Genomic DNA, 115,343 nt, shown 5'->3' on the forward strand with positions numbered 1-115,343 from the left:
TATTTTGTCAACAGTCTGAAGCTCCCTATCAAAAGGGAGCTTAAACTTCAATATTTCCATGAACCGTATCTGTCTCGTGGGAATGGATCATACCTTTTACAACCGTATTGCCGATGATCAGCGTTTGCCTGGACGTATTGGTTTGAATTGCCGTCACTCTTGCAGCGGTATTGCTGCGGAGCGTGTTGTCGAGGATCGCCGAGTTCGACGATTGGTCGAGATAAATGAGGATAGCCGGCAAGGACGGCCTGCCGAGCGTGATCGTATTGCCAATAATCTCGTGGGTTCCGCGGGTGAGATACAGCGTGACAATCAGCGGTGAATCTTCGATGTCGTTTCCGATAATTTTTGTATGCTCATTTGTCGAGCAGTATATTGGAAAGTTTCTGAAGCGGGTGAAGGTGTTTTTCCGAATGACTGCAGAAGCCGTATTTGTGACGGATACGGCATATGACTCCGGCACCGTTTGAAAGCCGGCCGGCGAAATAAAGTTTCCTTCTATCACAGCATTTCCTTGCGATATCCAGATGCCTCTGGAGAATTGCTTGATGACGTTATCCTTTATTTGGACGTCATTGCCTGTGCTCCTGACCGCAAGTACGACATTTGCGATCTGATTGCCGGAAAACGTTACATTGTCTGATTGCGTGATGCTGAGAGCGGTGCCGGACCTTTGCTCAGGCACGTCGTTTTCGATATTATTCCCTTCAATGAAGATTTGCGACGCTTGATAAGCAAGAATTCCGGCATTTACAAAATCACGGATTTGATTTCCCGTGGCAAAAACGCTTTTTCCGCGGATATCGATGCCTGTCGTAAAACCCGAAATCAAATTCCCCTTTATAACGGCATCGCTTCTTGCTTCCAAAGCCCCTACACCGAGGCCGTTAATTCCGATGCTCTGTCCGGTGGATTCGGGGTTTTTCTTGATGATATTGTTTGCAATCGTCGTACTCGTCCCGTATCCGTATGAAATGGTACTGTCTGCGATATTGCCTTCGATGATGACAGAAGTGCCGTTAAAATTGGAAATGGCATTGTTGACATTGCCTTTTAACACGTTGTTTCGGATGATGACATTAACGGGTTCTTCATAGACGATGTTTCCTTCACTGTAGCCTTCTATATCAATCCCAAAACGGGGAGCCGTGCCGTTGCCTGTCCCCGCATCTGCAATTTCGCATCCTTCAACAAGAACATTGTCGCACCCTGTGATTGACAAATTATTTCTTCTGGAGCGCCTGATTTCACAATTGGTTACCTTAATACGCTTTGACGGCTTATAGCCGTCTCCTCCGTTGCTGATAATGATTCCGTCTCCTGTAAAATCGGCTATTCTCACATGTTCAATAACGACATTTGACGCCCCTTCGATACAAATTCCGAATCCCCATTCATGGGTCGGTCTCGGCGCCGATGTATATGTGTGTTCATCCCTTTCCCCAATGATGCTGCCTCCGGATATTTTCACATTGGATGTTCCGCCTATATAAAAAGCAGCGTATCCCCATGAGCTGTTCGGTTTTACCTTGATGACGGTCTCCGCGTCCATCAAAATTTCAATATTGCCCGGAACATTTATGCCGGCTCCGCGAAACGGAGCACGCGGGTCGCTGTTTTTCGTCCCGTCAATCAGGTACGTGCCGTTCGGTATCCATACCGTGTTGTATCCCATCGACTTTGTCCACACCAAACATTCGTTGATCGCATTTGTGGAGTCTGTTTTGCCGTCGCCGACAGCACCGAACTTTGTCGCGTCAACCACTGTCATTCTCATTTCCTCAGGTTGCTGCTGCACGCTGTTTTCAGCCTCCTTTTGTAAAACGGTTTCCGATATATATATGCCAATCTAGTAAAATCCGCTTGTACATAAGATAGGTAAAATTTTATTAAAAAATCTTTTCATCTAATTTTTTTTCCAAAAGTTTTTACTATCCGCTTGTAAAGCGCTTCACAACTTGTTGCATTAGCGATCAAAAATTCAAATCGATTGAAGGTGTATTGACACGAACATTATATAAGAATATGATTTTTATAATAGACATAGAAAGAGAAGGAGTATTGCGATGTCAAACCATCAAAAAGAAACTTTTCAAAACATTCCGCAAAAGGGGTTTTTTGGACATCCCCGCGGACTCTTCACTTTATTCTTCACTGAATTTTGGGAGCGTTTTTCATACTACGGTATGAGAGCCATCCTTATCTACTATTTGTATACAGAGGTGACAAAAGGCGGCCTCGGATTTGATCAAACCACAGCAAACTCGATTATGGCCGTATACGGTTCCCTCGTCTATATGTCCGGCATCATCGGAGGCTGGATAGCGGACAGGCTCCTCGGAACTGCAAACACCGTGTTTTACGGCGGCGTGCTCATTATGTTCGGACACATACTTTTGTCATTCCCGGGAAGCGTCCCCGCGTTTTTCATCAGCATGTTCTTGATCATCATTGGGACAGGCCTTTTAAAACCAAACGTATCAAGCGTTGTCGGCGAGTTATACAGCCCTGAAGACACCCGCCGCGATTCAGGTTTCAGCATCTTTTATATGGGGATCAACCTTGGCGGATTTCTTGCGCCGATTATCGTCGGCACAGTCGGCCAGACATACAACTACCATCTCGGCTTCAGTCTTGCTGCCATTGGCATGCTGTTCGGGCTGCTGACCTATTTGGCGACACGGAAGAAAAACCTCGGACCTGCCGGAAGAACGGTACCGAATCCGCTGACACCCGCTGAAAGAAAAATGGTGTTCGGACGGATTGGAATTGGTGTTTTGGTGATCGCTGCCATCTTTGGCTATTCCGTCTTTATGGGCTGGATGACAATTGAGCTGTTTACGATGATTGTCAGCTGTCTCGGTATTTTGATCCCGCTGATTTATTTCATCGTTATGTTTAAAAGCTCCAAAACGACGAGTGATGAACGTTCCCGTCTCACAGCTTACATTCCGCTGTTTGTCGCATCGATGATGTTTTGGGCGATTCAGGAACAAGGCGCCAATATTTTAGCCACCTATGCAGATAAACGCACTCATTTAGAATTTTTAGGTGTCCAATTGCACTCATCTTGGTTCCAGTCGCTGAATCCGTTGTTCATCGTTGTGCTTGCACCGGTTTTCGCATGGATTTGGATGAGGCTCGGCAACCGTCAGCCGTCAACACCGACGAAATTTTCACTCGGCTTGATTTTAGCCGGACTTTCATTTGTCGTCATGATTTTCCCTGCTTATATCAACGGCACTGAATCACTTGCCAATCCAATGTGGCTTGTGCTCAGCTTCCTGATCGTCGTTCTAGGGGAATTGTGCTTGTCTCCAGTCGGGCTATCCGCAACGTCAAAGCTGGCTCCTGCGGCATTCTCAGCACAGACGATGAGCCTGTGGTTCCTGTCAAACGCTTCTGCACAGGCTATCAATGCACAGATCGTCAGATTTTACAGCGCTGATACAGAGATCGCCTACTTCGGAGTCATCGGCGGTGTATCCATCCTGCTCGGAATCATTTTGATGTTGCTGTCACCGAAAATTCAGAAATTTATGAAGGGTGTCAATTAAAAAGCAACAGGCGATACTCCTTTTCTGAAGGATTTGCTTCTTGTCCGGCGAATAACTGAATAACCAATCGGTGCAGGATGGGAGGATAAAATTTGGAGATCAAAAAGACGGCAAAGGCCGGATTTGCCGGTGTTGGCTTTTCACAAACCGTTTCATTCGAAGAAGCCCGGGCGAAAAAGCTCCACGGCGTCATTCAGCAGCTGAAAGACCGGCGCGGAGAAATAGTCGGTGTTCAAGAAGACAGCGGCATGTGGGCCATATCGGATCATCACGGCGAAGGGGAATTCACTTTTTATATATTAATGGAGACGGAGAACCTCCCTGAAACCCTTCCGGAAGGAATGATCAGCTATCAGGCGCCCGCTCTAACATATGCTCAGACAAGGCATCCGCAGCATGAGCGGCCTGAAGTGACTTATCAAAAAGTATATCAATGGATCAAAGATCAAGGTCTTCGTTTAAATTGTGACGCTTTTACACAATTGGAATTTTACCCGATGGATGGGGATTTAAACGAACTTGCGTTTGAGATATACATTCCGATTCATTGAGAGATAGCGATGTTAAAGGCAGCCCCCGGAAAAAATTCCGGGGGTTTTCTTTGGGTTTCGTACTCTAGAGTATCGGCGGTCTTTTTTAGCCATCACTTTTAACAAAAGTTTACATACCCTCAAATGATAATTTTCATTGGTTTGCTAGGATAAATGTTATGAAAAGGAGGTTAATATATGAACTTTTACAAAACGCTCGCTTTATCAACACTCGCAGCATCCTTATGGTCTCCCTCATGGAGCAGTCTCCCCCATAACGAAGCTGCGGCTCACAAAGAATTCACGGTGACTGCCGATGCAGAGACAGAGCCGGTGGATACCCCTGACGACGCGGCAGAAGACCCGGCGATTTGGGTTCATCCGAAGCAGCCTGAAAAAAGCAGGCTCATCACCACAAACAAAAAGTCGGGCTTAATCGTCTATGATTTGAAGGGAAAACAGCTTGCGGCCTATCCGTTTGGCAAATTAAACAATGTCGACCTGCGCTACAATTTTCCGCTCGATGGCAAAAAAATTGATATTGCCGGGGCCTCAAACCGGTCAGACGGCAAAAACACGGTTGAAATTTACGCCTTTGACGGCGAAAAAAGCAAGCTGAAGAACATCGTCAATCCTCAAAAACCTATTCAAACCGATATCCAGGAGGTATATGGCTTCAGCCTGTATCACAGCCAGAAAACCGGCAAGTTCTACGCCATGGTGACCGGAAAGAACGGAGAATTCGAGCAATATGAACTGTTTGACAACGGAAAAGGACAAGTCGAGGGCAAAAAGGTCCGCTCATTCAAAATGAGCTCTCAAACAGAAGGGCTTGCGGCAGATGATGAATACGGCAAAATGTACATCGCCGAAGAAGACGTTGCGATTTGGTCTTTCAGCGCCGAGCCGGACGGCGGAGATAAAGGAAAAATCGTCGATCGTGCCGACGGACCGCATCTAACTTCTGATATTGAAGGGCTGACGATTTACTACGGAGAAGACGGAGAAGGGTATTTGATCGCGTCCAGTCAGGGCGATAACCGCTATGCCATCTATGACCGGCGCGGGAAAAACGACTACGTCACTGCTTTTTCAATTGAGGACGGCAAAGAAATCGACGGGACAAGCGATACCGATGGAATCGACGTCATCGGCTTCGGCCTCGGCAAAACATATCCATACGGCATCTTTGTCGCCCAAGACGGCGAAAATACGGAAAATGGACAACCGGCCAATCAGAACTTCAAAATTGTCTCCTGGGAAAAAATCGCCGACGCGCTGGACGACAAACCTGATATCGATGATCAGGTCGATCCCCGAAAACTGAAAAACCGAGCCAAATAAGGACGGATCCGCGGGTATTTCCCGCGGATTTTTCACATCCCTTCATGTTAAGATAACAATTAATGGAGGGATGGTATTGCGTCTAAATCTTTATGCTGTAGTGTTTATCATGTTGGCTGTTTTATCAAATGTCGTGCTTCTCTGCGTTTTCGATCAAGGTGTGTTGGCGTATACTTCAGCTGTCATCTTCCTGCTCGCTGCTGCATTTTGCACGAAGCGTCGGCCTGAAGAATGAGGATTCCTAGGCTTTGCGGCTTCTCCGCAAAATGCTCGTTCCGTATGGAACCAGTTTGAGAGCGCCTTTTTTCCGGGTTCCTTTTAAGACGTCCGTATATGTTTCTTCCGGAAGCGAGACCGTGCGGTTTTCCGCTGTAAAATTCATCACGAAAATATAATCGTGGCGGCCGTCTGTGCGGAGCTGGGCGGTGACGCCTTTCGGAAGCTCTGTATCGAGCACTTTGGCAATCCCGCACTCTTCAATGAGCCTCGATATAAACGCCTCTTGGAACGCCGCCTCATTCCTTGAAGCGATATAGTAGGCCTTCCCGTCTCCGAACAAATTGACCGTCAGCGCGGGCCGGCCCGCGTAAAAATCTTCCCCGTACAGAGCGAGCGCTTCGGCTCCTTCTAAATGAATCAGGTCGCAAAGCTCACTGGTTTCATAGCTCCCGCTTAACCCGAGCCGGTTATCTGCATCCATCACAATCGTATTTTTCTGTCCGTCATGAAGCGCATCGATCTCCTCAGACCAAATGCCGAGCGTTTTTCTTAAGCCTCCAGGAAACCCTCCCAAGAACACAAGATCATTCTCATTGACAATGCCCGACCAATAAGTGGCGACAAATGTACCCCCGTTTTGAACGAACTGTTCAATCCTTTCGGCGGTGCCTTCTTTCAGCATGTAGAGCATCGGGGCGACCAAAAGCTTATAGCGGGAGAAATCGGCCTCCATATGAATCACATCAACCGGTACACCTTCACGCCAAAACGGTTCATAAAACGATTTGGCTGTCCGTTCATAATGCATGCCGATATTGCGCGGACCTTGGGCGTCTTCCAAAGCCCAGCGATTCTCCCAGTCAAATATAATCGCGGCCTCGGGTTCGACTGTCGTTCCTGCGACATCCTCAAGTTTTTCGAGCTTTTCCCCAAGTTTTTTTACTTCCTGGAAAACGCGCGTATGCTCTGATCCCGCATGATCAACGACTGCCCCGTGAAACTTTTCGCTTGAGCCGCGGCTTTTCCGCCATTGAAAATACTGAACAGTGTCCGATCCGTGAGCGACTGCCTGTAATGATGACAATTCGTGCATACCGGGGCGCTTCAGCTTGCTGACGTCCTGCCAGTTCGTCATGCTCGGCGTACTTTCCATCAGCATGAACGGCCGGCCGCCTTTAAGAGACCGATTGATATCATGAACAAAAGCAATATCGGCTCCAAGCCGGCTGTCTTCCTGCCGGCTGTTGTGCCATGCCGGATAAGAATCCCACGAGATGACATCAAGCAAGTCGGCGAACTTCCAATAATTCAATCCGGCGTATGTTCCCATAAAATTCGTCGTCACGGGCAGGTCGGGGTTAAAAGAACGGACATGGGCAATTTCATGCCGGCAAAAATCAACCGTCTGATCCGTGACAAAACGCTTCCAGTCCAAATTCAAACCGTGAACAGCATCCTCGCCGTGCGGAGCCGGCGACTCGATCTCGTCCCAATCTGTATAGGTGTGGCTCCAAAACGATGTCCACCATGCATGGTTAAGGCGGTCCAGCGTTTTATATTTCGCGAGCAGCCACTCTCTGAACTTATCTTGGCAAAGTTCACAATGACACTCTCCGCCGTATTCATTGGAGATATGCCAGCCGATGACAGCCGGGTGATGCGCATAGCGCTCCGCAAGCCTTCCGTTTATAATCGCCGTTTTCCTGCGGTAGACAGGCGACGTATAGCAATGATTGTGCCGCTTTCCGTGAAGGTTTCTGATCCGGTTGCGCTCCGTTCTCAGCACCTCGGGATACTTTTTGGACATCCAAGCCGGTCTGGCACCGCTCGGTGTAGCCAAGAACGCATAAATTCCGTTTTCCTTGAAAGTATCAAGAACCTGATCGAGCCAATCAAATGTAAACCTTCCTTCTTCAGGCTCGAGCGAAACCCATGAGAAAATGCCGACAGACATCACATTGCAGCGGGACAGCTTCATCAGGCGGATATCTTCTTTTAAAACGTCCGGATATTTAAGCCATTGATCAGGGTTGTAATCGGCTCCATGCAATAGTCGGGGAACTTTCCGGCTGATCGGGGGATACGGTTTGACCATCGTAAAGTTTCATCCTCTCTTCCTCGTTTTCATATGACGCGGAGACAGACATTAAACGCTTACAAAAACAGGTTGTTAGATTATATACTCTGTTTTCTTCCCTCTTTCCTGCCTGGTGGATGAATTTTCCTGTATGATTGAATTTATCTTTCTTTATTTGTAAAATATAATCTATCATTAACATTTTTAACTTTATTTCCATACACTTGACTAAATCAACTATTTTATTATAATTGATTAAAGCAACGATTTATAGAAAGAGAGGTTTTGAGATGACAGAAATCAATCATTCTATCACATTAAAATTCAGAAAGTTCAATCGATTCTATACAAACGTGCTCGGTTTTCTGAATGAACATATTTATGACAGCCCTTTTTCATTGACGGAAACCCGGATATTATTCGAAATTCACAATACGGCCGATTGTACAGCCAAGCTGATTCAAGATACGCTCGGCCTGGACCGGGGCTATGTCAGCCGGATCCTGAAGCGGTTCGAAAAGGAAAATATGGTCTATAAAAAGAGAAGCGAGGAGGACAGCCGCAACCACTATATCTATTTAACAAGCTTCGGCGAATCCATTTATAAGAAGCTGGAGGCAAAAGCCAATCAGCAAATCGAATACATGCTGAAGCATATCGACGGCCCCCATCAGGAAAAGCTGACGGAGGCGATGAATACAATTGAATCCATATTGTCAGAACACCTGCCGCCCGAAAAATCGGACGTTTCCATAAGAGATTACTATATATCGGACGATATCAAACTAATGATCGAAAAACAACGTGCGTTTTATGCGGAGACACACGGCTGGGACGATTCATTTTTGGATTACCTTCACGAAACATTTGATGCCGATATCGAAAACATCTGGATCGCAGAGAGCGCCGGAAGGTTTGCGGGATGCGTCGGGCTCGTCAAACATCCCGGCAAAACCGTACAGCTCAGATGGTTTCTGGTCGATGCCGCTTTTCGGCATCAGGGAGTCGGCACGCGCCTTTTGAAGCATCTCATCGATTATTGTAAAGACAATCAATTTGAACGGATTTTTCTATGGACGGTAAGTACGATGGCTGAAGCGCGGCCTTTGTATGAAAAATTCGGATTCAGACTGACGGAAGTGAAAGACGAGACTTTATTATGGGGACAGCGGCTCCGGGAAGAACGCTGGGATGCCGAGTTAGGCTGACGAAATGGAGGATCTATGAAACGGAAAATACACTACGCCTGGATTATCGTTTTTGTGACGTTTTTGACGCTTTTGGCCGTTCAAGGAGTGCGCCTTTCTTTCGGGGCCTTTATTCAGCCTTGGGAAGAGGAATTTTCAATGGACAGGGGCACGATTTCGCTTATTTCCATGCTGAGCTTCATTGTCTACGGTGTATCCCAGCCGGTAATCGGCAGGCTTGTCGACCGGTTCGGACCGCGGATCATTTTATCTCTCAGCACGCTTCTGGTCGGCCTGAGCATCTTTTTTACATATCTCGTGACTTCTCCGTGGCAACTGTTTATTTTGTACGGCATCATCGTTTCTCTCGGCGTCGGCGGTGCGTCGAATGTCGCATCGACCGTGATCGTGACCAACTGGTTCAATGAGAAGCGGGGGCTTGCATTCGGCATTATGGAAGCGGGATTCGGCGCGGGGCAGATGCTGCTTGTCCCTGGATCGCTCATGTTGATCCACTGGTTTAACTGGAAAGTGACCGTTATCGTTCTCGGATTGTTTTTAGCTGTTATCGTATTTCCGATCGTCATCTTGTTATTGCGGAATCATCCTTCGGAAAAGAATGTACAGCCGATCGGCGGCACTCAGGGCGGCGAGACAAAAGAAGAGCCGGACGCCCAGCCTAAAAAGATTCCATACAAAGCCGTTTTTCTCAAAAGAACGTTTTGGTTCCTCGTCTTGCCGTTTTTCATTTGCGGATTTACAACGACGGGGTTAATGGATACCCATCTTATCCCTTTTTCGCATGACCACGGGTTTTCGACCGAAGTAACAAGCGCCGCTGTCAGCCTGCTGGCCGGGTTTAACATCATCGGCATTTTGATTTCCGGCGTCGTCGCTGACCGCTGGAGCAGCCGAAAAATTTTGTGCTTTTTATATGCCGTAAGGGCGCTGTCGCTTGTCATTTTGTTGTCGAGCCACAACTCGGTCCTCCTGCTTTGCTTCGCGGTTTTGTTCGGTTTGGTCGACTTTGCGACCGTCGCCCCGACGCAAATGCTCGCAACCCAGTATTTCAGGCAGTACTCCGTCGGGTTCATTCTCGGCTGGCTGTTCCTCAGCCACCAGCTCGGTTCGGCGCTCGGCGCTTATTTGCCGGGCGTCTGGTACAGCCAAACAGGCAACTATAACCTGTCTTTCTATCTTTCAATCGTTATTTTGGCGGCAGCAAGCATTTTGAACATCCTCCTGCCGGAACCTAAAAAAATAAACCCCACACTGAATCAGGAAGGACGTTCAGTCCAGCAATAATGAAAAAACCTGTTTTTGATGTTCAAAAACAGGTTTTTCTTTATCAATTAAGAAGTTTTATTCTTATTGTAAATATCAAATGCAACGGCAATCAAAAGGACGAGGCCTTTAATTGCTTGCTGCCAGTCAATGCCCAGACCGAGCAGCGACATACCGTTGTTCATGACCCCCATGACAAGGCCGCCGATGATGGCCCCGCCGATCGTACCGATTCCGCCGTAAGCTGAAGCACCGCCGATGAAGCAGGCCGCAATGGCGTCAAGTTCAAACAGGTTTCCTGCTTTCGGAGTGGCCGCGTTTAAACGGGCGGCAAAAATCAATCCGGAAAGAGCAGCTAAGACGCCCATATTGACGAAGACCATAAAGGTAAGCCGTTTTGTTTTGATTCCTGAAAGCTCGGCTGCTTTTTCATTGCCGCCGATTGCGTAGATTCTCCGCCCGATGACGGTTTTTTTCATAACGAATGTATACCCGGCGATTAAGATGAACAATGTGATCAAAATGAGAGGTATGCCTTCGTACGTCGCGAGAATGTAGGTAAAAAGGTTGATAATGGCGATGATAAAAAACACCTTAACTGCAAACAGACCTTTTCCCTGCAAGTCAAATTGGAATTTCTTCTGCATGTTTCTCTGCTGAAGCTGATACACGAGATAAAGAATCGACACTCCCGCTCCGGCGACAATCGTCGTCATATGGAGCGCGCCTCCGTTCAGCCAGTCCGGGATAAAGCCGGACGCCATTTTTTGAAAGGACACGGGAAATGGAGCGATCGATTTCCCCTCAAGCACGATCATCGTGAGTCCTCTGAACAATAGCATTCCCGCCAGCGTCACGATGAAGGCTGGAATCTTGACATAAGCGATCCAAAATCCCTGCCAGGCGCCGATTGCCGCTCCCAGAAGCAACGACAGAACGACCGCCGCAAACAGCGGCATATCGTTTTCGATGATCATCATCGCGGAGACGGCGCCGACAAAAGCGGCGACTGAACCGACTGATAAATCAATGTGTCCCGTAATGATGACGAGCATCATCCCGATGGCTAAAATGAGAATGTAGCTGTTTTGCAAAATCAAGTTCGTAATGTTCAGCGGCCTCAGCAAAATTCCGTCTGTCAGTATTTGAAACAGCAGCATAATAAACACGAGCGCAATGACCATGCTGTATTTCCGGATGTTCTGCTTATACATGTCGCGAAACAGCTGAAAGTAACCGGGCTGAGCGCGGTCTTTATCCGTTTGCACCGGTGTCTGCATACGCCTCTCCCCCTCTCTTCATGCGGATGGTCATATATTTCATCAGCTTCTCCTGATCAGCTTCTTCTTTGGAAAATTCAGCGGTGATTTCCCCTTCACACATCGTATAGATTCTGTCGCACATTCCCAGCAGCTCGGGAAGCTCCGAAGAAATCATAATAACCGCTTTACCTGCTTCGGCAAGCTGATTGATGACGCCATAGATTTCGTATTTGGCGCCGACATCGATGCCGCGCGTCGGTTCATCCAAAATTAAAATGTCAGGCTCCGCAAAAATCCACTTGCTCAGCATGACCTTCTGCTGGTTGCCTCCGCTTAAATTTCCGGTCCGCTGGCCGATGTCGGGCGTCTTGATGTTCAATTTCCTGCGAAAATCCTCCGCTTCATGTTTTTTGCGGCGCTCGTCCATCACCAATCGGCTCGACACCTTCTCCAGTTTGGACAGCGTAATGTTTTCTTTAATGCTGTCATCCAGAATCAGACCGTTTCCTTTCCGGTCCTCCGTCACATAGACGATGCCGTTTTTAATGGCTTCTTCAGGGTGGCGGATGTAAAGCTCCCGCCCGTCTTTTTCGATTGTGCCGGAGATGTTTTTTCCGTATGATCTTCCAAAGATGCTCATCGCCAGCTCCGTCCTTCCGGAGCCCATCAAGCCGGCAATTCCTGCGATCTCGCCTCTTTTGACGGAAAGGGCCGCCGTGTTTACCACTTTGCGGTCCTGTTGAAGAGGATGATGAACTGTCCAATCCTTCACTTCAAAGATGACGTCCCCGATCTTGGCGCTTCTGGCAGGATAGCGGTTTTGCAGCTCCCTGCCGACCATGCCTCTGATGATCCGGTTTTCGGTCAATTGCCCGCTTTGCACATCAAGCGTTTCGATCGTCTGTCCGTCGCGGAGCACGGTAATCGAATCTGCGACGTTCGTAACCTCATTTAATTTATGGGAAATCATAATTGAAGAGATCCCCTGTTTTTTCAGTTCGAGTAAGAGCCGCAGCAGATTCTCGCTGTCCGCTTCATTTAAAGCCGCAGTCGGTTCATCCAAAATCAAGAGCTGCACCTTTTTCGCCAGCGCTTTGGCGATTTCAACAAGCTGCTGCTTTCCGACGCCGATTTGGGAAACAAGCATATCCGGAGATTCATGAAGCCCGACTTTTTTCATTAACTCGAGCGTTTCCAGCTTCGTTTTTCGCCAATTGATGACGCCGCGGCTCGCCTGTTCATTGCCCAAAAAAAGATTTTCCGCAATGGAAAGCTGGGGGACGAGCGCCAGCTCCTGGTGGATGATGACGATCCCCGCTTCCTCGCTTTGCTTAATATTTTTGAATTGGCATACTTCCCCTTTATACAAAATGTCGCCCGTATACGTACCGTACGGATATACACCGCTCAGCACCTTCATCAAAGTCGACTTGCCCGCCCCGTTTTCTCCGCAGAGGGCATGGATTTCGCCCGCTTTAACGCGGAGGTGGACATTGTCGAGCGCTTTGACGCCGGGAAACTCCTTCGTGATGCCTCTCATCTCCAAAATGCAATCGGACATCGGATCACTTCCCTAATTCCGATTCTTTATAGTAACCGCCGTCAACGAGCACTTTTTTATAGTTCTCTTTATCGACGACGACCGGCTCAAGCAAATAGGACGGAACGACCTTCTCTCCGTTGTCATACGTCTTTGTGTCATTGACTTCCGCTTTTTCGCCTTTTAAGACGGATGTCGCCATCTCAACGGCTTTTTTCGCCAGCTCTCTCGTATCTTTGAAAATGGTTGAGGTCTGCTCCCCTTTAATGATCGAGTTCACGGAAGCAAGCTCCGCATCCTGTCCCGTAATAACCGGCAGCGGCTTCTTGTTCGATCCGTAGCCCGCACCTTTTAAAGAGGAAATGATTCCGATGCTGATCCCGTCATAAGGTGAAAGCACCGCATCAAGCTTCGCTTTTGTATAATGCGCGCTCAGCAAATTGTCCATCCGGGATTGCGCGGTTGCGCCGTCCCACCTGAGCGTCGCACCTTGCTCAAATGAAGTCTGGCCGCTCAATACCTTTAATTTGCCCGAATCGATATAAGGCTTCAAAACAGACATGGCGCCGTCAAAAAAGAAATGCGCGTTGTTGTCGTCGGGCGATCCTGCGAACAATTCGATGTTGAACGGCCCTTTTTTGTCTTTTAAGCCAAGCTTTTCTTCAATATATTTCCCTTGGAGTTCTCCGACTTTATGATTGTCAAATGTCGCATAATAGTCGACATGTTTGCTGTTCATAAGCAGCCGGTCATAGGAAATGACTTTAATATCCTGCTTATTTGCTTTTTCAAGGACGTCGGTCAGCGCTTCCCCGTCAATCGAAGCAATGACGAGGACATTGACGCCTTTTGTAATCATATTCTCGATTTGTGAGACTTGGTTTTCAACGACATCTTCCGCATACTGCAGATCCGTTTTATACCCGAGTTTTTCAAACTCTTTCACCATATATTTCCCGTCATACACCCAGCGTTCCGATGACTTTGTCGGCATTGAGATTCCGACGTAGCCTTTGTCTCCACCTCCGCTCGCCTGATTCCCCGAACAGGCGGAAACAATAAGACAGAAAAGCATTGCAGTGATCAACAGCCAGCATTTTTTCATGCTTGGTATCCCCCTTTTGATTTCTCCCATCATGAATCATGCCAACTGTACCATGTCTTTCGAAGGTCCGTCTTTTGAATTAATTAACTATTTTTATAAAAATCATACTTTTTTAAAGCGCTTACATTACAATTTTCTCCCTGTTCGTTCAATTCCCGACATGCGTCGGTACTGATTGGGAGATACCCCCATCGTTTTTTTAAATACCGTGCTGAAATAGTGCTGTGTATCATACCCCGTTTGTTCGGCAATATCGTGAATCGAAAGAGGGGTTGTCTCTAACAGGTGAACCGCTTGATCTATGCGCATCTCGGTCAAAAGCTGAACAAATGTCATGCCGAGCTCCTTCTTCATGATCCTGCTCAAATAGACGGACGAAACTTGAAGCGCATCTGCCGTCTGTTTTAAAGAAAACTCCCTTTCAGTGAAATGCTTTTGCATATATTCTTTGGCCCTCGTGACAACCGGCGAGATATTAAATGCTTTCGAGACTTGCTGTCTGCAATGCTGATAGCATTGCGCAGCTGAGCGGCCGTTTTCAGCAAGCTTGGCGAAGCAGACAGCGGCGCTTACCTGCATTTCAGCTTCGATCATCTCTGCAAGCGCCTGCTGTTCAGCTTCTGTAACAGAGCGCCACAGGCAGGCGACGATCAGGCGGTCTCCGTCGAAAAAAACAGCCTTATCCCGTTCAGCGACAAAGAAGCGTTCTACTTTTTCTTTCAGACTGTCAGCTTCAAACGGCTTGTTCCATACATGCCCGGCCGCGATGACACCGAGCGTCTCAGGATCGCGGGCCGGCAGACGGAGGCATTCGAGCTGCCGGTAAACGCCTTCTTCCACTGCCCGGCCTTCGATCCAGCTTCTGAAAACATGCTCTTTCAGAAGGCCGAGGTTTTGTTGAATATGCTGCTCGGCAAGCTTTTGCTCGCTGAGCTTCTTTTTTTCAGCTGCCAGCGACAAGCTGATCTTTTCGAGCACTTGTTCCAGATGAGCGGGATCGACCGGCTTTAACAAATAATCATCGACATTCAGCCGGATTGCTTCTTGCGCGTATGCAAACTGATCGTAGCCCGTCACGATGACAAAGCGGCACTGCGGCAGGGCGCCGCGGAGCTTTTTCATCAGCGTGATTCCGTTGACGATCGGCATATTCAAGTCGACAATCAATAAGTCGATGCCGTGTTTGAGAGCGAGCTCAAATGCCTCCTCGCCATTCTCCGCTTCAGCCGACACCGACATTTGATAGCGCTCCCAAGAGACGGCATCCCGTATTCCTTCCCGAATCCACGGTTCATCATCGGCAATCAGTACGCGCCAACATTCACTCAAGGCTTGTTCCCCCTTTTGTTAAGATTGGGAGCCGTATTGTGACGGCGGTTCCGGCTCCTTTTCGGCTTTGAACCGTTAAACCGTACGGCTCGCCAAATGTAAGGGCGATCCGTTCATGGACGTTGATCATGCCGTAGCCCGCTGTATCATCCCTGTGTTTGAATTGATCGGTTATTTGCTTTAGCGTCTCTTCATCCATTCCGGCTCCGTCATCCTCGATTTTGATAATCAGCGAGCCGTCTTCCTCCATGCCTTTGATCGTAATATGACCCGGCCCCTTTTTTTCTTTAATTCCGTGATAAATCGCATTTTCGACAATCGGCTGAAGCACGAGCTTTAATATCAGGCGGTCGTCACAAAGTCCGGTCATTTCGATTGAGTAGTTTAATTTATCGCGGTATCGCGCTTTTTGGATTTTCAAATAGTTTTCAACATGTGCAAATTCATCAGACAGCGGAATGATATCTTTCCCTTTGCTCAAGGAGATGCGGAACAGCTTGGATAAAGCCTGCACGAGACCGCTGACCTCTACCGCTCCTTTCTTCCTCGCCATCCAATTGATTGTATCCAGCGTGTTGTAGAGAAAATGAGGGTTGATCTGCGCCTGCAGCGCCCTTAATTCGGCTTCTCTTTTTTGGCGCTCTTGTCTTTCTGTGACCGACATCAGCTCCCTGATTCTCATCATCAGGCGATTGAAGCTTTTTCCCAAAAGCCCAATTTCATCTTCCCTTTCCTCCTGATAAAATGTTGAAAAATTCCCGCTTTCCGCCGTTTTCATGACAGCATTCAGCTTCAAAATCGGCCGCGACATGGAATGGGACAAATAATAGGAAGCAGACATTCCGAGAAACGCCGCCGTCAGTAAAAACAAAAGCACATACAAGTGGATTTCCTTCACTTCGAATACGGGTTCACCCGCTTTAAAAACGCCGACCGTTGTCCAGTTCGTAAAGGAAGACGTCTCGTAAATGAATTGATATTCCTCTCCCTTGATCCGCTTCGAAAAATATCCGGACCGGTCTTGACTGAACCACTTTTTCGGCAGAAACAGCTTTGAGGTCTCCGGTGCATAAATATTGCCGCCATTTTCATCCATGATCATCAAATAACCCGTTTTCCCCAAGCGGATATTTTTTGTCGCTTCTGCGAGGACGCGCAGCTTCAAATCGATGAGTACAACACCTTTCACACGCTGTGTCTCAGGATCGATAACAGCTCTGACGGCAGAAACGACCTCGTCTTCTCTGTAGTGCACATGGCTTCTGATATTCCGGTTGACAGGCTTTCCGATCATCTTGAAAATCCCTTCATTAGCTACAGCCGCCAGATACCACGGTTCTTTTGTCAAATCTGTCGGCGTCCGTTCATACATCTCATTGCTGATCATCTCACCCTTATCATTGACGACGAGAATGCCCGCGGCTTCAGAATATAAAGAAGTCAGGCCCTGCAAAAACGTCCTTCTCTTATAATCCGCCTCTCCATCCTCTTTTTCATGATTAAAAAATGCTTCCATTTCTTCATTCATTGATATTAAATATGTCAGGTTTTGCATGTGGCTGACATATACTTCAGCCGTCTTGTTCACTTCGCCGATCAGCTGCAGTGTTTGGTCGATCACCTGTTTTTCAATAATATTTTCAACGGCCCATCCCGATAAAATACCGAGGCCGATCGTCGGCAGCATGCTGATTAGTAAGAGAAGGCTGATCAGCTTATGACGGATCGGCGCATTGTTGATCAAACGTTTAATCATTCGCATAATAGGCTGCCACATTTTCTTTCGTTATGATCGTAATGCCTGTATCGATCGCTGCCGGAAGCGGGCGTTCTTGCTTCAAATGGTGATTTGAGAAAAACAGCATGTGCAGCGACCAATAGCCCATTTGCCATGTGTCCTGACCCATTGTCGCGGAAATCGACCCGCTTTTGATACCGTCCAGCGTTTTCTTGTCTTTATCAAAGCCGATAATACATACTTCCCTTTCAAGTCCCGCCGCCTTCACAGCCCGGGCCACACCGCTCGCTCCATTGGCTTCTGTCGTGAAAATCCCTTTGATGGATGGATTTTTTTCCAGAATCTTCGCTGCTTCTTTTTTCGACGTCAGCTCATCCCCTTTTCCGTCCAAAACCGCGGCGACCTTCATGTTCGGGTATTTTTGCTTGATCGTTTGTTCAAAGCCCTTCGTCCTTTCCTGGTGATTGTACTGCCGCGGCTGGGTAATGATTGCGGTTTCTCCCTTTCCATCTAAAAACTCGGCCATTCGCCTTGCGGCCTCAGCACCCGCTTTCATATTATTTGTGCCGACATATGTAGAGGCTTTGCTGAGCGGGGCGTCTGAATCGAATAAAACGAGCGGAATACCCTGCTCATGCGCCTTGTCAATGACAGGGTTTAAAGCTTTGGGATCTATTGCCGAAAGTGCGATCCCCGCCGGCTTTTTTGCAATGACCTGCTCGAGGACGGTCGTCTGCTCATGGACATCATAATGGGCCGCCCCCCGATACTCGACAGTGACGTTGAAAAGCTGCGCGGCATCCTCAAAGCCTTTCAGGCCGCTCTTCCAATATTCGATTCCCGATTGAAACGTGACCATCACATATTTTTCGGACAGACTTCCGGCCGCCGGCCTTTTGCTTGCTTCTGTAGATCCGGTTTGATCGCCCCGGGAGTAGTCGTAGACATACAGAAAAAACAAACAAAGCATCACGGCATAAACAACTAACAGCTTCTTCATCTTCATCCCCCTGTTGGTCAGAGGACAAGACAGCGTTTACAATCTATCATGAAGTATATATTTGGCCGCATATTTTTCTTAGAATCCAGCTGAGGCATCCTGACAGAAATTTCGCCCGTCCCCTTTTTCATCACAAACAGACAATTTCCCCCCTTGTTTATATGAAATATCTAATCTATTTGACATTTTGCCCGAAAAACCTTGTTTAGTGTTCGACAAGATCGCCTCTTTCTTAAAATTACCTTAAAGTTTGTGAAACAAAAAATAAATATCACAAAAAACACAGCCCTAGGAACCATGACTTTTGCCCTTGAAAGAATGGAGAAATGTGCAAAATCGCAGTCATAATAAGGAATCTCCTGCTCCACCGCTTGATTCGATCCTTTAATCACGGTACATTTTTCCTATTCAACTCATTTATACCATGTTGTAACATTAATAAGGTCCTTTAATGAACGGATCCCAACAGGTCATTTGAATCAAATTTTCCGGGAGGTGGCAGTAACATGATCTGGGAAAAAACAGTTTTATACGGGCTGCAAGGTACACTTCTCATCAAAAAACAACAGCTCGAACAACTGAAAAATTGCCAAACTGAATTAGAAGCAGATAAAAAGGAATTTGACGATTCAAAAGACAGCATCAAAAAGCCCGAACTGTCGCCGACAACATGGCAGGGCAGCCTTGCTGATTCTTTTAAAAATGTCAGAAGCGATATGAAAACGGCCTACAATGATATTTGCGGAAAACAGTTAAATGAAGTGTTTAAACAATTAAAAGAGAAAATCTCTTCCTTAAATGATGACATTGATTCACTAGGTAAGGATATCAGCTCATTAAAAACGAAAATTGAAAAGCTGGAAAAAGAAGAAAGAGAAGCCCGCCGCTAAAGGAGTGATTACGATGGGTCAAGAAATCAAAGTCAAAACAGGCGAAGTCAAACAGGCGCTCTCGAAGCTGAAGCATTCAGCCCAAGCTGTAAAACCGAACGTGCCGACAGATATCAGCGGCAAAAACAACCTTGACGTCGTCAAAAAAATCGAAAGCATGAACAAAGATTTGAAAAGCCTGACAAAAGCATACGCTTCGGCTCTCGCTAAACAGATTGCGCAAACCGAACAGGCTGTCAACGCTATAAAAGACGCCGACAAAAAGCTGTCGTCATCGATCAAAGCCAAGTAGAAGGAAGGGACTACGCATTGAAAACTCTAGATGTTCAGGCTTTTCAAACCGGCCTAGACAAAACGCTGACCGAATTAAAAAACCAGACTGACGAGATTTCAAAAGTCAAACAAAGCGTCAAAGGTCTCACCTCCCTTGACGACGCCTTAAAAGGCGCGGGCGGTGAAGCGATCCGCTCGTTCTATGAAGAGTGCCACACCACTTTTCTTCTTTTTTATGAATCTTTTATTTCCGACTATAAAGGACTTTTAGAAAAGACGAAAAGCGCACTTCATTCCCTTGAACCGAACCAAAACGGCTTTATCTCGCAAAGCTTTCTTGAAAACGAACTCCATGACGGCGTCAGTCAAGCCGAATCGCTGACAGGCAGATTGACGTCAAAAGCCAATATGACTATTCTAACAGTCAAAAACATCGTCGACCTGCCCGACCTCGACGATTCAGCCGTCAACGAAAACGCCAAAAAAGCCCAAAGACAAATCAGCGAGACGCTTGAAAAGCTTCATACCTTTGACCGCGAACAGACAAATGCGCTAAAAGCGGCGAGGGATGACCTCGACACAATGAAGCAATACATCCAGCAGCTGGAGAGGATGTATACGGGGCCGAAGATTGAAATCTCGGAATATAAAAGCGGTTCAATTTTAAAAAGTGAATTAAGCGACAGCGAAAATCTGAATGATTTTACAGACAGTCCAATGAAGAAAATGTTGGAAAAGGTTAATCAAAGCACCAATAATACAAGTGCTGAAAATACAGAAGAGGTCAAAGACAATTCAAATGCGCAAGATGAGGACATTTCATTCGATTTTGATAAAAGTGGACTTTTAGGATTTTATGGTACTGGAAATGTTCAAGGTTCTTTTGAAACAAATGAGAAAAAAATCAAAGCGAATTTTGGATTTAGTCTATTCGACACAAATAAAGCATTTAGAGACAAAGGGGAGCCTGAACACCAAAGTTCATTTAAGGCAATTGATTTGGAGTCAAAAGCTGCTTTTCCAAAAAATCAAAACATACCGAAATATCTTTTAGCTGGTCAAATGATTGGTGCTAGTGCAGAAGGTAATCTAGCAGACATGGAAATTGGACATGAAAAGTTTCCAGTTTCGTTTGAAGCTAAAGTCGGTCACGCTCAGTTAGATGCAAATATATCTGAATATAGTGCCTCTTTAGGAGGAGAAGCAAGTGTAGCCGAAGCTGAATTAACCATCACCCCTTTAAATTGGTTAGGTTATGAGCCATTAAAAGAATGGTTTGGTATTGACATAGATCCCTATATTGGTGTAGGTGTATCTGTAGGTAGTGTAGGAATTGGAGGCAGCTTTGGCCTACAAAATGAAATTTATGCAGCAGATGGTGTTGGCGTGTCTTTCAAATTTGGTGCTAAACTAGATGATGAATAAGGAGGGTCTTGATGAATAAAGATTTTTTAGCTAAAAGAGTGAATTCAGCTATTATTGTTGCATCAATCTTTGGGCCGTTTGTATGGTTGTGTATGTTTTCAGCTTTAATTTGGATCACTATAGAAAACAAACTCCCATTTCAAGCCTTTATTGAATTTACAATATTGATCTCAACGTTTTTTTTGTTATTGCCAATATGTTTGCTTATTTACAGAAAAAAAGTTTTATTTAAAAAACATCCTCATCTCGTTAGACAAAAAAGTAATCGTTAGGAGCTTAACTGATGAAAAACATAAAAGAGTATTCCTGGTTACCGATCGGCAGCGTAGTCAAATTAAAAAAAGTGGAAAAACTAGTAATGATTTATGGTCGACACCAGATTCAATCTTCAAGTAAGGAAAGATTTGATTACGTTTCAGTGCCTTATCCGGAAGGAAATATAACCGAAGATTTCAATCTATTTTTCAATCAAAATATGATTGAAGAAGTTTTATTTAAAGGTTTTATTAATGACGAAGAGAAGATTATTCAAGAAAAGTTAAACGAGAAAAGAAAAGAGTCTTTAGACAATAATGAGGTGTAAACTTGTCTAAATTTTTAGAGAAGCGAAGAAATAAAGCTATCTTAATTATTTATTTTATTTTTATATTTTGCATTACTGTGTCTACTTTAGCGGTACCCGTTGAGTGGAAAGGGAAGTTATTTTTGTTTTGTTTTAATACTCTTTCAGCCACTGGGTTCACTTTTATTATTTACATTGTTATGAATAAAATAATGAAAGACTAGTTTAACAAACATCCCTTTCTCCAGGAATGCCTTTCATATAAAAATTAAAATCAAAAGTGGCTTTACATCTAGAAATCCCCGTCAATATTCAATAGCCGAAAAAAAGCTGAGATAACCTGCAATATCGTACAAATACCAGAGCCATATGGGAGCCACTGAAGTTGTATGTTCTTTTTGTTATCTTGTATTATCCCAAGAACCCAATTACGTTTTGTTCTGTTATAACTTTTTATGTATCACCGCGTCTTTATTAATTTACGTGATTGTGATTTTAAGTATGGCTACATTACCTTATCGTTTTCCAAAAATGATGATATTGATTCGTTAGGTAAAGATATCAGCGGCAAAAAACAACCTTGACGTCGTTAAAAAAATCGAAAGCATGAACAAAAATTCGACTTAAATCTATCAAAAAATGGTTTGGTTAAACAGGAGGGAGTATGACACCCGAAATTTTCGTCGAATATTCAGAGTACCTATTATGCGCTATTTTAGGTGCTCAATTTGGTTACGGGTTGCTATTGCTAATTCTCGGAAATCTAATAGTAAATAATTACGAACGTGGAACATTTGAAACGCCTTCAAATTTGTTCAAAAAAACTGTTAATTTTTATACAAGACTCTTTTTCGGTGCTAGTTATTTTGTATATAAACGGCTTTACAAATATAACTGGTTCCTGAGAAAACTATATTACGCCCTTTATCTTCTGGGAAGCGGAATTCTAAGTATCATCATCTTTTATATTTTATCTTTTATTCTCCACTTCATTTTCAGGGTTTAATTTTTTTACAAGGATGTGAAAACAATAAAACATCTCATCACATGTACATCTGAAGAACTAGCAATACTCGTCACGCTATGCGATTATCCGGATTTAGCCAAAAGTATTGCAGAGGCATCTTTAGGAAAAAATTAAGAAAAGAATGGGATGCAATTGCAGTCAGCCGCAACCATCAATCAGCTTATTTTAAAACAATACTGGAATGAAGAAAAAAGCGCAAAGGATGAAAATCCTCTAACTGAAGATGAAAAAGTTCATCGTCTCCTACGTAAATTCGGAATAAATGATCCGCTGTTCCAGTTTTGACAATCAAAACACTTTAATGCTTCACCATTTTGAAAATGAAACATGGCTTTTCCATATGATGACCGTGACATCATACATGAATTTGCGTATGCCGACGAGCAGGAAATCGCCGAGTTTATTAAAGACTATTATTACTTTTCAGCTCACGAAGAGCATGTCCCTTTAAAACTGCGCCTTTCAGATAAGTGCTTGATTGGTTGAGTAATAAAACATGACAGAAAAGGTCCGGAAAAGAAAGTTCTTTTTCACCGGAGGAAGAACATAGCTTTAATCAACTGATAGCCGATCTTGAAGCTAACCAATGGCCGCTAAACAATAACAATATCTCACATATTTACATCCCAAGCTTAAACGATGGACCATTTTTGCAAAACATCGTCTTCTTTATTCCTTCTGCTCAAGGCGTCTGGGTTGCTCAATATGATGAACACAATGAAAAACCTGTACATATTTCATTAAAGACAATTGAACAATGGTATGAATTATTAAAAGGGCTGGAGTATACGGTATCGTTTAAAAATACATAATTATTGATTTCACAAATGAATAAATTTCAAAGCATCTCATTCGGGATGCTTTCTCTTAAGCTAATTTTCAAATTCGGAGCCCTGACAAATTTTATTTTATAGCTTTCATCAGCCGAAATACACGATCCGAATGGTCTGTTCTTTCACATCAATTGATAAAAGGCAGGTGAACACCTTGCTGAAATTAAAAGGAAATCCTAAATACAGGAATTTACCTTCCCGCATCATAACCCATTTAGCATCTAAAAGCTGTGATAAAGATGCTAAGTTAAACATGCTGTGGATGATTTTATTTACTGATTTAATGTGCGGCGTGCTGATCATAGCGATAGGGGAAACATTTTTCACGGCTATATCATTACCTTTTATGACGGGTATTAACATATGGACAGTCATTGTCCTGTTTTTAAAACAGAGTGATCGGAATGATTTGCATTTCACCATATATATGGGGGTAGCTGGCGCTGTATGTTCTTTTTGTTATTTTGTCTTATCACAAGAACTAGTTTACGTTTTGCTCGGTTATGACCTTGTATTTATCATCACGTCTTCATTTGTTTATGTTGTTGTGATTTTAAGTATGGTTCTACATTACCTTATCATTTTCCCAAACTATAAAAAAAAGACAGACAGTACGACTTTGGTAAACTGCTTGTGTTTATTTGGAATAGTCGCTTACATTGCGGCGTTTTTCTTCCTGCATTATTTTGAAGGCGGAGCTACCTATTTTATGAGTTATACCTTTTTGGCATTTACTTTCTTTTTTTCTTTTATGGGGGTTAAATTCATTCATAAATTCTTTTTTATCAAAGCCAATCAAGACTTGATCGATAGACGTTTTAAAAATGGAACATACAGCCCGCGACCGAAAATCATGACCACCGAACAGAGCAATCGCCGGAACACAAACATGATTGATTTACGAAAAAAAAAAACAGATCACAGCTAGCTACAATTGTATTCCTTTGCTTTTCAAGAGATAAGTATCGTTTGACCAAGAAAAAGGAGCTTTTTGATGAAACACGAAAAAAATGTTCTATACAAAAAAATAAATGAAGCGATGATCATCTTCATGATTTTATTCCCTGTAGTTGGTATCTTTTTTGTCATCATGACAATATGGGCGTTAGGAGAACAAGCCCCGTCAGAAATTCCCTTGGTTGTTTCAGTTTTCAGCTTATTTTATTTCGTTCTTCCATTTCTTTTGCATATCTACAGAAAAAAAGTCTGGCTGAAAAAATACATGCAGAATTATAAAAATTCAGAGGGATAAGCGGAGGAAAGTAAGTTTTGCTGAAATTAAAAGAAACAGTTGCATACAAAGATTTACCTACCAATATTCAGTCTCATTTGACAGCTCCCATCAGCCGGGAAACGAAATGGGGAATGGCGTGTTTTATCGTGTTGATGCTGGATATTTTAAGCATATTACCTGTGCTGGTGAACAAAGTAGATTTTTTCACATTCGCCGCTGTTCCTGTTGCTATCCTGATCAATATATGGATGATCATCATGAATACCAAAAGCATGACCGGATATCATCATCACCTTCAATATGTTCGCTTTATGGGCGTATCATTCAGCGGTACGTCATATTGCCAGTTGATCACAGCGCAAAAAATGATGGTTTCTGCTATCGGTTTTCATGTACCGCTGATCAGTCTGTCATTATTCATTTATGCCGCCGTTATTTTCCTCATCATTCGGTATTATTTGGTTGTTTTCCCTGATTCTAAAAAAGGCAAAAGGGAGACAGCAGCTCCGACAAGGATGCTCCTGGCAGCTGTTCCGGCAGGCGGTTTTGTAATAAGTCATGCCGTTTTGCGAGTTTCCGAGTCTGCCGTTTATTTGTTGATGAGTACCGTCTATCTGCTTATGGCTTGTTTATTTTCTATGATGGGGGTCAAATTCATCCACAAATACTTCTTCATCAAAGCGAATCAAGATATCATCAGACAGCATAGGATTTAAGGCACAAGGAGAGGTCATGTTTGAAAGGCAGAAATAAAATCATTCTCTCAGTTTATTCCCTACTTGCAGCAATCATTATTTTGACCGGCCTTGTCAAACCTTCAATGAACTGGAAGGAAAAGCTTGCCGTCATCGGCTTTATGTTCGTTTCAATTTCTTTATTCGCCTTCATCACTTATGTGTTCATAAATAAGCCGAAGAAAGATCAAAGCGCGCCCCGATGCAACATCGTCGCGAAAATCTTTTGGAAGAAATACAGAAAACCGTTCATGCTCTCTTTCTACTTCGTCGGCATCCTGATTGTGGGAACATCCGTGTTTTTCATGCCCGAACTCTCACTCGCTTGGAAATCCGGCGTGTTTGCAATTTTGTTTGCCGTGATATCTGGCGGCTTTTTTACTGTTTATCAAACGGCGAATCAAATGCTGAACCGGTCTTGTTTGGAAAGAATGCCTGACGAAGAATGAGAAGCTTTTTTTAGCAGAAAAAAAGTTTTGTTAAAAAACGCTGGAGTCCGCCATTCATAAAGGAGTAATGATGTCACCAGAAACTTTTGTTGAATATACCGAATATTTCATCGCCGGTATGTTGGCCGCTCATTTCGCTTACAGTTTGGGTTTTTTAATCATTGCGAGTCACATGATCATTGAATATGAAAAAATGGTCTTTTTAAAACCTGAAAAATGGTCCCATAAAATCACAAATACATTCGTTTTTCTTCTTGTCGGAACCGGTTACTTTGTTTACAAACGGCTATTAAAATACAACTGGTTCCTGAGAAAACTGTATTTCGCCCTCTATCTTCTGGGCAGAGGCATTTTAAGCATCATCATCTTTTATATTTTTTCTTTTCTGATCCATCTCATTTTCAGCGTTTAAATCATTTACGATTGGAGAGATCCGAATGTCTAAATTTCTACAAAAACCAAGAAACAAAGCTATCTTATCCGTCTACCTGTTTTTCGTATGCGGCTCCGTTCTCAGCTCTGTTCTGAATCCGGTGATGAGTCTGGGAGAAAAGCTGTTTATCCTCTGTTTTAATATTTTCTCGGCAACTTTATTCGCATTTCTCATTTATGTGCTGCTAAATAAACTGATGAAAGATGAAGACCGCAAACATCCGGCAGACCCCGAAAGAAACGGGATTAATCAAGTGATTTGGAAAAAATACAAAAAGCCGCTGATCCTGTTTGTTTATTTTGGCGGCGTGTTTTCCGTCTGCGCTGTTATTATTCCCATGTCGATATATACCGTTGCTGAAAAGCTCGTGATCCTTTCGATCGCGATTATTATCATTACAATTGGCTGTATTTTGGCTTATAAAGTGACGAATAAAATGTTGCAGAAATGAAGAAAAGGACTATGAATCGCCATAGTCCTTTTCATCATTTCCTTAATTCCCCCAGCGTCTCTTCCCACCGCCGCAAAACCGCCGCTTCATCCTTCAGCTCAATCTGAACGCCGGAGATGATATCGGCGTATTTTGCGATATCTTCCCGGGCCGCTTCGACGGTGCCGGCGAAGCGCGCTCTCGGGTGTTTGGCGTCTTTTAATTCGGGCAGTTTCTTTAAAGACAGCCGCACATAATGTGCTTTGCCTTTCCAGCAAGTGACGAAGAGCGCCCGGCCTGTTCTCGCGATGTTCGAGGTTGTCGTTGTGCCTTGCCAGAGAGCCAGGCGGATGTCGGTTTTGTTCAAGGCGAGGATTTCGCCGGCGCTGATCATCGCTGTGTGCGGCCAGCCTTCTTCTGTGACGGTCTGGAGCATCATCGCTTCGCGCCGCTTTCCGGCGAGTTTCTCTCCGTTTAACAGCTGAAATAATTCGTTTGATAGCTGAGCCATGCCGGATGCCTCCCTTTAGATTTTCCGATCTGGAACCGCTGGCACTTGTACGGCTGTTTCGACTTCAGAAGGGTCGATTTTAAAGGCCGGATTGTATTTTTCAGGATTTGTGATCGTCTCCGGCTCCGATGATCTCCAAGTGAAAAAGCAGTGCTGACATTGATAAACTTCCCAGGCTCCTTCAACGGGTGACTTGCTGACGGTTTCCGCTTTTTTTAATTCGCAGCGCGGACATGTATGCATGATGAAACACTCTCCTCTTTTATTGATTTAGCAGATTCATTAGTTTCGCTTCCCACTCTTTCGTTCCTATAGGGGAATCGAGCGGTTGTGAATAGTGTCCTCTTGTTTCCGGGGCCACAGGTGTTGTCGCGTCCAAGATCATTTTGTGGGTGATTCCCGCCGGTTCAGAACCCGGGTCAAGCGCCAGAACGGATAAATCCGGGATAATGACTGCATCGTGTTTTGGATGCATTTTCGTTGAAATGGCCCACATCACTTGCGGGAGATTAAACGGATCGACGTCTTCGTCAACGAGGATCACCATTTTGCAGTAGCCGAGGCCGTGCGGCGTCGTCAGCGCGCGCATACCGACAGCTTTGGCGAATCCGCCGTAGCGGCTTTTCGTTGAGACAATGGCGATCAAGCCGTGTGTATACATCGCGTTTACCGCGACAATTTCATTCGGATAGGCCTCTTTTAGCTGCTGGTAAAGCGGCACACATGTATTAATGCCGACCATGTAGTCAACCTCAGTCCAAGGCATGCCTAAATAGAGGTGTTCAAAAATCGGGTTGTTGCGGTGGCAGACGCGCTTGATTTTGATGATCGGCATGCTTCTTCCGCCTGAATAGTGGCCGGTAAACTCGCCGAACGGGCCTTCATACTCGCGTTCGCCCGCCAGGATCTCACCTTCGAGAACCACTTCCGCGCCCCATGGGATATCTAAGTTAGACAGTTTTGATTTGACGATTTTATAAGGTTCACCTTGCAAGGCCCCTGCCATTTCGTATTCTGATTGATCGTATAAGAGCGGTGTGGATGCCGCCGTTGCAATGACCGGTTCGCAGCCGAGCGCAATCGTGACAGGCAGGTTTTCGCCGCGCTCTTCAGCCTGACGCAGGTGGATTGCAATATCATGCTGCGGGACGGGCTGAATGCCGAGACGGTCTTTTCCTTTTACCTGCAGTCTGTACATGCCGACGTTTTGTTTGCCGAAGTGTTCCGGATCCTCGACATCTCTGGAAATGACGCATGCCTTGTCTAAATAAAAGCCGCCGTCGCCCTGATTGATGCGGAAGAGCGGCAGAATGTCAAACAGGTTGATGTCTTCTGTGATGTCATTTTCGTGAAACGGCGCTGTCTCCTCTCTTTGCACTTTTACAGGAAATTGATCATAGCGGCGTGCGAATTCAAAGAACTGTTCTTTGACCGGCGTGTCTTTCGGAAGGCCGAGCATTAACGCGTGGTTCGGCCAGGAGCCGATGACATTCAGGGCGATTTGGGCATTGTTATAGCCGTAAATGTTGTTGAATAAAAGAGCGGGTGATTTGTCTCCGAGGTTATTGGCGGCGCGTGCAGCGGCACCCAAATCGGGTTCCGGCTTCACCTCTTCCTGAACTTCAAGAAGCTGTCCTTCTTTTTTCAGCGTGTTTAAAAAATCTCTAAAATCTTGATAAGCCATTCTGTTATCCTCCTTATTTCTTCTGTTTCATTCCTTCCCAGCGCTTCGCTTCAGACAGATGGATTCCAAATTGGTCCAGCGTCCGGAATACGATATGGTCGACCATTTCGCTCAGATTTTGGGGATGATTATAAAAAGCCGGCATCGGCGGCAGGATCACCGCGCCCATTTTTGTCAGCTCAAGCATGTTTTCAAGATGAATCTGGTTCAGCGGCGTCTCCCTTGTTAACAGCACAAGCTTTTTCCGTTCCTTCAGCATGACGTCCGCCGAACGGGTCAACAGGTTATCCGCCATACCGGTGCGAATGCCCGCCAACGTCTTCATGCTGCACGGTGCGACAATCATTCCGTCCGTTTGAAAGGAACCGCTTGAAATGCGGGCCGCCTGGTCTTTGTGGGAATACGTAAAAGATGCGAGCTTTTCTACGTCTTTCATCGTATATCCCGTTTCGTGCAGAATCGTTGCCGCTGCCCACGGAGAGATGACTAGGTGTGTCTCTGCGTCGGTTTTCTTCAGCCACTCCAGCATCCGCACGCCAAATATCGCGCCGGTCGCGCCCGTAATTCCGACGATGATGTTCATATGCGCCCCCCCTTTCCCTCTTGGTGCTTCAGTTAAAATGATACGCCTCTATTTACCATATTGAAAATATCTGTTAAATCTATATATAATACTTTAAAGGTATAAAAAGGAGTGCCGAGAAAATGGATATTCGCCAGTTAAAGTACTTTGTTACGATCGCACAGGAAGGAAAGATTACAACGGCGGCGAAACGGCTTCATATCGCCCAGCCGCCCCTCTCCAGACAGTTGAAGCAGATGGAAGAGGAGCTCGGAGTCGTTTTATTTGACCGGAACAAAAAGAAAAACCTGACGCTGACCTATGAAGGAGAAGTGTTTTTGAAAAGAGCAAAAGAAATCCTGCACAAGCTTGAGGATTCCATCTTGGAGGTTCGGGAGCTGCGTGAAGAAGTCAACGGAACCCTTGCCGTCGGTTCAACGATTTACTGTGCGGCTCTATTGCTCTCAAAAGTCTCGAAGATCAGGGGAATGTACCCGAATTTAATGTTTAACATTTGGGAAGGTGAGCCTTCACGGCTGAGCGGGCTCTTGGAAAACCGGCAGATCGATGCGGCGGTCACGACAACGCCTTTCCACAGCAAAAATATCGAAGCAAAGAGCCTGCCGGAGGTCCCATGCAAGCTCGTTCTTCCGGGGAATCAGTCGTATGGCTTAAAAGGGGAAGCCGGAATGAAAGAAATTGCCGGTCTGCGCTGATTCTGCTCAGACCGTCGCACGGAAAAGGGATTTATGATGAGGTCGTCCATCACTTTCACTCATTGGACCTTGAGCCGAGGGTCGTCTGTGAGTGCCATGATTCTACAACGCTCCTCAGCCTTGTCACCTCGGGATTCGGAGCAACGATTCTGCCGCTGTCCATGCTGCCGGCGCATTTTGCGCGTCATGTTCAGACATTGGAGATTCAAGACAATCCGTTCATTCTGCAGCCATCTGTCGTTTGGCGGGCCGGCAGTTTTCTGCCGAAGCCCGTAAGAGAGTTTTTGGCTTTATTTTGATAATAAAAAAGAAAAGGCATCATGCCGATGCCTTCTCCTTTTCATTGGTTACAGCAGCTTCTTCCCTAACAGCGATTCGATCAGTTCGACGGCCGCCTCACCGGATTTATTTTTATGATCAAGTATCGGGTTGACTTCAACAAACTCGGCAGAAGTAATGATATCTGCGTCATAAAGCATTTCCATCGCCAAATGGCTTTCCCTGTAGCTGATGCCTCCGACGACAGGGGTGCCGACTCCCGGAGCGTCGCTCGGATCAAGACCGTCCAGATCGAGGCTCAGATGAATGCCGTCGCAATTTGCTGACAGATACTCGATCGTTTCCTCTATCACCTTCGTCATGCCAAGCCTGTCGATTTCGTGCATGGTGTAGACTTTCATGCCGGTTTCACGGATATATTTGCGCTCTCCTTCATCAAGCGAGCGGGCACCAATGATGACGACATGCTCCGGCTTGACTTTCGGCGTATAGCCGTGAAGGTTGACCAGCTTTTCGTGGCCGACACCGAGACTTACCGCCAGCGGCATACCGTGGATGTTGCCTGACGGCGATGTCTCCAGCGTATTTAAGTCGCCGTGTGCGTCATACCAAATCACGCCGAGTTGTTGATAATGCTTGGCTACCCCCGCCAATGTCCCGATGGCTATGCTGTGGTCTCCGCCCAACACGAGCGGGAAGCGGCGCTGCTCGATGACATTGTCGACGATATCAGCCAGCTTGCGGTTTCCTTCGAGTACGGAAACTAAATTTTTCAGCCCTTCGTCTCCTTTTGGCTGATCGCGATTGATCGGCACATCGCCCAGATCATCGATATCATAGCCAAGCTCGGTCAGACGTTCCACGATATGAGCGTAGCGAATCGCGCTCGGTCCCATATCCACACCGCGCCGCGCCTGTCCCAAGTCCATCGGCATTCCAATCAGAGAAACTTGCTTATTCATCAATAACCACCTCATCGTTTGTTTTGTTTTGATAGATCAATGCTTCTTGTCGCTCAAGACCCTGGCGTTTTTTCACAAATACGTGATAAACAAAGTAGCAGGCCGACATGAACAAAATCCCGCAGTACAATGCCATCCTCTGCTCTGAATCAAAGGCAAGGCTCACAAGGACGGCGCTGTTTAAAATAAATCCCGTCAGCGGCAAATAAGGGTAAAGAGGCGTTTTAAATTTCAAGTCTTCAACCTTACCGCCTTCTTTAACATATCTTCTGCGAAATAGCAGCTGTGATACCGTAATCGTGATCCAGCCGACTTGTGCGCTTAAACCGGCTAGAGACAGAAGCCAGATGTAGAGCGTTTCCGCGGCAACTACGCTTGAGACGAGGGACAAACCCGCAAAACCGAGCGTGATCCACAGCGCATTCATCGGGATCCCTCTTTTATTGACCCGGCTTAAAGCCTGAGCGGCCATTCCTTCTTTCGCAAGAGAGTAAAGCATCCTTGTCGATGCGTACAAACCCGAATTCGCCACCGATAATAAAGCAATTAAAATAACAAAGTTCATCAGATCGGCGGCATACGGAATGCCAATTTGTTCAAATACGACAACGAACGGGCTTTCAACAACCCCCGCTTTTTCCCATGGAATCAACCCCGCCAGGACAAATACGGACAGGCCGAAAAACACAAGTGTCCGCCAGACCGTCTGTTTGATGGAGCGGGGCACCGTTTTTTCCGGATTTTCGCTTTCCCCCGCCGCGATCCCGATCAGCTCTGTCCCTTGAAAGGCAAAGTTGACGGTGATCATCGTGATAAAGATCGCGCCGAATCCGTTTGGAAAAATTCCGTCTCCAATCAGATTGGAAAAGAACGGTGCAGCCTGTCCGTCTTTCATATCGATAAATCCGAACATCGCGCCTCCGCCGAGGATAATAAACAGAAGGATGACGATAATTTTAATGCCGGACAGCCAAAATTCCGATTCCCCGAAGGCTTTCGCCGATAGCGCGTTAAGCGAAAAAAGCAGCAGACCGAAAATCAAACACCATATCCAGACGCCGACATCGGGAAACCACCTTTTCATCAGCTGCCCCGCCGACAGAAATTCCAAAGCAACCGTAACCGACCAGCCGAGCCAGTAGATCCAGCCGACGGCAAATCCTGTGGCAGGCCCGATAAATTTTGTCGCGTACGTCTGAAAAGAGCCTGAAACCGGCATTGCCACTGCGAGCTCCCCGAGGCAAAGCATCGTAAAATACATGATCATTCCGCCCGCTAAATAAGAAAGAATCGCGCCGATCGGCCCGGCTTCATTGATCGTATATCCTGTTCCAAGAAAAAAGCCGGTTCCGATGACGCCGCCAAGCGAGATCATAAACAAATGGCGTGATTTCATCGTTCTTTTCAGTGTATATTGTTCACGGTTTTCATGGTTCAAACCGCCTTCACCCCTTCCGTTTCCATTCTCCCTAATGTCATCTCCCCCTATGACATATAGACTATTTTTTAAATCTTCTGAACATTTTCCTGATATTTCAATTTTTGACAAACTTCGCACATGCGGCGAAAAAACGGGCTGAACAATCCCCTTATTGTTCAGCCGTCCGCTTTACTTCGACAAAACACGGGTAATCTTTTCAATCGCCCAATCCAAATCCTCATTTGAAATAACAAGAGGAGGCGCAAAGCGAATCACCGTTTCATGCGTTTCTTTGCAGAGCAGGCCTTCTTCTTTCAAACGCTCGCAATACGGACGCGCCGCCTCGGTCAGCTCAACCCCAATGAACAGCCCTCTGCCGCGCACTTCTTTGATTTTTGGATTATCGATTTGCGAGAGCTTCTCTTTAAAATATTCCCCGAGCTCCAGCGACCGTTCAGCGAGCCGCTCATCTTCCAACACTTCAAGGGCGGCGATCGATACGGCGCATGCAAGCGGGTTCCCTCCAAAAGTCGACCCGTGTGAGCCGGGATTAAACACGCCAAGCACATCTCTGTTTGCAGCAATACACGATATTGGGAACACGCCGCCTCCGAGCGCTTTTCCTAAAATGTACATGTCCGGTGTGACATCCTCCCAATCAGAGGCGAACATTTTGCCTGTTCGTGCAAGCCCTGACTGTATTTCGTCAGCGATAAACAAGACATTGCGTTCTTTACAGACTTCTGCAGCCTGTTTCAAAAAGCCTTCCGGCGGAATGACAATACCCGCTTCACCCTGAATCGGCTCAATTAAGAAAGCGGCCGTATTCGGTGTGATCGCCTGTTTCAGCGCCTCCAGATCCCCGTATGGAATCAGCTTGATGCCAGGAAGCATCGGCCCGAAACCGCGTTTATACTCTTCTTCTGATGAAAGCGACACAGCCAGCATCGTCCGGCCGTGAAAATTGCCTACACATGCGATAATTTCAGCCTTATTGTCCGGAACGCCTTTTACATCATAAGCCCAGCGCCGGGCTGCTTTAATCGCGGACTCAACCGCTTCCGCTCCGGTGTTCATCGGCAGAACCATATCTTTCCCCGTTAATGAAGCGACCTTTTCATAGAAAGGACCAAGCTGGTCATTGTGAAAAGCTCTCGACGTCAAGGTGATTTTGTCGGCCTGATCTTTTAACGCCTGGATGATTTTCGGATGCCTGTGCCCTTGATTCACTGCGGAATAAGCGCTCAGCATATCCATGTATCGGTTGCCTTCCGGATCTTTCACCCACGTGCCTTCCGCTTCAGAAATCACGATCGGCAGAGGATGATAGTTATTCGCGCCAAAATGTGCGGTTTGCTTCATAATTTTCTCGGACTTTGATAGAACCGTCATTCTGATTCCTCCTTCTTATTTTTGGACATACATGCCAGATGTCGTATTTTGTTTCACACTATTTTATATGCAAGGATCGTGCCAATCTTAAAACCGCAAATTTTCAGAACATTGCATGTATAATTCGCAAAAAATTTTGCGGTTTTTATTCAAAGGTGCAAAAATAAATGCATATTTTTTTGCACCCTTATCAAATCTTCACTTACAATGGAGAGACAGTTACGAACAAAGGGGGATGTCACTTGCTGAAGAATTATGATTTACTCAAGCTTATTTTTCAAAGAATTATAGATGAAATCGATATCGGCTTGCATGTCGTCGACGAAAACGGCACATCTGTTGTCTATAACAAAAAAATGAGCCAGATTGAAGGGATGGATGTCAACGATGTGCTCGGCAAAAACGTGCTGGACGTGTTTACCTTTGCCAGCCAATATGACAGCACTCTCCTGCAGGCGCTGCATCACGGGAAAACGAACAAAAACGTCAAGCAGACCTACTTCAATAACAAGGGCCAAGAAATTACGACCGTCAATCATACGTTTCCCATTATGGAAAACGGGAATACGAAAGGAGCGGTTGAGATTGCCAAAGATGTCACAAAGCTTGAACGGCTGATCAGAGAAAATATGAACAAAACAGAAAACACAAAGTATACGTTTGACAGTCTGATCGGCGTCAGCCCGGCGTTCAAGGAAGTCATTGAACATGCAAAGCGGGCGACCCGGACCTCTTCCTCCATTCTCATCGTCGGCGACACCGGAACCGGAAAAGAACTGTTCGCCCAAAGTATACATAACGGAAGCCAGCGGTCGACTGGCCCATTCATCTCACAAAACTGCGCAGCCCTCCCGGAAAGCCTCGTCGAAGGCCTTTTATTCGGCACGGCCAAAGGCGCATTCACGGGTGCCGTCGATCGCCCGGGTCTTTTCGAACAAGCAGACGGCGGCACACTTCTCCTTGACGAGATCAATTCTTTGGACTTCAGCTTGCAGGCAAAGCTTTTGCGCGCCATTCAAGAAAAAACGATCAGGCGGATCGGCGCTTCGAAGGATACTCCGATCGATGTCAGGATCATCGCGACGATGAACGAAGATCCAGTCGACGCGGTCAGCGGGCAAAGACTGCGAAAAGATTTGTATTACAGGCTGAGTGTCGTCACCTTGTTCATTCCTCCATTAAAAGATCGAAAGGAAGATATCATGCCGCTCACCCAGCATTTTATCGACAAATACAACGCATTGTTCCAAATGGAGGTCAAAGGTTTTGAAGAAGAGGTGCAGCGGTTTCTGCTTTCATATGATTGGCCGGGAAACGTCAGAGAACTTGAACATTTAATTGAAGGCGCCATGAATTTGATGTCTTACGAAGACAAACTCGAGCTGACGCACCTTCCATTGCAATACAGGACAAAACCAGCGGCAAAAAAGCAGCTGCCGCAGCAGGGCTATGATCTGTTCGCCCCGCTTCCTTCCGTCTCGGCAGCTCCTTTGAAGGAACAAATCGAGAATGCCGAAAAGTATTATATTCAAAAAACCGTTAAAAAATGCAATTACAATGTGTCCCAAGCGGCGCGGGTTCTGGGGATCAGCAGGCAGAGCCTGCAATACAGGCTTAAAAAATGGAAGATCCGTTTTGATCAGGAATCAGAATGATTATCACTAAAAACGAATTTCTTGACTCATACTAAAAAAGGTTTATGCTTTACTTTTGTAAGACCGTTAAGTACAATCATATCAACTAAATCCAATCAGAAAAGTGGGGAATAAAATGAAGAAAGCAATATTCGCTGTATTACTGACGCTGTTGATCACCGTGATGGCCGCATGCGGCGCGTCAGGGGACAATTCCAAGGATAAAAACGCAGCAGGCGACAGCCTCTGGTCTTCAATTAAAGATAAAGGCGTTTTGACCGTCGGTACTGAAGGAACGTACGAACCATTTACATTCCACGATAAAAAAACAGATCAATTAACAGGTTATGATGTCGAAGTGATGCAGGAAGTCGCCAAGCGCCTCAACCTGAAAGCTGAATTTAAAGAAACGCAGTGGGACAGCATGTTTGCCGGCCTCAACTCCAAGCGTTTTGACGTCGTTGCCAACCAAGTCGGGAAAAAAGACCGTGAAAATCAGTATGATTTTTCCGATTCATATACAACTTCCCAAGCCGTCGTTGTCACAAAAGCGGACAACAACGATATAAAAGCTGAAGGGGACGTCAAAGGGAAAAAAGCTGCACAATCTTTGACAAGCAACTATAATGACCTTGCGAAAAACGCCGGCGCTGAAATCGAAGGCGTGGAAGGAATGGCTCAAGCGTTTCAGTTGATTCAGCAGGGCCGTGTCGACCTCACCTTTAACGATAAACTGGCGGTGCTGAACTATTTGAAGACATCAGGAAACAAAAACCTGAAAGTCGCTTTTGAAACAGGCGAGCCGCAAACTACGCATTTTGCTTTCCGCAAAGGAAGCGGCGAGCTGGTTGACAAGGTCAACTCCGCGCTGAAAGACATGAAAGAGGATGGCACACTCGCGAAAATAGCGAAGAAATGGTTTGGCGAAGATGTTTCTAAATAATATACAAGCGGCGGCCATCGGCGCGGCGATCCCCTGGGATCTTGTGCGTGAATCATTTTGGCCGATCTTTTTAAGGGGAATCTATTACTCGATTCCCCTTGCCATTCTCTCTTTTATATTCGGTATGATCATCGCATTGATCACGGCGCTGGCGAGAATGTCCAAATCCCGCATTTTAAGAGCGGTTTTCGGCATTTATGTCTCAGCGATCCGCGGAACGCCGCTGCTCGTTCAGCTATTCATTATTTTTTACTTGTTTCCAGCATTTCAAATCACGATTGACCCGTTTCCGAGCGCGATCATTGCCTTTTCATTAAATGTCGGCGCATATGCTTCGGAAATCATCAGGGCTTCCATCCTTTCCGTTCCGAAAGGGCAGTGGGAAGCGGCTTATTCGATTGGAATGACTCAAAAAACGGCCCTTACCAGGGTCATCCTGCCGCAGGCTGTACGCGTGTCGATTCCGCCATTATCCAATACATTCATCAGCTTGGTTAAAGACACATCGCTTGCGTCACAAATTCTTGTTGCTGAATTATTCCGGAAAGCCCAGGAAATCGGGGCCAGCAATCTAGACCAAATTTTAATCATTTATATGGAAGCCGCATTCATCTATTGGATCATCTGCTTTGTTCTCGCGCTTGTTCAGCAGCAGATTGAACGGCGATTGGACCGGTATGTGGCCAGGTAAGGAGGGAAATAGACAATGCTTGCGATCAAAGGGCTGAATAAATCCTTCGGCGAAAACGAGATCTTAAAAAAAATCGACCTGAACATCGAAAAAGGAAAAGTGATCGCCATCTTAGGGCCTTCCGGTTCCGGCAAGACGACGCTGCTTCGCTGCCTGAACGCTTTGGAAATTCCGAACCGCGGCATTCTTTCTTTTGACGATTTTACCATCGATTTTTCCAAGAAAAATAAACCGGCTGACCTCCTTCGACTGCGGAGAAAGTCGGGAATGGTGTTTCAGGCCTATCACCTGTTCCCGCACCGCACCGTGCTTGAAAATGTGATGGAAGGGCCGGTAAAAGTGCAAAAGCGCAATAAAGAAGAAGTCAAAAAGGAAGCCGTTCAGCTTCTGCAAAAGGTCGGCCTAGAAGACAAAATGGACCTTTATCCATTCCAGCTTTCCGGGGGACAGCAGCAGCGCGTCGGGATCGCCCGTGCTCTGGCCATCAAGCCAGAACTGATGCTTTTTGACGAGCCCACATCGGCGCTTGACCCCGAGCTGGTCGGTGAAGTGCTGAAAGTCATGAAAGACCTTGCAAATGAGGGCTGGACGATGGTTGTCGTCACCCACGAAATCAAATTCGCGCAGGATGTCGCAGACGAAGTCGTCTTTATCGACGGCGGCGTCATCGTCGAACAGGGTCCGCCTGAACAAATTTTCTCAGCCCCTAAGGAAGAACGAACAAAACAGTTTTTAAACCGGATTTTGAATCCTGTATAAACAAAACAGCCTGATCTCTCTGGATCAGGCTGTTCTTTTTTATTCTGCGGCCAGTTTAAACTTGGATGACGCTTGATTCAATTCTTCCGACAAAGCGGAGAGCTGCTGAATGGCCGATGCGATTTCCTGCATGCCGGCGCTTTGCTGCTCCGCTGCTGCCGCGACTTCCTCAGAACCTGCCGCCTGCTCTTCGGTAACGGCGGAAATCTGTTCCATCGCAGCCGAAATGTTTTGATACGATTTTTCGACTTTTAACAAAGACTGAAGCAATTGATCGGTCCGTTCGGCAAATTGAGAGATCCCTTTAAAAATTCCTGAAAAGTTCTCGTAAGTGCCATTGATTAATATTTGCCCTTTGTCAACCGCTGCGTTTCCTTCCTGAATGCGTTCCATGACAAGCCGGCTGCTCTCCTGCGTGCCCGCCACAAGCTGGGAAACGGATAAAGCGGCATCTGCCGAGCGTTCAGAAAGCTTTCTGACTTCTCCCGCTACAACAGCAAAGCCCTGGCCTTCTTCACCGACCCGGGCGGCTTCAATTGAAGCATTGAGCGCCAGCAAATTCGTCTGTTCGGCAATAGAGGAAATCATTCCGATGACTTTTTCAATTTCTTCGGTATGGTTTTGCATCTCTGCTGCTGCTTGTTTGGACTCTTCCATCACGTTTTTAATCGTCTGGGTCTGCCGCAATGTTTCTTCGACAAGCTCCTGTCCGGTCTTGGAATCCTTGCTGACGCCTTCGGCAACATTCTTCATCTCGTTCACTTCTTCTGTGACGTGTGTAAGCTGATGATCGATTTCGGCAGCCGATGTGTGGCAATCCGAAACGGACGAGACCACTTCGTTGATCCCCTCGCTCATGCTGTTCATCGATTCAGCCACCTGGGCCGCGCTTTCGCTCGATTCAGCCGATACATTTTTCAGCTGGAGACTCGTCTTGGATACCTCTTCAGAGGAAGCTGAAATTTGTCCAATCAATTGTTGTAAATTTTCGCTCATCCGCTTGAACGATTCGGCAAGCTTTCCGGCTTCATCACGGCTCTTGACAGAAATGTCGGCCGACAGATCGCCGTCGGCAATTTTTTCTGATGCCTTCATCAGCTGCCTGATCGGCTTCGCGATAAAAGAACCGAGAAAATAGGCCATGGCCATTCCGAGCAGCAAGACAAATGCTGCGATCGCAATTGTATACCACTTCGCTTTTGCAGCTGTCGCCGGAATCACGGAAGCATCAAGATCGATCCCCAAAATTCCCACCTTTTCGCCGGAGCTGTTCTCAAGCGGCTGAAAAATTGACTGGTGAATGCCGTATTCATCCTCATACACGTCGCTTACCGTCTCTTTGTTTGTCGTTAAGGCTTCTTTCATTTCAGGAGAAAAACTGTAATCCGTGCCGAAATCATCGGACGTATCCGACAGCACGAGAATCCGCTCCTTCCCGCCCTCATTGGAAAGGATATAGATATTTTCAAGATTGTTTTTCTTTTTCAGGTTGTCCACAGCCATTTTTGTCTGCTTGTAAAGCGGATTGTCCGCAGAATCGATTTCAAGCGGATTCCCGTCCAGACGTTTGATTTGGTTTTCAGCAAGATGAATATCGGTATAAAGACGGTTTTGGAACTGCTGTCTCAGCTGCTCTGACAAGTCTTTGCTGATATAAGTAAACACAGCTGAAAATGATGCGATCGTGATTAAAAGCACTAAGGCGACGCCAATCATAATTTTGACTGAAATGTGTTCTGTTAGCTTTTTCTTCAACGTTTTCATCGTCTATATCCCCTTTAATTTGTCATGAGAGATCCATGCTCCCGGCAGACTTCCTCAATATTTTCTTTTAAATAATCGATAATTCCCGGGACATGTTCAGGCATGGTATACGGAGAAATGACGAAAAATTTGCTGACGCAAAGCGGTATCTCAGTCCCTTCACAGGATTTCACAAGCAAGTGCTTTTTCGTATCGCCAAAAAACATCTTGTCCCTTTTTGTTCCGAGCTTTTCAAATAGTTTTTCAGTGAGTGCATTGTTTCTTTCCAGCTCTTGAATGGTGCATGCTCCCGAAATTTCGTCTTCAAATCTAGGGGCACCTTCAGGATAAATGCGAAACAGCGTAGACATGCCGAAGTTGTCCGGGTTCACAATATCGGCCTCCGGAATCTGCTGAGAAAGCTGTTCCCTAAAATGCAGGTTGACTTCAAGAAACTGTCCGAGCAGCTTTTGATAGCCTTCATAGCCAAATGCCATCAACGCGCTGTACATACTGATCGAACTGGCCATGCGCGAACATTCCAGCGTGTAGCCCGTATGGTAGTCCCCATAGCCGCGGTGGCCGACATACGGCGTCTCATCAGGATCCAGATCGATCCGTTTTAAGTCATTGCGATCTTTCACAAGAAACAGGCTCGTCACATAAGGCGTCTGTCCGAGCTTCTGAAAATCAAAACAAAGCGAATCGGCTGCGTGCAGATGCCTCATTTTTTCCTGAATCGGCTTGATCATGCTGAGAACACCGGGACTGAAGGATAAAGCGTTCTCATTCAGATCGTACTCATTAAAAAAGGCAAAAAATCCTCCCAGGGCGGAATCGGCGTGGATATGCGGAACCGGCAGCCCGAAGCTTTTCGCCGTTTCTTCAGCCGCACGGCGGACAGCGCTCACATCATCGATGCCGATCGCATCTGTCGTTCCTGTTGTAGCTACGATATAAACGGGAATCCCCCCGGCTTCGCAGACTTGTCTAAGCTTCGCCCGCAAATCTTCCGTATCCATGGAATGGTCGAGATTTGTTTTGACTTTAATTAAATGATCGCTCCCGAGTCCTGCGGCTTCCATTGACTTATACAAGCTGTAATGAGCCGCTTCAGAACAAAACGCGTAGAAATTGCCGGGAACCCCTTCTTTCAGCGATGACGGCGCCATTTTGGCAATCGCGATTCTGAGGCCGCTGTATACCGCACCTTGTCCTCCCCACGTCGTGTAGCCTCCGCTTGTTTCGGCATCATACCCCGCAAGCTTTGACATCATCGCCGTAACTTTCACTTCCGCCTCCGCTCCGGCTGGACCGTACACATCCCACAGGTTGTTCCCATTGACCATGAACGCCGTAAGCATGCCTAATATCCCCGGGATGCTCGCCATCGGCAGAATGTTTGTGAAAAAGTATTTGGTATGATACGGATGGCCGTGCAACAGCTTCAACAGCTCTTCGTTGACCTCTTTCATCGGCGCACCTTCGTGCGGAATCCGGCTCTCTGCGACCAGCTTTTCATAAAAGAAGCCCTCACGGTTCTTCTCGCCGCCAAGGTTGACCTGATCTGGATTTTTCAGCTCGTCCACTCCCTCGATCAGCTGTTCAATCAATGATAGGAATTCATGTCTTTTCGCTTCATTTCCGTCCTCGCTCGGAAACCATTTCTGTACATCTGGTGTATTGCGTTGCTGCATGATTTTCTCTCCTGCCTTGTCTTTAATATTTCGGAAAAAGTTTTCACTTGCCATATCGGTATAATATTCCTATATTTTTAGGCCTTCGCTCAAAAAGTTCATGAAATTGTTTAATCTTTTACATTTTCTTTTAAATAAAAAAACTTCTTAACGATATATTAAGAAGTTTTCGAAACATTTGAGCGCTATTTCCGTACAATAGAATGATAAATTCATATTGGAAAGGATTTCTTTAAAATGAAACAAGAAAATGAGAAAAAAACATTCAGTATGAGAATGCTGCTCAATATGGTCGGCCTATTCGTCTTTACCGGCATGATAGTCAGCGCATATACCCAGGCTTTTTACTTGGATGAACATCTCGAGATCTGCCGCTTTGTATACATGACGGCAAGAGAGTGGAAAGAATTTTTTTTGTTTGTGTCCGGGACGGCCATCATCTATTTCGTTTTGGCAAATGTTCTTTCATTCAAGAAAAAACGCTGAAGAAAAACTTAGTGCTTTCGTCTTCTCCATTCCTTCGTTTCCTCTTTAAAGGCAAGATACAGACAGACGATCAAGGCAATGATCAAAGCAATCCAAACGGGCATCGCCAGAAAAGGTGCATAGTTCAATATAAGCAACAGTGCGAGACAGGCTAAAACGGAAAGACAGATCAGCCTTACTAAAAAAATCAACGCCATTCCCCTCCTTTTTTCATAACATCTGCTGTTTTTTCCCTGCAAACTGCTGAACCGCAATGACAGCAAAGAGCCAGCCTACAAGAACGGCCCAAGCGCTCGGTTCGCCCATTGGCTCTGTCGAATAGAACTGGCAGATGATGCTTCCTCGAAAGAAACAAAAGGGTCCAGGACCCTTATCAGACTCTGAATTTCTCCCCTCCACAATGGAAAATGTATCTCTACAGCTATCATACATCATTTTCATCAATTGGAATATAATAATAATTATGTAAATTGAAGAGCCGCATTCCGAAATCCGCATTTATCCGTTCTGAAGAATGTGATACAATGACAATCGATTGTTTTTTTGAAAAGAGGGGAATCCATTGAAGCGGGAACTTGTTTTGCGCTGGCTTTTTTATTTTGTCGGATTGATTGTTTTGTCTTTTGGGGTTTCTCTTACGATTGAAGGGAAAGTGCTCGGCATCGGTCCTTGGGATGCATTTCACTACGGGTTGTATATGCTTTTGGGCCTTACAGTCGGCCAATGGGCGATTATTGTCGGGGCGGTTATCGTAGGTTTAACGTCCTTATTTACAAAAGCATGGCCGAAAATCGGCGCCGTGCTTAATATGCTGTTAATCGGTATTTTTATAGATTTCTTTACTTATATTCTTCCAGACCCGGAAACGTATATTTCAAGCACTGTCGTATTCGTGATCGGCGTCATTTTTATCGGTTATGGAGTCGGCATTTATGTGTCGGCAGATCTTGGTGCGGGTCCGCGCGACTCCCTGATGCTTTTGATTTCCGAGAAAACGGGCTGGAACGTTCAGTGGGTCCGCAACGGAATGGAGCTGACGATTTTACTGATCGGCTGGCTGCTCGGCGGGCCGATCGGCATCGGCACTGTTTTAACCGCCATTTTAACAGGCCTGATTTTGCGGTTTTCTTTGCCTCAGTCCAAACAGCTTTTAAAAACAGCTATGACAGGAAGGCGCATCAGAGCTGCCAAGCCTGTACATATGTCGCTGAAAAAAAACGGATGAGCGTTTCATCCGTTTTTCTCGTTCAGATTATTTCTGTTTTACCACCGGTATCCAAATTTCGGTGATATGGTCTTGCGCCATAATATTCCCGTCCTTAGGATAGGATTCAAATTGCGGAGCGTTTGCCAATTCATAGCCTGTCGCCGGAAACCATTCTGAGAAGATCCTTTCCCATGTGGCTTGAACAGCCGAATTGACGGGGCCGACGGCTTCAAATACGGCCCAAGTTGCGGCGGGAATCGGTTTCTCGACACAGCCGGCAGGCGTGTCAGCGGATGTTTTTTCGACCCCGATGACATAATGGAACGTATCAGCTTGATCATTAAAATCCATGCAGACGCCAAGGAAGCCGAGCGGGCCGATATCCGGCTTTAAAGAATCGGTAAAGCCGTTGTGATTTAATTCGTTCCAAAAAGCCGGAATGTCCTTTTTGTTTTGATCATCCTTCACCGTAACCTCCAACGCTTTGCCGATCACCTGAAACGGTTCTTTTTCAACAATCTTGTAATTCATATCCTCCACTCCCTTTATTTGAATATGAAAGGATAGACGCGGAAATGCCCTGAGCGTCCTGCCTTTTTCACGGGCCTGTGAAGGGCTGATACCGTGAAGGCGGCTGAATGCCTTTGAAAATGATTCCGGTGTGTTGTAGCCGTATTTAAAAGCAGCATCAACCACTTTTATATGTGAAGCAGCCAGCTCCTGCGCGGCGACTGTCAGCCTTCTTTTCCGAATGTAATCGGCAAGGGTAACACCCGTCAGCATGTAGAACATCCGCTGATAATGAAATTTCGAACAGTATGCGATTTGGGCGATTTCTTCGTGTTTCAGCGGCTGATCCAAATGCTTTTCAATATAATCGATGCTTTCAGCCAAACGATTCAGAATGTCCATTGTTTCCGCTCCTCTCATTTACAACGATACTTCATGCCAATCAGAAATTCCGGTCATTCCGTGCGTTGTTGTGACAGGAGCCGAACAGCCATTTGACGGCTTCCGGAAAACGCTTCGCAAACCTCTCAAGCCGATGTGAGCCTCCTTCATCAATGACAAACTTCAGTTCTTTTTCGAAGGCGGCGCTTTCGGTTAACAGGCTGAAGGCTTCCTTCGTCCTCGGTATCATCTCCTTCTGCAGATTATCCCTGTCTGCTCCTTCCATGCTTCCAACATCCATATAAATGCGCAGATGCTCATTTTCAAAGCGGTTATTCTTCATAAACTCGGTCATTCCTTCAAACCAGAAAGACCCTGACAAAGATCCGATTTTCCCAAATGTCTTAGATGCTAAATACGCCGTGTAAACCGAGATCAATCCGCCGAACGACTTTCCGATGATTCCTGTATGTTCACGGCTTGGATTTGTTCGGTAGCGCCTGTCGATATAGGGCTTAAGCCGATTGGCCAAAAAAGCGGCATATTCGTTGCCCTTCCCGCCGTACGCCCGTTTATTCGGCAGCAAATGCGGTTTGGGAAAAGGCGTGTATTCGCTTTCCCTGTCTTTCGGAGCCACTCCGACCAGCAGCAATTCCGGCACTTCCTGATTCGAAAACAGCTTTTCGATTGAGGGCAAACTGCCGCTGTGTGCCGGATCGAACAAATCGCCCAGATCGTGTACGTATAGGACGGGATAGCGGTTATTACTGCTTCCGTATGAAGGAGGAAGATAGATCAAAAGCTCCCTCCCGAAGTATGTATCTTTTATCAATGTTCCGTCTATCATGTTCATCACTCCATTCTGCACAGGTATCATGCCTATCTTTCCTGCTGCCTGTTTGCTAAAATGAAAGCAGAAAAAATATCATGTGAAGAGGTTGCATTTGATGAAGATTTACGCCGTTTATATGGATCAGCTGCCGGAAGCCGGCCAATTTAACCGAATGATGGCCATGGTCTCTGAAGAAAAGCGCAAAAAAGTGGGCAGATACAGATATCCCGAAGATGCCAGCAGGACGCTGATCGGGGAAGTGCTGGCGAGGCACATCATCAGTGAAACGTTTCATTTACCGAACGATCAGATCCGTTTTACGGAAGGAAGGTACGGCAAACCGGCTGCTGAAGGTCTGAACGACTTTCATTTCAACATTTCCCACTCCGGAAACTGGATCGTGTGCGGAGCTGGCACCAAGCCGATCGGAGTGGATGTCGAAAAAATCAAGCCGATCAATTTCGACATTGCCGAGCGGTTTTTTTCTCCTTCAGAGCACCATGATCTCATGGAAAAGGACGACTCAGAGCGCCTGTCGTATTTCTATCATTTGTGGACGATGAAAGAAAGCTTTATCAAACAGGCGGGAAAAGGCCTGTCTCTGCCGCTTGATTCCTTCTCCGTCAAACTGAACGAACAAGGACGCGCTTCGGTGGAAACTCCCCCAGGCTATCCGCCTTGCTATATCCAAGCCTATGAAATTGACCCAGGCTATAAAATGGCGGTGTGTTCCGCCGCACCTGAATTTCCAGACCGCATTGTGATGAAAAGCTGCGCTGAACTGTCAACGCTTTAAAAAGTTCCGCTCTAAAAATAAGCGGTTTCCACCGCTTGCCGCAAGCGGTCGATGCCGCGGCGGATGTCGTCTTCCTTTACATTGGACGTATTGATTTTTAATAGATTTCTTTTTGGAAAGGCCGACATATAATGAGCGTTTACCGGTTCGAGCAGGACGTTCCGTTTTTGTAAGCTTTTGATCAGACGGGACGCCGGGATCGTCCGGTCCAATTCGATGTGGGTGTGGATGGCCGGATGGCCGTGTGGATGGAATTCAAGCACATCCCCCAGTGACGCGGCACATTCTTTTAGCAGATCATGCAGAAGGCATGATCTTTTTTGATAGGAAGAACGGATCTTTTGCTTATGCTTTTCAAACATCCCGCTCTTCAAATAGATCTCCAAAGCGGCCTGAGACAGCATGGAACTGTCAATGTCGAGCAGCTGTTTGTACCGGTTGAACACATCTGTCAGAGAATCGGGCAGCACAGCGGCTCCGACCCGCAGACCCGGAAAAATAATCTTGGAGAAACTTTTCAAATAAATGACGTGTGAAGAAACGTCATAATAATGTAACGGGTCCGCCTTTTTATGATTCTCCAAATCTCCTAAAAAATCATCCTCGGCGATATAGACGTCATACTTTTCCGCCAGCTTGACGATGGCCATTTTTTCCCGTTCCGTATAGGAAGTCCCGAGCGGATTGTGGAATCTCGGCATCGTATAAAAGAATTTGATGTCTTCGGTTTGGAAAATTTGCTCCAGCTCGTCCATATCGATGCCCTCAGCGGTTCTCTCGATGCCGATTGCGGGTATGCCGTGAACTTCAAGGTATTGAATCAGTAAATGATAGCTCGGCTGTTCGATCAGAATTTTCCGCTTCCGGTTGGGAAAAGGCATTGAAGCGAGCAGAGCGAGGGCCTGCTGCACGCCTGATGTAATAAAAATGTGTTCCTCTTTCGCAAACACCTGGCCGTTGGCAAGCTCTTTTTGTATGGCCTCGATTAATGACGGAAGACCTTTCGGCGTCCCATAGATAAACAGATCGTTTTTGTATGTGTCAATGGCTTTATTGATGCAATGCTGAAAATCGATGTATGGAAAGACATCAGGATCAGGAGCAGATGCTGAGAAATCGATCACAGCCTTTCCGGGATTTGGTCGCTGATTCGTTTTTTTCACGACGTAATAGCCGCTTTTCGGCACTGAGTAGATGAGGTGCTGTCTCTCCAGCTCGCTAAACGCCCTGATGACCGTGCTTTTGCTTACTTTGAAGCGTACGGACAGCTCGCGGATGGACGGCAGCCTGTCCCCTTCCTGAAAGGATTTGTCTTCGATCATATCCTCCAATTCGTTCATCAGCGCTACATATTTGTGCATGTTCGTCTCCTTCGCCAATCTGTAACGGTACAGATTCCGTTTTTTTGTATTGTATCAGATTTCGCTTCCGTATAAGATGACAGAAGCCGGTAAAATATCTGTATTGCATGCATACTTTAACGGAGATGATCGACTTTGAACAAATCTGCTTATGCGGCAGCTTTGCTCTATGCTTTTATCATTGGGTTTTCTTTTTTCTTTGTCAAATTGGCTCTCACTGCAGCGAATCCGGTCGATATTCTGGCCCATCGCTTTACGGTCGCTTTTTTGGCCGCGCTTTTTCCCCTTCTGCTTGGATGGGTAAAGATTGGCATCAGCATGAAAGATGCGCTGAAGGTACTGCCTTTAGCTTTATTTTATCCTGTCATGTTTTTTGCTTTTCAAGTGTTTGGGCTCGTCTACACGTCTTCGTCTGAAGCCGGCATCATTCAAGCGGCGATCCCGATCTTTACGATGATATTCGCCGCTTATTTTTTAAATGAACGGTTTACGAAGCGGCAATTCTTTTTCACCGTCTTGTCAGCGGCGGGGGTGGCCTGCATCTTTATGATGAAAAGCGCAGGCACCGGAAGCTCCGATTTGAGAGGGGCGGCGCTGATTTTGCTTTCGGCGCTTTCATCGGCGGGCTACAGTGTGCTCGCGAGAAAGATGACACGCACCTTCAATTCGCTTGAATTAACATATGTGACCACTGGTGCGGGATTTCTCTTTTTCAACGGCATCGCCGGGATCAGTCACATGGCAGACGGCACGCTGAGCGGATTTTTTGCTCCCTTCACTGATCCGGTGTTTATTCTTTCGGTTTTGTATTTGGGCGTGTTGTCATCGTTTGCGACATCATTTTTATCTAATTATGCTCTCTCAAAAATAGAAGCTGCGAAAATCAGCATGTTTAATCATCTGGCGACACTGGTGACGATTTTGGCTGGGATCATATGGCTGGGAGAATCACTTGAATGGTTTCACTTCGCAGGAACGGGGATGATTATTGCCGGACTGATCGGAGCGACGATGGTCAGGCCGGAAAGTCGGCTGAAAAAAGGCTAAAAAACGGAAAATCGGCTGTTTCAACACACCGATTTTCCGTTTTTCTTTATATTGCCGGGCGGGGCCTCCTTGCGGCTGGCCGCGGCAATCGTTTTGATCTTCGCGGCTACTTGTTCCGTTTTTGCTAAAAGATACATATGGCCGCCTTTGAAATAGTGGAAATCGATCGTACGCGCCCACTTTTTCCAGCCATGCGCATCCTTCATGCATTTCTCATCGCGATCTCCGTTCAGGATATGAACAGGCGACATGAGCGGCGTATGATCCGTATGGCAGAACGTCTCAAGCGCTCTGTAGTCCGCTCTGAATGACGGCAGGAAAAAGTTCATGACTTCCCTGTTATCTTTCAGTTGTTGGGGTATTCCGCCAAGCTGGATGAGATGGTCGAGAAATGCGTCATCATTTTTGTGAGACACTTTTTGCCGCTGAATATGAGGCGGCTGAATCGCTGAAATCACCGCAGCTGCCGGAAAGATGCCTTCTTGTTCAAGCTTTTGCGTCAACCTGTAAACAACCATCCCGCCCATGCTGTGGCCGAACAGTACGAATGGAGCGGAGAGCCTCGGCTTGAGCGCCGCTATATACAGATCGACGAGTTCTTCCAAATTGTCGACAAACGCCATTCGATTTGTTCCGTGTCCAGGCGGTTCGATGGCCAGTACTTCAAAATCTGCTTTTAAATGTTCATAAAGCGGTCCGAATGATGCCGAATATCCCCCGGCAAACGGGAAACAGATCAACTGCGTGCCGCCTGCCGGCGCTCCAAACTGCTTAATGATCTCGTTCATTTATCATGCACCCCCGATTACAGCGGCACGTTCGCCCAAAATCTGTCTGATCAGATCTGCATTGGTTTTGACAAAGACGTCCGCGAGCATTTCATCATGTCTTCCAGCACCTTGATATTCATCATAAGAAGACTCCGTTCCTTCTTTCCACGTCGAAAGCCATTCCGGGAGCGGTTTCGCGTGCTCTGATTTGATCAAGTGAATCTCGCAGCTGACCGTTCCTTGATGGACAAGGTTAACAAAGTAAGAATAATAGGCTGCCATCTTTTTGGCGATGCCATCGGCAACCGTCTTGATTTTCATATATTCATTGTCCTTGTTGGCTTCCATCAGAGCAGCTGTATCAGCTTCAATTGACCGCCCTTCTAAATCGCTGACACCGTTCTTCATATATGAATCGATCATCAGCAGCTTTTCGACTTTCCGCCCGTTCTTTTCGAGTGTTTGCGCCACTTCAAAGGCGAGTCCGCAGCCGGCCGAATAGCCGATCAATGTCAGCGGCCCTTCTGGCTGAAGGCCGGAGATGGCTTCTGCGTAGCGCACGGCGCGGTCATCGCTTTCTATAAAGTCAAACGCATGAATCTTATATTCCGGCATTTGTTCGGCCAGTTTGCCGTACACGATGCCATAGCCGAGGACAGGTGGGAATGCGAACAAATGGCGGGTGCTTTCCTGATTGAAGACGGTTTTTTTCACGTCATCCGCATGTCCGCCCTGGTCGATATAAGCCGCGAGGCCCTCGATTGTGGGCATTTCAAACAACACATTCACCGGAACATCGATGGCGAGGTCTTTCAGCATCCGGGAGGTGACAGCCATAGCTTTCAATGAATGTCCCCCGATTTCAAAAAAGTTCTCGTCTATTCCAATCTGCTGTCTGCCGAGAACCTCAGACCAAATGATCGCAAGCTTTTCTTCCGTCATATTGCGAGGTGCACGGTGCTCTGTTGGATTCGGCCGGCCATCTGCTTCAGGAAGAAGGCGGCGGTTGACTTTTCCGTTTGCGGTGAGCGGCAGCTCTTCAAGCATGATATATGCATCCGGCACCATGTAAGCCGGGAGATTCCGAGCCAGTTGGCGGCGAACCTCCTCGTTCGAAACCACAGCTCCCCGCACCGGGACGACATAGGCGGTGAGCGCCGCATCCCCATTCCCTCTTTTCTTGGCGATTACAACGGCTTCCTTTACGCCTTGACAGCGCATCAGCTCCTCTTCGATTTCACCGAGCTCAATTCGGTGGCCGCGGATTTTCACTTGATCATCGATCCGGCCGATGAAGTCGATATTGCCGTCCGGCAGCCAGCGGGCCAGATCCCCTGTCCTGTACATCGTTTCACCGCTGTTAAACGGATGCGGCGCGAATTTTTCCGCAGTCAGTTCCGGCCTGTTCAAATAGCCGCGCGATACCCCTGTACCGCCTAGACACAATTCACCCACCGCTCCAATCGGTTGAAGCCGGTTATTTTCCGTCAGAATGTATGCATTGGTTTCGTTTATCGGCTTGCCGATCGGAATAGAAACCGCGCTGTCCTCGATGCGGTTGACCGGATAGAACGTCGCAAAGACGGTCGTTTCCGTCGGCCCGTATACATGGATGATTCTGTCCGGCCCCATGGCGGCAAGTGCTTTCTTGACATGGCTGACAGATGAGCGCTCTCCGCCGAACAGAACTTTGCGAATCCCTGTCATCCACTCTGTTCCCGCATCGACCAGGAGGTTGAACAGCGCCGTTGTCACAAACATGACCGTGATGTTTTCCTTCTGAATCGTTTCTGTCAGCTTGCCGATATGGAGGATCGTCGCCTGATCGGCCACTACCAGCTTTGCTCCGTTTAAAAGCGCGCCGTACATATCAAATGTGAAGCCGTCAAACGCGTAGTTTGAAAGGGACAGCAAGGTGTCTTTCTCGGAAAGACTGATGTAGTTTGTCTCTTTTACAACTCTTGTAATATTGGCATGTGTCGTTAAATTGCCTTTCGGTTTTCCCGTTGTGCCTGACGTATACATGATATAAGCAAGGTCGTCCGGCCCGGCGGCAATTTCAAGGTTTCGCCCGCTTTCTGCAGACACCGCCGGATCGTCGATCAAGATCGTATTCTTAGAAAGCGATGCCGCCCGGCCGGCAAACTCTTCTTGTGTCAGCATGCAAACAGCCCCGCTGTCCTCCAGCATATACTGTATGCGCGCTTCAGGATATTCCGGGTCAATCGGCAGATAGGCGCCCCCTGCTTTTAAGACGGCGAGTATCGCGATGACCATTTCCGGGGAACGGCGGAACAAAAGAGCGACAGGTTCGCCGCGGCCGACGTTGTTTTTGCGCAAAACATGTGCGACCTTGTTCGCCTGTTCGTTCAATTCCCGATATGTCAGCGTCCGCCCGGCCGCTAATACCGCGGGCTGTTCCGGGAGCGCTTCAGCAGATTGCTCAAACCATTGCGGGATCGTCAGCCCGGTTTGCTTCCGTTGGAGTTGACCGTTAAATTCATGGAGAAGGCGCTCTTTTTCCTTTGTGGAAACGACACAAATGTCGTTAAGCGGCTGCTCCGGATTTCTGACGATCTCGCGAATAGCTGTCAATAGCTGTTCTTTTAGCTGCAAGATGAAAGATGGTTCGAAGACATTCCGGTTGTATGCGAGTTTCAGCAGCATTTCTTCACCCGGTGAAGCAAGCAAATTCAGATCATAATTCGATTTTTCGAAAACGGTGATATCGTCCATTGTGAAGCCGAGATTTTTTTCTTCCTGCTGTTTGTTGGCTTCTTGCAGCGGATAATTTTCAAAAACGATAATGTGGTCGATCAAGTTCGGCGCTGCGATATGACTTTGAATATCATAGAGCGGCACATATTGATGCGGCTCAGCTTCGAGCGCCTGCTTCTGCAAATCAGCGACCAGCTCTGTAAAGGTCGTTTGCGCGCCAAAGGTCACCCGTTTCGGGACGACATTGATAAACAAACCGACCATGTGCTCGACACCTTGAATGTCAGCGGGGCGGCCTGACACAACTGTACCGAAGATCAGATCGCGGGATCGCTGATAGCGGCTGAGCAGCACCGACCAGACCGCCTGAAGAGCCGTGCTCAACGTGGTATGATGCGCTTTTGCAAGCTGTGTGAACGCTTCTGTATCTTCTTTTGGAAGGGTAAACAGGAGTTCTTCCGGCTGATTGCCGGCTTGCTCCGGTTTTTTCCGCTGTTCGCTGAACGTCGTCTGCCCTTCGAATCCGTCTAAATGATGTTCCCAGTAAGCCAGCGATCTTTGTTTATCCTGACTTTCAAGCCATTTAATATAGTCTTTGTAAGGTTTGACGGGCCCGAGGCTGTATGGCCTGTTTTCGCGGAGCGCGTTGTACACTTCAAACAGTTCCTGTACGACAATGCCGAAGCACCATCCGTCCAGAAGAATATGATGATAGCTCCACACCCATTCGTAACGGTCCTGTCCCTTTTTAAAAACCGCGGTTCTCATCGGAATGTCTTTTGAGAGGTTAAACCCTTTTTCTTTATCTTTTCGTTTATAATCTTCGATTCTCTCATTTTGGTCTGCTTCAGAAAGTCCTGATAGATCAATTTCTTCTGCCTGAAACGACCTTTCCTTTAAAACGACTTGAACCGGACGTTTCATTTTTTCGTGAACGAAAACGGTTCGGAATATATCATACCTATCGATGATGACATTCATGCTTTTTTCCAATATATCTTTTTGAAAAGAGCCTTTCACCTGCATGCTGATTTGTTCAATATAAAAGCCTTGCCCCGGATGCAGCAGCGTATGAAACAGCATCCCTTCCTGCATCGGCGACAAATAGTATATGTCCTGGACATGTTCTTTTTTGAACTGGCTCAAGATCGTATCCCCCTTTCATAGGCTCGCCCGCTTAACAAGCGGGCAAGTCCTCGGTGTTTATTTCAAGTTTTCTTCAAGAACGTCAAACAGGTCGCCCATTTCTTCCATCTCAAGATCGCCGGCAGAAAAATCACTCGGTGTAAATTCGCGCTCCTCTTTAGCTGTACAATGGTCGATCAATGCCGTTAGGGAAGCTTTGAATCTGTCCATCAGCCCTTGTACGGTCTGTCTGTCATATTCCTCTGTATTGAATGAACATGACAAGATGAATCTTTCCTTGCTGATGATGCCGCTGAAGCTCAGCGCATAGAGTGCTTCAGACCTTTCAGAAACCTGTCTGCCCATATCATAAGAAGAAGGTCCGAAGAATTCGGTCTGCACCTCCCTGTCGATCTGCCCGAGGTAGTTAAAGCTGATGTCAGGCTTGATCGAAAAATCGGCACCGGCTTTTTTCCGGTCTGTTAAGTAGCGAAGAATGCCGTAGCCGATTCCTTTGTCAGGAATGCGCCGAAGGGTTTCTTTGACGTTTTTAATGGTCTCAGGAAATTCTGCCGCTGCTTCGCTTTTTAAAATAACCGGATATTGCGCGGTAAACCATCCCGCCGTTCTCGAAATATTCATCCCTGGAATGATTTCCTCCCTGCCGTGTCCTTCCATATTGATGCAAATATTGGAGCCGTTCGTCCATTCTCTGATCGTCAGGCTGAGGGCGGAAAGCAGGATGTCGTTGATATCCGTTCCATACGGCTCATGCACTTTCGTCAGCAGCAGACGCGTCTCCGCTTCGCTTAATTCAAACGTAACAGCAGAAGTGTTTTCCGCTTTTCTTTCTGCGGCAGCCCGATCTTTCGGCAGCTCGCAAATATGCTCTTGTTCAAGTCTGCGCCAATAATCGGCCGTTTTAAGAAAGCGTTCAGTTTGCGCATATGCCTCAAGATCTTTTGCCCAATCTTTAAACGAATTGGTTTTGTCAGGGAAGACAATGTCATGCTGCTGTGCGGCTTGCGAATAGCCTGATGCAAAGTCTTCCAGCAGAATCCGCCATGACACGCCGTCGATCACCAAATGGTGAATGACGATCAGCAAATGGTCGCCTTCCGCAGTTTGATACTGTTCAGCCTTTACAAGCGGTCCGTTTTCGAGATCAAGGCTTGCCTGGAGACGGTTTGCCTGGGCGGTGATTTCCGTTTTAATGTCGGTGACATATCGAAGGTCAACCACTCGAAAGGTAAACGAACGGTCGCCCGGCCTGCGGTTATATTGAATGAGGCGGCCGTTTTTCTTTTGATACACCATGCGCAAGGCATCATGATGCTCTGTCAATGCCGCCAATGTCTGTTCGACGAGCTCCGGGTCAAACCCTGAAGGCGCGTGAAGCATAACCGACTGATTCCAGTGATGCTCGTTCGTAAATTTGCGCTCAAAGAACCAGCGCTGGATCGGCGTCAGTGTGACTTCGCCCTCGACTGGGCCTTGATCGATCGGTTTAGCGTCTGCCCATTCAATATACGAACTGATCTCTCCGATCGTCGGGTGCTGAAACAAGTCCTTCATCTCCAGCTTCCACCCGTGCTGCTGAAGCCGGCTTGCCATTTGAATTCCTTTGATCGAGTCTCCCCCGAGCGCGAAGAAATTGTCTGTGATCCCGATTCGGTCTATACCGAGAACCTCCTGCCAAATGTCCGCCAACAGCTGTTCCGTTTCTGTATGCGGTGCTTTGTATTCGGCTGTCTGCGCTTCGACGTCAGGCTGAGGCAGCGCCCTTCGGTCGACTTTTCCGTTCGCCGTAACCGGAAGCTCATCAAGCTGCACCCAGAATGACGGTACCATATAGTCCGGGAGCGTCTGCGCCAGCTTACGGGCGATGATTTCTGTATCAAGCTGTTCATTCGCAACGACATAGCCGCACAGCGCTTTGTTGCCGTTGGCATCTTCGATGTCGGTGACGACGGCTTCCTGCACTTCAGAGAGCCGCGCGAGCTGGACTTCGATTTCAGAAAGCTCGATCCGGAAGCCGCGGATTTTCACCTGCTGGTCGATCCGGCCGATGTACTCAAGCCGCCCGTCTTCCAGCCATTTGACCGCGTCCCCCGTCCGGTACATGCGCTCGCCCGGCACAAACGGGTCTTCCGTAAAACGCTTCGCCGTTTCCTCCGGCTTGTTCAAATAGCCGCGCGCAAGCCCGCGGCCGGCGATGCACAGCTCCCCCGCGACGCCGACAGGCTGGACTTCGTTGTTTTGCCCAAGCACATACGCCCGCGTATTGGCGATCGGCTTTCCGATTGAAAGCATTCCTTCATCAGGATCGATCGCCGCGCTCGTCGCGACGACTGTGTTTTCCGTTGGTCCGTAGTTGTTGACGAGCGTGTAGGAGCGTTTTGAGATCCGTTTCAGCTTGTCTCCGCCCGTAAGCAGCACGCGCAGCGACTGGTTATCGAGCTCCATGAACTGTTCGCACAGCTGTGTCGGCAGGAACGTGATCGTTATTTTGTTCTCTTCAAAGTATTGATTTAAGCGCGTCATATCCATCCGGATTGATTCATCGATGATGTGAAGCTCCGCTCCGGCGATCCAGTACGGGAATATCTCCCAGACGGAAGCGTCAAAGCCGAAGCCAGCGTATTTCGCGCTTTTGTCCTCTTCGGTGACCGTGAATGTATCGTTATGCCAATAGCACAAGTTTACAAGAGACTGATGTTCGACCATGACGCCTTTCGGCTGGCCGGTCGTACCCGAGGTGTAGATCAAGTAGGCCAGGTTGTCAGGCTGAGCTTCCACGTTTGGATTGATGTCATCCTCTGGATAAAGCTCGCCGTCCAGAATGGAAGCTTCTCCATTTAAATCGATCACGTCTCCGGTAAATGTGTCGGGCACCGTTAATCCGCTTTGCGTCAGAAGCAGCTCTGCGCCGCTGTCTTTCAGCACGTAACCGATCCGCTCGGCCGGATAACTAGGATCGATCGGCACATAGGCCGCTCCCGCTTTTAAAATTGCGAGCACGCCAGCGGCCATTTCGAGCGAAGGCTTGACCATGATTCCGACCCGCTGTTCAGGGCGGGCCCCTTTTTCGATCAGCAGCCGGGCCAGGCGGTTCGCGCGCGCGTTCAGCTCTTTGTATGTCCACTCCACGCCGTTGTACACCGCTGCCCCGCGGTCAGGCGTGCGGAGGACTTGCGCTTCGAACAGCTCATGGACCGTTTTGTCCTCCGGCACATCAAGCTTCGTCTCATTCCAATTTTGAACGATCCGCCGTTTTTCCGCTTCATCCAGAAGTGAAAGCTCTGACAGGCAGGCATCCGGATTTTCGGCAACCGCTTCGAGCAGATTAAGCAAATATCCGCTCCAGCGCTCGATCGTTTGTTTCGTAAACAAATCTGTTGCATATTCGAACTGAAGACCAATTTCATGATCTTTTTCAAAAGCCCCAAGTGTCAGGTCGAACTTGGCAGCAGCATGTGAAATCTCGTACGACTTGATTGTCAGACCGTCTAAATCGAGCGTCTCTTTATCAGGATCTTCCGTTGTCAGCATGACATTGAACATCGGATTCCGGCTCATATCGCGCGGCAAATCAAGCTTGGCGATCAGCTCTTCAAACGGATAGTCCTGATGGTCGAGGGCTGCGAGGCTGTTGTTTTTCACCTCTTCCAAAAACTCGCTGAATGATGCTTGACCAGGCACATGGTTTTTCAGCGCCAACGAATTGACGAACATTCCCGGCATGTCTTTCAAATCAGTATTCGTTCGGCCCGCTGCCGCTGTACCGACGACAATATCGTTTTGACCGGATAGACGGCTTAAAAACAGGTTAAAAACGGCGAGCATCACAATATTCAGCGTCGTGTTTGTTTCCGCGGTCAAACGGCGGATTTTAAGGGCAACGTCTTTTGATGCTTTAAAGTGAACACGGTCACCAGCAAAGCTTTGGACAGGAAGACGCGGGAAGTCGAGCGGAAGGCTGAGTTCCGGCACGCTTTCCTTAAACTGACGGAGCCAGAAATCTTCCTGTTTCCGAATGTTTTCTTGCTGGTCATATTCTTGCTGCCACACCGCATAATCCTTGTAGTGCAGCTTCGGCTCAGGGAGCGAAGTGCCTTTATAAAGCTGTGCGATTTCTTTGACGAAAAGGCTTCTGGAAACGCCGTCCGCAATAATATGATGTGTATCAATCAAAAGCAGATGGCGCGTAGAGCTGATGGAAAGCAGCTCAGCTCTGATCAGCGGGGCGGTGCTGAGATCAAACGGTCTGATAAAGCGGTTGATTTCCGCTTCTGCGTCCTCTTCACGAATATGAATAACCTTTAAGTCAATGTCCGCTTTTTCATGGACAATTTGAACGGTACGGCCATCGATTTCAACAAATGCGGTTCGCAATGATTCATGGCGGTTCACCAAGTCGGCGAACGCCCGTCTTAAACGGTCCGTATCAAGCACGCCTTCCATCATGAGGACAGACGGCATGTTGTAGCCCGTTCCGTTCTTTTCAAAATGATGGAGGGCATACATCCGTTGCTGAGCGGATGAAACCGGATACCAGTCTCGTTTTTCGGCAGGCTGAATCGCGCTTTGTTGTGACTGTCCTTCTGATGCTTCAATACTGCGGGCGAGCAAGCCGGCGGTCGGACAATCGAACAACGTTTTTAACGGTACTTTTTTTCCGAGCCTGGATTGGATTTCCGCTGTCAGCATCATTCCTTTTAATGAATGTCCGCCAAGATCGAAGAAATTATCGTCAAGTCCGACCTTCCGAACGCCAAGCACCTCTTCCCAAATGCCGCAGAGGGCTTTTTCAATTTCGGTTGACGGCGCTCTATACGAATCGCTTCGTCCGTTTAGACTTTGCGGCTCCGGGAGCGCACTGCGGTCCACTTTTCCGTTTGCCGAAAGCGGCATTTTATCCACTGTTACGAAGTATGACGGGATCATGTACGACGGCAGCCGCTCGGAAAGACGCTCTCTCAGTTCGGAAACCGGCAGCTGTCGTTTCGCTTGAATATAAGCGCACAGTTCGTCTAACCCCGAGTCAGTCGTAAAGGAAAGAACGACCGCTCGCTCTATATCATCAAGTCCGATAAAGGCTTCTTCGATTTCTTTCAATTCGATTCTGTAGCCGCGGATTTTCACCTGATCATCCGTCCGCCCCAAAAATTCAATCTCTCCATTCGGAAGACGGCGGACGAGATCCCCTGTCCGGTACATGAATGTGCCCGGTGTGTAAGGATTTTCGATAAACTTCGCAGCCGTGAGTTCCCGGTTGTTCACATATCCTCTCGCAAGCCCGCTTCCCGTTATATACAGCTCGCCTGCCGCTCCGGCGGGAACAAGCCGGCGGGAGGCGTCCAATACCAGTGCCCCGGCGCCCGAAATCGGCCGTCCAATCGTCGGACGCTCGGCCAATTGTCCGATCATGTCCGGCTCGACCGGTTTAGCGATGGCTCCGATCGTCGTTTCCGTCGGACCGTAATGATTGATGAATCTGGTGTTCGGATAGCGGGAATGGAACCGCGCCACATCTTTCGGATTGATTTTTTCTCCCCCTAGTACAATCAGTCTCAATGACTGAAGCCCCTTTGCCAAAGCGAAGCTTTGCGGCTGAACGACCGTATGGAAAAGCGACGGTGTCAGCTTAATATATGTGATCCCTTGTTCACCGATATAATGAGTAAATGCCTCCGGTTCTGTATACGTTTCTTTCGGGACGATATGCAGCTCTCCTCCGGCAAGCAGCACCGGGAAAAAGCTCGTGTATCCGAGATCGAACGCATAGGAAGACAAAAGCATCGTTTTATCCGAAGATGACAAGTGCGCCTCACTGATAAACCAGGAAACATAGTTTGCCAGATTCCGGTGTTCGAGCTGAACGCCTTTTGGCCGGCCCGTCGTTCCGGATGTGTAGATGATGTACGCCAGACTCGCTCCGTCTATGATTGGATGCGGCCGTTTATTACTAGCCATCAGCGTGTCATTTCTGACATCTATCAATCTCCCGGTATACCAATCCGCGAGTTCCGCTTGATGGGAAGGTTCTGTTAAGAGCCAGCGGGCTCCGCTGTCTTCCAGCATATATTGCACCCTGCTCATCGGCATTTCCGGATCAATCGGCAAAAAAGCGCCTCCTGATTTCATCACGCCGAGAATCGCTGCGGCGACCTCTGCAGAGCGCTCCAACATAATGCCGACAACATCGTCTTTTCCGACACCTTCGCTGCGCAGCACATTTGCGATCTGATTTGCTTTTTCGTCGAGCATGCGGTATGTGAGGATCGTTTCCCCGCAGACAACGGCCGGCTGATCAGGCATTTCGTCCGCCTTCTCTTCAAACCGTACATCAAACGGCTGCTCCTCAAGGCTTTCTGCCCGACTGTGCCTCCCTTCTTCCAGCAAAAGTGCGCGCTCTTTGACTGAAAGCAGTTCGATGTCCCGGAGCTTAATGCCGGGGTTTTCGCAGATTTTTTTAATCACATTTAAGAAGTGGCCGCTCCAGCGCCGAATCGTTTCTTCTTTAAATAAGGATACGGCATAGTCAAAGCTCAAACCGATTTCGCCATCATGCTCCACAGCCTCAAGCGACAGATCGAACTTCGCCGTGCGGTGGCGCACCGAGTAAGACGAAATCTGTAAATCTCCGAGTTTCAGCGTCGGGACCTCCATGTTCTGCATGTTGAAAAAGACGCTGAACAGCGGATTTCGGCTTGTATCCCGCGGCAATGGCAGTTTTTCAATCAGTTCTTCAAGCGGATAGTCCTGCTTGGCAAAGCTTTGAAGACTTGTCTCTTTGACTTCCTGCAAAAACTGCTTAAACGTTTTTTCCCCTTCGGGACGATTGCGAAGCGCAAGCGTATTGACAAACATGCCCGGAATACTGTGCAAATCCGGATGGGTTCTGCCTGCCACAGGCGATCCGACGATCAAATCATCCTGTGACGCATACTTGGAAAGCAGGATATTAAACGCAGCCAACAGGAACATATAAAGTGTCGCATCAGCTTCAGAAAGCAGCTTTTGAATGTCTGCCGTCAGTTTTTGATCGATTCCGAAGACGACACGGTCGCCTTCAAAGCTGCGTTTTGACGGCCGCGGAAAATCGTGCGGCAGATCGAGAACAGGCAGATCGCCTTTGAAAATGTCGAGCCAATACTGTTCCTGTTCTTTCAATTTCTCTTGATGCTCCGGCCCGTTTTGCCACACAGCGAAATCTTTATAGTGGAGCTTAGGGGCAGGCGCCTCTTCTCCGTGGTAGAATCCGGCCAGGTCGCGAATCAATATGCCGGTGGAGCTTCCGTCCGTAATAATATGGTGCATGTCGATCATCAGCAGATGGCGCTTTTCTTCAAGCTTAACGAGCTCCGCCCGGACGAGCGGCGCCTTATTCAGCTGAAACGGCCGGATAAATTCTCTGATCGCCGCTTCGGCTTCCGCTTCTTCAGCCACTGATTCCGTCAGGTGAAAAACCGCGTCTTGATGGATGATTTGAACGATTTCTCCATCGATTAATTCGAACGATGTCCGCAATGTTTCATGGCGGCCGATCAAAGCCCGAAACGCGGCTTCCAAACGCTCCTTATCCAATTCGCCTTCCAAAAGCAGAACCGCCGGCACATTGTAGCTCGTGCTTGCTTCTTCGAGCTGATTGAGGATGTACATGCGCCGTTGGGCCGACGACACCGGATAATTCGGACGGGACGGTGCCGGCGTAATCGGAGCGGTTTCCTCTTTTGTTTCCCCTTGAAGAAATTCGGCCAGCTCTCTGATCGTCGGTTTTTCAAACAATACTTTGATCGGCACCTCTTTTTGGAGCTGCTCTTGTATTTTGGCTGTCAGCATCATCGCCTTCAACGAGTGTCCGCCGATGGAAAAGAAGTTGTCATCGATTCCCGGCTGCTCGATGCCGAGAATCTCTTCCCAAATTGCCGCCAAAATTTCCTCCGTTTCATTTTTTGGCGCTTCGAATCTGCGAGTCTCTTCAGCGATAGGAGCAGGAAGCTGACGTTTGTCAACCTTTCCGTTGGCTGTCAGCGGCATGCTTTCAAGTTCGATCAAATGGGCCGGAATCATATACTCCGGAAGCGATCGGGACAGCTCTGTCCGCAGCTGCGCGGCCGGCCTCGCGCCAGTGTAATAGGCGCAAATCTCGTTTTCTCCGGCGTTGTTTTCCCGAATGACAGCGGCCGCTTCTGAAATTCCCTCAAGGCGGGCTAAAGCCGCTTCAACCTCGCCTAATTCGATCCGGAAGCCGCGAACCTTCACTTGATGATCGATCCGGCCGAGGAATTCGATATTCCCGTCGGGAAGCCATTTTGCCAAGTCGCCCGTGCGGTACATCCGCTTCCCTTCGGCAAAAGGATCGCCGACAAACTTTTCATCTGTCAGCTCAGGCTGGTTCAAGTAGCCGCGCGCCACCCCGTCTCCGCCGACACACAGCTCACCGGGCACACCGATGGGCTGAAGCGAGCCGTATTCATCAACGATATAGGCGGTTGAATTTCCGATCGGCTTTCCAATCGGGATCGTTCTCTCATATGCTTGATCGATGAAAAAACAGGTCGAAAATGTGGTATTTTCGGTAGGCCCGTATCCGTTCCAAAGCGAGAGTTCCGGTGATTCGCGTTTGACTCTGTTGACGATTCCAGGAACAAGGGCATCTCCGCCGATAATCAGATCGTTCAAGGTTGCAAACATTCCCGGATCCTGCTGAGCAAGCTGATTGAAAAGAGGCGAAGTCAGCCACATTGTTGTGATTCCGGTTTCCTTCAGGAACATTTTGAGCTGTTTTCCATCAAGGAGCGTCTCTTTCGGGACGGGATAAAGGGTCCCTCCGTTTAGCAGCGCACCGAATACTTCAAATGTACTGGCGTCAAAGCTGACAGCCCCCGTCTGCGCCATCTTCACACCGCTCTTCAGCGGGATGTAGCCCGCATTTTTGACAAGGCGGACGATATTGCGGTGTTCGACCATCACACCCTTCGGCTTGCCCGTCGATCCGGATGTATAAATGTAATAGGCAAGGTCTTCGGGCTTGTTGACATGTTCAAGGTTGGCGGCATCTTCTTTTTCTGCATCCATCGCATTTACGGCGAGCACCTCATACCCTTCCAGCGACATCTGCGTACTGTCTTTTGTAAGGACGATCTTTGCCCCGCTGTCTTCGAGCAAAAAGCGAATTCGCTCTTCAGGATATTCGGGATCGATCGGCACGTACACGCCGCCTGCTTTCAGCACCGCCAGCATGCTGACTGCTGCTTCAAGCGACCGCTCCATCATAATGGCGGCGGCATTTCCGTGCATCAAGCCTCTAGCTTTCAGGCTTCTCGCGAGCTGATTGGCTTTTTCATTCAGCCTGCGGTAAGTCAGGCTTCTTCCGTCAGCGGCAACAGCCGTTTTGTCAGGAGACGCTTCAACCTGTTCTTCAAACAGCACCGGGATCGTCTTTTCTCTTGGATAATCGGATTTTGTTTGATTAAAAGCGAGCAGCGTTTGTTGCTCCTGTTTTGATAACATGTCGGCGCTGACTGCTTTTGATTCGGGATTTGCAATCGCCTCTTCTGCGAGTCTCGTTAAATGCCCGGCGGCCTGCTCAATGAAAGCCGCGTCAAAAGCCGCGCCGTTGTATTTCAATTTAATCGTCCACTCCGCTCCCGGATAAACGATCAAATTAAAGTCGTAATTCGTTTGTTCAAAAGCTTCGGCAGCCTTGATGGAAAAGCCGAGCCGCTCATGGATCGTTCCGTTTTCAAGCTCCTTATCAAGCGGATAGTTCTCAAACGCGACAAGATGGCTGATCAAGCGGCCGTCCAATGCCGATTGCTTTTGAATTTCATAGAGCGGGAGATAGTCGTACCGCTCCGCGTCAATCGCATGCTGCTGCGCTTGTTTGAACAGCTCGGCAAACGATGCGTTTTGATCGACCTTTAAACGGACAGGGATCGTGTTGATGAACAGCCCTGCCATATGCTCGATTCCGTCAATTTCCGATGGGCGCCCGGACACAACCGTGCCGAACACCACATCATCGGTTCTGTTATATTTGGCAAGAACCGCTCCCCAAATCGCCTGAAAAAGGTTGGGAGCTGTGACATGACAGCGGTTTGCCGCCTGTTGAAGGGCATCCACCATATTCTTGTCCCAAACAAACGTAAACTCCTCGTTCCGGTACGATTCTGAATCCGGCCGCGGTTTGCCGCCGGGAATGACGCTCGGACTTTCTAAACCCGAAAGGCGGTGTTCCCAGTAGGATGCCGCTTCATCCTTATCCTGCCGGCCGAGCCATTTAATATAGTCCGCATACGGTTTTCCCTGATCAAGCGGAACCGTCCGGTTTGCTCGAAACCCTTCATAGTTTTGAAAAAGGCGTTTCATTAATATCCCCATGCTCCAGCCGTCCATCACGATATGATGGTTGCTCCAGACGAGACGGTACTTGTTCCGGTCAAGTCGAAAGACCGCTGTTTTAAACAGCATGTCTTTCGCCAAATTAAACCCGGCCGCCTGTACCTCTTGTTTATACCGGTCAATCCGGTTGTTTTGCTTTTCCTCATCCAAGTCGGCAAGATCCTCAAATTCCACGATTGCCTGCCGTTCAGCCAGGACAACCTGGCGCGGTTTTTGCAATTGCTGGTGAACAAAAACCGTTCTGAGAATATCGTATGAACGCACGAGCTGATTCACGCTTTTTTCAAAGATCCCCAAATCAAATTCCCCGTCTATGAATAGCTCCAGCTGTGTGAAGTAAGAGGAAGATTCCGGATCAAGCATTGCGTGGTACAGCATTCCTTCCTGCATCGGTGTCAAAGGATACACCTTTTGAATCTTTTGTTTCCCCATAAGGCACCTCGTTTTTTTGTTAGAAAATTTCCATCAATTTATCTAATTCTTCAAGCGTTAGTTCGTCATCTCCAAGATCGCTCGGGGTCAGTTCGCCTCCATCCCGCTCTAAGCAATGATCGATCAATTGCAGCAAATAGGTTTTAAAGCTTGCGGCGACAGCGGCGATGGTGCTTTCTTTATATTCGAGTGAATGATAAGCGATTGACATTGTCAAAATGCTGTTTTCGATATAGCCGACGATGTCTAGCGCATTCGGTTTTTCCGTTTCCGGGCTGAGCGGGTCACCGGACGGCAAGACGGATCTCGTGAACAGACCCGAATCCGCCATCTCTGTAAACTGGCCCAAATAGTTGAAGCTGATATCATGCTTGATCGGCTGCGCCTTTTTGCCTTCTTCAGTCAAATAACGATAAATGCCATAGCCGATTCCTTTATTCGGAATGTGGCGCAATTCTTCTTTGGTCTGTTTGATTTGATAGCCGATATCCCCTGAATGGCGGATTTGAATCAGCGCCGGGAACTGGCTCGTAAACCAGCCGACCGTCCGGGAAATATTCAAGCCGTCTATGATGTCCTCCCGGCCGTGTCCCTCTAAGCAGATGATAAAGTCTTCCTGCCCCGTCCACTCTTTCAGTGCCAAGCCCAACGCCGTAAGCAAAATGTCGTTCATTTCCGTGTTATATGCTTCATGAACTTTTGTCATCAACTGTTCCGTTTCTTCTTTTGAAAGAGAAAACTCAGCTGTTTTCGTATGGTGCATCCGCTTGTCCTCTGCTTCATCGTCTTTCGGGAGCGCTGCCGTCTCCGCCTGTTCGATTTCCTGCCAATAGCCGATTTCTTTTGCGAAAGCTTTTGACCCTGCGTATTCTTTCAGGCGAGCCGCATATTCAGCAAAAGAGTGCGTCTTGTCTTGAAGAATGATCGGCTCCCCTTTTTCAGCCTGGGCGTACCCGGCGGCGAAATCCTCAAGGAGGATTCTCCATGAGATTCCGTCCACAACGAGATGATGAATGACGATGAGAAGATGATCGCCTTGATCCGTCTTAAAGATCGCCGCTTTCAAAAGCGGGCCTTCGGTTAAATCGATACTGCTTTGAATCCGGTTTGATGCCTTCAACACGGCAGCTTCAAGTTCAGCGCCAGATTCATTGAAGCGGATGACTTCAGGGCGAACCGCTGTTTCTTCCAGCCCTCTGTTGTACTGAACAATCCCGTCTCCATTTCGCTGATAAACCATGCGAAGTGCGTCATGATGTTCGATCAGCTTGGTTAAAGCCTTGCCTGCCGCTTCCGGGTCGAATCCCGTTAAAGCGTGAAGCATAACCGACTGATTCCAGTGATGCTCGTTCGTAAATCGGCGCTCAAAGAACCAGCGCTGGATCGGCGTCAGTGTGACTTCGCCTTCGACAGGGTTCTGATCGATCGGCTGATCGTCGGCCGCTTGAACATAAGCACTGAGCTCTCCGATCGTCGGGTGCTGAAACAAGTCTTTCATCTCCAGCTTCCACCCGTGCTGCTGAAGGCGGCTTGCCATTTGAATTCCTTTGATCGAGTCCCCGCCGAGCGCGAAGAAATTATCTGTGATCCCGATTCGGTCCAGACCGAGAACCTCCTGCCAAATGTCCGCCAACAACTGTTCCGTTTCCGTGCGCGGCGCTTTGTATTCGGCTGTCTGCGCTTCGACGTCAGGCTGAGGCAGCGCCCTTCGGTCGACTTTTCCGTTCGACGTAACCGGAAGCTCATCAAGCTGCACCCAGAATGCCGGTACCATGTAGTCCGGGAGCGTCTGCGCCAGCTTCCGGGCGAAGCTTTCTGTATCAAGCTGTTGATTCGCAACGACATAGCCGCACAGCGCTTTGTTGCCGCAGGCGTCTTCGATGTCGGTGACGACGGCTTCCTGCACTTCAGAGAGGCGCGCGAGCTGGACTTCGATTTCAGAAAGTTCGATCCGGAAGCCGCGGATTTTCACCTGCTGGTCGATCCGGCCGATGTACTCAAGCCGTCCATCTTCCAGCCATTTGACCGCGTCCCCCGTCCGGTACATGCGCTCGCCCGGGACAAACGGGTCTTCCGTAAAACGCTTCGCTGTTTCCTCCGGCTTGTTCAAGTAGCCGCGCGCAAGCCCGCGGCCGGCGATGCACAGCTCGCCCGCGACGCCGACAGGCTGGACTTCGTTGTTTTGTCCGAGCACATACGCCCGCGTATTGGCGATCGGCTTTCCGATTGAAAGCATTCCTTCATCAGGATCAATCGCCGCGCTCGTCGCAACGACTGTGTTTTCTGTCGGTCCGTAGTTGTTGACGAGCGTGTAGGAGCGTTTTGCGATCCGTTTCAGCTTGTCTCCGCCCGTAAGCAGCACGCGCAGCGACTGGTTGTCCAGCTCCATGAACTGTTCGCACAGCTGTGTCGGCAGGAACGTGATCGTTATTTTGTTCTCTTCAAAGTATTGATTTAAGCGCGTAATATCCATTCGGATCGCTTCATCGATGATGTGAAGCTCCGCTCCGGCGATCCAGTACGGGAACATCTCCCAGACGGAAGCGTCAAAGCCGAAGCCGGCATATTTCGCGCTTTTGTCTTCTTCGGTGACCTTAAAGGCGTCGTTATGCCAATAGCACAAGTTCACAAGCGACTGGTGTTCGACCATGACGCCTTTCGGCTGGCCGGTCGTACCCGAGGTGTAGATCAAGTAGGCCAGGTTGTTTGGCTGTGTACCTGCCTGCGGGTTCACCTCATCGTCTTTTGTGATTTCTTCGCTCAGCATCGAATCGAGAAGAAGTGTTTCACCGCTGAATTCTTCAGGTGCGGCTAAGTTTGTTTGCGTCAAAAGCAGCTCTGCGCCGCTGTCTTTCAGCACGTATCCGATCCGCTCGGCCGGATAGCTAGGATCGATCGGCACATAGGCCGCTCCCGCTTTCAAAATTCCGAGTACGCCAGCGGCCATTTCAAGCGAAGGCTTGACCATGATCCCGATCCGCTGTTCAGGACGGGCCCCTTTTTCGATCAGCAGCCGGGCCAGGCGGTTCGCCCGCGCGTTCAGCTCTTTGTACGTCCACTTCACCCCGTTGTAAACCGCTGCCCCGCGGTCAGGCGTACGGAGGACTTGTGCTTCGAACAGCTCATGGATCGTTTTGTCCTGCGGCACAGCCAGCTTCGTCTCATTCCATTTTTGGACGATCCGCCGTTTTTCCGCTTCATCCAGAAACGAAAGCTCTGACAGGCAGGCATCCGGATTTTCGGCAACCGCTTCGAGCAGATTGACCCAGTACCCGCTCCAGCGCTCGATCGATTCATGCTTAAAGAGAGCTGTATTGTATTCCATTTCAAAAACGAGAAGTCCGTCCTCTTCCGCCGCTGTCAGCGTCAGATCAAACTTCGCGGTCTGATGGGCAAAATCATACGGCTTGAGTGTGATCCCTTCCATTGACAAGTCTTTCAAATCGGCATTTCGCATTGAAAAGACGGCATCAAATAACGGGTTTCGGCTCATGTCGCGCTGGATGTTCAGCTTCTCGATGAGTTCTTCAAACGGGTAATCTTGATGCTCAAACGCGCCGAGCGTCGTTTCTTTCACTTCCTCAAGGAATGCAGAAAACGGCTTGTCTCCTTCAGGACGCGTTCTTATTGCAAGCGTATTGACAAACATGCCGATGATACGGCTCAAATCAGCATGCGGCCGCCCGGCAGCCGGAGAGCCGACAATGACCTCGCTCTGTCCGCTCAGTTTCGATAAAAGCGCACTGTATGAGGCAGCGAGCACCATGTATAAAGTGCTGTCCGTTTCCTTGGCCAGTCTTCTCAACTGCTGGACAAGCTCCGGTTTCAGCGCAAAGCTGAGACGGCTTCCTTCAAACGTTTGAACAGAAGGACGCGGATAATCTGTCGGAAGCGTCAAAACAGGCAGTTCGCCGTCCAGCTCTTTGAGCCAGTATTCCTCCTGCATTTTGTGCCGTTCTGTCAGCAGATGCCGCTGCCATACAGAAAAGTCTTTATACTGAATCCTCAGCGGTTCAAGCGCCTCTCCCGCATAAAGCCTTGTCATCTCATCGATCAGGACGCTGACGGAAGCACCGTCTGAAATGATATGATGCATATCCACAAGCAAAAGATGTTTTTCTCCCGTGAAACGTATGATACTCATTCTAAATAACGGGGCCTTTGTTAAATCAAACGGCCTGATGAACTCTGCAATCAGCTTTTCCGCTTCTTGCTCATCTGCATCAATGACATCAATGGTCAATTCCGCAGCATCCGAAATCCGCTGAACAGGTTCGCCGTCCCTGATTTCAAACGTGGTGCGGAATGCTTCATGGCGCTTGATCAGCATTTGCGCGGCAGACTCGAGGCGCTTCAGGTTAAGCTTCCCTTCAAGCTGGAGAACAGCCGGCATGTGATAGCTTTTCTCTGCGCCTTCAATCTGCTGAAGGACGTACAGCCGTTTTTGCGCCGAAGATACCGGATACGTTTCCCGGTCCGGCACCGCTTCAATATAAACGGCTGATCTTTTCTCAGCTTTTGCCGCAGCCTGCGCCAAGGTTTCGATTGTCGGCGCCTGGAACAAATCTTTCAGCTGCAGGTCAACATTCATTTCTTGCTGGATACGGGCAATGAGCGTCATTCCGATTAAAGAGTGTCCGCCAAGTTCAAAGAAATTGTCATGCACACCGATTTTCGGTACATTGAGCACTTCCTGCCAAAGATCGGCAAGCTGTGCTTCTGTTCGGCTCCTTGGCGCCGTATATTCCTTTTGCGCGGCCTGCGCGACATCCGGCTCAGGCAGCGCCCTTCTGTCGACCTTTCCATTGCCTGTGAGCGGAAGCTCCTGCAGCTGCATAAACACGGACGGGATCATGTAGCCCGGCAGACCTTCTGCCGCATGTCGGCGAGGCTCTTCACTCGAAAGCTCCTGATCGGCCGTAAAGTAAGCACAGATCATTTGATCTCCCGCCCCGGTGTCAACAGCAAGAACAGCGGCTTCCTGAATCATTTCATGTGTGAGGAGATGGTGCTCGATTTCACCGAGCTCGATTCTCTGTCCGCGAATTTTGACCTGATGATCAATCCGGCCGATAAATTCAAGGCATCCATCGGCAAGCCATCTCGCCATATCACCCGTCCGGTAAATCTTCTCACCGGTTTTGAACGGATGTTCCGTAAACTTTTCAGCCGTCAGTTCCGGGCGGTTAAAATAACCGCGGACGAGGCCGTCTCCGCCGACGCATAATTCTCCCGCAACCCCTGTCGGCTGTACATTGCCGAATGAATCAAGAATCAGAACCTCCGTATTGCTGACTGGCTTCCCGATTGGTATAGCCTGCGCGTCGTTCGGCACTTCGTTGACTGGATGATAGGTTGTAAAAACAGTGCTCTCAGACGGGCCGTACATATGAAGCAGCCGTCCTTTGCCGACTGTGTTCAGGGCTCTTCTGACATGATCGACAGACGCACGTTCGCCGCCGAACAGAACCCTGCGGAGTCCCTTCAAACTGTCCGGCCGCATGTCTGTCAGCAGATTGAATAATGCGGTCGTGATCATTAAGACGGTAACCTTTTCTTTTTCAAGTACATGTGCGAGCCGGCTCATATCAAGAATCGTGTCTTTTGGAGCTATCACCAGCTTGGCTCCGTTCAGCAATGAACCGAACACATCAAACATAAAGGCGTCAAACACATAATTTGAAATCGAAAGAACGATGTCGGATGTCATCACATCCAAGTAATTCGTGTTTTTTACCGTACGCAAAATATTCCGGTGAGAAACCATATTGCCCTTAGGCGTCCCTGTCGTTCCGGATGTATACGTTAGATTTGCCATTGCTTCCGGTGAAATCGGAAGGCGCAAATCAGACGCATCTCCCATATAAAGCTGTTCATCCTCAAGAAATAGGATGTCACCGCCAAATTCAGCCGCCTCAGCGAGCGGCTTCATCGCCTTTTGCGTTAAAAGAACCGCCGCTCCGCTGTCCTCGAAGAAATGTTGCATGCGTTTTTCCGGATGATCCGGATCGATCGGCACATAAGCCCCGCCGGCTTTCAGCACAGCGAGAATGCCAATGACCATTTCAGCCGACCTGGCGGTAAGAATGGCTGCTGTCGTGCCGGCCTGCACACCTCTTTCGCGGAGGCGCCTCGCCAATTGGTTCGCTTTCCGATTGAGCTCACCGTAGGACCATACTTTGTCTTCAAATTGCAGAGCGGGATGTCCGCCTCTTTCTGCCGCCTGTTCCTCAAATAGCTGAACGATCGTTTTCTCCCGCGGATAATCGCTTGCCGCGGGGTTGAACGCGACGAGCTGACGATTCGTTTCCTCTTCTGCCAAAAGGCTGTACTCGCCGATTCTGCGGAGCGGATCAGCCGTCACGCCCTCGAGAAGGTGCAAATACGCTTTCAGCATCCTTTCAGCCGTATCTTTTTTAAACAGCTTCGTACTGTAATCCAAATCAAGAATCAATTGTCCCTGCTCTTCTTTTGCCTGCAGCGTCAGGTCGAACTTTGCAATATTGAAGTTCGTTTCATAAATCGAGAGGTGCAAATCGCCGAGCATCGGAATGTCTTCCCATGCATTTTGCAAAATAAACATCGTGTCAAAGACAGGATGACGGCTTAAATCGCGCGATGCACCAACCTTTTCCGCGAGCCGCTCAAACGGATAATCCTGATGCTCAAAAGCGTCGATTACCGTTTTCTTTACATCGTGCAGGAAGTCTCTTAACGTTCTGCCCGGCTCCACTTTTGAACGGATCGCCAGCGTATTGACAAACATGCCGATGATTCCTTCCAGATCGGAATGTCTGCGGCCGGCCGCCGGCGTCCCGACGATCACATCTTCCTGCCCGGAGTACTTTGCTAGCAGCATGTTGTATGCGGCCAGCATGACCATATACAATGTCGCGCCGTTTTGCTCTGCCAGCACGGCTAATTTTTCTTTTATGTCTTTTGGCAGGACTGCGGATACCCTGTCTCCTTCAAAGCTTTGAACAGACGGCCTCGGCTCATCCGTTATCAGCTGCAGTACGGGAAGCTCGCCGGCAAACACGCTTTGCCAATAAGCCTCTTCTTTTTGAAAACCTTCTTGTGCCTGCGTCCTTTGCCAGAAGGCATAATCTTTGTAATGCAAGTTCGGCTCTGGCAGTTCTTCCCCTTTATACAGCGCGGCCAGCTCATTCAATATGATCGAAATCGACACGCCGTCAGACACAAGATGATGCATATCGAACAACAGCAAATGTCTGCCGTCTGCGAGACGGACGAGACCCGCTCTCAGCAGCGGAGCTTTGGCGAGATCAAAGCGGCGGACAAAAGATTTTGCCATTTGTTCGATCGGCTTCCCATCTGCTTCAACCTTCTCAATCTTGAACGGAACCCTTTGATGAATGTTCTGCCTCGGCTCGCCATCGACAACTGTAAACGAAGTCCGCAGCGCCTCATGCCTATCAATCAGTTTTTGAAAAGCAGCTTCAAGGCGCTGAACATCGAGGGTGCCCTCAAGCATCGCCGCGGCCGGCATATTGTAGCCGACTCCGGCATCCTCCAGCTGGCTGACGATATAGATTCGCTGCTGCGCCAATGAGAGAGGATAATCGTCACTTTCCGGCGCCGGTTCAATTACCGTGTATCCGTCTTTCTCCGCTTCAGAAACAAAGCTGCTTAACGCCGCCACTGTCGGTTTTTCGAATAGGACTTGCAACGGAACCTCGACACCGAAAGCTTTATGAATTTTTGCCAGCATGGCCATCGCTTTGAGAGAATGGCCGCCCAGTTCAAAAAACTGGTCGTGGATTCCGACTTGTTCAGCTCCGAGCACTTCCTGCCATATACCCACCATTTTTTCTTCATATTCATTTCTCGGCGCCGCATACTCTGCAGCCCCGCTGACAGAGACTTCATGGCGAAGCAGCTCATTCCGGTCGACTTTGCCGCTTCCAGTCAGCGGTATTTCATCAAGCTCGACAAAACGGGAAGGTATCATATAGTCAGGCAGATGCTTGGATAAATGCTCCCTCAGCCTCTGTATATGAATCTCTCCGCCTTGTTTCGGAACGACATAAGCGCAAACCTCAAGGCTGCCGCCGCTTTCAGGCCGCGCGAGGACAACTGCTTTTCCGACAGCAGGGGCTCCTTGCAGCACCGACTCTATCTCGCCAAGCTCGATCCGGTAGCCGCGGATTTTCACTTGATCGTCTTTTCGGCCGATAAAATCAACCGTACCGTCAGGAAGCCAACGTACAGCATCTCCTGTTCGATACATGAAACCTCCGGGGACAAACGGGTCTTCCAAGAACTTGTCTCTGGTCATGTCAGGCAAGTTCAAGTAGCCTCGGCCGACCCCGTCTCCTGCAATATACAATTCCCCTTCGACACCATCAGGAAGGAGTGCACCGTTTTCATCCAAAATATAAAAACGGTTGTTTCCAATCGGCCGGCCGATCGGGACATAGGCCGTATCGCCTTGAAGGTCTGCGCGGTTTGTAACCGTAAAAGAAGAAGCATCCACACAAGTTTCAGTCGGGCCGTAAACATTCGTAACAGCAGGCACGGATTCAGCTGTTTCTGCAAATAATTGAAGCAGCCTTTCCGTTGCGACCCTTGATAAAGCCTCTCCTCCAACAAGCATATGCCTCAGTTTGACACCTGAAAGATCATCGGCCGCAGACAAAAGCTGCAAATGAGCCGGCGTACCGTCTGTCACATCGATTTGATGACGGCGGTAATAATCCGATAAAGCGCGTCCGTCGGAAACCGTCTTTTTCGGTACGATGTACAACGTTTGGCCGAGCAATAGAGACGTAAAAATCTGCTGAACGGAAGCATCAAAATGAAACGGAGCCAGAAGTGCAAGCTTCAAATCATCCTGATCATATGTACCAACGGCCTGCTGAAGCCCTCTTACAAGGTGGTGGACCTGCCTGTGTTCAATCATGACGCCTTTTGGGCGGCCCGTTGTACCGGAAGTATAAATGATATATGCAAGGTGCCCGGCGCCTGCCTCTGAAGACGGATGACCGTTTTCCTGCGATTCAGAAAGCGCTTCGCTGAACCGCACAGTTTCGGTCGTTTCAAAAGTCAGCCCGCTGTCTGTGATAACCGCTTTGACCTTTGAATCCTCCAGCATAAAGCGAATTCTTTCTTCCGGAAATCCGGGATCGATCGGTACATAAGCTCCGCCGGCTTTCAAAACGCCCAGTATCGCCGTGATAACCCGCTCTGACCGCTCCATCACTATCGCAGCCGGTGCGTCAGGCCCGATACCTCTTCTTCGAAGCGCCCTTGCCAGACGGTTTGATTGTTCATTCAGCTCGCGGTACGAAAGTTTTTGTCCTTCATATACAACCGCGGTTTTTTCTGGATGATCGGCTGCTTTTTGTTCGAATAAACCGTGCAAGGTCATGTTCTTGTCATATGCGATGGTTTGGCTTGATGCACGCTTTAACAGCCGCTCTTTTTCAAAAGCGGGAACAATCTCCAGTTCGGCGATTGTTTTTTGCGGAAACAGCAGGGCATCTTCAAGCAGCGTCATCAGCCGTTCATATAAAACGGCCATTTCTTCACAGGTGAAAAGCTCCTCCCTGTAATCAAAATCAATCGCAAGCGTCCCGGTGTCCCATCTCTCTTTCACGTGAATGGAAATATCGTTTACTTCACTGCCGCTGAAAATCGGCTCTGTAAGAAATGACAACGTTTCTTTCCGCTGCCATTGCATAACTTGATATTCCAGTGAGACGGAGAACAATTTGCTGACATGCGGCTGTCTTTCCCGCAAATCATTAATCAGCAGATTGTACGGATACTTTTGATGCCGAATGATCTTCAGCTGATCTTTCATTCTTTCCTGCACAAATGCACTAAAGTCCTGGTGTACATCAATGGAGGCTTTCATCGGAATCGTCGACACAAACATCCCGAGCATCTGTTTTTCTTTTGCATTTGTCCGGTTACCCATAAATGTGCCGAGAACGACGTCTTTTTGTCCGGTTATCCGGTGCATATAGATGTGCAAAATCGATAAGAACAGGGAGAGTACACTTATATTGTGTTCCTTACAATACGTTTGAATTTTTTTATACAGGGCGGGGGAAATCTCTTTTGAAAAGCGGGCTGCATCCAATTGGATCTGATACGTATCGCTCGACTTTAACGATACGGGCTCTGGGATCACTTCATATTGTGCGTTCCAATATGCTTTATCCTTCTGGAACCGCTTCGAATTTTCATACTCCAACTCACTCTGAATATGTTCCGTAAATGATGACTGAACAGGTTCGAGGCCGGTTTCCCCTTTGGCAAGCTTCAAATAAATGTCTGTAATGCGGTTGCCCAGGATCGTCATCGAAATACCGTCGGAAATGATATGATGAACTTTTGCAAAAAACCAGCTTTCTTCTTCACTGATACGAACGACGGCAAATTTAAACAGCGGACTTCCATACAAAGGCAGGGGCCGGCGCGCCTCAGCTTGTCCCCATTTAAGAACGCCGTCTGCTCCTCCGCTTTCTGAAGCGTCAAAACATTCAATCTGGAAAGGTTCGTCTTCCGCTATATATTGCTTCGGCTCATCCTCTCCTTCAAACATCAGCCTGAATCGCATGGTTTCATTCGTACGAACAAACTGGCGAATGGCTTCAGTCAATAACCCGGAATCGATTCCGGAGGCAGATTTTAATTTTCCAAAGCCGCTCAAATTTGAAACACTTGTGCCGGGATAGAACTTTTCCGTGTACCAAATTCTCCTTTGAGCATGTGTCAGCGGGTAAAATGTGTTTCCCATTCTTTATTCCTCCTTTATCTCTTGCTATGTATGACGATGCGAACAGCCAAGCCGCAATGCAATGTTGCGGTATTGCGATGAGCGAAAAACGCTGTCACAGATTTGTCATTTCCAATAAAACATTATATTGGAAATAAAAAGAAAAGAGCCCACCCGAATAAAAACGGGCGAACTCCCTGTTTATTCGGCAACCTGTCAACCGTAGCACCGTCAGTACCTTAGGCCATGGCTTTGCGTCCCTGCGTTTCCGCAGGTTTGCCTTTATCTGCTTTTATTGATATAAATTCATTTTCTGCTCACAGTTCACTTTAAATGAAAATTTTGTTTTTTTCACCGAAAAATAGGTGAAAAGTTTCATGCGGGATGCCGAATGTTATCCATGAATGTTAATGCGTGATCCCGAAATCAATAAAAAAATATGCGGGAAAACGAAAAAAATCGCTTAATTCCGCAAAAAATTCCAAATCCTAGATAAAGAGTATATTAAAATATTAAAAAAACAGCCTTAACTTCATGAATAAACCATGAAAATCCGTTAAGGCTTAGGCGTTTCCTTTTACAATGTTCATTCAAATAAAACGTTTCTTTTACCCGGCCGTTTAAACTGACGAGAAAAGACAAACAGCTTGCGAAAACATTGAAGCAGAACGAAAAACCGCTGAACTGTCTCATCCTAAACGGTATCTTGAAATACTTCCGATGCTCCATACAAAAAAGCAGGCTGAGTTTCGCCTGCTACACGGTTTTTGAAAGCCCGATCGTCCGCTCGATGATGATCAGCGCGATCACTGAAACTGTGATAAAAATAACCGAAATCGCATTAACGCTCGGATCAAACGTCTGGTCAATATAGCTGAACGTGCGCACCGGTACAGGCGTGACAGCAGGTGAAGAAACAAACAGACTGATGGATACTTCCCCGAATGACGTCACAGCGGCAAAAACGGCTCCCGCAATGATTCCCGGTTTAATGAGCGGCAAGGTAACATGAAAAAAGGTATACCATGGACCTGCGCCGAGATTCATGGATGCCAGTTCAAGTTTCGGATCCACGTTCGCCATGCTGACGCCGACCGTCCGTAAGACATACGGAAGGCTGATCAACATATGCCCGGCGGCCAACCCGACAAATGTGCCGTTTATCCCAAGCATTGTCAATAAATAGAGAAATGACACACCTAATGCGATTTGGGGAATCATCAACGGCGATAAAATAAAAGCCTGAATCCCCTGTTTTCCAGGAAAGTTCAGTCGCGCCAATGCATAGGCTGCAACTGTTCCGAGGATCACCGCAAGAGGCGTTACAACGAGGAGCAGCATACCGCTGACCCAAATCGATTCCATCCAGCCGCTGCTGCTGAAAACTCCGGCAAACCAGCGCAGTGAGACGCCTGATGGCGGGAACTTCGGATATTCGTCCGGGCTGAAAGCCGACAGTATAATCACAAATACAGGCAGCGCCAAAAAAAGGTATACCAATAAACCCGCCGCCCAAACGCACACATCAATCCACTTTCCCCCAGACAAACGGCGCAATTGTCTACCCATTTATTCTCGCCTCCCAACGCTTTTGGAAAAAGCCAAGGATTCCAATAACCACGCTGACAACGGCTAATAAAGTAATCGACATAGCTGCTGCAAGAGGAAGATGAAAGACTTGCATGACCTGCTGATAGATTGATAACGGCAGCAGCGGCTGCATCCTTCCGCCGACGAGAAGAGGCGTAATATAGCTTCCGGCCGAAAGCGAAAACACGATCATTGCTCCTGTCAGCAATCCTGGAACCGTCATTGGCAAGGTCACGAAAAAAAATGTCCGAAGCCTCCCCGCTCCAAGGCTCATCGAAGCAAATTTAAGATCCGGTTTCATTTCGCTTAAAGAACCGGCAAGCGGCAGCACAGCAAACGGCAGCATAACCTGGACATATGCGATGATGACGGCGTTCATATTCCATAAAAGCGGCAGGGGCTTTTCAATCAGCTTCAAGCTGATAAGCGCCTCATTGACGATCCCGTTTTGCGAAAGCAGCACAATCCAGGAAAACGTCCGAATGACAACACTGGTCAGTAAAGGAGAAACAAGCAATATATAAAACAAAGCCCGCAGCCTGCCGGTCGGCGCCTTAACGAGTAAATATGCTGCCGGATACGCCATCACAAGGCATAATACAGTGGTCTTCAACGCCGTCCAAAGCGTTATACCGATGGTTTTCAAATAAATGTCCGAAGAGAACACTTCGACATATTGAGAAAAACTGTACGTATCGAGCGTATTCATCATAGCGTCCACGTCTCTGAAACTTAATAACAGCAGCAGAACAAGCGGCAACACGAGAAAAACGCCGAGAAATAAAAGGACGGGAACAAGCAAAACCCAATAAAACCGTTTTTGTTCAAGAGCACCCATCTGCATCCTCCTTTACATCGAGCGGAACAAAATCGTCCGGATCCAAAGAAAGATACACTTGATCCCCCGCCTTCGGCAATCTTGGAAATTGAGGATCGGGCGCCTGAATGATCCATTCTCCTTTGAAAACAGCGGCTTTCAGCCTGAGAGCATGCCCGGCATAACTGACTTCCGTTATCGTTGCAGGCATTTCAATCAGCCTGTTCTTCTGTTTCTCGAAAGAGACTGAGATTCTCTCGGGCCGCACCATGAACAATACAGAGGATTTTTTTAAGAGATTCCGGCTGATTTCAAAAGTCAGCGGAACACCTTCATATATTTCAAAATCGACCGCTTCATAGCCATAAACGCCTGATGAAGGCTGTATCTTCGACGCACGCGCTTTCAGCAAATTGACCTGTCCGATAAATTCGGCGACAAATTGATTAGCAGGCGTGCGGTACACGTCCAACGGAGTGCCGAGCTGCTGAAGCCTGCCGCAGCCGAGGATTCCAATTCTGTCTGATAAGCTTAAAGCCTCCTCCTGATCGTGCGTCACTAAAATCGTTGTAATACCGACGCGCTTTTGGATGCTGCGCAGCTCCGTCTGCATTTCTTTTCGAAGTTTCGCATCCAAGTTGCTCAGCGGCTCGTCTAGCAATAGCACAGACGGCTGAATCGCCAATGCCCGGGCAATCGCCACCCGCTGCTGCTGGCCCCCGCTCAGCTGACGGGGCATGCGATTAGCAAACGCTTCAAGCCTGACAAGGGCGAGGCTTTCCATCACCCGTTCTTCAATCTTGCGGCGGGGCCATTTTCGAACTTTCAATCCGTATGCAACATTGTCAAATACGCTGAGATGCGGGAATAAAGCATAATCCTGAAAAACCATTCCAATATGTCGGTCGTATGGCGGCAAATCAGTTACATCTCTTCCTCCTATATATACAAACCCTGACGTCGGTTCAAGGAACCCGGCAATGATATGAAGGAGCGTTGACTTTCCGCAGCCGCTCGGACCGAGGAGAGAGAAAAATTCCCCTTCTTTGACTTCAAGCTGTACGTCTTCCAATGCGATGGTGTTTCCGAAATGCCGGCTGACATGCTGAATCTGAATTGCGCTCATGTTTGTCACCTATTTTCCGCCAAGTACTTGATTCCAGCGATTTGTCCAATCGCCTAGATCTTTTGCCGCGACTTCATAGTCAACCCATTTTAAATTCCTGTAATAGTCCTCCCCTACTTTAATCTTTCCTTTTAATTTATCGCTGTATTTCACTTTTTTATTGGCCATGCCGTAAAATGTTCTATCGGCAAAATCTCCTTGCACTTTTGGACTGAGCAGGTGATTTAACAGCTTGTATGCGTTATCCTGATTAGGGCTTCCTTTCATCAAAGCCCAGCTTGCAACTGCTGCGACGGCACCTTCCTCGGGATATGCAAATCCCAGGTCAAGACCGGCGTCCTGCAAAGAAAAAGCGCGTCCGTCCCAAAACGGGACAACCCATGCATCCCCGCGTTCCAAAAGTGTTTGTATCGAGCCCGGATTATCGGGATAGGCTGTTATGTTGTTCTTTAAATCCGTCAAACTGTTGAACGCTTTATCCACGTCTTTCCCATTTGACTCCAGGCCGCCCTGGGCATTGATTAATCCTACAAAAAACTGAAGTCCCGCCGAATAAGCCGGCGATGATATGGCCACATGACCTTTATAGCTGCTGTTCCAAAGATCCGTCCAGCGTTTAGGCTCCTGCGGTACAAGGTCCTTTCGGTAGACAATTCCGAGCTGCCCCATACTGAAACCGGCCGCATACTGCTTTCCATCATCAGTGAAGCGTTTCTGAACGGAATGATACAGATCGCGGACATTCGGAACCTTTTCCTGATCAATCGGCGCCAGTAATCCCGCCGACTGTGCCCTGTGAATCGTATCCGGCTGCAGGATTAAGAGATCATACGGAGCATTTCTGCCATTTGCAGCTTTGAGCTTTGTAAACCACTCAGAGTCTGTCCCTGCGACGACTTTGACCTTCAGCCCTGTTTCTTTTTCAAAAGATTCGAGGCTAGGCTTAATATGTTTTTCCCAATCGCCTCCATAGACGCCGATAACGACTGTATCTGATTGTTTGCTTTCCTGACTACCTTTTCCGCCGCAGCCCGAAAGAAGGAGCACCGCTACAAGAGACAGAATAAATAAAGCAGAAATTTTACTTTTCATTGTCATCTCACCATTCCCGTGTTATTTTTGCCAGCCAGTTTTTCCACAGCGGCCGCAACATCGCCTTTGCTGATCGAACCGTTATGTTCTTTTGAAAAATAACGGTGGACTAGATGTTTAACATGTGATCTTTGATGAGCCGGAAACTGTCGCAGAATCCGGGCCAATGTGCTGCTGGCTTCCTCTGTCCAGCACCGTTCGTATTCTTCTCTAGCAAGCCCGAAATCCCAATGTTTCCGAGGTTCGCCTGCTTTCTTTTTTCTGATTTCAGCTGTTTCTTCCAGATCAATAATGAATGAGCCTGCATCGTTTTCTTTTACAGCCGCGCCGTATTGATGGTATGCTGCTTCCGGGCTCAGCAAGCCCGATTCAACTTCCCTCAAAATCGATTCAGCTTCCCGGCTGTATGGATCTCCCCAGCCTCCGCCGCCAGGCGAATGAATGCTGATAACATCCCCTTTGTTGAGCTTTAGAACGTCGATCTTCGAAATCGTTTTCTCCTGAGGCTGCTCCGGATAAAGACGCACCCGTCCGAGCGCTCCTGCCGTTCCCCCGGCGAGCCCCCACGGATGAAATCGCATTCTCTCCATCCCTCTTGCGGTCACAATTGATTCTGGCGCCGTCGCTTCAAACTCCAGCCCGATTGCATGGCCGCCCCTGTGAAAACCGGCTCCGGCGGTATCTTTAATCAGCTCATAGCGGCGGACATGGATGTCAATGTGCTGTTCAAGGCTTTCAATCGGCGTATTTTTTAAAAATCCGGATGCATGGTCAATACCGTCTGCTCCGTCCATGTCATGCTGGCCGCCTCCTCCGCCTCCCATCGGTTCGACCACAGACATCTTCCGGCCGCCCGTTGATTCGCCGGGAACCGACAGTACGACAATCGCTGACTGACCGGCGCCTGCTGCAGGCACAGCTTTCGGAAGCGCCTTGGCCAAAGCGCCCAGTACGGCATTATAAAGTCTCATCGTAATCGAATGACGAATGCCGACGGCCGCTGGATATTCCGGATGAACGAGCGTACCTTTCGGAGCGATAACTTTGATCGGCCTTGTCAGTCCCCCGTTAACCGGAATATACGGGTCTTCACTTATGATAAAGTTGATCAGGCCCTGAAATAGAAATGAATGTTTGCTTCCATTAGTGACAAGGTTAAATGCGGTTTTCACCTGGGGATCACAGTCTGAAAAGTCCAATGTGATTTCCCCTCCCGTGACGTTTGCCGTAACAGCCAAGCGGATCGGAACGTCAGAAATCATATCGTCATCAAGATAATCTGAAAAACTGTATGTGCCTTCCGGAATCCCGCTGATCACCCGGCCGGCTCTCATCGCTGCTTGTTCGAGCAAATCATCCATTCCTTGTTGGACCGCTTCTTTTCCAAACTTGCCGACCATCTCTGTCAATCGGTTCTCCGCCGTATTGACCGCGGCCACCATCGCATGAATATCCCCTTCATTTAAGTCGGGAACCCTGCTGTTTGCCCGCAGCACATTCAATATATCGCGATTTTCTCTTCCCGCTTTGTAAATTCTTACCGGCGGTATTCTCAGGCCTTCCTGATGGATGTCTGTCGCTGTCGGCGAAATGCTTGCCGGAACAAGGCCGCCGACATCGCTGCAATGGACAAAACACCACGCATAACTGATGACCTCGCCCTCTATGAAAATCGGCTTCACCACATGTATATCAGGCAAGTGGGTCGCCAATCCGTCCGTTGTATAGGGATCATTTGTGAGGATAATGTCTCCCGGTTCAAATGGGCCGCTTTCTTCGATGATACGTTTTAATGAAAGGCCTAAAAAAATCGTGACGCCGACCGTTTTCGGATAAACGAAAAACTCCCCTTCCGGCGTCGCAAGCGCAGTAGCGAAATCAGCTGACTCTTTTACAAATGTGGTAAAGGACGTCCGTTCAATAACGTGTCCCATTCCCGCGGCTATCGCGTTAAAGTAGCTTCTCATCATTTCCAGCCGGGCAGGATCTGTGCGCATGGTCAGCTCTCCTTCCGTTCAATGATCAAATTTCCGGCATGATCAGTTTTTCCGCTCCAATTTGGCAAAATCAGCGTCGTTGTATCATCTTGCTCAACAATGGCCGGCCCATTTATTCTCTGACCGCAACTTAAATCTGAACGTTGGTATACAGCGGTTTGATATGTACCGCCTTTTATGATGATCTTTCTTTGGCTGACCGGTTCAGCCTCGGGCAGATCACTTCGGCCTCCTTTACCGCCTGGCGGCTTCGGTGTCTTGCCTATGATGCGGACGCGTATATTCATCAACTCAATGCTTGCTTTCTCATCGCTGTGTCCATATTGCTTTTCATGTAAGAGGTGAAAGGAGTCCGCGATTTCACTCGTGCTTTTGCCTTCCAGGCATTCCGGTGAAACAAGGAGCTCAATTTCGTATGCCTGACCTTTATAACGGGCATCAAGCAAGTAAAGAAGAGAGGTTTCCGGCAGCATCTCCGCCTGCTGTTTCCGCAGCCATGTTTCCGCTTGCTCTTGCAGCCTTACAAACTCCGCTTTTAACTCGGCCGTTTTTATTTGTTCAAGCAGCACCTGTCTTGAACATACAGCATCATAAATAAAATCCGCCGTCAGTGCGCCCAAAGCGGACAAGGTTCCCGGATGCGGCGGGATCAGCACATTTTTGGCCTGAATTTCCTCAGCTAAAAAATTAGCAGTGACCGGTCCTGCGCCTCCAAAGGCCATGAGGCTGAATTCACGCGGGTCAAACCCGTTTTGCTCCATAACATTGCTTAGTTCCGTGTACATATTGGCAAGCGCAACCTGAATCATCTGATCCGCGGCCTGCTCCACATCTGTGCCTAAATATTCGGCAACCGGGAGGAGCGCTTTTTCGGATCTTTCCCGGTACAGTTTCATATTTCCTGATGCAAACCGGTTTGGATTTAAATAATGACATATAAGAAACGCATCTGTAAGTGCGGCCTTTGTTCCTTTTCCGTAACAAGCCGGCCCCGGATCAGATCCAACTGACTCCGGTCCTACTTTCAAGAGACCGCCGCTGTCAATCCATGCCACCGACCCTCCGCCATCACCGATCGAATACATCGCTACAGACGGAATCGTAATCGGAAATCCAGAGATTTGATTTGACTGTGTAAAAGTCGGCTCCCCTTCTTCAACAATCGAAATATCCGCGCTAGTTCCTCCGACATCAAATGTGATGATATTCGCCTCTCCGGCGGTTTCCGCCGTTCTGATGGCACCGATGACCCCTGCTGCCGGTCCGGAAAAAAGCGTTTTGACAGGTGCCTCGGCAGCCGATTCAATGTCCATCAGTCCTCCGTTAGACTGGGTGATAAACGGCTGCGCTGAAATTCCTTCCAGGGCGAGCCTCTCTTTCAGCGTTCGAAAGTAGTGATGGACATTCGGTTTGATGTATAGGTTTGCGACGGCCATAACCGTCCGTTCGTATTCCCTCATTTGCGGCCAAAGCTCCGCAGACGTTGCAACCTCAAGCTCAGGTGCTATTTGTCTGATCCGTTCTGCAGCCTGGCGTTCATGAAGCGGATTCCGATAGCTGTGCAAAAAAGAAACAACGATTCCTTTTAATCCTTTTCTTAAAACTTGTCCAACCGCCTCATCGATCTCTTCCTTATGGAGCGGCAGCTTTTCAGAGCCGTCATAAAGCATTCTTTCTTGAATGGGAAACACGTTTTTCCGGGGAATAAGGGGCTCCGGCATTCTCGATCTAAAATCGTACGGTATCGGAAGCCGGAGGCGTTGAAGCGAAAGAATATCACGGAAACCTTCGGTTACGAATAAAGCAATATCAGCCCCTTTGCGTTGTAATAATGTGTTCAAACCGATTGTCATGCCGTGTACGAAGTGATGAATTTCTGAAGGGTGAACACCCTGGGTCTTCAAGAGAGCCAAACCGTTGATGATCCCTTGGGCCGGATCTTCGGGAACGGTCGGCGTTTTAACTGCGGTCATGCTCCCGTCCGCCTGGTTTAACAATGTAAGATCGGTAAAAGTTCCTCCAATATCAATTCCAAGCCGGTAACCTTCTTCATTCAATCCCGATCCCCCCTTTTAAAAATATCCTTTTTTAAAAATATTTTACTATTATACTAATCAAGCATGAGAAAGTAGTCAATTATGTTTAATTACAATATTCCGAGTCTTTTTTATTTAATATTTAATTTTAAGATACCATATCATCACATTTTCAATTGTGTTGTTCACAGTATTTCACATTTTTAGTTGTCTGCTTTTCTTCAGTCCGACGACACAACTCCGCCATAAAAGGGACTAATTAACTATTAAATCAAAAGTCTCCTATCACGACAAAAAGCCTAAAGAGCTTACAAATTTGATCACAAAGATTCATTTTCATGGATATTCAGGATTTATTGCCCAATCCCCTGTGACAAAGTGGTACACTCTGTACTATATAAGTCGCAGGAAGGGCAGATTTCCAATGAAAGTCTACGAAGCGGAAACCCTATTATCAGCTATGAAGCAAAGATCTGATGAATATAAAAACTTGAGAGAACAGCTCGTCAGCTTAAAACAATCGTTAAACAGCGTCACAGAACTTGATGAGTTCCAAGGAAAAGGCGCTGATGCCATTAAAGCGTTTTACAGAGACCAATCAGGGATCGTAGACGGCTGGCTGGATTTAGCTGATATGCAGATTCAGTTTCTGAATGGTGTATCTGCTGCGGCCGAAAATGCCGGACTTTCAGAGGACACATTCGTTGATGTTCAATTTCTTGAACAGGAGCTTGCAAATGTCCACATTCACTCTCAAAACATGGTCTCTGCACAGCAACAAGAACTGTCGAATATTTTAGGACAGATTGATGATTTAATATCGCTACAGCCATTCTCTTCCGATGAAATCAAACAGCAGCTCGATGCTGCAAACCAAAACAGAAAAGACACGATTAAAGCTGTCGAGGATCTTGACGGGCTGCTCAAAAGAGAATACTCGGCCTCTGAGCAAATTCAGCAAATGATCCAGTCCGACTACTCCGCCTTGATCGACGCAACAGGAAAAGGGAAAAATGCATCTCCGCTAAACTACAATTCACATATCTATCAAAACAGCGAAGTCTACAAACTGAAACAGCGTATGCATCAAGAGGCCAGAAGCTACATCGCAAATAAACAAAAACAGTATGAAACAAAAAAAGCCGAAAAAGCAGAGGAACTTTAGGCTTTCAAATTGTTTAAAACCCCGTTTTCACAACGGGGTTTTTTGTTCATCTTGTCAAAACGTCTCCGTCTTAACCGATATGTATTTACTGGTGAAACAAAAAGGGGAATGCAGTGAAGAGCAAACGATTTAAGTTGAAATTGGGGACAAAAATTAATCTTCTCGCGTTGACAAAATCCCAAAACGACTTTTAGTTTTGGGATTTTGTCATCCTTTCAGCGTGACCCGCATCCCTTACAGTCTAGGAAGGCCGAGCATCGGAGAAGACTTTCACAGGATATAATGACGCGGTATTCAGGCAGGACGCCTCAGAACGTCAGCCTCCCGATCCTCCTTCTATTCGTCAGACCGACTTAGCAGGCCTGACAACGACTGCGAGGGTTTGTCGACACGCTGGGCTGTCGTTAAAACGGCTGCTTCATCTTTTTCGCCGTACAGGAAGTCAAGTCGCCGATAATATCTTCTGCACGCTCATACGGCTGATCAATTTGCAACATCTTCCTCAGAACGGATGTAAACCCGGACGATAGGCAGAGTTCTTCTTCCCAGCTTTTTTCTTCCTCGCCGGACGGAGTAAACTCGGAGTACAGGAGAAACAATGCGAAATGTCCCAGCGCATAAAAGTCACTTTTGACGGAAACAGCACGCATCAGCCTTTTTTCCGGGTGCCGGTCATCAACACGTTCTCTTTCAGTCAGATGGCATGCTAGTCCGAAATCTATAATGCGGATCGTTCCTCCGCTCACAATCAAATTGGGAATCCTCAAATCGCGGTGAATAATCCCTCTCCTGTGAAGAAATGAAACGCTGTGAAGCACTTCCTTCAATATGCTGATCGTTTGCTGTTCATCAAAGACATGTCCATCATAAAAGAGCAAATCTTCAAAGGTTTTTCCTTCGATATATTCCATTACGATAAACCGCTCGCCGGCCGCTTGAAGCACCTCATATATACGGGGCGCGGCAGGCAGATCCAATTCCCGCAAAATTTCAGCCTCGCGGTTGAAAGACCTCCGGCCGGCTGATGTCCATGCTTTTGTCTTTCTCTGCTGCTTGATGACGCGGAAACCGGATCTCCCAAGTTCTTCGGCAAGATATGTGATACCGTAGCTGCCCATCCCGAGCACACGGTTGATTCGATATCTCCCCTCCAAGACGGTTCCTTTTTTGAGCGGGCGGTCAAACAGCCATCTCATCAATGTTTTCACGCGATTTAGCTGCTGCCGAAAAATTTCTTATGCTTTCTTTTGTAATGGTGATGACCGTACCCTTTTCTTTTATAATCGCTGCTGCTGTATTTTTTGTATGATTTCCGTCCGTAGTCACTGCTGCTGTATCGTCGGTTTTTACCGTTTTGAAGTGCCTTCAATAGCTTACGAAGCAACTCAGTCAGCTCCTTTTCTGTCTTGTATTTCATATCATTCGCGCAGGAAAGCTTGATAAAGGGGGCTCGAAAGTTTTTCTTCCATATGAGAAATTTAAATTTTGAACCTCTAAAACCTTCTAAACGAACCGGAAAAATTTTAAAAAAAGGCGATATGATAGACTAAAATTCAGCTTTTCAGGAGGAAAAACCTATTAATCTCCCCTTTATTTCTCAAATCATTTTTACGATAATAAAGTTGTATTTACTTCCGGCCCGCTGCGGCTGAGTGATTCAACTTATAAGAAAGCAGGACAACACGAATGGACAAAATTAAATCTTTGCTGATCACCTTGCTCGCCGTCGCCGTCGTGATCATCGGCATTATATCCGGCGATTTTTTCACTTCAGAACACCAGCCTTCAGGCCGGCAAAACGGCTCAGACTATGATGAAGTGCTGATTTTCCCGTCGGACCGCTATCCTGAAACAGGCGCGCACATTCGAAAGGCCATCAAGAAAGGGCATTCTAAAATCTGTACGATCGACAGGGACGGAGCCGACGAACGCCGAAAGGAATCGTTAAAAGATGTTCCTTCCAAATCGGGCTATGACCGCGACGAGTGGCCGATGGCCATGTGCGAAGAAGGCGGAACAGGTGCTTCCGTCGAGTATATCAGTCCTTCTGATAACCGTGGAGCAGGATCTTGGGTGGGCAATCAGGTAAGCGATTATCCGGACGGCACGAAAATACTTTTCAAGATTAAATAACACTGGAGGTACGTTCTTTGATCAAAAAGTGGGAAGCAGAAGAAATGACGATGTCATACCATCAGTTTACCGTTTATCAAAAAGGCGGAAAGCCGCCCGTTATGGATTGGACAGACGAGGATATTAAAAGAGGCTACACAGCGGGAGAACACGCGGTCTCGTTTGAAGCTCTCGATAATACGGCATCATTAGTAGAAGTTCGTTTGAATGTCCAGGAACAGGTTCCCTCCTTTAACAGGCGCGTCACCGTTTCTTTCGACGTGCTTCATGGCGGGGTCGAAATTGCAAGCGTCCTATCCAAGAAATTGTCATGCGACATCCCGCAAGGCGTCTATCAGCTGACATGCTATACGATTATGCCTGATCAAAGCAGCACTGCGAAGATCACCTATATTCTCGATTTTAAACAGGCCTGATCAAAGAATAAAGGCGCCGGTGTCACCGGCGCCCTTCTCCTAAAGCTCTTCCCCGTTTGTCTGAATGACATTTTGGTACCAGTAAAAGCTGTCTTTTTTAATCCTCTTCAAGTCCTTTACATTCTCTTCATCACGATTAATATAAACGAAACCGTATCTCTTCTGGTAGCCGTTCAGCCAGCTCAATAAATCTGTAAAAGACCAGCTGCAGTAGCCGATTAAATCGACTCCGTCGTTTAAAGCCTGTCTGCACTGTTCAAGATGCGCACGCAAGTAGGCAATTCTGTAATCATCATGAATTGTGCCGTCATTTTCAACCTTATCGAATTCCCCAAGCCCGTTTTCCGTTATGAAAAGCGGAAGCCCGTAGCGGCTGGAAATCCTGCGAAGCCCGATTCTTAGACCGATCGGGTCAATGGCCCAATCCCAATTCGATGTCTCAAGATGAGGATTCCTCTTTGTTTTGTATAAACCGGGCATACCTGTTTCCTGGTTGCTGCCCTTTTGGCCGGTCGTATTCATCTTTCCTTCCGCTACTCCGTCTAGAGGATTCATTTCATATGTGATGGTTTGATAATAATTCACACCGACGAAATCAGGTTTTCCTTTTGCTAAAAGCTCCATATCCCCCTCCTCAATTGTCGGCGCCCAGCCTTTTTCCTTCAGATATTTCAAAGGAATGCCCGGATATGTTCCCCGGCAATACACATCAAGCCACCAATAATTTGTAAATTCCTCAGCATTTTCGAAAGCGAGGATATCATCCGGACGGCTGGAGAGCGGATATGCAGGCGAATAAGCAAAACTCGGTCCGATTTTTCCATCGGGAACATACCGGCGAAAAGAATCGATTGCCTTTGCATTCGCCAGAAATGCAATATGGTTAGCCTCATAGAAGCGTTTCCTGTCCTTCACACCCGGAGGATGCATCGCTGTGATAAAGGCATGATTAAAATTGTAATTTTGCTCGTTAAGGGACACCCAATATTTGACCCTGTCCCCATACCGCTTATAGAGCGTAACGCAATACGTATTGAAATCCTCTATAATCCTTCTGGATTCAAAGCCGCCGTATTCATCCATTAAAGCCTGGGGAAGATCCCAATGATAAAGCGTCAAAACAGGTTCAATATCATGAGCAAGGAGCTCATTAATCAAGTCATCGTAAAATCTCAAGCCCGCTTCATTGACTTCTCCCCTGCCTTGGGGAAAAATCCTCGGCCAGCTGACTGAAAAACGGTATGCTTTTAACCCCATCTCGGCCATTAAAGCAACATCTTCTTTAAAACGGTGGTAATGGTCGACCGCAATGTCTCCATTGCTTCCTTTAAACGTTTTGCCGGGAATCTTTGTGAACACATCCCAAACCGAGAGGCCTTTGCCGTCTTCCTTCCAGGCCCCTTCGATCTGATAGGCTGCTGAAGCTGATCCCCATAGGAAATGGTTTGGAAATGGGCGTAATTGCTGATGAATCATATTGCTCAACTCCTGTTTCGTATTTTGATCCGGATGCACTTTATCATATCCTATGAAACGCGTTTCAGATCAAACATCATCTAAAAACAGCTCCGCCAGAAGCTTTTCCCGGTGCTGAAGAAAATACTTGGTTAAGGTGTAATGATCCGTATCCTCATAGTTCACTTCAGTGATTTGTTCACCATCAAAACTGAAGATGTCGGCTTCCGGATACCCTAATAAAATGGGGGAGTGAGAGGCGATAATAAACTGAGCTTGGTTTGATTTCGTCAAATCATGAAGAATTTTCAAAAATGCCAGCTGTCTTGCCGGGGATAAAGCAGCTTCAGGCTCATCGAGAAGATAGATTCCCTTCTCTTTAAAACGATGTTTGAAAAGCGATAAAAAAGATTCACCGTGTGATTGCTCGTGAAGAGATCTGCCTCCGTAGCCTCGAAAACCGGTGATGTCTACTTCATCAATATGAGTAGCAAAATGATAAAAAGATTCGGCGCGCAGAAAAAAGCCGTTTGTTACTTTAGGAAGCCATGACAATCTGATATAGTCTCCCAAATCCGAACCGGAACCGTACACTTCATATGTATTATTTCTTCCCCCTCCAGCCGTGTTAAATTCGCATTTATCTGCGATTGCTTCAAGCAGCGTCGATTTGCCTGATCCGTTTTCCCCCACAAAAAATGTTACGTTTTTTTGAAACGTCAGTTCTTTTAAATGTTGAATAGCAGGAATTGAAAATGGATATTTTGCATAAGAAGGAACTTTTTCCCGAAGTAAAGTCAGCTTTTTTAAAAACATGCGAGCACCCCCTGCTTTGGTTATACTCAACTGTATCACGTTTTCTTAGAGGATAACGAAAAAAGAGGTTTGCGCCTGAGCACAAACCTCTTGACTTAAATCGAAAATACTTCTTTTAAATGGGCGTCCAAATCAGCTAAATATTGATCTACTTGCGGATTGCTGATGACATCATGGACAGAGAATGTTTTTAAAGGCTTCATGCCGACGAATTCCTGCATTTTGTGCAAATGAAAGAGCGCTTCATCAAGACTTTTACCTTCGAAGAATGTCCCCTCTTTGGAGAATACATCCTTGGACGCGTTCCATGTGGTTGAAAACATATACTTTTTGTCTGTAAACAGCCCGCCTCTGCCGTAGTCTTCAGACCCTTGATAAAAAAGCCCGTACTCATAAATTTCATCAATATATTTTTTAAATAAAGCAGGAACACTGAACCAGTAAACAGGCGTCTGATAAATAACAGCATCAGCCCACTTGAATTTCTCGTGCTCCTCAGGGATTTGATATCCGTCTGCCACCACTGTTTTTTTCACTTCATATTTTTCACCCAGCTTGTCCGCCAACGCTGTAAAAATAGTGTGATTAAGCTGTCCTCTTGCATGGGGATAGGCTTCATGTCCGTTGATGATTAAAATATTTTTCATCTTTTCTTATCCTCCTTGTGTTTCAATTTACCAATATCTTTATGATTCCATCTTTCACCTTAAAAAGTAAAGCAGGTTGCACTATCAATTATTTTATTTTTTCCCAATACTAATTATCTTATTGCCTAATCCCTACTTCAGTGCTATGGTTTACTTGACTAAAGGAATAGGAGGATTTTTTAAGTGAATAAATTGCATACGTATAAGCGCATTACATTGTTGATAACGGTGTTAGCGCTCGCTCTTATAACAGCTGCATGCAGCACTACTCAAAATAAGGCTGAAAATCAAAAAACAGCCTGGGATGAGATAAAGAAAAAAGGGAAGATCGTTGTGGCGACTTCGGGAACCCTTTATCCTACTTCATATCATGACACTGATTCCGGCAAAGACAAGCTGACCGGCTACGAAGTGGAAGTCATCCGTGAAGCGGCTAAACGGCTCGACCTGGATGTCGAATTTAAAGAAATGGGCTTTGACGGCATGCTGACGGCGGTGGGGAGCGGACAAGTGGACGCTGCTGCCAACGATATTACAATGACCGACGACCGCAAAGAAAAGTTTTTGTTCTCTACGCCTTATAAATATTCATTCGGAACGGCTATCGTCCGCAAAAAAGATCTATCAGGCATCCACACGCTTGAAGATTTAAAGGGAAAGAAAGCCGCTGGCGCAGCTACGACAGTTTACATGGATATCGCGCGCCAATACGGAGCTGAGGAAGTCATTTACGACAACGCAACAAATGACCAATTTTTAAAGGATGTAGCGAATGGAAGAACCGATGTCATCTTAAACGACTACTACCTTCAAAAACTCGCGCTCGCCGCAATGCCTGATCTGGATCTGACTATTCATCCCGATCTTAAATACTATCCGCATCAGCAAGGCATGATCATGAAAAAAGGAAACGCAGAACTAAAAAAACAATTCGACAAGACGATTGACGAAATGCTGAAGGACGGCACAATCAAAAAGATTTCGAAAAAGTTTTTCGGCGGTGCCGATGTTTCGAAAAAGCAGGATATCGACTTTGTCGATGTCGATGTGAATAAATAGAGGGATGTCAATTGGGCTCTATTCAATGGGAGTATATTTTTAATGCAGAATTGGCTGCGAAATCGTTTCCTTATGTGATGCAAGGCATATGGAATACGCTTTTTATTTCATTTGCGAGCATGTTTGCCGGTTTAATTCTCGGTTTTTTCATCGCGCTTGGGCGCATGTCGGAGATCTCTTTGCTTCGTTGGCCGGCAAGAATCTATATTTCGTTTATGAGAGGCGTTCCGATCCTTGTCATTCTATTTATTCTTTATTTTGGTTTTCCTTATATCGGAATCCAATTTACGGCTTTGATTGCTGCCTTAATCGGCTTCAGCATGAACAGCGCCGCATACATTGCCGAGATTATCCGCTCGGCCCTGTCGTCCGTTGACAGAGGGCAGTGGGACGCTGCAAAATCGATCGGCTTTTCCTACTGGCAGACGATGTGCCACGTGATTGTCCCTCAATCGGTTAGAATTGCACTCCCGCCTCTTGCAAACGTAATGCTTGATCTCGTTAAAGCGTCTTCCCTCGCCGCCATGATCACCGTGCCTGAATTGTTTCAACAGGCAAAAATCGTAGGCGGACGGGAGTTCGACTATATGACGATGTATATTTTAGTTGCCTTGATTTACTGGGCCGTTTGCTCGGCGATCGCTTTGCTCCAGGATTTCCTGGAGAAGCGGACAGAGGTTTATATCAAAAAATAGCAAGAAGCTGCCGGGTGCTCCGGCGGCTTTCCATACTGTGAAACGGAGGCGGTATTATCCATATCCTCAGATCGACTTATTTTCACGCAGATCACCTTTATACGATCGACAGAAACAAATTAAGCTATCAAACCGATCCATCAGGCCATTTCCAAGCATCATACGTCTGCTGCAACCATACGAATGCCGAAGACCGCATCCATATATCCGTTTTCTTTGAAGGAAATGACCGGCCCTCGCAAACCTTTCCATCCATCGTTCCCGCTCATTCGTCCAAGGAAATCAAAATCAGGTTCCAGCATGTTCCTGCGGGCAGACACATCGTTTATATCATCACCCAGTCCTTCATGTTCGACCCAAAGGCTGAGCACGATTGCAAATGGAATCGGGATGCCGACGATGTAGCACCCTACTATTTTGAATTGATTTCACATGCCCCGCATTCTGACCGGCTCTCGACTCATCCTGCTTGCATTGAACCTGTTAAATGTCAAATGAACAGCGGCAGCCCATCTCAAACAAGATTGATTTACTTGTCTGACAAAGCAGGAAACCCGGTTGAAAAAAACGGCCGAGAAGATCTGTATATCTCTTTGGTCAACCAGGAAGCGCATCGTTTAAAGGGCTATTTATATTGCTTTGAAAACGGGGAATATCAAAAGTTCATGGTCAGTCAATCTAAAGCTCAAGCATTCTCCTATGAACTCGCTCCTGAAACCGTCCAGACTTATCCGATAAACTTAAAAATACTCGGGAGCCATTATTTCCGATTTCTGTCGACATCCATCCCGCCCGAGGGGCCATACAGAGACGTTCCTTTTCCGGCGAGGATGATTTATTACTCCAAGCTTTATACGTGACAGTCTCATACAGGGGGGTATGCCGCTCCCTGATCGTTTCAGCCGCTTGTGCGGCAGCACAAGCGGCTTCTTATTCCATTCCCCTTCACCCGAATATCGCATGGATGAGAGCCTTTTGCAGCATTAAACACCCGCCCCATCCGCATACTCCAAACACAACAGAAATGACAACCGGAAATGATGCTTTTAAACTCAAAACCACGATCAAAAGGAGAACCGCCGTGGCGGGAAACCCCCATAGCACGCCTTTCGCGAATTGGCTTAAATGCTTTAAAGATTCCCCTTGTACACTAAGCCAAAATAAACTCAGCAGACTGACAAGAGGCAATGCCGCAATCATTCCACCCATTTCAGGCGATTTTCGTGCAATTTCGGTTATAATGGCGATCAATATTGCAGAAACCCCGATTTTCACTATTAAAAACATGATTTTGCCTCCCGGCTCAACAAGGAAAATGCTGTTTTAATCATTTCGACTTCTTCCTTATTTAATTGCTCCAGCACCTTTTGCAGTTTTTTCGGATGAAGTCTCGTATGCCGTTTCACTGCTTCTTCACCTTCAGGCGTTAACGTGACGTAGACTTTGCGTTCATCGCTGCTGTCCCGGTTTTTCTGTACAAGTCCTTTTTGTATCAGTCTTTTCACATGTTCTGATGCCGTATTATGAGAGACATCCAATAATTTTGCTAAATGGCCAATGGTCACCAAGCGGTTTTTTTCGATATGCTGAAGCATTCTAACCGCGTGGTGAGACAAATGATCATCATGCTTTGTGTGCAGATGGTAGTAAATATCCGTCCAGTCCTGATTCATCATTTCTATGATTTTCTCTGTATTCATTTTCATCACCCTCTCTAATTATATCTTATAATACGATATATTCTTAAATCAAGACATAAAAAAACCCGGCTTCACCGGGTGTTCACTTTTATTCATTTCAGGTGCTTTCTCAAAAACGCCAGCTTTTCGGTTTGGAACGGCGGGATGTATTCGTGTCCAAAATAGCGGTACACTTTTATTTCTTTATCCGTTTTCAAGTGATTGTAAGCCGCAAAGACGGTGGATGGCGGTGTGATGGTGTCAACCAGTCCGATCGACATGAGAACGGGCGCTTTGACCGCTTGAGCAAGGTTCATGATATCAAAATAAGACAGGGTCCGCATGGCCGCCTGTTCAATATTCGGGCTGGTGTTTCTTCTGAAAAAGGAGTTGATTTCGAGATAAGGCTGGTCGATCGCTATATCGATCGCTCGTTGAAAATTGCTTAAATAAGGGTATTCGGACACGGCTGCTTTTGGAATATCGGACAGCGCCGAAACCGCGACAGCCAGCCCGCCTCCTTGGCTTGCCCCGATCACTCCGATCCGCTTTTCATCGACTTCAGCAAAACCGCTGACCACTTCGACTGCTCGTACGGCATCTAAATAGACCCCTCTGTAGTAATATGTTTTCGGATCGAGGATTCCTTTTGTCATCCAGCCGGGTACATGTCCGTGTTGAGAGGTCTCTGTATCTTCACTGCTGCTCTGCCCGCGGACCAGCATACCGAATGCCGCATAACCGTGAAGAGCCCAATTGACAATATCATGAATGTCTCCGTCATAGCTGGCGTTATAGCCGTGATATTTGACGATCGCAGGATGCGGCCCTTGGCGGTTGGGTACTGCATACCAGCCTTTGATTCGCGCTCCCCCGGTGCTTCTGTATGTAAGCCAGTAGACTTTTACCCCGTCAGCCGGATATTCATGCGGTTCAAGCTCAGGCTCCGCTTTTATATTTGACAATTCCTCCAATGAACCCTTCCAGAACTCTTCAAAATCAGCCGGTGCCGTCCGTTCCGGTTTATACTGGTAAAGCTGTTCTAGCGGCATATCATAAGGCTGCTGCATCTTGTCTTTCCCCTCTTCTTTTCATTTTTTGAATATTCTTATCATAACATTCCCCTTCAAGGCTGTGTATGGATTTTATATGTATTGATTCTGTCACTTCTGCTCCTCCCATTATCTGACCCCGCCGCACAAAACCGCTTTTTCAATTTATGTTATAATGCTAGATTGAAACTAAAAATATACATTTGCGCGGAGGTTTTTTTGTGGCTTCACAATCCTTTCTGCAGCTGAACTCAATATTTATCAGTATATTAATAGAAGCGATTCCGTTCGTTTTGATCGGGGTTTTTATATCAGGTTTGATTCAAATGTTTGTGACGGAGGAGATGTTGGCGAAAATCATCCCGAAAAACCGATTTCTCGCCGTTTTGTCAGGGACATTTGCCGGGGTATTGTTTCCGGCTTGCGAGTGCGGCATCGTTCCGATTGCCCGCAGGCTGCTTTTAAAGGGCGTACCGCTTCACGCAGCGGTCGCCTTCATGCTGACGGCCCCGATCATCAATCCGATTGTTTTATTCTCGACATTCATCGCTTTCGGGAACAAATGGGATGTTGTGTTCTATCGCGGCGGATTGGCGATTGCGGTGTCTCTCATTGCCGGGCTGATCATCTCTTATCAATTTAAAGGGAATCAGCTGATCGAGAACGGGACACGCGGCCATCACCACCATGCCCATGTGAACCAGTCTTTCTTGCAAAAGCTCGGCGGGACGCTCCGCCATGCAGTTGACGAGTTTTTCTCAGTCGGAAAATATTTGATCATCGGCGCATTTGTCGCAGCGGCAATGCAGACGTATATTAAAACATCTACCCTTTTGGCGATCGGGCAGAATGATGTATCTTCCTCCCTTGTTATGATGGGGCTGTCATTTGTGCTGTCCCTTTGTTCAGAGGTCGACGCTTTTATTGCTTCTTCTTTCAGCAGCACGTTTTCACTCGGCTCACTTATCGCCTTTCTTGTATTCGGAGCGATGGTGGACATCAAAAATCTGCTGATGATGCTCGGCATCTTTAAAAAACGCTTTGTGTTTGTCTTAATCGCCTACATCGCCGTTATTGTCTTAGCCGGATCACTGTTGGTAAAGGGGTGAGAACATGTTTCGCACATTCATTTTAATGTTGTTTACGTTTTTCTTTTTTCATCTTCATGCATCCGGCAATCTGACAAAATATATTAATATGAAATATGCTTACCTTTCATACATCGCTATTTTTCTTCTGGCCATTTTGACAGCGGTGCAATTCTACATTTATATGAAAGGCTCAGACGAAAAAGGATGTGACCGCGACTTCGGATGCGGCCATGATCACGATCATGAAAAAGATAAGCCTTTTCTGAAAAGGATGTTCATTTATTTCGTGTTCATCTTCCCTTTATGCACCGGACTTTTTCTGCCGGCAGCGACGCTTGATTCCAATATCGTCAAGTCGAAGGGCTTCTCGTTCAAAGCGATCGAACAGCCGGAGCATTATGCCCAAACCCAGTACCTGCGCCCTGATACAAGCATCTACTACGGCGAGGAAGGGTACGATGAATTGATGAATAAAGCGCTGAAAAATTATAAAGGAAAACAGCATATTTCATTAAAAGACGATGATTTTTTGAAGGGCATGGAAACGATCTATCAATATCCGGGAGAATTCCTTGACCGAACGATCGAATTCGACGGTTTTGCCTTTAAAGGGGAAGCGATTAATGATAAACAGCTGTTTGTTCTCCGCTTCGGAATCATTCATTGCATCGCCGACTCGGGAGTCTACGGTATGCTGGTCGAATTCCCTGAACATACGAATATTAAAGACGATCAGTGGCTCCATGTAAAAGGAACGCTGTCTAACGAATACTATCAGCCTTTCAAATCTACGATTCCCGTGATGAAGGTGAAGGATTGGTCTCCTATAAAAGAGCCGAAAGATCCTTACGTTTATCGGACATATTAAAAGCCGGCACTTCATGCACCGGCTTTTCTTTTTCTGTTTACGATTTGTAGCCTGCTTTCTTCATCAGCATTAAATCGATAAACAATTGACATCTAGTATTAAAATCATTGAGATCGATCGATGTCATTTCTAATATTTGTTTGATACGGTAGTTGAGCGTGTTTTGGTGGATAAACAGCTGTTCTGCGGATGGCTTGACCTTGCAGTTGTTGACGAGATAAATTTCAAGCGTTCTCAAAAATTCGGTGTGGCTTTCTTTATCTTTTTCTTTCAGCAGCTGAAGGTCCGGGTTTACATATTGCAGATGATCGTTTTTTGCGGCGATTTGGTCAAGATACCTGAAAAGCCCGAGCTTTTGGTATTCATAGGGAATGTGTTCCTGGCTTCCCGTGATTTCCGCTGCTTTCGTCACTTGGAGCGCCTCTCTGTAGCTTCTGCCAAGGGACAGCGGGCTGCTGTACTCATTGCCGACCCCGATTAAAATAAGAGGCAGCATTTGTGAGCGCAAATGGGTCAACAGACGGTTGATCAGTTCTGAGGCCGCAGCCAGCGCGGAACGCTTGCGCGACACACTGCCGACAATGATGGCGATATTCGAATGATCCTCCAATACGTGACTGATATTATCTTTCAGGTTTAAATAAGACCGAATCGTTTCCTTCAGATCCTCGAGCAGTTCATCCTCCCCGTCAACGACTTGAAGCACCATGACGGTAAACACGGCCGGCAGGACAACGCTCGCCTTATCGGCGGCGGCTTTCAGCTCTTTTTCCGTTTGAAACTGATCGTTAATTGCCTTTTTGTAAAGCTCTTCCGCCTGTTCTTCTTTTTCTTGTTTGAGGCGTTTTTTCTTATAAATGATCTTCCCGACATGAAAGGATGCTTTGTATAAGAAATCAAGCTCTTCATCAGACAGGTCGTCTTCAATCTCCTGCACCCAGATATAGCCCATAATTTCGTCTTTATACTTGGCGCTGACGACAACCCGCTGGTTTAACCCGATTTCTTCAATCTGTTTTACCCTAAAAGGAGTCGGAATCGTTTTCAATTGATCAATAATGCCTTCTTCGACGAACTTTTCAAAGATCGGCAGCGGACATTTTTTGGAGAAAATCGTTTGCTGGTTTGCTGCATCAAAATGGTTAATATAATAGGAGTTATAAGCTAATAAGAAAAAATCTGCGCTTTCCAGTATGACCGGCTTTTTCAGCTCGCCGCTGATAAAGTCAATGATCTCATTAATGTTTGAAAGAGAAACAACTTGTTCTAATAGCTCTTCCATATCCTTTCTCCTACTCGTTTTTAACTTAATCATACTTCTCCTTTACACTCTTGTATAGACTTATATGCGACTTTTAAAAAAATGGGATCAATCCCCTGTTAGAAGGGGGGAGAAGGCCTATAAAAAGAGAGACGGAGAATGGTTCCCCATCTCCATCATCGTTGCAGTGTTTGTTTGTATTGCTCGAATTCATCAAGCACCTGCTGCTCCGGTTTTGATGTCAATAGACTGACGACAAACACAAACAGCAAGCTGGCGGCAAAGCCCGGAATCATTTCATAAAGAACATCGGAAAGTCCGGCTTCCGCCCAAATGATGACGGTAACTGCTCCGGCAACCATTCCGGCAAGCGCCCCCCATTTTGTCATCCTCTTCCAAAACAAACTTAAGATGATCACTGGGCCGAACGACGCGCCGAAACCCGCCCAAGCATAGCTGACAAGACCGAGAATCGTATTGTTTTTTGTCCAGGCGAGACAGAGTCCGACAATGGAAACCGCCAAAACCGAAAGACGTCCGAAAAAGACGAGTTCTTTGTCAGATGCAGAGCGTTTAAATAGCGTTTTGTATAAATCTTCAGTTAGAGAACTTGATGTAACTAGCAGCTGGGAGGAAATTGTACTCATAACCGCTGCTAAAATCGCCGAGATTAAAAAGCCTGTGATCAGAGGGTGAAACAGAATGTTCCCCAATTGAATGAAGATCGTTTCCGGATCATCCAAGTGAAGCCCGTTCTTCGAGTAATACGCAATACCGAGCAATCCGGTCAGCAGTGCGCCCGCACTTGAAAAGATCATCCAACCCATGCCGATCCGGCGCGCTTTCTTCGTTTCCTTGACAGAGGATATCGCCATAAAGCGCACGATAATGTGAGGCTGTCCAAAGTAGCCGAGGCCCCATGCAAACAAGGAGATGATGCCGAGGACACTCGTTCCTTTAAAAATATTGAGGAGGTTAGGATCGATCGACTGGATTTCGCTGAAGGCTTCTATCGGTCCCCCCGTCTGAATGAACGTAACAACCGGAACAAGAACTAACGCGACAACCATAATGATACCCTGGACAAAGTCCGTCCAGCTGACGGCCAAAAACCCGCCGAAAAGCGTGTAAGCCACGACGACACCCGAAATGATCCACAGCCCTGTATGATATTCCAAATGAAACATGCTGTTAAATAAAACGCCGCCGGAAACCATTCCTGATGATACATAAAACGTAAAAAAGGTAATAATGACGACTCCGGAAAATATTCGCAGGATCTTTGATTTGTCATGAAAGCGGTTTTCTAAAAATGCAGGGATGGTGATCGAATTGCCTGCTACCTCGGTGTATGACCTTAAGCGCGGCGCCACAAAAATCCAGTTCGCCCATGCACCGAGTACAAGGCCGATGACAATCCATGAACCGCTCAGGCCTGTTGCAAACATGGCGCCCGGCAGCCCCATCAAAAGCCAGCCGCTCATGTCTGATGCGCCGGCGCTGAGCGCCGTGACAGCAGGCCCGAGCGTCCGTCCGCCAAGCATATAGTCTGAGAGGTTTGCTGTCCGTTTGTAAGCGTAATACCCAATATAAAGCATCCCTACCATGTAAATCACGATGGAAATGATCAATTGTATGTTCTGAATAAGAATCTCCCCCCAAGATGCCGTTTATCTAAATTTTTAGACTAATTTCTCTTTTTTTGAAGGCAGCCTATGAAAGGCTGCCTTCGTCCCCCTGTTTAACCCCTTTTCTTACACCTTAAAACGTTTCACTGATCGTTTTCGCCTGCATGTGAAGCGCAAGATAATCAGGGCCGCCCGCTTTAGAATCAGTTCCCGACATTTTGAAACCGCCAAACGGATGGTAGCCGACGATCGCCCCTGTACAGTTGCGGTTGAAATACAGATTTCCGACATGGAATTCTTGTTTTGCTCTGTTGATATGGTCGCGGTTTTTAGTAATGACCGCGCCTGTCAGGCCGTATTCGGTGTTGTTGGCAACTTCCAGCGCCTCATCAAAGCTGCTGACTTTTGAGAAAGCAACAACAGGTCCGAAAATTTCTTCCTGCATTAACCGGGCTTTCGGATCCAGATCGGCAAAGATCGTCGGATCGATGAAGTAGCCTTTTGAATCATCGCCTTTTCCTCCGCTGACTAAGCGGCCTTCTTCTTTTCCGATTTCGATATAGTCCATGATTTTATTATACGATGCCTGGTCGATGACAGGTCCCATATAAACGTCCGCGCTGTCAGGCTCTCCGACTTTCTTGGACTCCGTAATTTCGATTACGCGCTTCAATACTTCGTCATATACCTTTTCATGCACGACAGCCCGTGAACCTGCTGAACATTTTTGGCCTGCAAAGCCGAAGGCAGATGTGAAAATTGATTGTGCAGCCAATTCAATGTCACAATCCTCATCAACGACGACCGTATCTTTTCCGCCCATTTCAGCAATCACTTGTTTTAAGTGTGTCTGACCAGGCTGAACCTTCGCTGCGCGCTCAAAAATGCGCGTTCCGACTTCCCTTGAACCTGTAAACGTAATGATGCTTGTTTTCGGATGATCCACCAGGTAATCCCCGACTTCAGCTCCGCTTCCAGGGACGAAGTTAACTACTCCTTTTGGAAGTCCGCTTTCTTCAAGCACTTCAACGAACTTGGCAGCAATGACAGGCGCTGCGCTTGCGGGCTTCAGAACAACCGTGTTTCCTGTCACGATCGGCGCAACCGTCGTTCCGGCCATGATCGCGAAGAGGAAGTTCCAAGGCGGAATAACAACCGTTACACCAGTCGGTGTGTACACATATTGATTTCGTTCGCCTTCACGGCTGTTAACCGGCTTTCCTTTCGCAAGCTCAATCATTTGCCGCGCATAGTATTCCATAAAATCGATCGCTTCTGCCGTATCCGCATCCGCTTCATTCCAAGGTTTACCTGCTTCTTTGACTAGAAGCGCAGAAAACTCATGCTTTTTGCGGCGCACATTGGCAGCCGCGCGGAATAAAACAGCCGCTCTTTCTTCAGGATCTGTGTATCTCCAAGTTTCAAACGCTTTCGCAGCCGCCTGAATGGCCTTTTCCGCATGATCCTGAGTAGCCTTGGATACCGTGCCTACAACTTCTTCTTTGTTTGCAGGATTGATCGATACGATCTTGTCTTCCGTTTCATACCTTTCTCCATCGATAACAAGAGGATAGGACTGACCCAGCCATTCGTTATTTACCGTTTCCAGAGCTTTTTCGAATGCCTTCCGGTTTTCTTCGATCCCGAAATTTGTAAATGGTTCGTGTTTGTAAGGTGTTGTCATGCTAATCTCCCCTTTTTATCGTTTTATTTCTTCGTCATGCCTTTAAACGCAAAAGCGATGTTGGCAGGCCGTTCGGCAAGCCTTCTCATAAAGTAACCGTACCAGTCGTCTCCGTAAGGAAGATACACGCGCATGTTGTAGCCTTCCTTCACCAGTTCCAGCTGAGTTTTGCTGCGCATCCCGTACAGCATTTGAAATTCGAAGCGGTCTTTGCCGATTTGATGCTCTTTCGCAATTTCTTTGGTGTAATCAATCATCTTGTCGTCATGAGTTGCGATGGCTGTGTAATGGCCGCTCAGCAGCTGCTTTTTAATGAGCTTTTTGTAATTCTCATCCACATCTTTTTTGTCAGGAAACGCCACTTGCGGCGATTCTTTATAAGCTCCCTTCACAAGACGGAAAAACGGATTATACGGATTAAGCTCCTCCAAATCCTGTTCGGTCCGGTACAAGTAAGCCTGCAGGACCGTGCTGACATACTCGTATTTCTGCCTGAACTCCTTAAAGAGGTCAAGCGTCTTTTGGCAGCGCACTTCATCTTCCATATCGATTGTGACCATCACTTTATGCTGTTCGGCACATTCCAGAATGCTGGTCATATTATCCCTGACAAGGTCAAGGTCAATATCAAGTCCCAGTGACGTCATCTTTAATGAAACATGTGAATTAAGCTGTTCCTGAGCAATCAGCTGAATGGCCCGAATGCATTCCTGCGTGCGCTCCCTTGCGACTTCCCTGCTGTCTACAAATTCGCCCAAATGATCAACTGTGACAGTCAATCCTTGTTCGTTCAGCTCCTTAATAATCGGAATTGAAGCTTCAAAATCTTTTCCTCCGATAATTTTTCCGGTCGCGACGGAACTCCCCCAATTTCTCGCCAGGCGATTCAGGATGCTGCTTTTAGATAAGAATAGGAAAAAGTCTCTTGTTATCACTTCCATTACTCACACCCCGCCATCTCATGAAATATTTCTTTATATTCTTAATTTTATAAGAGCTAAGGGCCGATTCACAATATTTCGAAAAAACAAAAAAGCTGACGATTTTTGTGGTTTTCCCACAATGTTTTACATCCGCTGGGATTTTTTCAGAAACTTTCTTCCTAAAACTTGGATGGTATACGACAATAGAATCAGGAAGAAACTTCGGTAAAGAACAGGATGCGTTTTCGGCGAACCCGTTTTTGCGAATGCCCTGTCTGCCGTTCCGCGCCGCTTTATTTGAAAACGCTTTCTGTTATACTCAACCATTTCCCTATGAATGCAAAGAAAAAACCCTTTAAGAATACTTAAAGGGAATATCATGTTATGCCCACACCTCGTCTAGCGTTTCTCTAAACAGCCGGTCAAGTTCCTGCGTCAGATCTTCATGATCCGTTTTATAGGCTTTGGCAACCGTCTGAAGCCGCTCCAATTCACGATCAATAAATGCGTGGAGGATGGGGTTTTGAGGTTCAAGATTGAACTCCTCCCCTCTCTTTTTCCTTTCAAGCAGCTGATGGATTTCCGTTTTCAGCGGTCCATCTTCCATAAGTTCGTCAAGCAAAACCTGAAATTCAATCGGAGGAACTGTCCGGCGGCTTTCGATCCACTGGCAAGCCAGAATTGGGCGGAGCACATAAAAATATTTTTTAATTTTCACCTCTTCCCGCTGCAGATAGTCGCGGAAATTCCCTGATGCCATATTGAGATAATGGTACATACAGGAGACTGGCGAAAAGGCGCGGCTTTTCAGCTGCCTCATGTTTTCTGTCAGCGAATAGGCTTCATAATAAACCGTTCCTGAAGAAAGCCATTCGAGAAGCGGAGGGTTTGATTTCCGGAACAGTCTTAACGCTTTTGTCAGCTCCCAGCCGCTGATATCGAGGGAATCGTCAATCGGCAGTTCAATTACATCGCGCTTTGCATCAATTGACAGATACCAGTCTTTTTGATGGACATAAATAAATCTGACGTCGTAATCACTGTCCTGTGACGGAAAGCCCCAGGCTCTGCTGCCCGATTCAACCGCATAGAGGATTTTAACGCCATATGTCGCTTCAATGTTTTTCAATTCTTCTTGAATTCGCTGTTTCATGATAAGTGCACCGCCAGTCTATCGTTTCTATTATTTACATTATAGTGTCCGATCCGGTAATAAGCGACTTTTTTGCGGCCGCAGGGGCAGAAAAAGTCTTTATCCATGGAAGTGCCGGCGGGGCGGATAACGTGATGCCCATCCCGATCCCCTATACCGTATCAAATGGACAAACGGTCAAACAAGACCGAAAGAGCCAATGATCAGACAAATCATTGGCTCTTTGCTTATTCCAGTATATTGACACAGCGATAGAAACAGCTTAATTAAACGTTTGTTTAAGACCGGCCAAGCCCCAGTATCTCCACAATATAGTCGGCCGTTTCCTCGGCAGACCGGTTATCTGTTTCCACTTTCAAGTTGTGAAATGCATAGATGCTCTTTCTCTCGTTGAACAGCTGTTTCATTTCTTCGATTGAACGGTTATGAAGAACCGGCCTGTTCTCAATCAGGAGATCCATTCGCTGCTGCCAACTCTCCCATGTTAAATCAAGAAAGATGACGAAGCAGTGTTCGAGGCACTTCTTTCTGATGTCTTCCTGTTGGAAAGCGCCGCCCCCTAAAGATACGATGCTGCCCATTGTATGTTCGCACATCTGAACAATATATTCTTTTTCAGTCTGTCTGAAAAACGCTTCCCCTTTTTGCTGAAACATCTCCGGAATGGTCATTTGAAAATCTTTTTCGATCTGCTGGTCGATATCGATAAAGTCGCGGCCTAATTTCTTTGACAGAAGCTGACCGATGGTTGTTTTCCCGACACCCATAAACCCGATCAGCACGATATTCTTATCTCTCATTTCGGCATTCATTTCCAGCTTCTCCTCTCCTTGCATAAAGGAATCAAATATCTTAAGTATATGACAAATCCAGCTGGAATGGTATAGGGTGCCTGTTAATAAAAAAAGAGGCTGAAGTCAGCCTCTTTTTTGCTATTTCCACCAGTCGTCAAACATTGAAGCAGGGACTTGGCGTTTGTGCTCGGATGCCTTATAGCGTTTTTCGATAGCCTCAGCCACCTCGCTGGAGACGGCTTTTCCTTCAAGGTAGTCATCGATGTTATCATACGTCAGGCCGAGCTCTGTTTCATCGGATTGCTGAGGTTTTTCATCAAGCAAATCGGCGGTCGGAGACTTCGTATAAAGCCGCTCCGGCGCTCCCAGCTCTTCCAGCAGGCTTCTGCCTTGGCGCTTTGTCAATCCTGTCAGCGGCAAAAGGTCTGCGCCTCCGTCTCCGTATTTTGTGAAGAATCCGGTAACAGCTTCTGCAGCATGGTCTGTTCCGATCACCAGCAGCTGATTTTGACCCCCGATCGCATATTGGGCAATCATCCGGACTCTTGCTTTTACATTGCCTTTATGAAAATCGGCAAGCGCCTCTCCTGTGACTGACTGATATTGAGCAGTAAATGAGCCTACAGTTGAAGCAATGTCAAAAGCGAAAGACTTGTCCGGCTGGATAAATTTCAGCGCCAGCTGGGCGTCATCTTCATCCTGCTGAACACCGTAAGGCAAGCGGACCGCAATAAATTCCGCCTGAACGCCTTCTTCCCTCAATTCTTCAACAGCCAGCTGGGCAAGCCTGCCCGCCAATGTGGAGTCCTGTCCTCCGCTGATGCCTAAAACAAAGCCTTTGGCACCCGTTTTTTTCAAATAGCTTTTTAGAAAACCGACCCTTTTTTCAATTTCCTGTTTCGGTTCGATAGAAGGCTTTACATTCAGTTCCTGCATGATTTTTTCTTGTAAAGTCATCCGTCATTCCTCCTTTTAATGAACCGTAATGATTATGTCTTTAACTATAGCATATGTCTCATTTCAAAGTGAATATTGAGGTGCGCAAAGAACCTTTCCCCTTCGCGAATAAAAACAGTACCCCCTGGCAAAATAACAAGTAGATTAGAGGGGTTGAAATCATGAAACAACAAGCAAAAAAAGGAGATTTAAAATGGTGGCAGCTCTCCATGATCGGGGTCGGCTGCACAATTGGAACGGGGTTTTTTCTCGGCTCAAGCATCGCCATTAAGAAAAGCGGCTTTTCCGTATTGGCCGCCTTTCTTCTTGCTGCCCTTGGCACTTTTCTTGTCTTTCAGCAGCTGGCGAAATTAACGGCGGATCATCCTGTTGAAGGGTCTTTTTGTTCTTACGCCAGAGAGGCCTTCGGCAATTGGGCGGGGTTTAGCAATGGCTGGGTCTACTGGTCATCGGAAATGCTGATTATCGGGAGTCAGCTGACGGCGATCTCCCTGTTTACACGCCATTGGTTTAACCAGGTTCCACTGTGGGTGTTCGCCTCCATTTATGCGGTTCTCGGACTGATCGTCATTTTCACAGGGCGCAGCAGTTTTGAAAAAACGGAAAACATACTGGCCGTGTTGAAAACGGCGGCCATTTTAATGTTTATCATCATCGCTGTCTTGGCATTGTGCGGGCTACTGCCCGGAAAAACGCCTGACGCGCAGTTCCCTGACCGTGTTCACGAATTGTTCCCTTTCGGCTTTATGGGATTGTGGACGGGGTTGATTTACACATTTTACGCCTATGGAGGAATCGAAGTCATGGGTCTGATGGCGATTCACTTAAAAGACCCGAAAGATTCATCAAAATCAGGCAGCCTGATGCTCATAACCCTTGCTGTGATTTACATCGCATCGATCGGGCTGGCCATGCTCCTTGTCCCCCGCGGGGCATTTACCGAACAGAACAGCCCGTTTATTACGTCATTAAAAGACTTTCATCTCGATTTGATCATGGATATTTTCAACGGCATTTTTATTATCGCCGGTTTTTCAACGCTGACCGCTTCCTTGTTCGCCGTCACCACACTGATGGGAACAATGGCGAAAAACGGAGATGCTCCGGCCTGCTTTGCGAAAAAAGAAAAGGCGAAAGTATCGTGGCCGGCACTCGGCCTGACAGTGCTCGTTCTCGCTGCTTCCATCGTCCTGTCGCTGCTTTTGCCGAAGCAGCTTTATGAACACATGACGACGGCCGCCAGCTTAATGCTGCTCTATAACTGGATGTTCATCCTGTTTTCCAGCAAAAAGCTTACAAAACCGAAAATGAAAGGGAATGTCCAGATTGTCACAGCGCTCGTCCTGATTTTATTTGCCGTTTCGGGTACGTTATTTGAAAAAAACAGCAGGCCCGGTTTTTTTGTGAGCCTTCTGTTTCTTGCCGTTATTGCTGTTGTGACGATGCTGATGAAAAAAAGGTGGGCGCATCAGGAAGAGAAAAACGGGCAGACCTGATCAGCGCCCCGCCTTCAGCAGTTCGAGCATCCCTTGATAGCCGAAGTAACATCCGAAAACAATCAGGCTGATGCCCGCGAGCCAAGTCGTTGCCTGGATCATCCGCGGGCTTAAAAATGTTCTGAATGTCCCTGCAAGAAAAGACATGGCCAAGTCCCACAGAAAAAGTCCGATTAAAATGCCTGAACTGCAGATCAGCAGCTGGTATGATTCGTACGTCTCTACCGTTTTCGCCAAAATGCTACCGTAAATACCGAGCCAGAACATGATGCTTAACGGGTTTGAAAGGGAGATCACCAGCCCCGACAAGAAAGATTTGCGGTATGACCCTTTCTCTCCCGCACCTCTCATCAGCGATACTTCCTTCGCCTTGATCAGGCTTTCGATCCCCGTATAGGTTAAAACAAAAAAACCAAACAGCCATAAAAATGTTTTTAAAAATGGCGCTGTCAAAAATTGAGCGACGTAGATTAAAGCCATATATAAGACATCCGCCGTCACAGCGCCAAGTCCAAACAGCCATGCATGAAAGAATCCGCCTTTCATGCCCCTGTCGATCTGCGCCGCATTCACAGGGCCGACAGGTGCGGCCAATGACAAGCCCAAAAACACATAACTCAGGAAGATGTTTATCATATCTCGTCCCCCTTCCGCGGATAACTTGTACAATGTATTCAAAAAGAGGACATGATAGAACAAACAGCTAAAAAAGCCTTTTCCCGTATTGGGAAAAGGCTCTTCTTTATATGCCAAACTTCGAAAGCGCAAATGTCCAAATGCAAATGATGAAAAGCAGGACCAAGCTGTATTTAACGGTTTGGCTGAAAAGCTTTGATTCCTGCCCTGTCTCTTGAACCGCGGCTGTTGCAATCGCAATCGACTGCGGTGAGATCAGCTTGGCCATCACGCCTCCCGCAGTATTGGCAGCAAGCAGCAAGGACGAACTTGTCCCGATTTGCGCTCCGGTGACAGCTTGCAGGTGACCGAATAATGCATTGTTGCTGACGACTGAACCTGTGATAAACACGCCGATCCAGCCCAATACGGGACTGACGAACGGAAAAATATCTCCTGCTTTGGCGAGCGCCAGTCCGATGGTTGAACTCAATCCGGCATAATTGGCCAGATTTGCAAAGCCCATCACAAAGCAAATGGTCAGAATGGGAAGCCACAGTTCCTTGACCGTCTCTTTCAAACTGGAAAGTCCTCCGCGGAAACTAAGGTTTCGGCTCAGCACAATCGTGATGATCACGGCGATCAGTATCGCCGTACCCGTCGCTGAAATGAAGTCAAGCTTCATCACGGCATCAAGCGGTGCCGGTTCCGGGGCTATCGGCGGCGTTTTCAGCACTTCCCGGTGAAGAAAAGGCATGTTGAATAAAAGCGTCGATTGTTTCAGCCATCCGCCTTCCTGAAAAAGCCCTTTGAAACCAGGCAGGCTCCACACCGCAATGACAGCGGTCAAGATATAAAACGGAGACCAGGCTTTCATAATGTCTGCTGCATGATATTTTTCAGCGGGTTCATGTTCATTCCCGGTTTCTCTGTATATGTGACGCGGCTGCCATTTTTTCAAAAACAGCGCCAGCGCTCCCATGCTGATTAAAGCGGCCAAAATGTCTGCAAGCTCCGGCCCCAATGCAATCATCGTTAAAGTCTGCACCGCCGTATAGCTTCCGCTTAATACAAGGAGAGCCGGCAGCGTTTCCCTTATTCCTTTAAACCCGTCCAGTATGAAAACGAGCAGGAACGGGACAAAGAAAGTGATGAACGGCAGCATCAAAGCGAGCGTTCTGGAAAGCTCAACCGGTGTCAAGCCTCCCATCTGCGCTCCTGTGATGACCGGAATTCCGATCGCTCCAAAGGCGCCGGATGCCGCATTCGCAATTAAACATAGGGATGCTGCTTTCAAAGGTTTAAAACCAAGCTCGACAAGAAGAACGGCGCTGATCGCAATCGGCACGCCGAAGCCTGCCGCGCCTTCCAAAAAGGCGTTAAAACTGAACCCGATCAGCAATAGCTGAAGCCGCTGGTCAGACGAAATCCCGGCAATGCTCGCTCTGATCACTTTAAACTTTCCGGTTTTGACAGAAATTTTGTAAAGCCATACAGCCATCAGGACAATATATCCGATCGGCCAAAGGCCGTTTGCAATTCCAAGTAAAACGGCGGAGACAGCTTTCGCAGCCGGCATGTGAAAAAAGAACACCGCTACAATAAAGCTGACCGCCAGCGTCAAAAATGACGCGATGATTCCTTTCATCTTCAGCACGGTCAATGCAAGGAGAAAGAAAAGAATCGGCAGAATGGCGGCAAAAGCGCTGATAAACAGATTCCCAAACGGATCGTATATCTGTTGCCACATTTTCATCATCTCGCAATCTTCATGATGTTAGTATCTTCATGATGTTCAGTTACGCCTGCAGTTCAAAATGCGGTTTTAAAATTGCTTTTAACACACCTGCGCTATGCTTGAATTGCTGTTTTTCCTTTTCATTCAGGTCGAGCTCAATAATTTCCCTCGCTCCGCATCGGCCGACAACCGCCGGAACTCCGATATAAACATCATTTTCCCCAAATTCGCCTTCAAGATGTGCGCTCACGGTCAAAATCGCTTCTTCATTGCGGTAAATCGCTTTCGTGATACGCGCGAGGCTCATAGCAACTCCGTAGTATGTCGCACCTTTTTTCTCGATAATGTGGTAAGCGGCGTTTTTGACATTGTCAAACAGTTCATCAAGATCTTCCGCTTTGTATTTCTCATTTCTTTTCAGCAAGTCGCTGACGGGAACTCCGCCGATATTCGCGTGGCTCCACACAGGCAGCTCTGTATCTCCATGTTCACCAATGATGTAGCCGTGCGCATTGTGGGCAGCGACACCGAAATACTCGCTGAGCAAGTAACGGAAGCGGGCTGTATCAAGTGTTGTACCGCTTCCGATAACGCGTTCTTTCGGAAGTCCGCTGAATTTCCAAGTTGCGTAAGTCAAGATGTCGACCGGGTTTGTAGCGACAAGGAAGATGCCGTCAAAACCGCTGGCCATGACTTCTCCGATAATTCCTTTGAAAATTCTCAAGTTTTTTTCGACAAGATCCAGACGGGTTTCACCCGGCTTTTGGTTTGCTCCGGCGCATACGCAGACAATGTCGGCGTCTTTGCAGTCCTCATATGTGCCGTACCATGTTTTCACAGGATGCGGGGCAAATGCTTTACCGTGGTTTAAATCCATGACATCGCCCATTGCTTTGTCTTTATTTAAATCAATGATCACAAGTTCGTCTGTGATACCTTGGTTAATTAACGTAAATGCATAACTGCTTCCAACAAAACCCGCACCGATCAAAACTGTACGGTTGACTTTTTGGTTTCTCATGACTCATCATTCCTTTGCCGTTTGTTTTAAACTAAGTTGTTTGTGAAATTCTTCACATTAATATTGTGCAATACTTCACATACTTTTTCAAGTGATATACATTTTTATTTATGTCTATTTTGTGTCTCCACATATTTCTTCCTTAAATTTGTACATTTTCTGGTAAAAATATTCCTTACAGCTAAAGAAAAATTGGTAAACGTGCTGCAAAAGACTGTTTTATCTGCAAGTGCATCAGGCCCATTCCAATATATCTTTCCCCTTTTCAACAGTCATAACACCTCTAATCTTCAGCAACATTCAATCATCGCCGGGTATAATGCCATCCAAATTAACATTTTAAATATTCAATCTTTTAGTTTGTTAGTAAAGCTGACAAAAATACTGCCAACCCTATTCTATTTTGTCATGATAAATTCTAGAATCTATCGGATGGGGAGTGTTGCAATTGAAATTGGCGGATTTGAGGAAGAGCGGACACGCGCCTTCCTTGTTGTCATCTTTTTTATATTTTGATGTCAGCTTTATGATTTGGGTGTTGCTGGGGGCGCTTGGTGTTTATATTACGGCTGATTTTGATTTATCGCCTTCACAGGTCGGATTGATTGTCGCCATACCTACTTTGGCCGGATCGTTTTTCCGGATTGTGCTCGGCATTTTAACCGACCGTTTCGGACCGAAAAAAACGGCTATTGGCGGAATGCTGGTGACGATGATTCCGCTGATATGGGGGTGGCAGTTCGGTTCATCGGTCGCCGAGCTGTATATCATCGGAATTTTACTCGGTGTGGCAGGCGCAAGCTTTTCCGCATCCCTTCCTATGGCGAGCCGCTGGTATCCGCCGCACTTGCAAGGCCTTGCCATGGGGATCGCCGGAGCGGGAAACAGCGGAACACTGCTCGCTACGCTATTCGGTCCTCGCCTGGCGGAGCAAGTGGGGTGGAACGGCGTCATGGGATTGGCGCTGATTCCTCTGACACTCGTGTTATTCAGCTATTTCCTTATGGCAAAAGAACCTCCGAATCAGCCGGCGCCTAAACCGCTCAAAGACTATTTTGCTGTTTTCAAAGAAAGGGACACTTGGTATTTTTGCCTTCTCTACAGCGTGACATTCGGGGGTTTTGTCGGCTTGTCCAACTTTTTAAGCTACTTTTTTGCATCCCAGTATGCCGTTCCGGCGGTAAGAGCCGGCGAATTTGTCACAATCGTCGTTGCATCGGGAAGCTGCCTCCGCCCTGTCGGCGGTTTGATTGCCGATAAAGTCGGCGGCGTGCGTCTGCTGCAATTCCTCTTTATCGGGGTGGCTCTGTGCATGTTCTCAGTCAGTATGCTCCCGTCTCTTGGCGTTGTCACAGCCGCATTATTTATCGGCATGGGCTGCCTCGGGATGGGGAACGGCGCGATATTCCAGCTTGTACCGCAGCGATTTCAGCAAGAGATCGGGATGGTAACGGGGGTCGTGGGCGCTGCGGGGGGAATTGGCGGATTCTTCCTCCCGAATATTCTCGGAACGCTGAAGCAAATCACGGGTACGTATTCAAGCGGATTCCTCACCTTTACCGTTATCGCATTTTTGGCACTCGGACTGCTTTTGCTTGCTCAGGCCGGATGGAAAAAACAGTGGAAAACCGAGGAGAAATCAATTCGAATATAAAGGAAGCCGCTCGATTCTTTTCGGGCGGTTTTCTATTCGGCAAAGTTTGTTTGATCCTTTGGTTATCCTGCCCGGACCGTGACTCATGTGAAAAGTCACCCTGATCCTCCTGAATGATGAGATGGAGATTCAAGCGCTTTTTCCGCGAATTCCAGTATCCCGCTATCGAGCGGATAAAGCCCGTTTGGCTCTTCAGATTTGCGAACCTCCCAAAATCGATCGGCTAAGTCCTCATGTCCCTTAAATGAATGATCAGACAGGCACATGATATCCTCCGCAATTTGCTTTCCCCATTCAGACTCAGGCGGCACCTCTTCTTTTAAGCACAGCTTAATCCGCTTGATGATGGAGAGCCATTGCTTTGTGATAAAATCGTCATTTTCCGCCTTCGGAAGCCTCTCTGCTAAAATCTCAGCCTCCTCTTCAGAGAACGATTCCTTCCATGGTTTATCCCGGGGCTGCCTGACGAGCTTGAGAAGGTCTTCCCAGCTCAAGCTTCCTTCGATTTGATACATGTTCAGCAAAGTATTTGTATGCTGCAGGCTCTTCGTCAGCTGTTCAATCTCCGAGTTCAGGCGCCTTTTATGCATTTTAATGATATTGATGGTATCCAATTGATACCTTAACGTCTTGATATGCTCCAATGAAAATTGAGCAGATTTCAAGATCAAAATTTTTTCGAGTTCTAACATATCTTCCTTCGAATATTGCCTTCGCCCATTTGACAGTGTCGTGCTCGGTTTTAATAAACCGATTTGATCGTAGTAGCGGAGCGTCCTTACGGATATCCCCATCATCTTCGCCACCCGCCCGGTTGTCAGTTCTTCTTTCACCATATCTCCCTCCCAAAATATCGCTTGAAGATTACGTTACGTCACGATTTAAAATGATTTTATCTTAAAAACAGGAGGGTTTTGTGATGGAATGGAAAAATCCTTGGAACAAAAAGCAGCTGGTCTGCTTGCTTTTAATCGCATTTGCAGCTGTTCCGATTTTCATTGAGTATCTATTAAAAAACGCTTTGGATTTGCTTTTGGGCGAAGGCATGCCTTCAGCCATGTTGATGGGTATTGCAATGGCGGCCGCTTTTATTTTAAGCCTGTACGATATCGCCTTAAAGCCTGACCGCCTGTCCTGGCGGGAAATCGGAATCTCCCGGTTCGCCCCTGCATACTGGATTCAAATAGCGGGATGGACGGTTTTTTTAATTGTGATGACGTCTGCCATTATGGAAATCCTGACTTGGTTCGGCGCAGGCTACGAAAATACAAAAACAAAAACGATTACTGCCGATCTTTCATGGTTGAACATTGCCATGTCTTTCGCTTCTGCCTGCATCGTTTCTCCCATCTATGAAGAAATGTTTTACCGCGGCTTTCTTTACCGCTGGTTCCGGGCTGAATTCGGGGTTGTATGGGCACTTGTTGCAAGCAGCGCTCTCTTTATGATCGCTCACATCCCCACATATAACACCCTGGCCGTTAACTTTGCAACAGGGCTTGTGTTTGCCTGGACATACGAAAAAACACAATCGATTATACCTGCGATGCTCATCCATAGTTTATTTAACGCGATTTTGCTGTTTTTCACAATTTTACTCACATAATATTGTTCAAAAAAGATTCGTCAAATTCGAATACCAGATATTCACCCATATCATGTTGTCCGTATAAAGCAGGATGCCGATGACGATCATCAGCGCGCCGCCGATTTTCATGAGCATATTCGAATATTTCATAAGCGGCCTGATGTTTCCGATAAAAAACGCCATGAGTAAAAAAGGAATGGCAAAACCTAGAGAATATGCGGTGATCATCATGAATGCGCTCCCAAAATCAGGGTTCTGAAAATTTGCATATGCGATCGTTCCGAATATAGGTCCGATGCATGGCGTCCAGCCCGCCGCAAAAATCATTCCGACAAGCATTGAATTCAACAAGCCTATTTTTCCTCTTCTAAACGAAAGGCGCCGCTCCTTCATCATGAAAGCCGGCCGGAAAACGCCGAGGAGGAACAGGCCCATGACGACGACAAATATTCCGCCCAGCATGCGGATCAAGTTATGGTATTGCAAAAACAGCAGGCCAAACGAGCTGGCGGAGAAACCCAATATGTAAAAAATCACAGAAAAACCGGCCAAAAAAGCCGCCGCGTGAATCATCACCGATTGTTTGATGCGCTTTGCATTTCGGTCTTTCAAATCGCTGACCGAAATCCCGGTGATGTAGGAAATAAATGATGGATACAAAGGCAGGCAGCACGGAGAAATAAACGACAGGAAACCGCCGCCGAATGCCAGCCATAAAGCGGTCATACACTTCCATCCCCTTCATGTTTATATAATTTTTACCATGCAATTCTCTTTCTCTAGCATAACATAAAAAACCGCCTATCATGGCGGTGATTTTTTGTATATTTGAAGCCGTCGCCAGCTTATCTGGCGGACGGCTTCTTCACTATCCTTTTTAACCGTTTAAAGCGGCTTTTTTCATATTGTCCTGAAGTTCCAATATGCGTTTTGCCCCTTCTTCGCGCAGGCGTTTGTTCTCATCTTCAATCTGCTTCGTCTCCTGCATGCCTTTGACAATTGTATTCCAAGACTGTTCGATCGTTTCAATATCGATGCTCGGCCTTCCGGACATTCTCGCGATTTCAACGGACTGGCTCGAAATATTTTCCGCGTTCCGCTTCAGCATTTCGTTAGTGCGGCGGTCGAGTTCGCTCATTGAATCGGCGACAAGCTTTTGGCGCTTGGCGGTAACGGCCTGGATGATGCCATTTTTGAAAATCGGAATCGTAATGATGAATGCCGAGTTGATTTTTCCGATCAGCTTTGTGTTTCCGCGCTGGAGCAGGCGGATTTGCGGCGCGGTTTGAATCGCGACCATCCGCGCCATATCGAGATCATACACCCGTTCTTCCAGCGCTTGAATGCCGTTTCGAAGCGTATCAAGCTCCATCTGCGCCATTTGGTTACCGCTGGCCGCTTTCGCTTCATATTCAGGGATGAGCTGCTGCAATTCTTCTATTTTCATCTGGCCGGCTACGACGTATTTCTCCAGCTCCACATAGTAATTGAGGTTGCTTTCATACATTTCATCAAGCGTCACGGTCGATTTTGTCATTTCATCTTTATATTTCGAAATTTCGACGTTGATTTTTTCGATTTCACCGCCGAGCGTTTGATATTTTTTGAATATTTTCTCGATCATGCTGTTGCCGCGCTTAAATAACTTGGAAAGCAGGCCTTTCTGTTCTTCAAAGTCATTCTTGTCAAAGCGGTCCATGATTTTTCCGAGCTGCGTCAACATCGCACCTGAATCTGTCACACTGTTCGTTCTCATCATAGAGAGAATGCGGTCTGAGAACTTGGATATTTCAAGAGCGGGCTCTTTTCCGAATTCTAAAAGCTCCACTTGGTTTTTTACGTCAATTTGCCGAGTCAGAGCTTGCACATCGGGCTCCCGGCGGAGTTTGGCACGGATGTCTTCCGCTTTTTCAATCGTGATCTCTTCCTCTTTGCTGATATTGATGATGCTTGTTTCATTTGGATTTGCCATCAGAGTGGCTCCCTCCTTAAAAGATTTTATTGATGAACTTCCGGACGATTGACGGCTCTTTAAACTCCTGGTTGAAGGACATGTCATCAAGCCAATGGGTATCGAAATGCTGTCCGTCGATATAGCGGTCAATACACTTATAGCCCGGCGGATTATAGATGATGATGTCGATGCCGATTTCATTTAACAAAAGCAAGGCGGCCGCGTCTGAACGGGTGAGTGTTCCCGTCTGTTCAGTGTGATACAAGATCAGCTTCGGCACTGTCTGTGAATAGTCAAATGTCTGAATCATATTCAAAAGCGCTGCCGGAAGCTGTACCGCCTGGGTAAACAAATACAGCTGCACATCGGCTGATTTTTCATTGTTCAAGGCCAGCATCTTCGGGCTTTTGCACAGCCTGGAAACCGCTTGGGCAATGCCGCGCTGCACTCCCTCAGGCAAATGCTTGTAGCGCCATATATTGCTCTCCATCAAACGGTCCGGATCGATCATCCCCGTTTGATCAAGCGCATGGCTGTAATGGAATTGATAATTGGACGTCTCTTCCTTTGTAAATGGGAAGCTCCGGATCGTATGCGACTCCTTATACTCCGTCAGCGTCTGCAGACGGTCCCAGTACTCTTTTTCATTGCTGGAGACGCCCATGACCATCGCGAATAAGTTCGGAATGTTGACCGTTGATTGAGACGCTTGAAAATCGGGTCTGATAAAGGCGCGTTCCTTCGCAATTAAAAACAGTTCATCATACGTGGTCTTCAAAGTCACGGAGACCGGCGTATGCTCCCTGAACTGCCAAGGTTTGTACATGAGCGAATCCTCATTGTGCAGAACTGTATCCAGCTCCTTC

90 protein-coding genes, 1 pseudogene and 1 riboswitch (1 of these 92 running past the window's edge) are annotated in these 115,343 nt (G+C 47.2%); of the genes and pseudogenes, 38 read left to right on the forward strand and 53 right to left on the reverse strand.

The genetic code is table 11. The annotated features are described in order from the left end of the window. Positions 1-40: 40 nt before the first annotated feature. A complete protein-coding gene (locus ACH97_RS05115) occupies positions 41-1,777 on the reverse strand; it encodes a right-handed parallel beta-helix repeat-containing protein (protein WP_041817416.1) in 1,737 nt (578 codons plus the stop codon). 289 nt (positions 1,778-2,066) lie between these two features. Here ACH97_RS05115 and ACH97_RS05120 point away from each other — a divergent pair, with 289 nt between their 5' ends. From ACH97_RS05120 to ACH97_RS23715, 4 genes are all read left to right on the forward strand, one after another. Then, complete coding sequence (locus tag ACH97_RS05120) at positions 2,067-3,557, forward strand: peptide MFS transporter (RefSeq protein WP_020450157.1); 1,491 nt, start codon at positions 2,067-2,069, stop codon at positions 3,555-3,557. Positions 3,558-3,649: 92 nt separating this feature from the next. Further along, a complete protein-coding gene (locus ACH97_RS05125; RefSeq protein ID WP_020450156.1) occupies positions 3,650-4,108 on the forward strand; it encodes a GyrI-like domain-containing protein in 459 nt (152 codons plus the stop codon). Positions 4,109-4,285: 177 nt separating this feature from the next. Beyond that, positions 4,286-5,431 (forward strand): phytase, encoded by a 1,146-nt coding sequence (locus tag ACH97_RS05130; protein WP_057957817.1) that lies wholly within the window; start codon positions 4,286-4,288, stop codon positions 5,429-5,431. A gap of 76 nt (positions 5,432-5,507) precedes the next feature. Then, complete coding sequence (locus ACH97_RS23715; protein ID WP_165389270.1) at positions 5,508-5,666, forward strand: hypothetical protein; 159 nt, start codon at positions 5,508-5,510, stop codon at positions 5,664-5,666. 6 nt (positions 5,667-5,672) lie between these two features. On the opposite strand, the gene ACH97_RS05135 is transcribed toward ACH97_RS23715, so the two are convergent. Further along, complete coding sequence (locus tag ACH97_RS05135) at positions 5,673-7,745, reverse strand: beta-galactosidase (protein WP_020450153.1); 2,073 nt, start codon at positions 7,743-7,745, stop codon at positions 5,673-5,675. 272 nt (positions 7,746-8,017) lie between these two features. On the opposite strand from ACH97_RS05135, the gene ACH97_RS05140 reads away from it, so the two are divergent. Then, entirely contained in the window at positions 8,018-8,935 is a 918-nt protein-coding gene (locus ACH97_RS05140) for a bifunctional helix-turn-helix transcriptional regulator/GNAT family N-acetyltransferase (RefSeq protein ID WP_020450152.1), read from the forward strand. 15 nt (positions 8,936-8,950) lie between these two features. Beyond that, positions 8,951-10,219 (forward strand): MFS transporter, encoded by a 1,269-nt coding sequence (locus tag ACH97_RS05145; RefSeq protein WP_023855644.1) that lies wholly within the window; start codon positions 8,951-8,953, stop codon positions 10,217-10,219. A 47-nt stretch (positions 10,220-10,266) separates the two neighbouring features. On the opposite strand, the gene mmsB is transcribed toward ACH97_RS05145, so the two are convergent. From mmsB to ACH97_RS05175, 6 genes are all read right to left on the reverse strand, one after another. Further along, complete coding sequence (gene mmsB / locus ACH97_RS05150; RefSeq protein ID WP_020450150.1) at positions 10,267-11,478, reverse strand: multiple monosaccharide ABC transporter permease; 1,212 nt, start codon at positions 11,476-11,478, stop codon at positions 10,267-10,269. Beyond that, complete coding sequence (mmsA, locus tag ACH97_RS05155; protein WP_048350192.1) at positions 11,453-13,021, reverse strand: multiple monosaccharide ABC transporter ATP-binding protein; 1,569 nt, start codon at positions 13,019-13,021, stop codon at positions 11,453-11,455. The genes mmsB and mmsA overlap by 26 nt, the downstream gene beginning before the upstream one ends. Before the next feature lie 4 nt (positions 13,022-13,025). After that, entirely contained in the window at positions 13,026-14,105 is a 1,080-nt protein-coding gene (gene chvE, locus ACH97_RS05160; RefSeq protein WP_020450148.1) for a multiple monosaccharide ABC transporter substrate-binding protein, read from the reverse strand. A gap of 126 nt (positions 14,106-14,231) precedes the next feature. Continuing rightward, on the reverse strand, positions 14,232-15,434 hold the full coding sequence (locus tag ACH97_RS05165) for a response regulator transcription factor (protein WP_020450147.1): 1,203 nt from the start codon (positions 15,432-15,434) through the stop codon (positions 14,232-14,234). Beyond that, the gene (locus ACH97_RS05170; protein WP_199792120.1) at positions 15,427-17,190 is read right to left on the reverse strand and encodes a cache domain-containing sensor histidine kinase; all 1,764 of its coding nucleotides are present in this window, start codon (positions 17,188-17,190) and stop codon (positions 15,427-15,429) included. The genes ACH97_RS05165 and ACH97_RS05170 overlap by 8 nt, the downstream gene beginning before the upstream one ends. Next, on the reverse strand, positions 17,183-18,172 hold the full coding sequence (locus tag ACH97_RS05175) for a substrate-binding domain-containing protein (RefSeq protein ID WP_020450145.1): 990 nt from the start codon (positions 18,170-18,172) through the stop codon (positions 17,183-17,185). Before ACH97_RS05175 ends, ACH97_RS05170 begins: the two co-directional genes overlap by 8 nt. 506 nt (positions 18,173-18,678) lie before the next feature. On the opposite strand from ACH97_RS05175, the gene ACH97_RS05180 reads away from it, so the two are divergent. From ACH97_RS05180 to ACH97_RS05245, 12 genes are all read left to right on the forward strand, one after another. Then, positions 18,679-19,062 carry a YwqH-like family protein gene (locus tag ACH97_RS05180; protein WP_003178893.1) on the forward strand — a complete coding sequence of 128 codons (384 nt, stop codon included), beginning with the start codon at positions 18,679-18,681 and terminating at the stop codon, positions 19,060-19,062. 13 nt (positions 19,063-19,075) lie between these two features. Beyond that, entirely contained in the window at positions 19,076-19,354 is a 279-nt protein-coding gene (locus ACH97_RS05185) for a YwqI/YxiC family protein (RefSeq protein ID WP_020450144.1), read from the forward strand. A gap of 17 nt (positions 19,355-19,371) precedes the next feature. Continuing rightward, the gene (locus ACH97_RS23940) at positions 19,372-20,760 is read left to right on the forward strand and encodes a ribonuclease YeeF family protein (protein WP_020450143.1); all 1,389 of its coding nucleotides are present in this window, start codon (positions 19,372-19,374) and stop codon (positions 20,758-20,760) included. 11 nt (positions 20,761-20,771) lie between these two features. Next, positions 20,772-21,032 carry a hypothetical protein gene (locus ACH97_RS05195; protein WP_020450142.1) on the forward strand — a complete coding sequence of 87 codons (261 nt, stop codon included), beginning with the start codon at positions 20,772-20,774 and terminating at the stop codon, positions 21,030-21,032. A gap of 11 nt (positions 21,033-21,043) precedes the next feature. Continuing rightward, positions 21,044-21,343: a DUF4176 domain-containing protein gene (locus ACH97_RS05200; RefSeq protein ID WP_020450141.1), complete on the forward strand. Its 300-nt coding sequence runs from the start codon at positions 21,044-21,046 to the stop codon at positions 21,341-21,343. A gap of 1,333 nt (positions 21,344-22,676) precedes the next feature. Further along, a complete protein-coding gene (locus tag ACH97_RS23945; protein WP_023855650.1) occupies positions 22,677-22,835 on the forward strand; it encodes a hypothetical protein in 159 nt (52 codons plus the stop codon). Positions 22,836-22,999: 164 nt separating this feature from the next. Beyond that, complete coding sequence (locus ACH97_RS23950; RefSeq protein WP_023855651.1) at positions 23,000-23,161, forward strand: hypothetical protein; 162 nt, start codon at positions 23,000-23,002, stop codon at positions 23,159-23,161. A 175-nt stretch (positions 23,162-23,336) separates the two neighbouring features. Then, positions 23,337-24,110, forward strand: coding sequence for a hypothetical protein (locus ACH97_RS05220; protein ID WP_020450137.1), 774 nt, complete (start codon positions 23,337-23,339; stop codon positions 24,108-24,110). A gap of 341 nt (positions 24,111-24,451) precedes the next feature. Continuing rightward, entirely contained in the window at positions 24,452-25,132 is a 681-nt protein-coding gene (locus tag ACH97_RS05230; protein ID WP_020450135.1) for a hypothetical protein, read from the forward strand. 20 nt (positions 25,133-25,152) lie between these two features. Next, positions 25,153-25,599: a hypothetical protein gene (locus ACH97_RS05235; RefSeq protein ID WP_020450134.1), complete on the forward strand. Its 447-nt coding sequence runs from the start codon at positions 25,153-25,155 to the stop codon at positions 25,597-25,599. Between the two features lie 67 nt (positions 25,600-25,666). After that, a complete protein-coding gene (locus ACH97_RS05240) occupies positions 25,667-26,011 on the forward strand; it encodes a hypothetical protein (protein ID WP_224066812.1) in 345 nt (114 codons plus the stop codon). Positions 26,012-26,036: 25 nt separating this feature from the next. Continuing rightward, positions 26,037-26,483, forward strand: a complete 447-nt coding sequence (locus ACH97_RS05245) for a hypothetical protein (protein ID WP_023855654.1) — start codon at positions 26,037-26,039, stop codon at positions 26,481-26,483. Positions 26,484-26,517: 34 nt separating this feature from the next. Here the strand turns inward: ACH97_RS05245 and ACH97_RS05250 are convergent, their stop codons facing one another. The 4 genes from ACH97_RS05250 to ACH97_RS05265 are packed head-to-tail and all read right to left on the reverse strand — an operon-like array spanning position 26,518 to position 29,240. Further along, positions 26,518-26,973: a PNPOx family protein gene (locus ACH97_RS05250; RefSeq protein ID WP_023855655.1), complete on the reverse strand. Its 456-nt coding sequence runs from the start codon at positions 26,971-26,973 to the stop codon at positions 26,518-26,520. Between the two features lie 15 nt (positions 26,974-26,988). After that, the gene (locus ACH97_RS05255; RefSeq protein ID WP_020450130.1) at positions 26,989-27,216 is read right to left on the reverse strand and encodes a non-oxidative hydroxyarylic acid decarboxylases subunit D; all 228 of its coding nucleotides are present in this window, start codon (positions 27,214-27,216) and stop codon (positions 26,989-26,991) included. A 19-nt stretch (positions 27,217-27,235) separates the two neighbouring features. After that, complete coding sequence (locus ACH97_RS05260) at positions 27,236-28,657, reverse strand: non-oxidative hydroxyarylic acid decarboxylases subunit C (RefSeq protein ID WP_023855656.1); 1,422 nt, start codon at positions 28,655-28,657, stop codon at positions 27,236-27,238. 13 nt (positions 28,658-28,670) lie between these two features. Continuing rightward, a complete protein-coding gene (locus ACH97_RS05265; RefSeq protein WP_023855657.1) occupies positions 28,671-29,240 on the reverse strand; it encodes a non-oxidative hydroxyarylic acid decarboxylases subunit B in 570 nt (189 codons plus the stop codon). 122 nt (positions 29,241-29,362) lie between these two features. On the opposite strand from ACH97_RS05265, the pseudogene ACH97_RS05270 reads away from it, so the two are divergent. Then, a pseudogene (locus tag ACH97_RS05270) lies at positions 29,363-30,234 on the forward strand (LysR family transcriptional regulator). Positions 30,235-30,282: 48 nt separating this feature from the next. On the opposite strand, the gene rocF reads toward ACH97_RS05270, so the two are convergent. From rocF to ACH97_RS05285, 3 genes are all read right to left on the reverse strand, one after another. Further along, complete coding sequence (gene rocF / locus ACH97_RS05275) at positions 30,283-31,176, reverse strand: arginase (protein WP_048350193.1); 894 nt, start codon at positions 31,174-31,176, stop codon at positions 30,283-30,285. Further along, positions 31,169-32,572, reverse strand: a complete 1,404-nt coding sequence (locus tag ACH97_RS05280; protein ID WP_223254835.1) for an amino acid permease — start codon at positions 32,570-32,572, stop codon at positions 31,169-31,171. Before ACH97_RS05280 ends, rocF begins: the two co-directional genes overlap by 8 nt. 213 nt (positions 32,573-32,785) lie before the next feature. After that, positions 32,786-33,988 carry an ornithine--oxo-acid transaminase gene (locus ACH97_RS05285; protein ID WP_048350194.1) on the reverse strand — a complete coding sequence of 401 codons (1,203 nt, stop codon included), beginning with the start codon at positions 33,986-33,988 and terminating at the stop codon, positions 32,786-32,788. A 242-nt stretch (positions 33,989-34,230) separates the two neighbouring features. Between ACH97_RS05285 and ACH97_RS05290 the strand changes: the two genes are divergently transcribed. The 4 genes from ACH97_RS05290 (at position 34,231) to ACH97_RS05305 (ending at position 38,015) form a co-directional block, all read left to right on the forward strand. Next, on the forward strand, positions 34,231-35,643 hold the full coding sequence (locus tag ACH97_RS05290) for a sigma-54 interaction domain-containing protein (protein ID WP_023855659.1): 1,413 nt from the start codon (positions 34,231-34,233) through the stop codon (positions 35,641-35,643). Positions 35,644-35,758: 115 nt separating this feature from the next. Further along, on the forward strand, positions 35,759-36,565 hold the full coding sequence (gene tcyA, locus ACH97_RS05295) for a cystine ABC transporter substrate-binding lipoprotein TcyA (RefSeq protein WP_020450122.1): 807 nt from the start codon (positions 35,759-35,761) through the stop codon (positions 36,563-36,565). Continuing rightward, positions 36,552-37,256 (forward strand): amino acid ABC transporter permease, encoded by a 705-nt coding sequence (locus tag ACH97_RS05300; protein ID WP_020450121.1) that lies wholly within the window; start codon positions 36,552-36,554, stop codon positions 37,254-37,256. The genes tcyA and ACH97_RS05300 overlap by 14 nt, the downstream gene beginning before the upstream one ends. Before the next feature lie 15 nt (positions 37,257-37,271). Next, positions 37,272-38,015 carry an amino acid ABC transporter ATP-binding protein gene (locus ACH97_RS05305; RefSeq protein WP_003178866.1) on the forward strand — a complete coding sequence of 248 codons (744 nt, stop codon included), beginning with the start codon at positions 37,272-37,274 and terminating at the stop codon, positions 38,013-38,015. Positions 38,016-38,054: 39 nt separating this feature from the next. Here the strand turns inward: ACH97_RS05305 and ACH97_RS05310 are convergent, their stop codons facing one another. Both ACH97_RS05310 and ACH97_RS05315 read right to left on the reverse strand, forming a co-directional pair. Further along, positions 38,055-39,779, reverse strand: coding sequence for a methyl-accepting chemotaxis protein (locus ACH97_RS05310; RefSeq protein ID WP_048350195.1), 1,725 nt, complete (start codon positions 39,777-39,779; stop codon positions 38,055-38,057). A gap of 14 nt (positions 39,780-39,793) precedes the next feature. Next, positions 39,794-41,455, reverse strand: a complete 1,662-nt coding sequence (locus ACH97_RS05315) for a pyridoxal phosphate-dependent decarboxylase family protein (protein WP_020450118.1) — start codon at positions 41,453-41,455, stop codon at positions 39,794-39,796. Positions 41,456-41,692: 237 nt separating this feature from the next. On the opposite strand from ACH97_RS05315, the gene ACH97_RS05320 reads away from it, so the two are divergent. Next, on the forward strand, positions 41,693-41,941 hold the full coding sequence (locus ACH97_RS05320; RefSeq protein ID WP_020450117.1) for a hypothetical protein: 249 nt from the start codon (positions 41,693-41,695) through the stop codon (positions 41,939-41,941). A gap of 8 nt (positions 41,942-41,949) precedes the next feature. Here ACH97_RS05320 and ACH97_RS05325 read toward each other — a convergent pair whose 3' ends face one another. Continuing rightward, positions 41,950-42,138 (reverse strand): hypothetical protein, encoded by a 189-nt coding sequence (locus tag ACH97_RS05325; RefSeq protein ID WP_020450116.1) that lies wholly within the window; start codon positions 42,136-42,138, stop codon positions 41,950-41,952. Between the two features lie 365 nt (positions 42,139-42,503). On the opposite strand from ACH97_RS05325, the gene ACH97_RS05330 reads away from it, so the two are divergent. Further along, positions 42,504-43,166: a YczE/YyaS/YitT family protein gene (locus ACH97_RS05330; protein WP_020450114.1), complete on the forward strand. Its 663-nt coding sequence runs from the start codon at positions 42,504-42,506 to the stop codon at positions 43,164-43,166. A gap of 27 nt (positions 43,167-43,193) precedes the next feature. Here the strand turns inward: ACH97_RS05330 and ACH97_RS05335 are convergent, their stop codons facing one another. Both ACH97_RS05335 and ACH97_RS05340 read right to left on the reverse strand, forming a co-directional pair. Next, a complete protein-coding gene (locus tag ACH97_RS05335; protein WP_043054053.1) occupies positions 43,194-44,060 on the reverse strand; it encodes an AraC family transcriptional regulator in 867 nt (288 codons plus the stop codon). Between the two features lie 40 nt (positions 44,061-44,100). Next, positions 44,101-44,916 carry an alpha/beta hydrolase gene (locus ACH97_RS05340; protein WP_020450112.1) on the reverse strand — a complete coding sequence of 272 codons (816 nt, stop codon included), beginning with the start codon at positions 44,914-44,916 and terminating at the stop codon, positions 44,101-44,103. Positions 44,917-44,986: 70 nt separating this feature from the next. On the opposite strand from ACH97_RS05340, the gene ACH97_RS05345 reads away from it, so the two are divergent. Then, the gene (locus ACH97_RS05345) at positions 44,987-45,667 is read left to right on the forward strand and encodes a 4'-phosphopantetheinyl transferase family protein (RefSeq protein ID WP_020450111.1); all 681 of its coding nucleotides are present in this window, start codon (positions 44,987-44,989) and stop codon (positions 45,665-45,667) included. Positions 45,668-45,678: 11 nt separating this feature from the next. Here the strand turns inward: ACH97_RS05345 and ACH97_RS05350 are convergent, their stop codons facing one another. Continuing rightward, on the reverse strand, positions 45,679-47,028 hold the full coding sequence (locus ACH97_RS05350) for an aminotransferase-like domain-containing protein (RefSeq protein WP_020450110.1): 1,350 nt from the start codon (positions 47,026-47,028) through the stop codon (positions 45,679-45,681). Between the two features lie 135 nt (positions 47,029-47,163). Here ACH97_RS05350 and ACH97_RS05355 point away from each other — a divergent pair, with 135 nt between their 5' ends. Next, the gene (locus ACH97_RS05355) at positions 47,164-48,075 is read left to right on the forward strand and encodes a DMT family transporter (protein WP_020450109.1); all 912 of its coding nucleotides are present in this window, start codon (positions 47,164-47,166) and stop codon (positions 48,073-48,075) included. A 20-nt stretch (positions 48,076-48,095) separates the two neighbouring features. Here ACH97_RS05355 and licTE read toward each other — a convergent pair whose 3' ends face one another. From licTE to ACH97_RS05410, 10 genes are all read right to left on the reverse strand, one after another. Next, a complete protein-coding gene (gene licTE / locus ACH97_RS05360; protein WP_020450108.1) occupies positions 48,096-48,863 on the reverse strand; it encodes a lichenysin biosynthesis thioesterase LicTE in 768 nt (255 codons plus the stop codon). A 3-nt stretch (positions 48,864-48,866) separates the two neighbouring features. Continuing rightward, positions 48,867-52,709 carry a lichenysin non-ribosomal peptide synthetase LicC gene (gene licC / locus ACH97_RS05365; RefSeq protein WP_057957818.1) on the reverse strand — a complete coding sequence of 1,281 codons (3,843 nt, stop codon included), beginning with the start codon at positions 52,707-52,709 and terminating at the stop codon, positions 48,867-48,869. A gap of 57 nt (positions 52,710-52,766) precedes the next feature. Next, positions 52,767-63,530, reverse strand: coding sequence for a lichenysin non-ribosomal peptide synthetase LicB (licB, locus tag ACH97_RS05370; protein ID WP_057957819.1), 10,764 nt, complete (start codon positions 63,528-63,530; stop codon positions 52,767-52,769). A 19-nt stretch (positions 63,531-63,549) separates the two neighbouring features. Next, positions 63,550-74,298: a lichenysin non-ribosomal peptide synthetase LicA gene (gene licA, locus ACH97_RS05375; protein ID WP_057957820.1), complete on the reverse strand. Its 10,749-nt coding sequence runs from the start codon at positions 74,296-74,298 to the stop codon at positions 63,550-63,552. 183 nt (positions 74,299-74,481) lie between these two features. After that, a riboswitch (cyclic di-GMP riboswitch) is annotated at positions 74,482-74,568 on the reverse strand. A 465-nt stretch (positions 74,569-75,033) separates the two neighbouring features. Then, positions 75,034-75,846 carry an ABC transporter permease gene (locus tag ACH97_RS05385; RefSeq protein ID WP_048350238.1) on the reverse strand — a complete coding sequence of 271 codons (813 nt, stop codon included), beginning with the start codon at positions 75,844-75,846 and terminating at the stop codon, positions 75,034-75,036. Then, complete coding sequence (locus ACH97_RS05390; protein ID WP_025810784.1) at positions 75,839-76,705, reverse strand: ABC transporter permease; 867 nt, start codon at positions 76,703-76,705, stop codon at positions 75,839-75,841. The genes ACH97_RS05385 and ACH97_RS05390 overlap by 8 nt, the downstream gene beginning before the upstream one ends. After that, complete coding sequence (locus ACH97_RS05395; RefSeq protein WP_020450102.1) at positions 76,692-77,810, reverse strand: ABC transporter ATP-binding protein; 1,119 nt, start codon at positions 77,808-77,810, stop codon at positions 76,692-76,694. Before ACH97_RS05395 ends, ACH97_RS05390 begins: the two co-directional genes overlap by 14 nt. 9 nt (positions 77,811-77,819) lie before the next feature. Then, positions 77,820-78,908, reverse strand: coding sequence for an ABC transporter substrate-binding protein (locus ACH97_RS05400; RefSeq protein ID WP_020450101.1), 1,089 nt, complete (start codon positions 78,906-78,908; stop codon positions 77,820-77,822). Further along, a complete protein-coding gene (locus ACH97_RS05405) occupies positions 78,905-80,899 on the reverse strand; it encodes a hydantoinase B/oxoprolinase family protein (RefSeq protein WP_048350237.1) in 1,995 nt (664 codons plus the stop codon). The genes ACH97_RS05400 and ACH97_RS05405 overlap by 4 nt, the downstream gene beginning before the upstream one ends. A gap of 2 nt (positions 80,900-80,901) precedes the next feature. Next, positions 80,902-82,956 (reverse strand): hydantoinase/oxoprolinase family protein, encoded by a 2,055-nt coding sequence (locus ACH97_RS05410; protein ID WP_048350236.1) that lies wholly within the window; start codon positions 82,954-82,956, stop codon positions 80,902-80,904. Positions 82,957-83,359: 403 nt separating this feature from the next. On the opposite strand from ACH97_RS05410, the gene ACH97_RS05415 reads away from it, so the two are divergent. Continuing rightward, positions 83,360-84,100, forward strand: coding sequence for a ribonuclease YeeF family protein (locus ACH97_RS05415; RefSeq protein ID WP_020450098.1), 741 nt, complete (start codon positions 83,360-83,362; stop codon positions 84,098-84,100). 404 nt (positions 84,101-84,504) lie between these two features. Here ACH97_RS05415 and ACH97_RS05420 read toward each other — a convergent pair whose 3' ends face one another. Together ACH97_RS05420 and ACH97_RS23720 are read right to left on the reverse strand one after the other, a co-directional pair. Next, complete coding sequence (locus ACH97_RS05420) at positions 84,505-85,308, reverse strand: serine/threonine protein kinase (protein WP_025810788.1); 804 nt, start codon at positions 85,306-85,308, stop codon at positions 84,505-84,507. A gap of 5 nt (positions 85,309-85,313) precedes the next feature. Beyond that, positions 85,314-85,484 (reverse strand): hypothetical protein, encoded by a 171-nt coding sequence (locus ACH97_RS23720; protein WP_023855671.1) that lies wholly within the window; start codon positions 85,482-85,484, stop codon positions 85,314-85,316. A gap of 302 nt (positions 85,485-85,786) precedes the next feature. On the opposite strand from ACH97_RS23720, the gene ACH97_RS05425 reads away from it, so the two are divergent. Both ACH97_RS05425 and ACH97_RS05430 read left to right on the forward strand, forming a co-directional pair. Beyond that, positions 85,787-86,233, forward strand: coding sequence for a NucA/NucB deoxyribonuclease domain-containing protein (locus ACH97_RS05425; protein ID WP_020450096.1), 447 nt, complete (start codon positions 85,787-85,789; stop codon positions 86,231-86,233). A 17-nt stretch (positions 86,234-86,250) separates the two neighbouring features. Further along, positions 86,251-86,649, forward strand: a complete 399-nt coding sequence (locus ACH97_RS05430; protein WP_023855672.1) for a competence protein ComJ — start codon at positions 86,251-86,253, stop codon at positions 86,647-86,649. 39 nt (positions 86,650-86,688) lie between these two features. On the opposite strand, the gene ACH97_RS05435 is transcribed toward ACH97_RS05430, so the two are convergent. From ACH97_RS05435 to ACH97_RS05445, 3 genes are all read right to left on the reverse strand, one after another. Further along, on the reverse strand, positions 86,689-88,125 hold the full coding sequence (locus tag ACH97_RS05435; protein ID WP_020450094.1) for a glycoside hydrolase family 1 protein: 1,437 nt from the start codon (positions 88,123-88,125) through the stop codon (positions 86,689-86,691). Between the two features lie 69 nt (positions 88,126-88,194). Then, positions 88,195-88,920 carry an AAA family ATPase gene (locus tag ACH97_RS05440; protein WP_020450093.1) on the reverse strand — a complete coding sequence of 242 codons (726 nt, stop codon included), beginning with the start codon at positions 88,918-88,920 and terminating at the stop codon, positions 88,195-88,197. A gap of 95 nt (positions 88,921-89,015) precedes the next feature. After that, positions 89,016-89,567 (reverse strand): NAD(P)H-dependent oxidoreductase, encoded by a 552-nt coding sequence (locus ACH97_RS05445; RefSeq protein WP_020450092.1) that lies wholly within the window; start codon positions 89,565-89,567, stop codon positions 89,016-89,018. A gap of 183 nt (positions 89,568-89,750) precedes the next feature. On the opposite strand from ACH97_RS05445, the gene ACH97_RS05450 reads away from it, so the two are divergent. The 3 genes from ACH97_RS05450 to ACH97_RS23955 all read left to right on the forward strand — a co-directional run bounded on the left by ACH97_RS05450 (position 89,751) and on the right by ACH97_RS23955 (position 92,181). Further along, positions 89,751-90,626: a transporter substrate-binding domain-containing protein gene (locus ACH97_RS05450; protein ID WP_023855673.1), complete on the forward strand. Its 876-nt coding sequence runs from the start codon at positions 89,751-89,753 to the stop codon at positions 90,624-90,626. An 11-nt stretch (positions 90,627-90,637) separates the two neighbouring features. Continuing rightward, entirely contained in the window at positions 90,638-91,321 is a 684-nt protein-coding gene (locus ACH97_RS05455) for an amino acid ABC transporter permease (RefSeq protein WP_048350235.1), read from the forward strand. A gap of 533 nt (positions 91,322-91,854) precedes the next feature. Next, entirely contained in the window at positions 91,855-92,181 is a 327-nt protein-coding gene (locus ACH97_RS23955; RefSeq protein ID WP_229105605.1) for a hypothetical protein, read from the forward strand. A gap of 85 nt (positions 92,182-92,266) precedes the next feature. Here ACH97_RS23955 and ACH97_RS05465 read toward each other — a convergent pair whose 3' ends face one another. From ACH97_RS05465 to ACH97_RS05475, 3 genes are all read right to left on the reverse strand, one after another. Continuing rightward, the gene (locus ACH97_RS05465; RefSeq protein WP_020450088.1) at positions 92,267-92,608 is read right to left on the reverse strand and encodes a DUF3147 family protein; all 342 of its coding nucleotides are present in this window, start codon (positions 92,606-92,608) and stop codon (positions 92,267-92,269) included. Beyond that, positions 92,599-93,027 carry a MarR family winged helix-turn-helix transcriptional regulator gene (locus ACH97_RS05470; RefSeq protein ID WP_081043975.1) on the reverse strand — a complete coding sequence of 143 codons (429 nt, stop codon included), beginning with the start codon at positions 93,025-93,027 and terminating at the stop codon, positions 92,599-92,601. The genes ACH97_RS05465 and ACH97_RS05470 overlap by 10 nt, the downstream gene beginning before the upstream one ends. Before the next feature lie 86 nt (positions 93,028-93,113). Continuing rightward, a complete protein-coding gene (locus ACH97_RS05475; RefSeq protein WP_020450086.1) occupies positions 93,114-94,070 on the reverse strand; it encodes an acetylxylan esterase in 957 nt (318 codons plus the stop codon). Positions 94,071-94,255: 185 nt separating this feature from the next. Here ACH97_RS05475 and ACH97_RS05480 point away from each other — a divergent pair, with 185 nt between their 5' ends. Then, positions 94,256-95,161, forward strand: a complete 906-nt coding sequence (locus ACH97_RS05480) for a permease (protein WP_025810790.1) — start codon at positions 94,256-94,258, stop codon at positions 95,159-95,161. A gap of 4 nt (positions 95,162-95,165) precedes the next feature. Further along, positions 95,166-96,011 (forward strand): TIGR03943 family putative permease subunit, encoded by an 846-nt coding sequence (locus ACH97_RS05485; RefSeq protein ID WP_020450084.1) that lies wholly within the window; start codon positions 95,166-95,168, stop codon positions 96,009-96,011. A gap of 37 nt (positions 96,012-96,048) precedes the next feature. On the opposite strand, the gene ACH97_RS05490 is transcribed toward ACH97_RS05485, so the two are convergent. The 7 genes from ACH97_RS05490 to nadE all read right to left on the reverse strand — a co-directional run bounded on the left by ACH97_RS05490 (position 96,049) and on the right by nadE (position 104,411). Then, on the reverse strand, positions 96,049-97,293 hold the full coding sequence (locus ACH97_RS05490; protein WP_023855679.1) for a PucR family transcriptional regulator: 1,245 nt from the start codon (positions 97,291-97,293) through the stop codon (positions 96,049-96,051). 155 nt (positions 97,294-97,448) lie between these two features. Then, on the reverse strand, positions 97,449-98,903 hold the full coding sequence (putP, locus tag ACH97_RS05495) for a sodium/proline symporter PutP (RefSeq protein WP_025810791.1): 1,455 nt from the start codon (positions 98,901-98,903) through the stop codon (positions 97,449-97,451). Between the two features lie 130 nt (positions 98,904-99,033). After that, positions 99,034-100,584, reverse strand: coding sequence for an L-glutamate gamma-semialdehyde dehydrogenase (gene pruA / locus ACH97_RS05500; protein ID WP_023855681.1), 1,551 nt, complete (start codon positions 100,582-100,584; stop codon positions 99,034-99,036). 23 nt (positions 100,585-100,607) lie between these two features. Beyond that, positions 100,608-101,519: a proline dehydrogenase family protein gene (locus ACH97_RS05505; RefSeq protein WP_173636671.1), complete on the reverse strand. Its 912-nt coding sequence runs from the start codon at positions 101,517-101,519 to the stop codon at positions 100,608-100,610. Positions 101,520-101,889: 370 nt separating this feature from the next. After that, complete coding sequence (locus ACH97_RS05515) at positions 101,890-102,660, reverse strand: nucleotidyltransferase domain-containing protein (RefSeq protein WP_048350473.1); 771 nt, start codon at positions 102,658-102,660, stop codon at positions 101,890-101,892. 278 nt (positions 102,661-102,938) lie between these two features. Continuing rightward, positions 102,939-103,472 (reverse strand): shikimate kinase, encoded by a 534-nt coding sequence (locus tag ACH97_RS05520; protein WP_048350472.1) that lies wholly within the window; start codon positions 103,470-103,472, stop codon positions 102,939-102,941. Between the two features lie 120 nt (positions 103,473-103,592). Next, complete coding sequence (nadE, locus tag ACH97_RS05525) at positions 103,593-104,411, reverse strand: ammonia-dependent NAD(+) synthetase (RefSeq protein WP_048350471.1); 819 nt, start codon at positions 104,409-104,411, stop codon at positions 103,593-103,595. Positions 104,412-104,572: 161 nt separating this feature from the next. On the opposite strand from nadE, the gene ACH97_RS05530 reads away from it, so the two are divergent. After that, positions 104,573-105,907 (forward strand): amino acid permease, encoded by a 1,335-nt coding sequence (locus tag ACH97_RS05530; RefSeq protein ID WP_048350470.1) that lies wholly within the window; start codon positions 104,573-104,575, stop codon positions 105,905-105,907. Here ACH97_RS05530 and ACH97_RS05535 read toward each other — a convergent pair whose 3' ends face one another. The 3 genes from ACH97_RS05535 to ACH97_RS05545 form a co-directional block, all read right to left on the reverse strand. Further along, on the reverse strand, positions 105,908-106,540 hold the full coding sequence (locus ACH97_RS05535; RefSeq protein WP_048350477.1) for a LysE family translocator: 633 nt from the start codon (positions 106,538-106,540) through the stop codon (positions 105,908-105,910). A 109-nt stretch (positions 106,541-106,649) separates the two neighbouring features. After that, positions 106,650-108,272, reverse strand: a complete 1,623-nt coding sequence (locus ACH97_RS05540) for an L-lactate permease (RefSeq protein WP_048350476.1) — start codon at positions 108,270-108,272, stop codon at positions 106,650-106,652. A 49-nt stretch (positions 108,273-108,321) separates the two neighbouring features. Next, complete coding sequence (locus ACH97_RS05545) at positions 108,322-109,281, reverse strand: L-lactate dehydrogenase (protein WP_048350469.1); 960 nt, start codon at positions 109,279-109,281, stop codon at positions 108,322-108,324. Between the two features lie 448 nt (positions 109,282-109,729). Here ACH97_RS05545 and ACH97_RS05550 point away from each other — a divergent pair, with 448 nt between their 5' ends. Next, positions 109,730-110,935, forward strand: coding sequence for a nitrate/nitrite transporter (locus ACH97_RS05550; RefSeq protein WP_048350468.1), 1,206 nt, complete (start codon positions 109,730-109,732; stop codon positions 110,933-110,935). Positions 110,936-111,030: 95 nt separating this feature from the next. Here the strand turns inward: ACH97_RS05550 and ACH97_RS05555 are convergent, their stop codons facing one another. Beyond that, the gene (locus ACH97_RS05555) at positions 111,031-111,771 is read right to left on the reverse strand and encodes a MerR family transcriptional regulator (protein WP_048350467.1); all 741 of its coding nucleotides are present in this window, start codon (positions 111,769-111,771) and stop codon (positions 111,031-111,033) included. Positions 111,772-111,854: 83 nt separating this feature from the next. On the opposite strand from ACH97_RS05555, the gene ACH97_RS05560 reads away from it, so the two are divergent. Further along, complete coding sequence (locus tag ACH97_RS05560) at positions 111,855-112,541, forward strand: CPBP family intramembrane glutamic endopeptidase (RefSeq protein WP_048350466.1); 687 nt, start codon at positions 111,855-111,857, stop codon at positions 112,539-112,541. A gap of 6 nt (positions 112,542-112,547) precedes the next feature. Here ACH97_RS05560 and ACH97_RS05565 read toward each other — a convergent pair whose 3' ends face one another. The 3 genes from ACH97_RS05565 to ACH97_RS05575 all read right to left on the reverse strand — a co-directional run. Then, positions 112,548-113,249: a cytochrome c biogenesis CcdA family protein gene (locus ACH97_RS05565; protein WP_057957821.1), complete on the reverse strand. Its 702-nt coding sequence runs from the start codon at positions 113,247-113,249 to the stop codon at positions 112,548-112,550. A gap of 151 nt (positions 113,250-113,400) precedes the next feature. After that, the gene (locus ACH97_RS05570; RefSeq protein WP_048350465.1) at positions 113,401-114,495 is read right to left on the reverse strand and encodes a toxic anion resistance protein; all 1,095 of its coding nucleotides are present in this window, start codon (positions 114,493-114,495) and stop codon (positions 113,401-113,403) included. A 16-nt stretch (positions 114,496-114,511) separates the two neighbouring features. Then, positions 114,512-115,343: the 3' portion of a YceG family protein gene (locus tag ACH97_RS05575; RefSeq protein WP_057957822.1), read on the reverse strand. 773 nt of this gene lie beyond the right edge of the window; only the last 832 of its 1,605 coding nucleotides appear in the window; its start codon lies off the right edge, out of view; it ends in the stop codon at positions 114,512-114,514.

The organism is Bacillus paralicheniformis (assembly GCF_001042485.2).
Classification (GTDB): Bacteria; Bacillota; Bacilli; order Bacillales; family Bacillaceae; genus Bacillus; species Bacillus paralicheniformis.

Excerpts from the sequence above, each read along its gene's own strand:
- ACH97_RS05115 (WP_041817416.1), bottom strand. The coding sequence starts at position 1,777 with ATGAGAATGACAGTGGTTGACGCGACAAAGTTCGGTGCTGTCGGCGAC.
- ACH97_RS05120 (WP_020450157.1), top strand. The coding sequence starts at position 2,067 with ATGTCAAACCATCAAAAAGAAACTTTTCAAAACATTCCGCAAAAGGGG.
- ACH97_RS05130 (WP_057957817.1), top strand. The coding sequence starts at position 4,286 with ATGAACTTTTACAAAACGCTCGCTTTATCAACACTCGCAGCATCCTTA.
- ACH97_RS05135 (WP_020450153.1), bottom strand. The coding sequence starts at position 7,745 with ATGGTCAAACCGTATCCCCCGATCAGCCGGAAAGTTCCCCGACTATTG.
- ACH97_RS05140 (WP_020450152.1), top strand. The coding sequence starts at position 8,018 with ATGACAGAAATCAATCATTCTATCACATTAAAATTCAGAAAGTTCAAT.
- ACH97_RS05145 (WP_023855644.1), top strand. The coding sequence starts at position 8,951 with ATGAAACGGAAAATACACTACGCCTGGATTATCGTTTTTGTGACGTTT.
- mmsB (WP_020450150.1), bottom strand. The coding sequence starts at position 11,478 with ATGCAGACACCGGTGCAAACGGATAAAGACCGCGCTCAGCCCGGTTAC.
- mmsA (WP_048350192.1), bottom strand. The coding sequence starts at position 13,021 with ATGTCCGATTGCATTTTGGAGATGAGAGGCATCACGAAGGAGTTTCCC.
- chvE (WP_020450148.1), bottom strand. The coding sequence starts at position 14,105 with ATGAAAAAATGCTGGCTGTTGATCACTGCAATGCTTTTCTGTCTTATT.
- ACH97_RS05170 (WP_199792120.1), bottom strand. The coding sequence starts at position 17,190 with ATGATTAAACGTTTGATCAACAATGCGCCGATCCGTCATAAGCTGATC.
- ACH97_RS05175 (WP_020450145.1), bottom strand. The coding sequence starts at position 18,172 with ATGAAGAAGCTGTTAGTTGTTTATGCCGTGATGCTTTGTTTGTTTTTT.
- ACH97_RS05180 (WP_003178893.1), top strand. The coding sequence starts at position 18,679 with ATGATCTGGGAAAAAACAGTTTTATACGGGCTGCAAGGTACACTTCTC.
- ACH97_RS05185 (WP_020450144.1), top strand. The coding sequence starts at position 19,076 with ATGGGTCAAGAAATCAAAGTCAAAACAGGCGAAGTCAAACAGGCGCTC.
- ACH97_RS05195 (WP_020450142.1), top strand. The coding sequence starts at position 20,772 with ATGAATAAAGATTTTTTAGCTAAAAGAGTGAATTCAGCTATTATTGTT.
- ACH97_RS05200 (WP_020450141.1), top strand. The coding sequence starts at position 21,044 with ATGAAAAACATAAAAGAGTATTCCTGGTTACCGATCGGCAGCGTAGTC.
- ACH97_RS23945 (WP_023855650.1), top strand. The coding sequence starts at position 22,677 with ATGGCTTTTCCATATGATGACCGTGACATCATACATGAATTTGCGTAT.
- ACH97_RS05240 (WP_224066812.1), top strand. The coding sequence starts at position 25,667 with ATGATGTCACCAGAAACTTTTGTTGAATATACCGAATATTTCATCGCC.
- ACH97_RS05245 (WP_023855654.1), top strand. The coding sequence starts at position 26,037 with ATGTCTAAATTTCTACAAAAACCAAGAAACAAAGCTATCTTATCCGTC.
- ACH97_RS05250 (WP_023855655.1), bottom strand. The coding sequence starts at position 26,973 with ATGGCTCAGCTATCAAACGAATTATTTCAGCTGTTAAACGGAGAGAAA.
- ACH97_RS05255 (WP_020450130.1), bottom strand. The coding sequence starts at position 27,216 with ATGCATACATGTCCGCGCTGCGAATTAAAAAAAGCGGAAACCGTCAGC.
- ACH97_RS05260 (WP_023855656.1), bottom strand. The coding sequence starts at position 28,657 with ATGGCTTATCAAGATTTTAGAGATTTTTTAAACACGCTGAAAAAAGAA.
- ACH97_RS05265 (WP_023855657.1), bottom strand. The coding sequence starts at position 29,240 with ATGAACATCATCGTCGGAATTACGGGCGCGACCGGCGCGATATTTGGC.
- rocF (WP_048350193.1), bottom strand. The coding sequence starts at position 31,176 with ATGAATAAGCAAGTTTCTCTGATTGGAATGCCGATGGACTTGGGACAG.
- ACH97_RS05280 (WP_223254835.1), bottom strand. The coding sequence starts at position 32,572 with ATGAAATCACGCCATTTGTTTATGATCTCGCTTGGCGGCGTCATCGGA.
- ACH97_RS05285 (WP_048350194.1), bottom strand. The coding sequence starts at position 33,988 with ATGACGGTTCTATCAAAGTCCGAGAAAATTATGAAGCAAACCGCACAT.
- tcyA (WP_020450122.1), top strand. The coding sequence starts at position 35,759 with ATGAAGAAAGCAATATTCGCTGTATTACTGACGCTGTTGATCACCGTG.
- ACH97_RS05300 (WP_020450121.1), top strand. The coding sequence starts at position 36,552 with ATGTTTCTAAATAATATACAAGCGGCGGCCATCGGCGCGGCGATCCCC.
- ACH97_RS05305 (WP_003178866.1), top strand. The coding sequence starts at position 37,272 with ATGCTTGCGATCAAAGGGCTGAATAAATCCTTCGGCGAAAACGAGATC.
- ACH97_RS05310 (WP_048350195.1), bottom strand. The coding sequence starts at position 39,779 with ATGAAAACGTTGAAGAAAAAGCTAACAGAACACATTTCAGTCAAAATT.
- ACH97_RS05315 (WP_020450118.1), bottom strand. The coding sequence starts at position 41,455 with ATGCAGCAACGCAATACACCAGATGTACAGAAATGGTTTCCGAGCGAG.
- ACH97_RS05320 (WP_020450117.1), top strand. The coding sequence starts at position 41,693 with ATGAAACAAGAAAATGAGAAAAAAACATTCAGTATGAGAATGCTGCTC.
- ACH97_RS05325 (WP_020450116.1), bottom strand. The coding sequence starts at position 42,138 with ATGGCGTTGATTTTTTTAGTAAGGCTGATCTGTCTTTCCGTTTTAGCC.
- ACH97_RS05335 (WP_043054053.1), bottom strand. The coding sequence starts at position 44,060 with ATGGACATTCTGAATCGTTTGGCTGAAAGCATCGATTATATTGAAAAG.
- ACH97_RS05340 (WP_020450112.1), bottom strand. The coding sequence starts at position 44,916 with ATGATACCTGTGCAGAATGGAGTGATGAACATGATAGACGGAACATTG.
- ACH97_RS05345 (WP_020450111.1), top strand. The coding sequence starts at position 44,987 with ATGAAGATTTACGCCGTTTATATGGATCAGCTGCCGGAAGCCGGCCAA.
- ACH97_RS05350 (WP_020450110.1), bottom strand. The coding sequence starts at position 47,028 with ATGCACAAATATGTAGCGCTGATGAACGAATTGGAGGATATGATCGAA.
- licTE (WP_020450108.1), bottom strand. The coding sequence starts at position 48,863 with ATGAACGAGATCATTAAGCAGTTTGGAGCGCCGGCAGGCGGCACGCAG.
- licB (WP_057957819.1), bottom strand. The coding sequence starts at position 63,530 with ATGGGGAAACAAAAGATTCAAAAGGTGTATCCTTTGACACCGATGCAG.
- licA (WP_057957820.1), bottom strand. The coding sequence starts at position 74,298 with ATGGGAAACACATTTTACCCGCTGACACATGCTCAAAGGAGAATTTGG.
- ACH97_RS05385 (WP_048350238.1), bottom strand. The coding sequence starts at position 75,846 with ATGGGTAGACAATTGCGCCGTTTGTCTGGGGGAAAGTGGATTGATGTG.
- ACH97_RS05390 (WP_025810784.1), bottom strand. The coding sequence starts at position 76,705 with ATGGGTGCTCTTGAACAAAAACGGTTTTATTGGGTTTTGCTTGTTCCC.
- ACH97_RS05395 (WP_020450102.1), bottom strand. The coding sequence starts at position 77,810 with ATGAGCGCAATTCAGATTCAGCATGTCAGCCGGCATTTCGGAAACACC.
- ACH97_RS05400 (WP_020450101.1), bottom strand. The coding sequence starts at position 78,908 with ATGACAATGAAAAGTAAAATTTCTGCTTTATTTATTCTGTCTCTTGTA.
- ACH97_RS05405 (WP_048350237.1), bottom strand. The coding sequence starts at position 80,899 with ATGCGCACAGATCCTGCCCGGCTGGAAATGATGAGAAGCTACTTTAAC.
- ACH97_RS05415 (WP_020450098.1), top strand. The coding sequence starts at position 83,360 with ATGAAAGTCTACGAAGCGGAAACCCTATTATCAGCTATGAAGCAAAGA.
- ACH97_RS05425 (WP_020450096.1), top strand. The coding sequence starts at position 85,787 with ATGGACAAAATTAAATCTTTGCTGATCACCTTGCTCGCCGTCGCCGTC.
- ACH97_RS05435 (WP_020450094.1), bottom strand. The coding sequence starts at position 88,125 with ATGATTCATCAGCAATTACGCCCATTTCCAAACCATTTCCTATGGGGA.
- ACH97_RS05440 (WP_020450093.1), bottom strand. The coding sequence starts at position 88,920 with ATGTTTTTAAAAAAGCTGACTTTACTTCGGGAAAAAGTTCCTTCTTAT.
- ACH97_RS05445 (WP_020450092.1), bottom strand. The coding sequence starts at position 89,567 with ATGAAAAATATTTTAATCATCAACGGACATGAAGCCTATCCCCATGCA.
- ACH97_RS05465 (WP_020450088.1), bottom strand. The coding sequence starts at position 92,608 with ATGTTTTTAATAGTGAAAATCGGGGTTTCTGCAATATTGATCGCCATT.
- ACH97_RS05470 (WP_081043975.1), bottom strand. The coding sequence starts at position 93,027 with ATGAAAATGAATACAGAGAAAATCATAGAAATGATGAATCAGGACTGG.
- ACH97_RS05475 (WP_020450086.1), bottom strand. The coding sequence starts at position 94,070 with ATGCAGCAGCCTTATGATATGCCGCTAGAACAGCTTTACCAGTATAAA.
- ACH97_RS05485 (WP_020450084.1), top strand. The coding sequence starts at position 95,166 with ATGTTTCGCACATTCATTTTAATGTTGTTTACGTTTTTCTTTTTTCAT.
- ACH97_RS05490 (WP_023855679.1), bottom strand. The coding sequence starts at position 97,293 with ATGGAAGAGCTATTAGAACAAGTTGTTTCTCTTTCAAACATTAATGAG.
- pruA (WP_023855681.1), bottom strand. The coding sequence starts at position 100,584 with ATGACAACACCTTACAAACACGAACCATTTACAAATTTCGGGATCGAA.
- ACH97_RS05515 (WP_048350473.1), bottom strand. The coding sequence starts at position 102,660 with ATGAAACAGCGAATTCAAGAAGAATTGAAAAACATTGAAGCGACATAT.
- ACH97_RS05520 (WP_048350472.1), bottom strand. The coding sequence starts at position 103,472 with ATGAATGCCGAAATGAGAGATAAGAATATCGTGCTGATCGGGTTTATG.
- nadE (WP_048350471.1), bottom strand. The coding sequence starts at position 104,411 with ATGACTTTACAAGAAAAAATCATGCAGGAACTGAATGTAAAGCCTTCT.
- ACH97_RS05530 (WP_048350470.1), top strand. The coding sequence starts at position 104,573 with ATGAAACAACAAGCAAAAAAAGGAGATTTAAAATGGTGGCAGCTCTCC.
- ACH97_RS05540 (WP_048350476.1), bottom strand. The coding sequence starts at position 108,272 with ATGTGGCAACAGATATACGATCCGTTTGGGAATCTGTTTATCAGCGCT.
- ACH97_RS05545 (WP_048350469.1), bottom strand. The coding sequence starts at position 109,281 with ATGAGAAACCAAAAAGTCAACCGTACAGTTTTGATCGGTGCGGGTTTT.
- ACH97_RS05555 (WP_048350467.1), bottom strand. The coding sequence starts at position 111,771 with ATGGTGAAAGAAGAACTGACAACCGGGCGGGTGGCGAAGATGATGGGG.
- ACH97_RS05560 (WP_048350466.1), top strand. The coding sequence starts at position 111,855 with ATGGAATGGAAAAATCCTTGGAACAAAAAGCAGCTGGTCTGCTTGCTT.
- ACH97_RS05565 (WP_057957821.1), bottom strand. The coding sequence starts at position 113,249 with ATGACCGCTTTATGGCTGGCATTCGGCGGCGGTTTCCTGTCGTTTATT.
- ACH97_RS05570 (WP_048350465.1), bottom strand. The coding sequence starts at position 114,495 with ATGGCAAATCCAAATGAAACAAGCATCATCAATATCAGCAAAGAGGAA.